Origin of the sequence: Arthrobacter sp. UNCCL28 (genome assembly GCF_900102805.1) — a bacterium.
GTDB classification, from domain to species: Bacteria; Actinomycetota; Actinomycetes; order Actinomycetales; family Micrococcaceae; genus Arthrobacter; species Arthrobacter nicotinovorans_A.
Genome location: NZ_FMWE01000006.1, coordinates 115,343 through 230,685, shown reverse-complemented (window position 1 = coordinate 230,685; position 115,343 = coordinate 115,343). Strand labels below are relative to the sequence as shown.

Annotated in this window: 97 protein-coding genes and 1 pseudogene (2 of these 98 running past the window's edge); 41 read left to right on the top strand and 57 right to left on the bottom strand. The window is 63.5% G+C overall.

Annotated elements, in window-relative coordinates:
* From BLQ01_RS16820 to BLQ01_RS16800, 5 genes are all read right to left on the bottom strand, one after another.
* On the bottom strand, positions 1-247 hold the beginning of the coding sequence (locus BLQ01_RS16820) for a stealth family protein (RefSeq protein ID WP_175493466.1). Its footprint begins 1,385 nt before the window's first position; 247 of the gene's 1,632 nt are visible here — the first part of the coding sequence; it begins with the start codon at positions 245-247; its stop codon lies beyond the left edge, outside the window.
* Between the two features lie 6 nt (positions 248-253).
* Positions 254-1,174 carry a Cof-type HAD-IIB family hydrolase gene (locus BLQ01_RS16815; RefSeq protein WP_091552996.1) on the bottom strand — a complete coding sequence of 307 codons (921 nt, stop codon included), beginning with the start codon at positions 1,172-1,174 and terminating at the stop codon, positions 254-256.
* 125 nt (positions 1,175-1,299) lie between these two features.
* Positions 1,300-1,818: a hypothetical protein gene (locus BLQ01_RS16810; protein ID WP_091552994.1), complete on the bottom strand. Its 519-nt coding sequence runs from the start codon at positions 1,816-1,818 to the stop codon at positions 1,300-1,302.
* A gap of 6 nt (positions 1,819-1,824) precedes the next feature.
* On the bottom strand, positions 1,825-2,217 hold the full coding sequence (locus tag BLQ01_RS16805; RefSeq protein ID WP_026541838.1) for a hypothetical protein: 393 nt from the start codon (positions 2,215-2,217) through the stop codon (positions 1,825-1,827).
* Positions 2,218-2,336: 119 nt separating this feature from the next.
* Positions 2,337-2,618, bottom strand: coding sequence for a hypothetical protein (locus BLQ01_RS16800; protein WP_026541839.1), 282 nt, complete (start codon positions 2,616-2,618; stop codon positions 2,337-2,339).
* 330 nt (positions 2,619-2,948) lie between these two features.
* On the opposite strand from BLQ01_RS16800, the gene BLQ01_RS16795 reads away from it, so the two are divergent.
* A complete protein-coding gene (locus BLQ01_RS16795; protein WP_011773432.1) occupies positions 2,949-3,248 on the top strand; it encodes a type II toxin-antitoxin system VapB family antitoxin in 300 nt (99 codons plus the stop codon).
* Positions 3,249-3,309: 61 nt separating this feature from the next.
* The gene (locus tag BLQ01_RS16790; protein ID WP_026541840.1) at positions 3,310-3,957 is read left to right on the top strand and encodes a LytR C-terminal domain-containing protein; all 648 of its coding nucleotides are present in this window, start codon (positions 3,310-3,312) and stop codon (positions 3,955-3,957) included.
* A 21-nt stretch (positions 3,958-3,978) separates the two neighbouring features.
* On the opposite strand, the gene BLQ01_RS16785 is transcribed toward BLQ01_RS16790, so the two are convergent.
* Together BLQ01_RS16785 and BLQ01_RS16780 are read right to left on the bottom strand one after the other, a co-directional pair.
* Positions 3,979-4,716 carry a TetR/AcrR family transcriptional regulator gene (locus tag BLQ01_RS16785; protein WP_026547596.1) on the bottom strand — a complete coding sequence of 246 codons (738 nt, stop codon included), beginning with the start codon at positions 4,714-4,716 and terminating at the stop codon, positions 3,979-3,981.
* A gap of 41 nt (positions 4,717-4,757) precedes the next feature.
* The gene (locus BLQ01_RS16780) at positions 4,758-5,765 is read right to left on the bottom strand and encodes a LacI family DNA-binding transcriptional regulator (RefSeq protein ID WP_091552992.1); all 1,008 of its coding nucleotides are present in this window, start codon (positions 5,763-5,765) and stop codon (positions 4,758-4,760) included.
* Between the two features lie 107 nt (positions 5,766-5,872).
* Here BLQ01_RS16780 and BLQ01_RS16775 point away from each other — a divergent pair, with 107 nt between their 5' ends.
* The 7 genes from BLQ01_RS16775 to BLQ01_RS16745 all read left to right on the top strand — a co-directional run bounded on the left by BLQ01_RS16775 (position 5,873) and on the right by BLQ01_RS16745 (position 14,227).
* Complete coding sequence (locus BLQ01_RS16775) at positions 5,873-7,012, top strand: Gfo/Idh/MocA family oxidoreductase (protein WP_091552990.1); 1,140 nt, start codon at positions 5,873-5,875, stop codon at positions 7,010-7,012.
* A complete protein-coding gene (locus BLQ01_RS16770; protein ID WP_091552989.1) occupies positions 7,009-7,830 on the top strand; it encodes a TIM barrel protein in 822 nt (273 codons plus the stop codon). The genes BLQ01_RS16775 and BLQ01_RS16770 overlap by 4 nt, the downstream gene beginning before the upstream one ends.
* A 277-nt stretch (positions 7,831-8,107) precedes the next feature.
* Positions 8,108-9,109, top strand: a complete 1,002-nt coding sequence (locus BLQ01_RS16765) for a LacI family DNA-binding transcriptional regulator (RefSeq protein ID WP_026541844.1) — start codon at positions 8,108-8,110, stop codon at positions 9,107-9,109.
* A gap of 318 nt (positions 9,110-9,427) precedes the next feature.
* Positions 9,428-10,762 (top strand): extracellular solute-binding protein, encoded by a 1,335-nt coding sequence (locus tag BLQ01_RS16760; protein WP_091552987.1) that lies wholly within the window; start codon positions 9,428-9,430, stop codon positions 10,760-10,762.
* A 36-nt stretch (positions 10,763-10,798) separates the two neighbouring features.
* Positions 10,799-11,719, top strand: coding sequence for a carbohydrate ABC transporter permease (locus BLQ01_RS16755; protein WP_091552985.1), 921 nt, complete (start codon positions 10,799-10,801; stop codon positions 11,717-11,719).
* Between the two features lie 2 nt (positions 11,720-11,721).
* Positions 11,722-12,624 (top strand): carbohydrate ABC transporter permease, encoded by a 903-nt coding sequence (locus tag BLQ01_RS16750; protein ID WP_091552984.1) that lies wholly within the window; start codon positions 11,722-11,724, stop codon positions 12,622-12,624.
* Positions 12,625-12,688: 64 nt separating this feature from the next.
* Positions 12,689-14,227, top strand: coding sequence for an arabinosylfuranosidase ArfA (locus BLQ01_RS16745; protein ID WP_091552982.1), 1,539 nt, complete (start codon positions 12,689-12,691; stop codon positions 14,225-14,227).
* A gap of 98 nt (positions 14,228-14,325) precedes the next feature.
* Here the strand turns inward: BLQ01_RS16745 and BLQ01_RS16740 are convergent, their stop codons facing one another.
* The gene (locus BLQ01_RS16740; RefSeq protein ID WP_026541849.1) at positions 14,326-15,024 is read right to left on the bottom strand and encodes a DsbA family oxidoreductase; all 699 of its coding nucleotides are present in this window, start codon (positions 15,022-15,024) and stop codon (positions 14,326-14,328) included.
* A gap of 148 nt (positions 15,025-15,172) precedes the next feature.
* Between BLQ01_RS16740 and BLQ01_RS16735 the strand changes: the two genes are divergently transcribed.
* On the top strand, positions 15,173-16,237 hold the full coding sequence (locus tag BLQ01_RS16735; protein ID WP_091552980.1) for a glycosyltransferase family 4 protein: 1,065 nt from the start codon (positions 15,173-15,175) through the stop codon (positions 16,235-16,237).
* On the top strand, positions 16,234-18,369 hold the full coding sequence (locus tag BLQ01_RS16730; protein ID WP_091552979.1) for an amylo-alpha-1,6-glucosidase: 2,136 nt from the start codon (positions 16,234-16,236) through the stop codon (positions 18,367-18,369). Before BLQ01_RS16735 ends, BLQ01_RS16730 begins: the two co-directional genes overlap by 4 nt.
* Before the next feature lie 7 nt (positions 18,370-18,376).
* Here the strand turns inward: BLQ01_RS16730 and BLQ01_RS16725 are convergent, their stop codons facing one another.
* The 5 genes from BLQ01_RS16725 to BLQ01_RS16705 all read right to left on the bottom strand — a co-directional run bounded on the left by BLQ01_RS16725 (position 18,377) and on the right by BLQ01_RS16705 (position 22,467).
* Complete coding sequence (locus BLQ01_RS16725; RefSeq protein ID WP_091552977.1) at positions 18,377-18,907, bottom strand: GNAT family N-acetyltransferase; 531 nt, start codon at positions 18,905-18,907, stop codon at positions 18,377-18,379.
* A gap of 77 nt (positions 18,908-18,984) precedes the next feature.
* Positions 18,985-19,377: a universal stress protein gene (locus tag BLQ01_RS16720; protein ID WP_026541853.1), complete on the bottom strand. Its 393-nt coding sequence runs from the start codon at positions 19,375-19,377 to the stop codon at positions 18,985-18,987.
* A gap of 41 nt (positions 19,378-19,418) precedes the next feature.
* Positions 19,419-20,957: a tripartite tricarboxylate transporter permease gene (locus BLQ01_RS16715; protein ID WP_091552976.1), complete on the bottom strand. Its 1,539-nt coding sequence runs from the start codon at positions 20,955-20,957 to the stop codon at positions 19,419-19,421.
* A complete protein-coding gene (locus BLQ01_RS16710; RefSeq protein ID WP_026541855.1) occupies positions 20,957-21,460 on the bottom strand; it encodes a tripartite tricarboxylate transporter TctB family protein in 504 nt (167 codons plus the stop codon). The genes BLQ01_RS16715 and BLQ01_RS16710 overlap by 1 nt, the downstream gene beginning before the upstream one ends.
* Positions 21,457-22,467: a Bug family tripartite tricarboxylate transporter substrate binding protein gene (locus BLQ01_RS16705; RefSeq protein ID WP_026541856.1), complete on the bottom strand. Its 1,011-nt coding sequence runs from the start codon at positions 22,465-22,467 to the stop codon at positions 21,457-21,459. Before BLQ01_RS16705 ends, BLQ01_RS16710 begins: the two co-directional genes overlap by 4 nt.
* 270 nt (positions 22,468-22,737) lie before the next feature.
* On the opposite strand from BLQ01_RS16705, the gene BLQ01_RS16700 reads away from it, so the two are divergent.
* Both BLQ01_RS16700 and BLQ01_RS16695 read left to right on the top strand, forming a co-directional pair.
* Entirely contained in the window at positions 22,738-24,435 is a 1,698-nt protein-coding gene (locus tag BLQ01_RS16700) for a sensor histidine kinase (RefSeq protein ID WP_254779510.1), read from the top strand.
* On the top strand, positions 24,432-25,100 hold the full coding sequence (locus BLQ01_RS16695) for a response regulator (RefSeq protein ID WP_026541857.1): 669 nt from the start codon (positions 24,432-24,434) through the stop codon (positions 25,098-25,100). Before BLQ01_RS16700 ends, BLQ01_RS16695 begins: the two co-directional genes overlap by 4 nt.
* 95 nt (positions 25,101-25,195) lie before the next feature.
* On the opposite strand, the gene BLQ01_RS16690 is transcribed toward BLQ01_RS16695, so the two are convergent.
* The 7 genes from BLQ01_RS16690 to BLQ01_RS16660 form a co-directional block, all read right to left on the bottom strand.
* Entirely contained in the window at positions 25,196-25,879 is a 684-nt protein-coding gene (locus BLQ01_RS16690; protein WP_245232914.1) for an NADPH-dependent F420 reductase, read from the bottom strand.
* Positions 25,880-25,967: 88 nt separating this feature from the next.
* Positions 25,968-26,444 (bottom strand): heme-degrading domain-containing protein, encoded by a 477-nt coding sequence (locus BLQ01_RS16685; RefSeq protein WP_091552974.1) that lies wholly within the window; start codon positions 26,442-26,444, stop codon positions 25,968-25,970.
* Positions 26,441-27,493, bottom strand: a complete 1,053-nt coding sequence (locus tag BLQ01_RS16680; protein WP_091552972.1) for a Gfo/Idh/MocA family protein — start codon at positions 27,491-27,493, stop codon at positions 26,441-26,443. Before BLQ01_RS16680 ends, BLQ01_RS16685 begins: the two co-directional genes overlap by 4 nt.
* Before the next feature lie 4 nt (positions 27,494-27,497).
* Entirely contained in the window at positions 27,498-28,499 is a 1,002-nt protein-coding gene (locus tag BLQ01_RS16675; RefSeq protein ID WP_026547606.1) for a sugar phosphate isomerase/epimerase family protein, read from the bottom strand.
* A 1-nt stretch (position 28,500) separates the two neighbouring features.
* Positions 28,501-29,664: a Gfo/Idh/MocA family protein gene (locus tag BLQ01_RS16670; RefSeq protein WP_091552970.1), complete on the bottom strand. Its 1,164-nt coding sequence runs from the start codon at positions 29,662-29,664 to the stop codon at positions 28,501-28,503.
* A 14-nt stretch (positions 29,665-29,678) separates the two neighbouring features.
* Positions 29,679-30,800 carry a Gfo/Idh/MocA family protein gene (locus BLQ01_RS16665; protein ID WP_091552968.1) on the bottom strand — a complete coding sequence of 374 codons (1,122 nt, stop codon included), beginning with the start codon at positions 30,798-30,800 and terminating at the stop codon, positions 29,679-29,681.
* On the bottom strand, positions 30,797-31,573 hold the full coding sequence (locus tag BLQ01_RS16660) for a sugar phosphate isomerase/epimerase family protein (protein WP_091552966.1): 777 nt from the start codon (positions 31,571-31,573) through the stop codon (positions 30,797-30,799). The genes BLQ01_RS16665 and BLQ01_RS16660 overlap by 4 nt, the downstream gene beginning before the upstream one ends.
* A gap of 221 nt (positions 31,574-31,794) precedes the next feature.
* Here BLQ01_RS16660 and BLQ01_RS16655 point away from each other — a divergent pair, with 221 nt between their 5' ends.
* The gene (locus BLQ01_RS16655; protein ID WP_091552965.1) at positions 31,795-33,012 is read left to right on the top strand and encodes an ROK family transcriptional regulator; all 1,218 of its coding nucleotides are present in this window, start codon (positions 31,795-31,797) and stop codon (positions 33,010-33,012) included.
* An 85-nt stretch (positions 33,013-33,097) separates the two neighbouring features.
* Positions 33,098-34,291, top strand: coding sequence for an MFS transporter (locus tag BLQ01_RS16650; RefSeq protein WP_091552963.1), 1,194 nt, complete (start codon positions 33,098-33,100; stop codon positions 34,289-34,291).
* Positions 34,292-35,354: 1,063 nt separating this feature from the next.
* Here BLQ01_RS16650 and aceB read toward each other — a convergent pair.
* Together aceB and aceA are read right to left on the bottom strand one after the other, a co-directional pair.
* Positions 35,355-37,007, bottom strand: coding sequence for a malate synthase A (gene aceB, locus BLQ01_RS16645; RefSeq protein ID WP_026541867.1), 1,653 nt, complete (start codon positions 37,005-37,007; stop codon positions 35,355-35,357).
* Between the two features lie 391 nt (positions 37,008-37,398).
* The gene (aceA, locus tag BLQ01_RS16640) at positions 37,399-38,730 is read right to left on the bottom strand and encodes an isocitrate lyase (protein ID WP_026547611.1); all 1,332 of its coding nucleotides are present in this window, start codon (positions 38,728-38,730) and stop codon (positions 37,399-37,401) included.
* 144 nt (positions 38,731-38,874) lie between these two features.
* Here aceA and BLQ01_RS16635 point away from each other — a divergent pair, with 144 nt between their 5' ends.
* Positions 38,875-40,389 carry an XRE family transcriptional regulator gene (locus BLQ01_RS16635; RefSeq protein ID WP_091552961.1) on the top strand — a complete coding sequence of 505 codons (1,515 nt, stop codon included), beginning with the start codon at positions 38,875-38,877 and terminating at the stop codon, positions 40,387-40,389.
* Positions 40,390-40,717: 328 nt separating this feature from the next.
* On the top strand, positions 40,718-41,509 hold the full coding sequence (locus BLQ01_RS16630; protein WP_091553056.1) for an NAD-dependent epimerase/dehydratase family protein: 792 nt from the start codon (positions 40,718-40,720) through the stop codon (positions 41,507-41,509).
* Positions 41,510-41,556: 47 nt separating this feature from the next.
* Here BLQ01_RS16630 and BLQ01_RS16625 read toward each other — a convergent pair whose 3' ends face one another.
* Complete coding sequence (locus BLQ01_RS16625) at positions 41,557-43,338, bottom strand: 2-isopropylmalate synthase (RefSeq protein WP_091552959.1); 1,782 nt, start codon at positions 43,336-43,338, stop codon at positions 41,557-41,559.
* Between the two features lie 186 nt (positions 43,339-43,524).
* Between BLQ01_RS16625 and BLQ01_RS16620 the strand changes: the two genes are divergently transcribed.
* Positions 43,525-44,193 (top strand): FadR/GntR family transcriptional regulator, encoded by a 669-nt coding sequence (locus tag BLQ01_RS16620; RefSeq protein ID WP_026541871.1) that lies wholly within the window; start codon positions 43,525-43,527, stop codon positions 44,191-44,193.
* 49 nt (positions 44,194-44,242) lie between these two features.
* Positions 44,243-44,554 (top strand): DUF1272 domain-containing protein, encoded by a 312-nt coding sequence (locus BLQ01_RS16615; protein WP_026541872.1) that lies wholly within the window; start codon positions 44,243-44,245, stop codon positions 44,552-44,554.
* Positions 44,555-44,578: 24 nt separating this feature from the next.
* Here the strand turns inward: BLQ01_RS16615 and BLQ01_RS16610 are convergent, their stop codons facing one another.
* Complete coding sequence (locus tag BLQ01_RS16610; protein WP_026541873.1) at positions 44,579-45,193, bottom strand: TetR/AcrR family transcriptional regulator; 615 nt, start codon at positions 45,191-45,193, stop codon at positions 44,579-44,581.
* A 300-nt stretch (positions 45,194-45,493) separates the two neighbouring features.
* Here BLQ01_RS16610 and BLQ01_RS16605 point away from each other — a divergent pair, with 300 nt between their 5' ends.
* Entirely contained in the window at positions 45,494-46,423 is a 930-nt protein-coding gene (locus BLQ01_RS16605; RefSeq protein ID WP_026541874.1) for a cytochrome b/b6 domain-containing protein, read from the top strand.
* Positions 46,424-46,488: 65 nt separating this feature from the next.
* On the opposite strand, the gene BLQ01_RS16600 is transcribed toward BLQ01_RS16605, so the two are convergent.
* From BLQ01_RS16600 to BLQ01_RS16570, 8 genes are all read right to left on the bottom strand, one after another.
* Positions 46,489-47,334: a hydroxymethylpyrimidine/phosphomethylpyrimidine kinase gene (locus tag BLQ01_RS16600; protein ID WP_035761044.1), complete on the bottom strand. Its 846-nt coding sequence runs from the start codon at positions 47,332-47,334 to the stop codon at positions 46,489-46,491.
* An 87-nt stretch (positions 47,335-47,421) separates the two neighbouring features.
* Positions 47,422-48,417 (bottom strand): TAXI family TRAP transporter solute-binding subunit, encoded by a 996-nt coding sequence (locus BLQ01_RS16595; RefSeq protein ID WP_091552958.1) that lies wholly within the window; start codon positions 48,415-48,417, stop codon positions 47,422-47,424.
* On the bottom strand, positions 48,410-49,825 hold the full coding sequence (locus BLQ01_RS16590; protein ID WP_091552956.1) for a sensor histidine kinase: 1,416 nt from the start codon (positions 49,823-49,825) through the stop codon (positions 48,410-48,412). The genes BLQ01_RS16595 and BLQ01_RS16590 overlap by 8 nt, the downstream gene beginning before the upstream one ends.
* Positions 49,822-50,484 (bottom strand): response regulator transcription factor, encoded by a 663-nt coding sequence (locus BLQ01_RS16585; RefSeq protein ID WP_091552955.1) that lies wholly within the window; start codon positions 50,482-50,484, stop codon positions 49,822-49,824. Before BLQ01_RS16585 ends, BLQ01_RS16590 begins: the two co-directional genes overlap by 4 nt.
* Before the next feature lie 154 nt (positions 50,485-50,638).
* Entirely contained in the window at positions 50,639-52,033 is a 1,395-nt protein-coding gene (locus BLQ01_RS16580; RefSeq protein ID WP_091553055.1) for an MFS transporter, read from the bottom strand.
* 627 nt (positions 52,034-52,660) lie between these two features.
* Positions 52,661-53,116: a hypothetical protein gene (locus BLQ01_RS22445; protein ID WP_175493465.1), complete on the bottom strand. Its 456-nt coding sequence runs from the start codon at positions 53,114-53,116 to the stop codon at positions 52,661-52,663.
* Between the two features lie 239 nt (positions 53,117-53,355).
* Positions 53,356-54,270 carry a TIGR01777 family oxidoreductase gene (locus BLQ01_RS16575; RefSeq protein WP_091552953.1) on the bottom strand — a complete coding sequence of 305 codons (915 nt, stop codon included), beginning with the start codon at positions 54,268-54,270 and terminating at the stop codon, positions 53,356-53,358.
* Entirely contained in the window at positions 54,267-54,929 is a 663-nt protein-coding gene (locus tag BLQ01_RS16570; RefSeq protein WP_091552951.1) for a TetR/AcrR family transcriptional regulator, read from the bottom strand. The genes BLQ01_RS16575 and BLQ01_RS16570 overlap by 4 nt, the downstream gene beginning before the upstream one ends.
* Before the next feature lie 375 nt (positions 54,930-55,304).
* Here BLQ01_RS16570 and BLQ01_RS16565 point away from each other — a divergent pair, with 375 nt between their 5' ends.
* On the top strand, positions 55,305-56,015 hold the full coding sequence (locus tag BLQ01_RS16565) for a queuosine precursor transporter (RefSeq protein WP_026541883.1): 711 nt from the start codon (positions 55,305-55,307) through the stop codon (positions 56,013-56,015).
* A gap of 168 nt (positions 56,016-56,183) precedes the next feature.
* On the opposite strand, the gene BLQ01_RS16560 is transcribed toward BLQ01_RS16565, so the two are convergent.
* The 6 genes from BLQ01_RS16560 to BLQ01_RS16535 form a co-directional block, all read right to left on the bottom strand.
* Entirely contained in the window at positions 56,184-57,113 is a 930-nt protein-coding gene (locus BLQ01_RS16560; RefSeq protein WP_091552950.1) for a type IV toxin-antitoxin system AbiEi family antitoxin domain-containing protein, read from the bottom strand.
* Between the two features lie 167 nt (positions 57,114-57,280).
* Positions 57,281-58,552, bottom strand: a complete 1,272-nt coding sequence (gene tgt, locus BLQ01_RS16555) for a tRNA guanosine(34) transglycosylase Tgt (protein WP_175493472.1) — start codon at positions 58,550-58,552, stop codon at positions 57,281-57,283.
* Between the two features lie 161 nt (positions 58,553-58,713).
* Entirely contained in the window at positions 58,714-59,424 is a 711-nt protein-coding gene (locus BLQ01_RS16550; protein WP_091552948.1) for an SRPBCC family protein, read from the bottom strand.
* Positions 59,425-59,496: 72 nt separating this feature from the next.
* Positions 59,497-60,591 carry a DUF6707 family protein gene (locus BLQ01_RS16545; RefSeq protein ID WP_091552947.1) on the bottom strand — a complete coding sequence of 365 codons (1,095 nt, stop codon included), beginning with the start codon at positions 60,589-60,591 and terminating at the stop codon, positions 59,497-59,499.
* 73 nt (positions 60,592-60,664) lie between these two features.
* The gene (locus tag BLQ01_RS16540) at positions 60,665-61,204 is read right to left on the bottom strand and encodes an NUDIX hydrolase family protein (protein WP_026541888.1); all 540 of its coding nucleotides are present in this window, start codon (positions 61,202-61,204) and stop codon (positions 60,665-60,667) included.
* A gap of 132 nt (positions 61,205-61,336) precedes the next feature.
* Entirely contained in the window at positions 61,337-62,053 is a 717-nt protein-coding gene (locus BLQ01_RS16535) for a hypothetical protein (protein WP_091552945.1), read from the bottom strand.
* A gap of 85 nt (positions 62,054-62,138) precedes the next feature.
* Between BLQ01_RS16535 and BLQ01_RS16530 the strand changes: the two genes are divergently transcribed.
* On the top strand, positions 62,139-62,732 hold the full coding sequence (locus BLQ01_RS16530) for a YdeI/OmpD-associated family protein (protein WP_026541890.1): 594 nt from the start codon (positions 62,139-62,141) through the stop codon (positions 62,730-62,732).
* Here the strand turns inward: BLQ01_RS16530 and BLQ01_RS16525 are convergent.
* Positions 62,729-63,916 carry a glycoside hydrolase family 76 protein gene (locus BLQ01_RS16525; protein ID WP_091552943.1) on the bottom strand — a complete coding sequence of 396 codons (1,188 nt, stop codon included), beginning with the start codon at positions 63,914-63,916 and terminating at the stop codon, positions 62,729-62,731. The genes BLQ01_RS16530 and BLQ01_RS16525 overlap by 4 nt on opposite strands.
* 95 nt (positions 63,917-64,011) lie before the next feature.
* On the opposite strand from BLQ01_RS16525, the gene BLQ01_RS16520 reads away from it, so the two are divergent.
* Both BLQ01_RS16520 and BLQ01_RS16515 read left to right on the top strand, forming a co-directional pair.
* Positions 64,012-64,803 (top strand): SDR family NAD(P)-dependent oxidoreductase, encoded by a 792-nt coding sequence (locus tag BLQ01_RS16520; RefSeq protein ID WP_091552942.1) that lies wholly within the window; start codon positions 64,012-64,014, stop codon positions 64,801-64,803.
* Positions 64,803-66,128, top strand: a complete 1,326-nt coding sequence (locus BLQ01_RS16515) for an acyl-CoA dehydrogenase family protein (RefSeq protein ID WP_254779509.1) — start codon at positions 64,803-64,805, stop codon at positions 66,126-66,128. Before BLQ01_RS16520 ends, BLQ01_RS16515 begins: the two co-directional genes overlap by 1 nt.
* Before the next feature lie 26 nt (positions 66,129-66,154).
* Here BLQ01_RS16515 and BLQ01_RS16510 read toward each other — a convergent pair whose 3' ends face one another.
* From BLQ01_RS16510 to BLQ01_RS16500, 3 genes are all read right to left on the bottom strand, one after another.
* Complete coding sequence (locus BLQ01_RS16510; protein WP_091552940.1) at positions 66,155-66,982, bottom strand: DUF1684 domain-containing protein; 828 nt, start codon at positions 66,980-66,982, stop codon at positions 66,155-66,157.
* Positions 66,983-67,347: 365 nt separating this feature from the next.
* Positions 67,348-68,721, bottom strand: a complete 1,374-nt coding sequence (locus BLQ01_RS22200; RefSeq protein ID WP_139183509.1) for an Ig-like domain-containing protein — start codon at positions 68,719-68,721, stop codon at positions 67,348-67,350.
* Positions 68,722-68,824: 103 nt separating this feature from the next.
* A complete protein-coding gene (locus BLQ01_RS16500) occupies positions 68,825-69,538 on the bottom strand; it encodes a hypothetical protein (protein ID WP_254779502.1) in 714 nt (237 codons plus the stop codon).
* Positions 69,539-69,741: 203 nt separating this feature from the next.
* On the opposite strand from BLQ01_RS16500, the gene BLQ01_RS16495 reads away from it, so the two are divergent.
* The 8 genes from BLQ01_RS16495 to BLQ01_RS16460 all read left to right on the top strand — a co-directional run bounded on the left by BLQ01_RS16495 (position 69,742) and on the right by BLQ01_RS16460 (position 79,358).
* Entirely contained in the window at positions 69,742-71,319 is a 1,578-nt protein-coding gene (locus BLQ01_RS16495) for a sigma-70 family RNA polymerase sigma factor (protein WP_026547631.1), read from the top strand.
* Positions 71,320-71,425: 106 nt separating this feature from the next.
* On the top strand, positions 71,426-72,340 hold the full coding sequence (locus BLQ01_RS16490; protein ID WP_223944647.1) for a PIG-L deacetylase family protein: 915 nt from the start codon (positions 71,426-71,428) through the stop codon (positions 72,338-72,340).
* Complete coding sequence (locus tag BLQ01_RS16485) at positions 72,340-73,263, top strand: ATP-grasp domain-containing protein (protein ID WP_091552938.1); 924 nt, start codon at positions 72,340-72,342, stop codon at positions 73,261-73,263. Before BLQ01_RS16490 ends, BLQ01_RS16485 begins: the two co-directional genes overlap by 1 nt.
* Positions 73,260-74,537 (top strand): glycosyltransferase family 2 protein, encoded by a 1,278-nt coding sequence (locus BLQ01_RS16480; RefSeq protein WP_091552936.1) that lies wholly within the window; start codon positions 73,260-73,262, stop codon positions 74,535-74,537. Before BLQ01_RS16485 ends, BLQ01_RS16480 begins: the two co-directional genes overlap by 4 nt.
* A gap of 98 nt (positions 74,538-74,635) precedes the next feature.
* Complete coding sequence (locus BLQ01_RS16475) at positions 74,636-75,676, top strand: hypothetical protein (protein WP_254779501.1); 1,041 nt, start codon at positions 74,636-74,638, stop codon at positions 75,674-75,676.
* Between the two features lie 4 nt (positions 75,677-75,680).
* Positions 75,681-75,983, top strand: a complete 303-nt coding sequence (locus BLQ01_RS16470) for a hypothetical protein (RefSeq protein WP_091552933.1) — start codon at positions 75,681-75,683, stop codon at positions 75,981-75,983.
* 131 nt (positions 75,984-76,114) lie between these two features.
* Positions 76,115-78,913 (top strand): phosphoenolpyruvate carboxylase, encoded by a 2,799-nt coding sequence (gene ppc, locus BLQ01_RS16465; RefSeq protein WP_026541901.1) that lies wholly within the window; start codon positions 76,115-76,117, stop codon positions 78,911-78,913.
* Between the two features lie 139 nt (positions 78,914-79,052).
* A complete protein-coding gene (locus tag BLQ01_RS16460; RefSeq protein WP_091552932.1) occupies positions 79,053-79,358 on the top strand; it encodes a hypothetical protein in 306 nt (101 codons plus the stop codon).
* A 13-nt stretch (positions 79,359-79,371) separates the two neighbouring features.
* On the opposite strand, the gene BLQ01_RS16455 is transcribed toward BLQ01_RS16460, so the two are convergent.
* Positions 79,372-80,016, bottom strand: a complete 645-nt coding sequence (locus BLQ01_RS16455) for a DedA family protein (RefSeq protein ID WP_091553052.1) — start codon at positions 80,014-80,016, stop codon at positions 79,372-79,374.
* Positions 80,017-80,070: 54 nt separating this feature from the next.
* Here BLQ01_RS16455 and BLQ01_RS16450 point away from each other — a divergent pair, with 54 nt between their 5' ends.
* Complete coding sequence (locus BLQ01_RS16450; RefSeq protein WP_217638391.1) at positions 80,071-80,616, top strand: O-acetyl-ADP-ribose deacetylase; 546 nt, start codon at positions 80,071-80,073, stop codon at positions 80,614-80,616.
* A gap of 122 nt (positions 80,617-80,738) precedes the next feature.
* Here the strand turns inward: BLQ01_RS16450 and BLQ01_RS16445 are convergent.
* Positions 80,739-81,932 (bottom strand): annotated as a pseudogene (locus BLQ01_RS16445) (amino acid permease); the annotation flags it as partial.
* A 173-nt stretch (positions 81,933-82,105) separates the two neighbouring features.
* Here BLQ01_RS16445 and BLQ01_RS16440 point away from each other — a divergent pair.
* Positions 82,106-82,600, top strand: coding sequence for an Lrp/AsnC family transcriptional regulator (locus tag BLQ01_RS16440; RefSeq protein ID WP_254779500.1), 495 nt, complete (start codon positions 82,106-82,108; stop codon positions 82,598-82,600).
* Between the two features lie 45 nt (positions 82,601-82,645).
* Here the strand turns inward: BLQ01_RS16440 and BLQ01_RS16435 are convergent, their stop codons facing one another.
* Entirely contained in the window at positions 82,646-83,575 is a 930-nt protein-coding gene (locus BLQ01_RS16435) for an RluA family pseudouridine synthase (protein ID WP_091552927.1), read from the bottom strand.
* Positions 83,576-83,725: 150 nt separating this feature from the next.
* Here BLQ01_RS16435 and BLQ01_RS16430 point away from each other — a divergent pair, with 150 nt between their 5' ends.
* Together BLQ01_RS16430 and BLQ01_RS16425 are read left to right on the top strand one after the other, a co-directional pair.
* Positions 83,726-84,376 carry an ArsR/SmtB family transcription factor gene (locus BLQ01_RS16430; protein ID WP_026547638.1) on the top strand — a complete coding sequence of 217 codons (651 nt, stop codon included), beginning with the start codon at positions 83,726-83,728 and terminating at the stop codon, positions 84,374-84,376.
* Entirely contained in the window at positions 84,369-85,061 is a 693-nt protein-coding gene (locus BLQ01_RS16425; protein WP_091552925.1) for an SRPBCC family protein, read from the top strand. The genes BLQ01_RS16430 and BLQ01_RS16425 overlap by 8 nt, the downstream gene beginning before the upstream one ends.
* Positions 85,062-85,083: 22 nt before the next feature.
* Here the strand turns inward: BLQ01_RS16425 and BLQ01_RS16420 are convergent, their stop codons facing one another.
* Positions 85,084-85,659 (bottom strand): TetR-like C-terminal domain-containing protein, encoded by a 576-nt coding sequence (locus BLQ01_RS16420; RefSeq protein WP_091552924.1) that lies wholly within the window; start codon positions 85,657-85,659, stop codon positions 85,084-85,086.
* Positions 85,660-85,726: 67 nt separating this feature from the next.
* Between BLQ01_RS16420 and BLQ01_RS16415 the strand changes: the two genes are divergently transcribed.
* Complete coding sequence (locus BLQ01_RS16415) at positions 85,727-86,230, top strand: DUF4188 domain-containing protein (protein WP_026541909.1); 504 nt, start codon at positions 85,727-85,729, stop codon at positions 86,228-86,230.
* A gap of 81 nt (positions 86,231-86,311) precedes the next feature.
* Here the strand turns inward: BLQ01_RS16415 and BLQ01_RS16410 are convergent, their stop codons facing one another.
* The gene (locus BLQ01_RS16410; protein ID WP_091552922.1) at positions 86,312-87,775 is read right to left on the bottom strand and encodes a MocR-like transcription factor YczR; all 1,464 of its coding nucleotides are present in this window, start codon (positions 87,773-87,775) and stop codon (positions 86,312-86,314) included.
* Between the two features lie 61 nt (positions 87,776-87,836).
* Here BLQ01_RS16410 and BLQ01_RS16405 point away from each other — a divergent pair, with 61 nt between their 5' ends.
* Positions 87,837-88,496 carry a membrane protein YczE gene (locus BLQ01_RS16405; protein ID WP_091553050.1) on the top strand — a complete coding sequence of 220 codons (660 nt, stop codon included), beginning with the start codon at positions 87,837-87,839 and terminating at the stop codon, positions 88,494-88,496.
* 236 nt (positions 88,497-88,732) lie between these two features.
* Here the strand turns inward: BLQ01_RS16405 and BLQ01_RS16400 are convergent, their stop codons facing one another.
* From BLQ01_RS16400 to BLQ01_RS16355, 10 genes are all read right to left on the bottom strand, one after another.
* Entirely contained in the window at positions 88,733-89,563 is an 831-nt protein-coding gene (locus tag BLQ01_RS16400; protein ID WP_026541912.1) for a DNA-formamidopyrimidine glycosylase family protein, read from the bottom strand.
* Positions 89,556-94,655 carry an Lhr family helicase gene (locus BLQ01_RS16395; RefSeq protein ID WP_091552920.1) on the bottom strand — a complete coding sequence of 1,700 codons (5,100 nt, stop codon included), beginning with the start codon at positions 94,653-94,655 and terminating at the stop codon, positions 89,556-89,558. The genes BLQ01_RS16400 and BLQ01_RS16395 overlap by 8 nt, the downstream gene beginning before the upstream one ends.
* 55 nt (positions 94,656-94,710) lie before the next feature.
* Positions 94,711-95,346: a DUF4232 domain-containing protein gene (locus BLQ01_RS22440; protein ID WP_175493471.1), complete on the bottom strand. Its 636-nt coding sequence runs from the start codon at positions 95,344-95,346 to the stop codon at positions 94,711-94,713.
* A 104-nt stretch (positions 95,347-95,450) separates the two neighbouring features.
* Positions 95,451-96,194, bottom strand: a complete 744-nt coding sequence (locus tag BLQ01_RS16385; protein WP_026541915.1) for a YcnI family copper-binding membrane protein — start codon at positions 96,192-96,194, stop codon at positions 95,451-95,453.
* A 116-nt stretch (positions 96,195-96,310) separates the two neighbouring features.
* Positions 96,311-96,931, bottom strand: coding sequence for a hypothetical protein (locus BLQ01_RS16380; protein WP_026541916.1), 621 nt, complete (start codon positions 96,929-96,931; stop codon positions 96,311-96,313).
* A gap of 171 nt (positions 96,932-97,102) precedes the next feature.
* Positions 97,103-97,657 (bottom strand): SRPBCC family protein, encoded by a 555-nt coding sequence (locus tag BLQ01_RS16375; protein ID WP_091552918.1) that lies wholly within the window; start codon positions 97,655-97,657, stop codon positions 97,103-97,105.
* Between the two features lie 387 nt (positions 97,658-98,044).
* Entirely contained in the window at positions 98,045-100,027 is a 1,983-nt protein-coding gene (locus BLQ01_RS16370) for a serine/threonine-protein kinase (RefSeq protein ID WP_091552917.1), read from the bottom strand.
* 61 nt (positions 100,028-100,088) lie between these two features.
* Entirely contained in the window at positions 100,089-104,378 is a 4,290-nt protein-coding gene (locus BLQ01_RS16365; RefSeq protein ID WP_091552915.1) for an FtsK/SpoIIIE domain-containing protein, read from the bottom strand.
* A 57-nt stretch (positions 104,379-104,435) separates the two neighbouring features.
* A complete protein-coding gene (locus BLQ01_RS16360; RefSeq protein WP_091552913.1) occupies positions 104,436-105,779 on the bottom strand; it encodes a type 1 periplasmic-binding domain-containing protein in 1,344 nt (447 codons plus the stop codon).
* A complete protein-coding gene (locus BLQ01_RS16355) occupies positions 105,776-108,637 on the bottom strand; it encodes a hypothetical protein (RefSeq protein ID WP_091552911.1) in 2,862 nt (953 codons plus the stop codon). Before BLQ01_RS16355 ends, BLQ01_RS16360 begins: the two co-directional genes overlap by 4 nt.
* Positions 108,638-108,871: 234 nt before the next feature.
* Between BLQ01_RS16355 and BLQ01_RS16350 the strand changes: the two genes are divergently transcribed.
* The 3 genes from BLQ01_RS16350 to BLQ01_RS22195 all read left to right on the top strand — a co-directional run.
* A complete protein-coding gene (locus BLQ01_RS16350) occupies positions 108,872-109,153 on the top strand; it encodes a hypothetical protein (protein WP_026547649.1) in 282 nt (93 codons plus the stop codon).
* Between the two features lie 237 nt (positions 109,154-109,390).
* Positions 109,391-115,087, top strand: coding sequence for a DUF6531 domain-containing protein (locus BLQ01_RS16345; protein ID WP_139183508.1), 5,697 nt, complete (start codon positions 109,391-109,393; stop codon positions 115,085-115,087).
* 9 nt (positions 115,088-115,096) lie between these two features.
* Positions 115,097-115,343, top strand: partial view of a hypothetical protein gene (locus BLQ01_RS22195; RefSeq protein WP_139183507.1) — the 5' portion only. 128 nt of this gene lie beyond the right edge of the window; the window shows 247 of its 375 coding nt (coding positions 1-247); it begins with the start codon at positions 115,097-115,099; its stop codon lies beyond the right edge, outside the window.

Below are 115,343 nucleotides of genomic sequence, written 5' to 3'. Positions count from 1 at the left end.
CCGCCCTCACAGCCAGAAGATCGGACACCATGGCTTGTTGCGGGGTGAGGTCGGCGTTGACCAGGGCGTACCGCCCACGGTGACGGACGACGTCGGGCCTGTGTTTAAGATGCGCTACGACGGCAGGCGAAATCGCCTCAGCAATCGTGTCCTCTTCGATGGACGGGCTGCCGTGGTAAATCGGATCGACCTGTGCTTGTGTGATGGCTGTTTCTCCGGGATCGTCGGTGCGTGGAACTGGTCTCACTGGTTGCTAGATGGAAAGCGCCTCGCGCCAGCTGCGAAGGAAAGCGCCGCCGGCGTCGTCGTGGATGACATCGTCCGCCAGTTGAAGGTCAGCGGCCGTCAGGATGGTGTAGGGCTTCACCGGTACGCCGTCTGCGGGCCGGACGTCCACGTGCTTTACGTCGTGATCGTTGTGGTGAAGCCAGTCTGCCATGGCGTAGTCCGTGCGGGAATCACCCACGGTCCGCCAGGCAAGCGGCGTAATGCCTTGGGCTGCGAGAAGTTCGACGGCGCGGCTGGCACCGAGGTCCTTGCCGAGGCGGACGGATTCGATGTCCGTGGAGATGATGGTGGGGTCCAGCCGGTAATCTGCCGTGTCATCGGATTCCGGTGCATGGTGGTCCAGGATCGCCGCGTTGAGGCCGTGGCGTCCCATGATGTCCAGGGCATCGGCGTCGAAGAGTTTCTGTTCCGCCAAATAGTCAGCGCTGGCTACGTTCAGGTGCTGCTCCACCGAAACCATGGCGCGCTTGGTCTCATCAAAGAACATGTGGGCGGAATAGTCTTCGGCAACCAGCCTCCGGATGTCGTCCCCGTAGGCCTTGGGCACGGCGAGTTCGTGGTCCACATGGATGGGACCGGGGCCTTCGGCGGTGTAGCTGAACCACACCGCACCCTTCTCGCAGATCGCGTGGATGACAGTGTTGGCCGGCATTCCGGCGGCAATCATGGGTTCCATGACTTGCTCGCTGATGAACGCATCCGAGCGGCCCGTGTTGAAGATGACGGGAATGCCCGCAGAAGCCAGGGCCACCAGGTCCGCGATGATATCCGGCTTGACGTCCCGCGTCACAGGGCTGGCGATGGGGCCGTCGACATCCAACAGCAGCGCCAGGGCAGGCGAGGTGTGGGCAGCGGTCCGGTCAGTACCTTGGAGCGGTTGAGTCATGCCCCTATTCTGTCAGTCCGCGCGGGTGCGCTCACAGCTGTGACGTCTGTGACGCCCCACGAGGGAAACACGGCACCCGTGGAAAGGGCGCTCCAGTACCGACGGACTTTGCAGGCCACTGCTACCTACCGGAATTTTCCTTCGGGATCCGGCGAGCATCGGGTGTTGCCGCCGAGCGTGGTGCCCAAGCTGCTCGTTCCAAGCTGCATGGAGAACTTGCCATCGCCAAAGCCAGTGGTCGTCTGGTCTCGGTTCGCCCCCGAAGGCTGGGTTTGAACAACTCTTAGCCCATTGCTTTCAAAGACTTCCTTTACCGACTTATGTATCGCTTCAGCCTGATCTTCTGAGACCGCGCCCTGTGTGCTGTCGAAGCTGAATTGAGTCCCCTCCATGCCCAGAGGCAGATGGCAGACGTCCCCCTGTGCCTCTGGAGTGACTTTTGTCCAGTCGCCGGGGGCGAGGGCTTGGACTTCCGTGAAGAGGTCAAGGTATTCCTTGCGGGCTTGTTCCGGGTCCATGGCCTGCTCCGCGGTGCTGGTAGGTGGGTTGGTGCTCGGCGTTGCCCCGCACCCCGCAAGGGTGAGAAGAAGGATCGCAGCGGCGGGAAGGATGCGCCAGTACCGGCGGCGGTATGTGGTGGTCATTGCTTCCTACCGGAATTTGCTTTCCGGGTCGGGAACGCAGCGGGTATTTCCGCCGAGGGCGATGCCGTATTTGCCGGTGGTGATTCCCATGACGAACTTTTCGGGGCCGAACACGTCGGTTCTTCTGACAAAGTTTTCGCCTCCGTCGGTGTGTTGCGTGACGGTGAACCCTGTGGTTTCGAACTCAGCCTTGACCTTGTCGTGGAGAGCGTCCATTTCTTCCCGGCTCAGCGGGCTTCGGGTGGCATCGAAAGAGACTTGGGTGCCTTCAGTGCCGAGAGGGCCATCACAGACCCCTCCGGGTTTGTCTGGCGTGACCTTTGACCAGTCGCCCGGGGCGTGGGCTTGAATCTTGGTGAAGAGGTCGAGATATTCCTTGCGGGCTTGTTCTGATCCCATGGTCTGCTCCGCAGTGCTGGTAGGAGGATTGGTGCTCGGCGCTGTCCCGCACCCTGCAAGGGTGAGAAGAAGGATTGCCGCGGGAAGGACTCGCCTGTGCCGGCTGCGGTGTGTGGTTGTCATGTTTTCGCGTTCGTGAGTTGTTCGACCCAGCCCAAGGCGATCCTGGCCTGGTTTTTACATGACTCGGTTCTCCTGTCGAAGTACCCGTAGATGCCGTCCGTGCCGCCGGTGATGCCGCAGGCGTCCTTGAACAGACGCCCGTAGCCGCCGTTGAAGTCCTGTACTGCCTGCTCTATGGCCCCGCAGAGGAAGCCTCCCTCGGCCCGCAGAACCTCGTCGGCAGAGTTCGCGGCACTGACCAGCGCGTCGGCTGCGCCTTCATCAAAAGCAATTCCCATGCCTGCCCCCAAACCGGAACAATAAATCCAACGACTAGCATAACTGCTGTTTGAGCAATTGGAACGTCGTAGTGGTCGTAGTGTTGGACGGCTTTAGGAGGTTATGTATGCCGGAGGATGCCAGGAAGCACCTGCGCCCGACGGCGGAGCGGGTGGCCCAGGAACTGAATATGTCAGTGAATCGGAGCAAGGTGTTGCTTGAGCCAGTGATCTGCGGTCGTCCAGGTCCGGGGCCTTGGAGCAGGAACCGGAAGTCACCTTTTGGCTACAACCTGCCTGTGCCGCGGGTCACAAGTTCCGTTAGGGCGCCAACTTCCATAGGCTTGCAGGGTGATCTTCAAAGCTGTGGGCGAGGGACGCCCGTACCCTGACCATGGATACTCGGCGCCGCGAGACTGGGCTGCCTTGCCTCCGCGCCCTATCCGCCTCGATGAACTGGTAACCACCAAACGGACCCTGGATTTGGAGGCATTGTTGGCTGAGGACTCAACCTTCTTTGGCGACCTTTTCCCACACGTCGTCCAGTACCAGGGCGTCATGTATCTCGAGGACGGGCTCCACCGGGCCGTCCGGACGGCGCTGCACCAAAGGACCGCGATTCACGCACGTGTATTGGTAATCGATGGCTAGGCGGACGGGTCCCACCAGTCCGGAGGAGCCCCCAGCAAAAAAACGTAAGCGTCCCAAGGATGTGACGCTGCTCCATGGCCACCACGTGGTCACCGGCCCGGAGCTCCGGGCCACCTTTGCCGAGGATGCCGCGGCCCAGAAGAGCCGTTTCCGGCGCCGGCTGCTCCACGGAATTGTCCTGGTGCTGCTGGTGGGTGTGATCGCTGCCGGGGCGGTGGGAGCCTGGGCCATCATGAACGGGGTAATCAAAGTCCCCACCGCGATCGCCAGTAAAGCCCCGGTGAGCCTGTGCCCCACCACCACGTTCGACTACGTTCCGAACGAAACGGTGAACCTCAACGTCTTCAACGCCACCTCCCGCGGCGGCCTGGCAGGTACCGTGGCTGAGCAATTTACTGCCCGGGGCTTCAAAGTGGCCTCGGTTGACAACAGCGAGACCGCCTACGCCGGAGTGGCCGTGGTGGTTTCGGGCGTCAAGGGCCAGGCGGCTGCGTTCAATGTCCAGCGCAACCTTGCCGGCACGGACTACTTCCAGGACAACCGTGAGGACGAGTCCGTGGATGTCATTCTCACCTCAGGCTACGAAGGCCTGGTGGAACCGGAACTGGTGGATCAAACTCCGGGGAAGCTGCTGTGCCCGCGCGAGGACCTGCGGATTGCCGATAACTCCAAGTGGCCGATCATCCCGACGCTTCCAGCGGGGCAGTAACGGCAGGCAGCCGCCCCTGTACTAGCCCGCCAAGGCGTCGTGGATGGGTGCTTCCTGGACGGCTGCTTCAAGCCGGATCGGCCGCCCGGCTTCGTCGAAGCGTGCGCCGGCCCCGAGCTGGATGAAATGTACGGTCTGCGCAGTATGGGCTTCAACAGATGCGCGTGCTTCAACAGCTGACTTGACCTCGACGTCGGAGGCCTGGGCAGGCGCGGTAGTCCCGCCGTCGGGCGTTCGGTTGCGTCGTGCGGCGCTGGCAGACAGCGTTCCGTGAATGAGTCGAGCCAGCTGGGCGACGTCGACGTCGGGAAGGTAGCCCTGGCGGACGCCGTCTTGAAGTATGTCCTGCAGAAGGATATTGAGATCGCCCACGTGGTCCGCGAGCTTAGCAAAGGAGCCGGGGGAGAGGACTGCGGCCATGGCAGGTCCCGGGGGCAGGTGGCGGCGGCTCAGGTCCTCCACTTGCGCGCGGACGTAAAGGGCCAGCCTGTCCACAGGGTTTTCCAACGCGGCCAGTGACTCCCGGAGATCAACAATGAAGCGCTCGGTCTCGTCCAGGGCGTACGCGATCAGCAGTTGTTCCATGTCCGCGTAGTAGTTGTAGACGGCGGTGCGGCCAACGCCCGCGTGGCGGGCGACGTCTGTCATGGTGAGGCCGGGGAGGCCGTGGGTGAAGAGGAGTTCACCGAAGGCAGTGAGAATCCTCCGTTGGGTCTCGGCGCGTTGGGCAGCGTTCGTGGCGGCCGTGATCCTGGGCACATAGACACTTTACAGTGATCTGTCACTAAGAGGGGGCTTTGTCAGGTGTTGCTGATTCCTTCAGGAACCCGGGCAGTCGTTTTACGAAGCACCAAGTGCGGCGTCCGGACCACGCTGCCCGGCGTCGAGACTCCTTCGATCCGGTCCACGGCGCGGCCGACGGCGGCGGCGGCAAGGAGCGGAGCGTCCTGGCTGACGGAGGTCAGTTGGACGTAGCTCAACTTGGCGAAGTGGCTGTCGTCGTAGCCAATGACTGACACATCCGCAGGAATGCTGATCCCTGAGGCCTTGAAACTCTCCATAATTCCGAGCGCGGACCTGTCGTTGAAGGCGATGAGGGCCGTGGGCAGGTCAGCCTGGAGGATCCTGCCCGCGTCCATGCCGTCTTCCTCTCCAGGGCCACCCGGAACAACCCAGGGGGTCAGTCCGCGCCGGATCATCTCCGCGCGGTAGGCTTCCCGGCGATTTTCCGACGAAACCGCAGTGCCGCCGTCGACGTGAACGATCCTCCGGTGGCCCAAACTCACCAAGTGGTTAACGGCCATGGCGATGCCGGCTTGGTCGTCGCTGCTGACCGAATCCACAGCCTGCCCCACGTCGTCACGCAGAAGGCTTACCACCGGCACCGAGCGGGCGTGCAGCGAGAGATCTTCCATGCCAAGGGTGGGGGCTATGACGATCAATGCCTCGGCACCTACATCCAGCAGGGTTTCGATGGCGCGGGCCTCAGGCCTGCCGTTGGCGACGGCGCTAAGAGTTATTTCGTAACCTTTGGCCGACGCCTCGGCGTAGGCGGCATCGACAATTTCGGCATGAAAGGGCTGCGCGGTGGAGAAAGAGAGGCCCAGGAGCTTGGTCCGGCTGCTCCGCAGCAGCCTTGCACGGGAGTCTGCCCGGTATCCAAGGTCATTGGCTGCCTGAAGCACCTTTTGCCGGGTGGATTCGGCCGCTCCGGGAGCTCCCCGCATGACGATGGAAACCAGGGCACGCGAGACGCCGGCCGCTTCGGCTACGTCCATCAGGGTGGGGCGGCGCTGCAGTTCTGACATATATCCTCCAGTTGCAACCAGTGTATAGAACGATCTAGACGGGACGTAAAGCGCATGTCAATATAGTCGAACTAGAACGATCTAGATGAACATCTTCAGGAGCTACCATGGGATACCTTCAGCATCCGGTCAGTGAAGACCGGCCCGTTCGCATTGGCCTGATTGGGGCGGGGTGGATTGGGAGATTCCACGCCGAGTCCGTCGCGCGACGCATCCATAATGCCCGACTGGAGGCAATAGCGGATCCGTCCCTTCCCGCCGTCGAGGCCTTGGCCGACCGCCTGGACGTCGGGAAAATCAGCACTGACCCCACCGATGTCCTGAACGACCCCGAGGTGGACGCTGTTCTCATTGCTGCTCCGGCCCGCTTTCATTCCGGGCTGATAGCCGCGGCAGCGCGTGCTGGAAAGCATGTCTTCTGCGAAAAGCCGGGTGGCCGGACCCTGGAAGAACTCGACGAGGCTATGGAAGCGGCAGAGGCTGCAGGCGTGGTGGTCCAGTTCGGTTTCAACCGCCGCTACGCTGAGGACTTCGCTGCCGCCCGCAGGTTGATTGACCAGGGGGCTGTGGGAACCCCGCAGTTGCTGCGCTCCTTGACCCGTGATCCGGGCAGCTTGGAGGGGATTGCCAATCCGGAGCGGATTCCCCCGGGCACCATCTTCCTTGAGACCCTCATCCATGACTTTGACACCCTGAACTGGCTGAACCCGGGGGCTGTCCCCGTTCGCGTCCATGCCGTGGCTGATGCGCTGGTAGCCCCTGAAGCAAAAGAGGGTGGGCTGTTGGACACCGCCGTGGTCACCGTGACCTACAGCAATGGAGCCATAGCCGTGGCCGAAGCCAACTTCAACGCCCTCTACGGCTATGACATACGGGGAGAAGTGTTCGGCTCCGCCGGAATGGTGACGGCCGGAGGCCCCCAAGCCAGCACGGCCACGAGCTACACTGCCGCCGGTATCCATTCGGATACGGTCCGCCTGAACGTAGACCTCTTTCATGACGCCTACACGGCCCAACTGGCGCACTTTGTGGATGCCGTCAAGGCGGACCGCGACGGTAGTGAAGCCACGGCGGGGGCTGCCGCTGGAACCGTCCGCGCGGCCGGTGCGGTCGACGCACGGAACGCGCTGGCTGTTGCCCTGGCCGCCTCCCGTTCGGCTCAGACAGGGCTGCCTGTTGAGGTGGCAGCAATTGCCTTACTGCAGCCGGCGGAGCCTGCACTTCTGAACGTAGGAGGAAACGCGTGAGTTTCCGCCTGGCTGCCTGCGCCGAAATGCTCTACGGGGAGCTGCCCTTGACGGAGCGGGTGGAAAGGATTCGCGGGCAAGGCTTCGAGGTGGAGTTGTGGGACACCCGCGGCCGGGATATCGCGGCTTTGGCATCCACGGGAGCCCGGTTCTCCTCAATGAGCGGCTATTTTGGCGGTAGCCTCACCGATCCTGAAAGCGCCGATGAAGTGCTGGCCTCGGCAGAGAAGTTAATTCCGACTGCACTGGAACTCGGCATCGAGCGCATGGTGGTCCACCCTGCGGAACTGGGCGAGGGTGGCCGGGCTGTCCGGCCCGTTCATCGTTCTACCGGCGAAATGTGGCTCACCGGCAGGAGCACCCTCGAGCGTTTGGGGGTGTTGGGTGAAAAGTACGGGGTGGTTTTCGCGTTGGAGAACCTGAACACCGTCCTGGACCACCCGGGAATCCCGTTGGCGCGGGCCAAAGACACCCTGGCGCTGGTCTCGGCGGTCGACCACCCCAACGTCAGGATGATGCTGGACCTGTATCACGCTCAAATCGGCGAGGGGAACCTGATCGAACTGGTCCGGGCGGCTTTGCCCTGGGTGGGTGAAATACAAGTGGCCGACGTTCCAGGCCGGTGCGAACCGGGGACAGGGGAGATCAACTACCCGGGTGTCGCTGCTGCTCTCCAGGACGTCGGGTATACGGGCGTCGTCGGCCTGGAAGCGAATGCCGCCGGAGGAGCCGGCGTGGACGCAGGCGATGCGGCACTCGCTGCCTTCCGCGCCGCCTTCGAGAGCGCGGTCTCCGAGAACGCGGTCTCCGGGAACTAGGCGGCAGCAGCGGCCCGGGTCGGCTGGCGGAACGTCTTCTCCGCCATGGCCGGCCAATGCGGAACTGCACCCATGGCCGGCCACTGCGGAAGGGCGTCACTGCGTCCATGGGCGTGCGGGCAAAGAAACGCGTTCCCGGTCGGCGGGGTGCAGCCTTATTGGGCGGGGGAGCGGGGTCTCCGCGGGTGGGGAACACGGACTTCACCGGCTAAATTCGCGTAGCATCAAGGAACCCGGTCAATCGCATCGCCGGTCAACACTGCTGCAAGGGGGCGTATTGCGCGCAACGGTCAAGGACGTAGCGCGCCGTGCGGGGGTTTCGCCTAAAACGGTCTCAAACGTCATGAACGGGATCGTTCCGGTCAGTGGTCCCACCCGGCTCAGGGTGGAGCAGGCCATGCAGGAGCTCGACTACGTACCCAACCTTTCGGCACGCGGACTGCGAAATGGCCGGTCGGGTGTTATTGGCCTGGCGCTGCCGGACCTTGCCACCCCGTTCTCGGCTGAACTTGCGCAGAGCATCGTGGAGGTTGCCCACGCCCAAGGGTTCAGCGTTCAGATCGAGGAGACCGGCTCCGACCCCCACCGTGAGCATGAGCTGATGACCCGCGCCCGGGCCAACCTCATTGATGGGCTGATTCTTAATCCCGTGGTGCTCAAGGAGAGCGCCGTTCAGATGGGTGTGGCTTTGCCTCCGGTGGTACTGCTGGGTGAGGTTACCCAGCAACTGGCCGACCGCGTCTTTGTGGACAGCTTCGCCGCAGCACGCGATATGACCCTGGCCTTGGCCAGGCCCGGCCGCCGGCGTATCGCTGTTCTGGGCGTCAACCGGGGAAGGCAATCAGCCACGGCGATCCAGCGGACAGGCGGCTATGAAGCCGCGCTCCAAACACTGGGAATCGCCAAGGATGAATCGCTGATGATCTCTTGCGACAGCTGGACGCCCGCTTCAGCCGCGAAATCACTGGCGGAGTATTTGGATGCCAATCCTTTGCCCGAGGCACTGTTCTGTTTCACCGACTCCATGGCTTTGGGTGCCTTGAACACGTTGTGGAAAAGGGGAGTCCGCGTTCCGGATGACATTGCCGTGGCGGGTTTCGACGACGTGATCGACGGGCGCTTTGCGGTGCCTTCCTTGACCACCGTCTCCTTTGACAAGCGAGCCATTGCCACCCAGGCCCTGCGCCTGCTGACTGAGCGCATGTCCGACAGGTCCCACGGGCAGCGTTTGGTTGAAATCGACTACACCATTGAGGAACGGGACAGCAGCAAGGGCTGATCCGAGAGTCTTCCACTAAATTGTGTGCGCTAACAATTTTCTCTTGCCCTGCCTATTACAACGATGTAATGTGAGATCTGCGTCACCCCCCGGGCCACCAATTACCCGAAACGGGGACGCACCGGAGCCGGACTTTATGCAGCGCAGCAGTGCGGCGGCGAAGCAGTTGCAGCAACTACACAGGCGCTCAACGCGCTGCAGCAACAACGCAGGCACGCAACGCACTTCTGCCTGCATTTTCAACACGCATTTCAATAACGCATTCAACAAAGCAATGCAGCAGTGACCTTTCAGCGGACCCATCCAAAGGAGTGACGGGTGAAGCAGTTTGAATCTTTGACCGGGAAGCGGTTGTCCCGGAGACAGTTATTGACAGGTTCGGCCCTTCTTGGCGGAGGCCTCCTGGCCACCGGCCTCACGGGCTGCGGAGGAGCGGCCCAGGCGGCAGCGGTGCAGGACATCGCTTTCTGGCACCTCCTCTCCGGCGGTGATGGCATCAAGATGCAGGCCATGATCAACGCCGCCAACCAGGCCAATCCGGGCTTCAAGGTGCACCCCACAGTGCTCGCCTGGGGACCGCCCTACTACACCAAACTGGCTATGGCCTCCGCAGGTGGCCGTCCTCCCGAGGTAGCCATCATGCACGCCAGCCGGGTTCCCGGATATGCACCGGGCGGACTTATTGAGCCATGGGATCTGGACCTGCTGGCGGAGAACGGCGTTACGGCGTCCGATTTCGCCCCCAGGATCTGGGAGAAGAGCCAGCATGACGGCAAGGTCTTCTCCATTGCCTTGGACTCGCACCCGTTCGTCATGTTCTACAACACGGACATTGCAGGAAAAGCCGGTGTCCTGGGCAGCAACGGGCAACTGCAGGAAGTGAATTCTCCGGACGAGTTCAAAGCCATGGCCTTGGAAATGCAGAAGGTCACCAAGGCCCACGGGTTGTCCTTCGGCTACCTCGGCAGTGGATCGCAAATGTGGCGTTTGTTCTACACCCTCTACAAGCAGCACGGCGGGGACATGGTGCTCGCACCAGGCCGGCCCATGGAAGTGGACCGGGACGCGGCCATTGAATCGCTGGAATTCATGGCATCCCTGTTTGACGACACCATCGCCGCCCAGGCCGGAGACATCAGCACGGGCATCGCGGAGTTTGCCCGCGGCGGATCGGGGATGCTGTTCAGCGGCGTGTGGGAACTGCCCACCATGAAGAAGGCCGGAATACCTGTGGACGCTGCCACCATTCCCACCCTCTACGGGACGCCGGCCTCCTACGCTGACTCGCACTCCTTTGTACTCCCGCGCCAGCTGAACCTGGACGAGGACAAGCGCCGGGACGTCTACAAGTTCGTCACCGATGTTCTCAAGGGATCACTGTCCTGGGCGGAGGCCGGGCACATCCCGGGTTACCAGCCCGTGGTCCGGTCCCAGGCGTACCGCGAGCTGACGCCGCAGATCCACTACGCCAACGCGGCGGACATCATCGCCTACGATCCCGAATCCTGGTTCAGCGGATCCGGCTCGGACTGGCAAACCTACTTCGCGGAGACGGTACAGAACGTCCTCCTGGGAAGGGACAAGGCAGCCGCAGGGTGGGATGCCTTCGAGCATCGCACCAACACCCTCCTCTCCCGTCCCAACCCGGTTTAGCCGGACCCCGTACCGAGCGAACAAAGGAGTTCTTCAATGAGTACCTCTACGCTGTCCCGGCCGAGGCCGGAGAATCTGCGCAAATCCGGGAGCCGCACCCGAAGCAATCTCAGCGGCTGGGGATTCGCTGCACCATTCCTCGTCTTCTTCCTTGTTTTCCTTGTTTGGCCCATAATCTACGGCTTCTACATGAGCCTGACGGGCAAATCCCTCACTGGCGCCAATGACAACCTGATCGGTTTTGCGAACTACGCCGAAGCCCTGGCCGACGCCGATATGTGGCGGTCCCTGGGCAACACCCTGTACTTCACGGTGATCAGCACTGTTCCACTTGTCCTCGTGGCCCTGGTCATGGCCGCGCTGCTCAACATCGGACTTCCGGCCCAGTGGCTGTGGCGGCTCTCCTACTTTGCGCCCTACCTGCTGGCCTCCACAGTGGTCTCGCTGTTCTTCACCTGGATGTACAACCCGCAGCTTGGCCTGATCAACGAGTTCCTGACAGGAATCGGGCTCCCCAGGGTTGCCTGGCTCAATGACCCCAACGTGGCCATGTGGGCGATCGTGATCGCTACGCTCTGGTGGACTGTGGGCTTCAACTTCCTGCTGTACTTGGCGGCCATGCAGAACATTCCCGCCCAGCACTACGAGGCCGCTTCCTTGGACGGCGCCGGAGCGTGGCGGCAGTTCTTTTCCATTACGCTGCCGCAACTGACGCCCACCACCGTGATGATCGTGCTGCTCCAGATCCTGGCCTCGCTGAAGATCTTCGATCAGGTGTACCAGATGACCGCCGGCGGTCCGGGAGGATCCACCCGCCCCGTGGTGCAGTATATCTTCGAAACCGGGTTCACCGGATACCGGCTGGGCTACTCGGCAGCCATCTCCTACATCTTCTTCGGACTGATCGTGATTGTTTCTGTCATGCAGTTCGTCATCACCCGCCGCAGGAGCGCATAGCCATGGCAACCCCTACCCTGACCCGTCCCGCGCCCGGCTCCACCACCGCCAGGAACCCCAAGCTCCGCCAGCCACGCAAGAAGCTGACAGTTGGCAGGATCGCTGCCATCGTCGTTGCAGCCTTCATTGCAGTGCTGTGGCTGATTCCATTCGCCTGGGCAACCGCCACCGCTTTCAAAACCGAAACGGACGCCGCAGCCCCGGACGTGACCTGGCTGCCGCCGTCGGGCTTCACCCCCGACGCGTTCGTCAAGGTGTTCCAGGACGGCAACATCCCGCTGTGGACCTGGAACTCGCTCTACACCTCGGCGGCCATCACGGCCATCACGCTGGTGATCTCCGCGCTGGTTGCCTATGCGCTCTCGAGGATCGACTTCAGGGGCAAGAAGGTGCTGATGACAGTGATCATCGCGTCCATCATCATCCCGCCGCCCGTATTGATCATTCCGCTTTTCTACCAAATGCTGGCCCTGCACCTGATCGATACCTCGTGGGCGATCATCCTGCCCCAGGTCATCCACCCGGCCATGGTGTTCGTGCTGAAGAAGTTCTTCGACCAGATCCCGCGTGAGCTCGAAGAAGCGGCCGTGATGGACGGCGCCAGCCGCTTGCGGATCTTCACCCAAATCATCCTGCCGTTGTCCCGGCCCATCCTGGCCGCCGTCGCGATCTTCGTTTTCATCGGCGCGTGGAACAACTTCCTGTGGCCGTTCATCGCCACCAACGACGGCAACCTGCTCACCCTGCCGGTGGGCCTGCAGACCATCAAGAGCGCCTACGGCATCCAGTACGCGCAGAATATGGCGTCCGCACTGCTTGCCGCGCTGCCGCTGATCGTGGTCTTCCTGTTCTTCCAACGCCAAATCATCAAGGGCGTCGCGACGACGGGACTCGCCGGAACCTGACCGGCACCTTTAGCCAAGCAAAAGATTCAGAACAACAGTTTTCAGAACACAACCAAGGAGATCCATGTCCCGCGCACGCATCACCCTCGACCGCGACTTCACCATTGGCGAGGTACCCCGACGACTCTTCGGCTCCTTCGTGGAGCACATGGGCCGCTGCGTCTACACCGGCATCTACGAACCCGGGCACCCCGAAGCCGACGAGAACGGCTTCCGCCAGGACGTCCTGAAACTCGTCAAGGAACTGGGCGCCACCGTCATCCGGTACCCCGGCGGCAACTTCGTCTCGGGCTACAACTGGGAAGACGGGATCGGTCCCCGCGAAACCAGGCCGCGCCGGCTCGACGGTGCCTGGCACACCGTTGAAACCAACTTTTTTGGCCTGCACGAGTTTGTGGACTGGTCCAAGCAGGCCGGCACCGAAATCATGGAAGCCATCAACCTGGGCACCAGGGGAGTGGAGGCTGCCCGGGAGATCGTGGAGTACGCCAACCACCCCGGCGGCAGCTACTGGTCCGATCTCCGCGCCAAAAACGGCCACAAGGACCCGTTCGACATCAAGCTGTGGTGCCTGGGCAACGAGATGGACGGGCCGTGGCAGATCGGCCACAAAACCGCAGACGAGTACGGCCGTCTGGCGCAGGAAGCCGCCAAGGCCATGCGTTTTGTGGACCCCTCCCTTGAGCTGGTGGCCTGTGGCAGCTCCAACTCCGGAATGCCGACGTTCGGCGCCTGGGAACAGACGGTCCTCACCCACACCTACGAGGAGGTGGACTACGTTTCCCTCCACGCCTACTACCAGGAACACGACGGCGACGTCGGCAGCTTCCTGGCTTCCGCCGTCGACACCGACTACTTCATCGAGTCAGTGATCGCCACTGCGGACGCAGTGCGGGCCAAGGGCAAGCACAAGAAGCACATCAACCTGTCCTTTGATGAGTGGAACGTTTGGTACCAGCGCGGCCTGGACACCGAGGACCAGCCGCATAACGTGATCAAGGCCGGTTGGCGTGAGCACCCGCGCGTGATCGAGGACAAGTACAACGTCACCGATGCCGTGGTGGTGGGGACGCTGCTGAACTCGCTGCTCCGGCATGGGGACCGCGTGAAGATCGCGAACCAGGCGCAGTTGGTCAACGTGATCGCGCCGATCCTCTCGGAGGAAAACGGCCCGGCGTGGAAGCAGACCATTTTCCACCCGTTCGCACGCATGGCCGAACTCGCCAAGGGCCAAATCCTGCGGCTGTCCGTGGACTCGGACAAATACTCGAATGCACGGTTCGGCGACACGGACCTGGTGGATGTCAGCGCTACGTGGAATGAGGAAACGGGCCGCGTGGCACTCTTCTTCGCGAACCGCGGGCTGGAAGAAGCGGCCGACGTCGAGGTGGCCCTGCGCGGTTTCGACGCCCGGCAGGTGCTCCGCGCCGAAGTCCTCGAAATTCCTGAGGGCGGCGACCGCCTGACCATCAATTCCCAGGATCAGCAGGACCGTGTTGGCCTGACCGCACTGGAAGGTGTGAAGGCGACCGGTTCCGAACTCCGCCTGACGCTGCCCGCACTGTCCTGGGCCGTCGTCGAGCTTGACGTGGTGAAAGGCTAGCCCCGTACCCAACTGAGAGACAGCAAACGTCGCTATGAGCACTCATAGCGACGTTTGCTGTTACCTGGTTGGGCTAACGCCCGACGGCGGCTGACTGGCTAGATCGCGCAGCCGTCCGGGCCGCAGGCCTCGGCGTCCGAGGCGCCCACGGGGATCAGCGGGTTTGCTTCCTGCCATGCCTGGTTCAACGCCTGGCTGAAGAGGTCTGCGGGCTGGGCGCCGGAGATGCCGTACTTGCGGTCGATGACGAAGAACGGAACACCGGTGACACCGATGGCGCGGGCCTCGTTAATGTCCTGGGTGACCTCTTCGGCGAACCTGTCGGAGGTGAAAAGCGCGGCAACCTCATCGGCGGGCAGCTCAAGGGCGGCGCCGAGTTCCGTGATGTACTCCTGGTTGCCGATGTCCTTGCCGTGCTCAAAGTGGTCGCTGAGCAACTGCTCCTTTGCGGCATCCTGGCGGCCATGGGTAGCGGCAAGGTGGATCAGGCGGTGGGCGGTGAAGCTGTTGGCCACCACCACCTTGTCGAAGTGGTAGTCCAGGCCCTCGGCCTTGGCGGTCTCGGTGACATGGGCGAACATCTGCTTGACCTGCTCCGGGGCCATGCCCTTGCGCTTGCTCAGGTAGTCCAGCTCCGTGCCGTCATAATGCTCGGGGAGGGAAGGATCCAGCTGGTAGCTCTTCCACTCGATGTCCACGGAATCGCGGTGCGGGAACTGTGCCAGCGCAGTCTCAAAACGGCGCTTGCCGATGTAGCACCACGGACACGCGACGTCTGACCAGATCTCAATCTTCATGCTTTGGTCAACCCGTTGCGCCGGCTGAGCATTCCTTACACGGCTGTTATTTTGCTCACCCGTTGCCGTCCGGTCGCAGCCCTCATACTCTTGGAATGGGTTATGAAGCCAGCCCTTGGACTGGGGGTTTTTGCGCGGAGGCTCCAGCATGCGCATCGGACTCATCGTTGGCCCGTGGTTTACCGTGCCACCGGAAAAATATGGCGGAACAGAGCGCGTAGTTGATGCCCTCGCGCGGGCACTGGCGGATGCGGGACACGATGTCCTGCTGGCAACCGCCTCGGACAGCACCTGCCCGGTGCCCCAGGTACCCGGCTTTGGCCCCTCAGCCCCGGAGGAACTGGGACAGACCTTCAGCGAACTTGGGCACGTCATCCGGGCCTATGCAGGGATGCAGGAGGTGGACATCATCCATGACCACACTTTGGCTGGCCCGCTCTATGCCCACCGGCCACCTGGTATTCCCGTGGTTACGACCATTCACGGGCCGTTATCGCCCGTGTATACACCGCTCTACCGGGCCATGGCACAGGACACGGCCATCATTGCGATCTCCCACGATCAATGCAGCAGGACCCGGGACGTTCCGGTCACTGCCGTCATCCACCACGGGATCGACCTGTCCGCAGTGGGCGTCGGCCGCGGCGCCGGGGGATATGCCTGCTTTGTGGGCCGCATGTGCCCGGACAAAGGACTCCTTGAAGCCGTGGCCGTAGCCCGGGAAGCCGGAGTCCCCCTGAAGATCGCGGCAAAGATGCACGCCAAGGACGAGCAAGAGTACTTCCGTGACGTGGTGCGGCCTGTGTTGGGATCCCAGGAAGAGTTCCTGGGAGAGCTCTCGGATCCGGAGAAATTTGAGCTGATGGGAGATGCGCTCGCCCTGATCAACCCCATCCAGTGGCATGAACCCTTTGGGTTGGTGATGATCGAAGCACTCGCCACCGGAACCCCTGTCCTGGCAACGCCGATGGGTGCCGCCCCCGAAATTGTCCGGCATGGGATCACGGGCTTTGTGGGGTCCCCCCGCGAGTTGGCGGCCTGTGTTGAACGGGTTCCGTTCCTCAGCCGGGATGCCTGCCGGCGATCAGTGAAAGAGTCCTTCAGCGCACAACGAATGGCAGCCGATCATGCAGCCCTCTATGGCAAGGTGATCGAAGAATTCAAGGAAAAGGCACTTCCGGACGGGAGCCTGTTGCAAGAGAATCAGACATGACCGCTTGGAACGAAGACACCGAAGCCGGAGCGTCAGAGCTCGGTGCCGTTACCGTCGTCGAAGGTTCATCCTTCTGTATTTCCTCGCACTCGGGCGATATCCACGGGGGCGGCTCCCAGGGTTCCTATTATCAGGACACGAGGATCGTCTCGCGCTGGATCCTGCGGATCAACGGCGCGCTCAGGGAACCGCTGGTGGCCCGGAATCCTACAGCCTTCCAAGCCGAATACGTTGGCCGGGCCTGCTCTGCGGACGGCCGGTTCGACAGCCCACTGGTGGTGCAGCACCAACGGAACGTGGGCGCGGGCCTGCGGGACGACATCACCATCAGGAACTACTCCGGACAGGACGCCCCCTGCGAGGTTGAACTGCTGCTCGACGCCGACCTGGCGGACCTTTTCGACGTCAAGGGCGGCCGGACCAACAAAGCCGGGGCACCCACCAGGAACGTCCACGGCCATGAACTTCACATCGATTCCCTGCACTCCAGCGGCCAACGACGGGGAGTAGCCTTCAGGGCTTCCGGCGCCGCGGTGTCCGAGGATGGTTTGCGGTTCCACGTCAGCATCCCCGCGCGCAGCCAGTGGTCCACCAGCGTGATCGCCCTTCCACTGGTGAACGGTGAAGGGCCAACTGATCCCTTCACCGAAACCACACCGCTCCACCACACCCCAGGGGTCCGCCGCCACATTGCATGGGAAGAACACGTCCCCCGGATCTCGGTGACAGACGCCAACGTGGAAGAGGTCCTGGAACGGAGTCAACGTGATCTGGGCTCCCTGCGCATCTTCGATCCCGCCCACCCCGACCGCGTGGCTGTGGCAGCCGGGGCACCCTGGTTCATGGCACTGTTCGGGCGCGATTCGCTGTTGTCCTCCTACATGTCCCTCATGGTGGACCCACGGCTGGCCGCCGGAACCTTGCAAACACTCGCGGCCCTGCAAGGCAGCAAAGTGGATGTGGACTCCGAGGAAGAGCCCGGCCGCATGCCCCACGAAGTCAGGCTCGGAGTTACTGCCGGTTTGTCCCTGGGCGGCACCGCCTACTACGGGACCGCGGACGCCACACCCCTGTTCGTCTCCACGCTGGGCGAACTGAGCAGGTGGGGACTTGGCGCGGACATCATCGACTCACTCCTGCCGCACGCCGACCGCGCCATCGAATGGATGGAACAGTACGGAGACCGCGACGGCGACGGCTTCATCGAATACCAACGGCCCAACGAGCACGGACTCGTCAACCAGGGCTGGAAGGACTCCTGGGACGGCATCAACTTCGCCGACGGCCGCATGGCTGAGACGCCCATAGCCCTCTGCGAGGTCCAGGCCTACGCCTACGCGGCCTACGTGGGCCGCTCGCTGCTGGCCCGGGCGGCCGGGGACACCGCCGTCGAACGCCGTTGCGCGGACAGGGCCGAAACGCTGAAAGAGGCCTTCAACGAGGCCTTCTGGCTCCCGGACCGCGGCTATTTTGCGCTGGCGCTGGACAAGGACAAAAAGCCCGTTGACTCGTGCACCTCCAACATGGGGCACTGCCTGTGGGTGGGCATCGTGGACGAGGACAAGGCGCCGCTGGTGGCCGAGCGGCTGATGTCGCCCGAAATGTTTACCGGCTGGGGCATCCGCACGTTGGGCTCGGACATGGGCGCATACAACCCCGTCAGCTACCACAACGGCTCCGTATGGCCCCACGACACCGCGCTCGCCGCCACCGGACTCATGCGATACGGCTTCGTAAAGGAAGCCAGCCGGGTTGCCAGCGGATTGTTCGACGCCGCCGAACACTTCGGCGGTCAGCTCCCCGAACTCTTCTGCGGCTTCGACCGGGGAGACTTTTCCAAGCCGGTCCCGTATCCGACGGCGTGTTCCCCCCAAGCGTGGGCGGCTGCGGCGCCGGTACAACTGGCCCGGATCCTGCTGCGGTTCGATCCCGACTTCACCAGGAACGTGCTGCACCTGGCCCCGATTCTGCCCGACGCCTATGGGTCCTTCCGCGCGGACAACGTGCTGCTGGGGAACTCCCGTATTACCGTTCAGGCCGCCGGTTCTTCCGGGACGGTGACCGGACTGCCGCCAGGGCTCGAGCTGCGGTCCGATCCCAGGCCGCCGTTGACGGGGGAGATGTTCGGCTAGCTGATTTTCAGAGCCGGTGTTCCATCACGTAGTCGTGTTCCACGGTGTTGCCGAGCTTGAATGACTTGGTGCCCACCCGTTGGAAGCCGCTCTTCTCGTAAAAGCGGATGGCTTTCGCGTTCTCGCTGTTGACGCCCAGCCACACACCGGCTGCGCCCCTGTCCGCGGCGTGGGCCAGTGAGGCTTTGATGAGCTGGGTTGCTGCACCCTTGCCGTGATGGTCGGGGTGGACGTAGCACTTGCTCAGCTCCGTGGAAGGGAGCGCGGAAAGCACTGCGGCGACATCGGGGTCGCTTGCCGGCTTGGCAATCAGCATGGTGTACCCAGTGAGCTGACCGTCGTTATCGAGAACCAGGATGGTGATGTTGGCGTCGGTGAGGTAGTCCTCGAAGTTGGCTTCGCTCAGCGTCTTTTCCAGGTGGGCCTGGATATCCGCCGGGGACGAGCCGGGCGGGCACGCCAGCGGGAAGGTGACGGCCGCAAGCTCAGCCAGCTTCCCGGCGTCGTGCGTTGTTGCGGTACGGATGGTTTCAGTCACGTGGGTCCCCCTTGGATTTTTTACACAGCAAATGCCCCTAAGAACGAATCTTAGGGGCATTGGCTGTATGAAAACTCCTAGTCGGCTTTGACCGCCAAAACCGGGCAGTCCGCCTCCAACAGGATCCGCTGGGACACGCTGCCCATGATGAGCTTGCCCACCGGGCTGCGGCGGCGAAGACCGATGACAATCAGCCCGGCGTCGTGCTCTTCGGCTGCGTCCAGTACCTCGGCCGCCGCATCATGGCCGCGGATGGGCTGCTTGATGATGTGCTGGATGCCGTGCTCCGCCAGCCGGTCCTCGATGCTCTGGATCTCCGGTTCCTGGGCATACCGGTTATCCACCAGGGCATCACCCTTGGAGGAGTTGATGACCAGCAGGGTGTCGTTGCTTTTCTTGGCCTCGGCGATGGCTTGCGTCAATGCCGCTTCGCCTTCCGGCGTGGGGACGTATCCCACCACGATGGTCATGGTTTCTCCTTGTATCTCATGAAAATGCCTGGATGAGGTGGTTAGTCGCTGTAGTCGGCTGCGCCCGAATTGGCGGGAAGCAGCGGGCTCTTGGCAGGACGATTGCGTCGGATGACCTTGAGGACCAGCGGCCAGACCAGGATGATCGCGATGATGACGTAGATTCCGATGGCGATCGGCTCACTGAAGAGCCCGGCCGGGTCGCCTGCACTGAGCTGCAGTGTCTTGCGCAGCTGGCCTTCCAAACGGGGGCCAAGGATGACGCCCAGGATGAGTGGCAAGACGGGGAGGCCGAACCGCCGCATCATGAAACCAAGTGCACCGAGGACCAGCAGGATCACCAGGTCGAACGCCTGCAGGTTCACCGAGTAGGCCCCCAGGGTGGCGAAGAACAGGATGCCTGCGTACAGGTACGGGCGGGGGAGCTGCAGGAGCTTGGCCCACAGGGGTGCCAGCGGCAGGTTGATCAGCAGGAGCAGGAGATTGCCAATGAAGAGGCTGGCAATCAAAGCCCACACCAGGGGTCCCTGACTGGAAAACAGCTGCGGTCCGGGCTGAATGCCGTAGGACGTGAACGCTGCAAGCATGACGGCGGCCGTTGCGTTGGTGGGCAGGCCGAGCGCCAGCATGGGGGTGAGAGTGCCTGCCGCCGCTGCGTTGTTGGCAGCTTCCGGCCCGGCTACACCCTCAATTGCGCCGTGTCCGAATTCTTCGGGGTGCTTGCTGAGGCGCTTTTCCGTGACATAGCTCAGGAAGGTGGGGATCTCGGCGCCGCCCGCGGGCAAAGCCCCAAACGGGAACCCAAACACTGTGCCGCGAAGCCACGGCTTCCAGGAACGCTGCCAGTCCTTCTTGCCCATCCAAGGACGGCCAACCGGAATGATGTGCAACGGGGTACGACGCAAGTGGGCGGCGACCCAGAGTGCCTCGCCCACGGCGAAGATGGCCACGGCCACCACCACAATGTCCAGTCCGTCAGAGAGCAGCGGAATGCCGAACGTGAGGCGGCTTTGACCCGTCACGGAATCGAGGCCCACCAAGCCGATAGCCAGGCCAAGGCCCAAGGAGGCAAAGCCGCGCAGCCGTGACTTGCCCAGTACGGCAGTGACGGCCAGCAAGGCCAGCATCATGATGGCGAAATAGCTGGGGGAGCCCAGGCTGACGGCGAACTTCACAACGATCGGCGCACAGACCGCAAGGAGGGTGGTGCCGATGGTGCCCGCCACGAACGAGCCGATGGCCGCCGTCGCAAGTGCCTGGGCGGCGCGACCCGCCTTGGCCATCTTGTTGCCCTCGATGGCAGTGACCACCGACGACGATTCCCCGGGAGTGTTCAGCAGGATGGAGGTAGTGGAGCCGCCGTACATGCCGCCGTAGTAGATACCGGCGAACATGATGAAGGCGCTGGTGGGTTCAAGGGCATAGGTGACCGGCAGCAGCAAAGCCACGGTCATGGCCGGGCCGAGTCCCGGAAGGACACCGACGGCGGTGCCCAGGATGACGCCGATCATGGCGTACATGAGGTTCAAGGGGGTCAGGGCGGTGGAGAAACCGTCCATCAAGGAGGACCAGACGTCCATCAGAGGATTCCTTCCAGGAGCCCGGCCGGCAAAGCAATGCCCAGGCCGAGGTAGAAGCCGTAGAAGGTGAGCAGGGAAAGAGCCACGGAGATGATTCCGTCGCGGATGTACCGGCGGCTGCCCAAGGCAAGGACGCTGCCCCAGAACAGGATGGTGCCGGAGATGACCCAGCCGGCCCAGTCGATGAGCAGGATGTTCAACAGGAAGGCGCCGGCCAGCGGAAGGATGGTTTTCCAGTCCGCAGGGTGGGTCAGGTCCACATCCTCGCCTTCTTCGGCTTCACCTTTGCCGCCACGGAGAACGTTGATGGCCAGCATCACGGCGCAGATCAGTAGAATCCCGGCAACAATGAACGGGACAGTCTTTGGACCCACGGGGTCCGATTTCGAGTACGGGGTTACCAGGCCATTGGCGTCCAGGAAGACGAGGACCCCAACCACGCCGAGCAGGAGGGCTACCCCCAGCTCGGCGCGGCCTTTCAAGCCTGTTGCTGGAGAGCTCACGCCAAACCAAGCTTGGTGAGGACGTCCGCCACCCGCTTGTCCTGGTCGGTCAGGAAGGTCTTGAACTCATCGCCGGTGACAAAGGCATCGGTCCAGCTGTGGGTCTTCAGTGCTTCCTTCCAGCCGGCAGACTCGTGCATCTTCTCGAGTGCGGCAATCAGGGACTGCTTGTCGGCATCGCTGATGCCGGGAGGGGCCACAACGCCGCGCCAGTTGCTGAACACCAGGTCAATGTTGGATTCCTTGAGCGTCGGGGCATCCACGCCTTCAAGCCGCTTCTCGCCGCTGGTGGCAAGGACACGGACTTCTCCGGACTTGATCTGCTCCAGGTACTCGCCGGCACCGGAGGCTGCAAAGCCGAGCTTGTTGCCCAGGATGGCGGGAAGGAGATCGCCGCCGCCGTCGTAGGAGACAAAGTTGACCTTTGTGGCGTCAATGCCCACAGCACCTGCCAACTGCATCGGCAGAAGGTGGTCCGGGCCGCCGGGGGAGGAGCCGCCGCCAACGGAGATGGAAGCGGGATCGGCCTTCCATGCCTTCACCAGATCATCAATGGTCTTGTAAGGGGAGTCCTTGCTGACCATGATGGCGCCGGGCTCTTCAATCAGCTTGGCCAAAGGAGTGGTGTCCGTCAGCTTGGACTGGGACTTGTTGGTGTAGCTGGCACCCACAACGCCCAGGCCCATGAGCATGGTGAGGTCGCCATTGCCCTTTTCATTCACCACACGGGCCAGGCCCACTGTGCCGCCTGCACCGGCCAGGTTGAACACCTCGGTGTTGTTGGCGATCTTCTCATCGTCCAGGACCTTGGCCGCTGCCCGTGCGGTGGTGTCATAACCGCCACCGGGAGTATTCGGGACCATGATCTGCAGGCCGGTGATCGGTCCGGCAGCAGCGCCGGAGCTTTCAGTACCGGTGGAGCTCTTACCTGTGGCACCGCAGCCGGTGGCCATCAGGGCGATGCCGGCGGCGACGGCGGCGATTCGCAATGCGCGGATCTGGCGCATGGTGTTCCTCTTCTCATCATCGAAAATTCGGTGCAGGGCAATCAGCGTTGTGCCCCGTTGATTTGATGCTAGGTCCGCACGTGACGGCTATCACTCTTGTGTTCGCAGTGATCTTTAAGTTCATTGCGTTCACGGTCTTCGAAGGCCCCGTGGAGCTCTGGGGTATAGTTCCGATACGCCAAGCGGAGCAACCCCGGACCACTCCTTACTCCGGCGCCATCAAAGGATTCAGCAGTGACTCGACTGACCCGACTGTCTCGAAGAAGAGGCATGTCCCTGGCCGGGCAATACCTGGTGCTGCAGTTGCTCATTGTCCTGGCCGTTCTGGTGGCAGTGGTAGCGATCTCCCTGGCCCAGTCGGCCGCCGCCTTCGAACGGACCGAAGGCCGGCGTGCATTGTCCGCAGCAGAGGCTCTGGGGAACAACCCCACCGTGCGTGCGCTGCTGCCCACCGCCGAACCACGCGGCGGATCAGCGCTGCCCGCCGTGGCCGAATCGGTCAGGACGGTCTCCGGTTCAGCGCACGTTGCGCTCGCAAAACTTGACGGAACCGTGATCACGGCCTCCGATCCGGGACTGATCGGCCGGCCCTTGCCGCTGGGGGAGAGCAGGGTCATGGAAGGACGGGCCTGGACCGGAGTCCTCAACGGCAGCAACGGGGCAGTCCTTTCGGCCCACGTGCCGGTCATTGATGATTCCGGAAACATGATCGGCATCGCCTCCATCAGCCGCAACTACCCCTCCACGCTGGAAAGACTCGGCGATGCCGTCCCAAACCTCCTCACCTACCTTGGTGTGGCCAGCGTCCTTGGAGTAGCCGGTTCCCTGCTGTTGTCCCGGCGCGTCAAACGGCAGACCCTGGGTATGGAACCGCGCGAAATCACGGGCCTGGTTGAAAACAGGGAAGCAATGCTGCAGGGCTTGAAGGAAGGCGTGGTGGCCCTGGACCCCCACGAACGGATCACCGTGGCGAACCAGAGCGCCCGCCAACTGCTGGGGTTGCCCGCCGACTGCGTCGGAAAGAAACTCCGTTCCCTTCACGTGGACCCGGCGTTGAAAACAGTCCTCACCCGCGAACAATCAGACCCGGACCAACTGGTACTTGTCGGGGAACGGCTGGTGGTCATGAACAGGGTGGCACTGCACTCCCACGGACGGGACATTGGCTCCGTGACAACACTGAGGGACCGGACGGAGCTGTCCTCGTTGGAAAGCGAACTCGGCGCCACCCGCACTGTCACGGACACCTTGCGGGCCCAAGCACACGAGTTCGCCAACCAACTCCACGTCATTTCGGGCCTCATCCAAATTGGCGAATACGATTCCGTGGTGCAGTTCGTCAACGGCGCCACCGTGGACCGCACCCGGCTCAGCGACGACGTCACCAGCCGCATCGAAGACCCGGCGCTCGCCGCCCTCCTCATCGCCAAAGCCAGCCTCGCCGCCGAACGCGGCGTTGAGCTGCAGTTGGATCCGCAGTCCGCCCTGCCCCGGGTGGATGAGGAATTGTCCCGTGACGTCACCACCGTGGTGGGCAACCTGGTGGACAACGCGTTCGACGCCGTGACCGGCCGCGCCGGGGCCTTGGTCCGGGTGCTGGTGGTCGACTCGCACGACGGCGTTACGGTCACCGTCCGCGATAACGGTCCTGGAGTCCCTTCCGGGGCAACGGAGGAGATCTTCCGGCAGGGTTTTTCCACCAAGGACCCCGGGCCCGGTGATGCAAGGGGCTTTGGGTTGGCGTTGTCGCGCGTGATCTGCCGGCGCTCCGGAGGCGGGCTGACCTTCTCCAACGACAACGGGGCAATTTTCACTGCGCGGTTCAGGAAGGCGGATCCGGGCCCCGCCGTCTCAGGCAGGACCGACCCAGGCAACACGGGTCCAGGCAAGGCCGACGCAACCGGTCCAGGCACGACCGGTCCAGGCACGAAAGACAGGAATTCCAACAAAGGGGCAACGCAGCCGTGATCAAGGTACTGATTGTCGATGACGACTTCATGGTGGCCAAGGTCCACGCCGGATTCATTCAACGGACACCCGGCTTCGGAGTGGTAGGGGTTGCCCACACGGGCGCCCAGGCACTGATCGAAACCCGGCGGCTCCAGCCTGACTTGGTGCTGCTGGACATCCATTTGCCCGATATCAACGGGTTGGAACTCATGCACCAACTGCGCGACGTTGCTCCGGACCTGGACGTTCTGGTCATCAGCGCCGCCCGGGAAGTGGAAACCGTGCGCAAAGCGCTGCGCGGCGGAATCGTCCACTACCTGATCAAGCCGTTTTCGCAGTCCGACCTGCAGGAACGGTTGCAGCACTACCTCAGCGCCTACCAAGGCCTGGATGCGTCCAAGGTAGAGGCGGAGCAATCGGATGTGAACCGCGTCTTCGGGCTGGGCATTTCCGAGCGGACCCTGCCCAAGGGGTGCAGCGTGGAGACACTGGAACTGGTGGAATCGGCGCTGAAATCAGCGCCCGGCGACCTCTCAGCTGCTGAGCTCGCAGAGCAACTTGGCACCTCGCGCGTCAGTGCCCGGCGCTACCTTGAGTACCTCCACGACGAAGGTGCGCTGGAAGTCAGGCTCAAGTACGGCGTCGGGCGTCCTGAAAGGCGATACGTCCTGAAGGGGCGGTGAGCTGTTGGTGACAACAAAACGACTGAAGCGGACGACGCCGGGTGGGAACCCGGCGTCGTCCGCTTCAGTTGTCTTTGGGTGCTTCCAGGCGCGCGTTACTTGGTGACCAGGAGGCCGGTGTCCCAGTTGAAGTCCTCGAAGGCCGGGTTGGCCTGCATGGTCATCAGGACGAACTGGAAGCCCTCAAGTTCACGAGCCCGCTTCAGGGGTCCGACCACCAGGGGACGCATGCCGCCCGCGCTGACCAAGCCGCTGACGGCGGCGGTTGCTGCGTCATCATCGCCCGCGATGAACACGTCCAAGGGCTTGCCCCCGGACTCACCGGCAACCAAGGTGCCGGCGAACGTGGTGTTGAAAGCCTTCACGACGTGGGAGCCGGACGGGGCGAGCTGGGCGATTTCCTCGGCGGCCGACGTGCCGGGCTCTACCACGAGGGAATCGAATGTCTCGAAGTTCACCGGGTTGGTGATGTCAACAATCGTCTTGCCGGCAAGGGCTTCGCCGTAGGTGGAGACGATGGTCTTGGCGGCGTCGAAAGGAACCGCGAGAACCACGATGTCTCCTTGCGGAGCCGCCGCAGTGGTACCGGAGGTGACGCGGGCGCCCAATTCAGCGGCCAGTTCCTGGGCCTTGATGGGGTCCTGTCCGAGAATCTCCACAGTGAGGCCGCCTGCGAGAGCGCGGGTGGCGATGCCACGTGCCATGTTGCCGTTACCGATGATGGTCAGGTTGGTCATGGGAGTCTTCTTTCCGAGGATGCGGGCGAGGAAATTTTTCATGGAGTCTGCTCTGCTGGGGTTGTTTGTTGAAGCTACAACTAAATATAGATGCAGAAGCTTGAACTGTCAAGTAAAAGTCCCTGTGAGCCTAAGCTCCCACGGTCTTTAGGTAGTTCCGGACCCCGTCCACCACCATTTGGTGGTCCTCGTCAGAGCTCAGCCCGGACACGGTGATGGCCCCGACCACGCCGGCCCCACGAACACGGACGGGAAAAGAACCTCCGGCCAATGTGTAGTCCTCGTGGGCTAGCCAACCGCCGCCCAGTGGGCTGTGCCCGCGGACCGAGAACTCCTCGGACAACAAGGCCGTGCTGTGCTCGAACCTTAGTACGGACGCGGATTTCCGGCGGATCCACTCTTCCTGGTCCGCCGTGGCGCCGGGAAGGACGCACCGAAAGAGCACGAGGTTGTGCCGGCGGATATCGATCGCCACGCCGAACCCTGACGAGATCGCATGGTTCGCGATCAAGGAGCCCAAACGCCAGGCGTCGTGGTGGTCGAAGGAAGCGAAAACCAGCTCTTCCTCCTGCTGCTTCAGCTCGGCGATGCGCGGGGAGTCAGTCATTGTGGGCCTCCTTCAGAGCCTGCTTCTTTAGAGTCAGCTTCTTCAGAGTCAGCGGCGTAGCGAAGCCCAATCTGCTGACGGATTTCGTCCATGGCCGCCATGATGGCCACGGTTTCACCCGGCGGCAGGATGGTGCCCGCAGTGGAACCGGCCCGGATCAGGCGCTCCAACTCTGCAGCCTGGTACTGCATGCCCCGGCTGCTGACCGGTTGCTCGTAACGCTCCACAACGGTGCCATCGACGGCGAAAACCGTGAAGGGCACCGGGTTGTACCAAGTGTGTTCAATGTCGATCCACCCGTCGGTTCCGATCACCATGGCACGGTTGGCGCTGGCGGCGTCGAGTTCGCAATCGACAATCGCCTGGCCACCGTTGGGGTACTCAAAGACAGCTGCCGTTTGGCGGTCAACACCTGTGGCAGACAGCGAGGCGCTGGCCTTGATCGACGCCGGCGTACCCAGGATGTCGAAGGCAAAGGAGATGGGGTAGATGCCCAGGTCCAGCAGTGCGCCGCCACCCAGTGCCGGATCATTCAGCCGGTGGGCGGGGTCCTTGGGGAGGCTTTGGTTGTGGGTGGCCACCACCTTGCGCACTTCACCAATGGTTCCGGCCGCGATGATCTCACGGAGGCGGATCATGTGGGGAAGGAACCTGGTCCACATCGCTTCCAGGACCACCAGCCCCTTGGACCCGGCCAGGTCAACGATCTCCTGTGCCTCGCGGGCGTTCATGGTGAACGACTTCTCCACCAGCACGTGTTTGCCTGCGTTCAAGGCCAGCAGGGCATTCGCGTGGTGGAACGGGTGTGGCGTGGCCACGTACACAACGTCAACCATGGGGTCGGCGACCAGGTCCTCATAGCTGCCGTGAGCGGTGGCCGCGCCGTACTCCCCAGCAAACGATCCACTCGACTCCAACGAGCGCGACCCCACGGCTTGGACCGTGAAACCGTTCTCCTTCAAATCCTTGGCCTGGAGCCCGGCAATGAATCCCGTCCCGAGGATGCCCCAGCGGATGGTGCCGTCGGAGGTGCCGTTGCTGAGGGTCACGTGTCTAGTCCTTGCTGCTGAACGCGGCGTCGAAGCTGGTCTGGGAGGCGGGGAAATCGAACTTCTTCAGTGCGGCGAGGGCTTCGGGGGCGCCGTGGAGGCGGTCCATTCCTGCGTCCTCCCATTCTATGGAGATAGGGCCGTCGTAGCCGATGGCGGTGAGGGCCCGGAAGGACGATTCCCACGGAACGTCGCCGCGTCCTGCGGAGACGAAGTCCCAGCCGCGTCGGGGATCGCCCCACGGCAGGTGGGAACCCATCACGGTGTTGCGGCCCGTGGCGCGGAGCTTGGTGTCCTTGCAGTCCACATGGTAAATCCGGTCCTTGAAGTCCCAGATGAAGGACACGGGATCGATGCCCTGCCACATGAAGTGGGAAGGATCCCAGTTCAGGCCGAACGCAGGACGATGGCCGATCGCTTCGAGGGTCCGGACGGTGGTCCAGTAGTCGTAGGCGATTTCGGAGGGGTGGACTTCGTGGGCGAAGCGGACACCGCATTCGTCGAAGACGTCCAGGATGGGGTTCCAGCGGTCGGCGAAGTCCTGGTAACCGGCGTCGATGACCTTTTCCGGTACCGGCGGGAACATGGCGACGTACTGCCAGATGGAGGAACCGGTGAACCCGACGACGGTATCCACCCCGAGCGCTTTGGCGAGGCGGGCCGTGTGCTTCATTTCCTCGGCGGCGCGCTGGCGGACGCCTTCAGGATCGCCGTCGCCCCACACCTTGGAACCAACAATGGCTTCGTGGCGGAAGTCGATGGGGTCATCGCAAACTGCCTGGCCCTTGAGGTGGTTGGAAATGGCCCAAACCTTCAGGTTGTACTTCTCCAGGACGGCGAGCTTGGATTCGACGTAGCCGGGCTCATCCCAGCGCCAGGCGTCCAGGTGGTCTCCGGAGACGGCGATTTCCAGGCCGTCATAGCCCCAGCCGGAAGCCAGCCGTGCGACTTCCTCGAAGGGGAGGTCGGCCCACTGGCCGGTGAACAGGGTATACGGGCGGGGCATGTCAGGCTCCTTCAAGAACGGATGCGTTGAGCTGGATCAGTGAGCTGTTTGCGGCTGCGGACTCTTCCACGGCGGCCAGGATGTGTTGGACGTTCAGGCCCTCTTCAAATGACGGCGACGGCGATTCACCGGCCGCGATCGCGGTGAGGAAGTCCCGGATCTGATGCGTGAACGTGTGCTCCCAGCCGATGATGTGTCCCTGAGGCCACCACGCGCCCAAGTAAGGGTGCTCGGGTTCGTTGACCAGGATCCGCCGGAAACCCTGTTCGCGGACGGGCACTGTGGTGTCCATGAAGTTCAGTTCGTTCAGGTTCTCGAGGTCAAAGGTCAGCGCACCGAGCGAACCGTAGATTTCGAGCCGGAGGGAGTTCTTTTGGCCCGTCGCTACCCGGGAGGCTTCCACCGAGGCGATTGCCCCGGAGGCGAGCGAGAGGTTGACCCAGGCGGCGTCGTCGACCGTGACATCCTCTGGACCTTCTGCGCCGCGGCGCTGGTCCACGAAGGTCCGCAGGCGGCCCGAAACCTCCGTGACGTCATCACCCAGAAGGTAGAGGATTTGGTCGATGGCGTGCGAGGCGATATCGCCCAATGCTCCTGAGCCCGCGGTTTCCTTGCGGAGGCGCCAGCTCATGGGGGATGCGGGGTCGGTCAGCCAATCCTGCAGATAGGCGGCGCGGATGTGGCGGATGGTTCCGAGGCGGCCTTCGGCAATGAGTTCGCGTGCCAATGCCAAGGCCGGAACCCGCCGGTAGTTGAAGCCGATCATGGACTGAACACCGCGGGACCGGGCCTTCGCGGCGGCTGCGGTCATCAACTCGGCTTCACCCAAAGTGTTGGCCAGGGGTTTCTCCACGAGCACGTGCTTGCCGGCTTCCAACGCGGCGATGGCGATTTCGGCGTGCATCCAGCCCGGTGCGCAGATGTCGATGATGTGGATGTCGTCCCGTTCGATCACCGACCGCCAGTCGGTTGCCGATTCTGCCCAGCCGTACTTGGCGGCCGCTTCAGCAACGGCGTCGGCGTCCCGGCCAACAAGCACTTTCTGCTCGAAGGCCGGGACATCGAAGAAACTGGCGACATTCCGCCACGCGTTCGAGTGGGCCTTGCCCATGAACGCGTAGCCGATTGCCGCAACACCCAGCGGGGTGTTTCCAGAGGTAGTCATAGTGTTCCCCGCCCCTACAGGGTCGCCGTTTCGGGCGCCCAGTCCTCGGGGAGGGCGGCCGAGACGGGAGCGTTGCTGGTGACGTCCACGAAAGTGCCTGATTCCACGGACTCGGTGATGGAGACCATGCTGTCCAGCACGTGGTAGGCGAGGTCGCCTGTGGCGCGGTGGGCCGTACCTGCGCGGAGAGCGCGGGCCATGTCCAGCACGCCCAGGCCGCGGCCGTTGGCTGGTCCGGTTGCAGGGATGATTTCGGGTTCTTCCGCGCCGGGCCGCCAGAGTTTCAGGTCGCCGTCGAAGTAGTTCGGGTCCGGTAGGGACAGGGTTGCTTCGGAGCCGGTGATTTCGACGAAGCCCATGCGCTGGCGCGGCGACTCGAAGGAGAAGACGCTGTGGCTGGACTGGCCGCCTTCGAACTGCGCCATCGCGGAGACGTGCGTGGGGACCTCGACGGCGAATTCCTCGCCGGCCTTGGGCCCGGAACCGATGATGCGGGTTGCTTTGGCGGAGGACCCGACGGCGGCCACCTTGCGGATGGATCCGAAGGTCTGGATCAGGGCGGTGAGGTAGTACGGGCCCATGTCGAACAGGGGACCGGCGCCGTGCTGGAACAGGAACGCAGGGTTCGGGTGCCAGGATTCCGGGCCGGGGGTCTGGAACGTGGTCATGCCGGTCAGCGGGGTGCCGATGTCCCCGCGTTCGATGATGCGGCGTGCTGTTTGCAGCCCGGCGCCGAGGAACGTGTCCGGGGCGGTGCCCAGGCGGATGCCGGCGGCGTCGGCGGCTATGAGCAGACCGAGCCCGGATTCGCGGTCCAGGGAGAAGGGCTTCTCTGTCCACACGTGCTTGCCGGCGCTGACCGCGGCTGTGGCCACCTCGACGTGGGCTGCCGGGATGGTCAGGTTCACGATGAGTTCGACGTCGGGATGGTTCAGTGCCAGCTCGGGCTTACCGAATTCGGCGATCCCGTATTCCTTGGCGCGGGCTTCGGCGGCCTCGACAAAGAGGTCCGCGATGACCAGGACTTTCAGGTCCGGGAAGACTGTGAGGTTGTCCAGGTACTGCTTGGAGATGTTGCCTGCACCGATGACGGCGACGCCTACGGGGCCTTTGCGGGTTGACGGTGCGTAGCTCATGCCTGCGCTCCTTCTGCTGCTTCTGTGCCGGCTGCGTCGGCGCTGGCCGCGGCGGTCAGGTACGCCAGGCTCTGGGTGATGCCTTCGAAGATATCGCCGGAGTAGTCATCGAACTCCACCACTCCTACCTCCAAGGACTTCGCTGCGGCGATCACGTCCAGCACGGGGATGCTGCCCTGCCCGGCGGGCTGCTGGGCCTTGGTGTCGGTGGTGGCCGGGCCGTCCTTGATGTGGATGAGTTTCACCCGGTCGCCCAAGCGGGCCAGGAGCTCCACGGGGTCCTGGCCGCCCACGGCAACCCAGTAGGTGTCGACTTCCAGGACCAGTTCCGGATCCAGCAGACCCTCGAAGTATTCCAGGGCGGTCTTGCCCTCAATGGTGGACTCCAGCTCCCAGGCGTGGTTGTGGTAGCCGACGCGGATGCCGTACCCGGCACCCTTCTTCGCTGCAGCATTGAGCTTGGCGGCGGTGGCCTGGATGTCCTCGGCGGACTGCCAGTGCTCTGCCGGAAGGAACGGATCGATCACCGTCGTGATGCCCAGTTCCTTGGCCGCGGCGAAGATCTCGTCCTGGTCCTGGGACAACAGCGGGGCGTGTCCGGATGGAGCGGTCAGGCCGTTCTCCTTCAACGCCGCGCCGAGCTTCTTGGCCGTGGCCACGAAGTTATACGGCTCCACCTGCGTGAAGCCGATCTCGGCCACCTTCTTGATGGTTCCCGGCAGGTCCTCCCCGATGGCATCGCGGAGGGTGTACAGCTGAAGTGAGTAAGACATTCGGGTTCCTTTTCGGGAGTGGGTATTTCCGGCAGATCAGGGACTTGGCGCCAGTCTAGTGAGCGCCCCATCAGGGAGCCACCGATTCCACCCATGAATGGGCTGGTCATGCACTCATTTCAGCCTAGAGCGACTTTTGCCGAGCGTCCAGCAAAAGTTGCGGAAAGTCCGACAAACTTCCGCTGGGTGACATGCATAAGCAATCATGCTTCACTAATTGGATGACTACGACTGCCGGAACTGACGCCGGAAACAGCTCCGCGCCAGAAGCCGGTAATCTCTCGCGGGCCGGGAATCTCTTCCAGCTTCTCCGCGACGGCAAAGCCCGTACCCGCGCCGAGCTCGCCGAAACCACCGGACTGGCCCGCTCCACGGTGGCTTCCCGCATCGATGCCCTCATTGCTTCTGGCCTCGTGGGCCCGGCAGGTGAGGCCTCCTCCAGTGGCGGCAGGCCGCCGTCGCGCTTTGCCTTCAAACCCGCCGCGCGCGTCGTCCTGGCCGTCGACGTCGGAGCTACCCACGTGATCGTCGCCGTCACTGACCTCGGGGGCAGAGTCCTCGCCGAGCGGCGTTTGGCGCAGGAAGTCGCCGAAGGGCCGGATGCAGTCCTCAGCCGGGTGGTAGCTGCCGGCCGTGAACTCCTGGCCGAAGCCGGACGCGAACCCGGCGACCTCGCCGGCATCGGAATCGGACTCCCGGGGCCCGTGGAGCACGATACCGGGAGGCCCGTGAAGCCGCCCATCATGCCGGGCTGGGACGGATTCGACGTCGTGTCGTACGTTCAGCAGTCCCTCGACGTCCCTGTCCTGGTGGACAACGACGTCAACATCATGGCCCTCGGCGAGCGCACCGCCTACTGGCCGGACAACCGGAATTTCGTGTTCGTCAAAGTCGCCACGGGGATCGGTGCCGGCATCATCAGCAGCGGTCAACTGCAGCGTGGAGCCAACGGCACGGCCGGTGACCTCGGGCACGTCCGCGTCCCCCGCGGCGACGACGTCCTCTGCCGATGCGGCAACCATGGGTGCCTTGAGGCGCTGGCCTCAGGGCCCGCCGTCGCGCGTCACCTCCAGTCCCAAGGGCTGGAAGCGTCCACCGGCGCCGATGTCCTGCGACTTGTCGGCGACGGCAACCTGCAGGCGATCCAGGCGCTCAGGCAAGCCGGCCGCGATGTCGGCGACGTACTGGCCACGGTAGTCAACCTGCTGAACCCGTCCGTGATCATCATCGGCGGCAGCGTGGGGGAGGCCGGTGAACACCTGGTGGCCGGCATCCGCGAAGTGGTCTATCGGAGGTCCTTGCCGCTGGCCACCACCCACCTGCGCATCAGTATTTCCATGGCCGGTGACCGCGCCGCCATCCTCGGTGCCAGCCAGATGGTCACCCAGCATGTCCTGTCGCCGGCAGTGATTGAGGCCACGCTCCAAGCAGCGGGCTAAGGCTTGCTCGATGCCCGTTGGCGGGTAGCGCCGTGATAGCAATGAAAGTGATGAAAACGCTTCCTGCCCCGCATCGGTCCATCCGGTGAGCCAGTTCCTCGCGAAAATTCCACGCGGTTGGCTGATTCTTGCGTGCATCGGCCTCATAGCGCTGAACATGCGTGGTCCCTTTGTGGCGGTGGCCCCCGTGGTCGATTCACTGCAGCAGGACCTTGGATTCTCGCCTGTTGAACTCGGCCTGCTGACCGGCATTCCCGTGCTGTGTTTCTCCCTCGCTTCTCCGTTGGCTTCGCTGGCGGGGCGCCGGTTCGGGGCCGAATTCGCCGTGATGCTGACCTTGCTTGGCGTGCTGGCAGGGGTGGTCATCCGCTCCAGTGGGGGTGGGGCATCGGTCATGGTGGGCACGGTGGTCATTGGCGTGGCCATCACCATCGGGAACATCGCGGTGCCGCTGATCATCCGGCGCGACTTCGCCCCGCGGCGCCAGGCCACGGCCATGGGCGTCTATACGGCTGCGCTCAACATTGGATCATTCCTGACCTCCGTGGTCACCGCACCCTTGGCTGACCTGGTGGGCTGGCGGCTTGCCCTTGCGGCCAGTGCCCTGCTTGCGTTGGCCGCGATCCTTTTTTGGGTGCCAACCGTGGGTGCGCGGCGGGCGTTTGTTCCCCGTGCGGTTCCTGCTCCACCGGCCTCGTTGTCAGGACCGGTTGCGGGGGTGCGCTGGCTGACAGTCGGCCTGACCCTCGGTTTCGCCGGGCAGGCCTTCTCCTACTACGGCGTCACCGCCTGGCTGCCCAGTTTCCTGTCCGATGAACTCGCCATGGGCACCGCCGACGCCGGTGCCGGCTCCTCGCTGTTCCAGATCTTCGCCATTGTGGGCGGCCTGGGCGTGCCGCTCCTGGCCCGTTTCGCCAGTACGACGGCGGTGGCGTTTACCTTGAGCGCGCTGTGGCTGACGGTTCCCGTTGGTTTGTTGCTGGCTCCTTCATGGTGGTGGCTGTGGTCTTCGCTGGGCGGAGTTGCCCAGGGCGGCGGCATCACGGTGATTTTCATTGCCATCATCAAGTTCGCCCAGTCCCAGGCCGCAGCCGGGAAGATGTCCGCCGTGGTGCAGGGGGTGGGCTACTGCTTCGCTGCGCTGGCACCCACGGTTGTTGGGTTCGTGCACAGTGTGACCGACGGCTGGACCGTTCCCCTGTTCGTGATCCTCGGTTCGGTGCTCATGTTCTGCGTGTGCACCACGTTGTCCGTGCGCTGGGTGGCCCGGCAGCGCTAAGGGTGCGGGGCGGTGGGCTGGCTGCGCGAGGTGGGTGAGCCGGCTGCGCGGGTGCGGGCCGTCTGCGCGCGCTTCCTGCTCCCTTGACGCCCGATTCGGGGGTTCCCTGCTGGGTGTGCCGTGCGCGCGGCATGGTGTGCAGCGGGGCATCGAAGCGGCGGCTGGTTCGTGGTCCCTTGGGTCTGCCCCCGCGTTCGCATCTTCGTGGGTAGCTGTGGGCTGCGGGCCGTCTGAGCCGAGGCTGGTCCGTGGTGTCTGGTCCCTGGTTTCTTCGCCGATTCGGGGGTTTCCTGCAGAATGTGCCGTGCGCGCGGCATGGTGTGGAGCGGGGCATCGAGGTGGCGGCTGGTTCGTGGTCTCGTGGTGTGGTCTGCCCTCGCGTTCGCATCTTCGCGGGTAGCTGTGGGCTGCGGGCCGTCTGAGCCGAGGCTGGTCCCTGGTGTCTGGTCCCTGGTTTCTTCGCCGGTTCGGGGTTCCCTGCAGAACGTACCGTGCGCGCGGCATGGTGTGCAGCGGGGCATCGAAGCGGCGGCTGGTTCGTGGTCTCGTGGTGTGGTCTGCCCCCGCGTTCGCGTCTTCGTGGGTAGCTGTGGGCTGCGGGGCGTCTGAGCCGAGGCTGGTCCCTGGCGTCTGGTCCCTGGTTTCTTCGCCGATTCGGGGGTTTCCTGCAGAACGTGCCGTGCGCAGGGCATGGTGTGCAGCGGGGCATCGAGGTGGCGGGTGGTTCGTGGTCCCTTAGGAGGTCTGCCCTCGCGTTCCCGTCTTCGCGGGTAGCTGTGGGCTGCGGGGCGTCTGAGCCGAGGCTGGTCCCTGGGTGGGGGCCGTCGTGCGCTTCCTGCTTCCTTGACGCCCGATTCGGGGGTTCCCTGCAGAACGTGCCGTGCGCACGGCATGGTGTGCAGCGAGGCATCGAAGTGGTGCGGGCGGGAGCAGGGTCAGTGCGGGCTGGGCATGGGTAAGCCCCGCTGCTGGGCTGCCTCCCCGGCGGTCGGGGTCACTTGTTGCGAAGAGTGCAGGCAGCCCAGCGTCGGGGCTTGTTTGTGTCGCTTTCTGGTCACTGGACCTAGGCGGCGACGAGTTCCTCCTCCGTGGCCTCTTCACGGGCCTCGGTGAGGAAACGGGCGTAGGCGGGGATGGTCAGGAAGGTGGGGAATTCTTCGGCCAGGGTGACTTCTTCAAAGATGGCGCGGGCATCCGCGAACCGGTCTCCGTCAAAGCGTTCCAGCCGGGCGTATTCCTCGTCCAACATGTCCTCCACCCATTCGCGGGTGATGATGTCGCCGTGGTCAGTGATGGCGTGGGCGTGGATCCACTGCCACAGCTGGGAGCGGGAGATCTCCGCGGTGGCGGCGTCTTCCATGAGGTTGTGGATGGCCACGGCCCCGTTGCCCCGCAGCCAGGACTCGATGTAGCGGATGCCTACCTCGATGTTCAGTCGAACCCCGCCCTCGGTGATGGTTCCCTCGGTGCTGGCGATGTCGATCAGCGCGCGGTCATCGGGAGTGACGTCCTCGCGGGAACGGTCCAGCTGGTTGGGGCGGTTTCCGAGAACTGAGTCAAAAACTTCCCGGCATACCGGCACCAGATCCGGGTGGGCCACCCACGAACCGTCAAAGCCGTCGTTGGCCTCACGGGTCTTGTCCGCACGAACCTTCTCGAACGAAGCAGTGTTGGCGGCCTCGTCCTTCCGGTTGGGAACAGCTGCTGCCATGCCCCCAATAGCCATGGCACCACGTCGGTGGCAGGCCCTGACCAGCTGCTCGGTGTATGCGCGCATGAACGGCTGGGTCATGGTCACCTGGCCGCGGTCCGGGAGAACAAAACGGGGTCCGCGGGTACGGAAATTCTTGATCAGAGAGAAGATGTAGTCCCAGCGGCCGGCGTTCAAACCCGCGGCGTGGTCACGGAGTTCATACAGGATCTCTTCCATCTCGAACGCCGCCGTGATGGTTTCGATCAGCACGGTGGCGCGGATGGTGCCCTGCGGGATGCCCAAAAGATCCTGCGCCAGGACGAAGATGTCATTCCACAGCCGGGCTTCGAGGTGGTTCTCGATCTTCGGCAGGTAGAAGTACGGGCCCTTGCCCTGGGCCAGCAGGCGGCGGGCGTTGTGGAAGAAGAACAAACCGAAGTCCACGATTCCTCCGGCGATCGGCTTGCCATCCACGAGCATGTGCTTCTCCGGCAAGTGCCAGCCACGCGGACGAACCACAATGGTGGGCAGGTCCTCGGCAGCTTTGAGCTTGTACTCCTTGCCCTCAGGAGAGGTGAAATCGATGCGGCGCTCCAAAGCGTCGGTGAGGTTCAGCTGACCCTGGATCACGTTCCGCCACGTCGGCGTGGAGGAGTCTTCCATGTCAGCGAGCCAGACCTTCGCCCCCGAGTTCAGGGCGTTGATGGTCATCTTCTTATCCACTGGACCGGTGATCTCCACGCGGCGGTCCTCCAAACCCGGAGCCGGGGGAGCCACACGCCACGACGGGTCATTCCGGATGCCCTCGGTTTCGGGGCGGAACCGGGGATCCTGGCCACCGGAAATCTGGTTGCGGCGGGCGTGCCGTGCCTGCATCAGCTCCTGACGACGATCAGCCGTAGCCCGGTGCAACTTGCCAATGAACTCAAGGGCGTCCGGCGTCAAGACCTCGTTCTGCCGGCAAATGGGCTGCGCGGTGATGGTGATGCCGTTGATAGTGAAGTTGTCAGTGAAGCTGTTCATTTCAATCTCTCCTATGAGAAGCAAAAGTTCGACGGCGGCGCCGCGTCGGGCTGGGGGTCACCTGGGGTGCCGGAGTGGGTAATCCTCCGCGTGCTATTCCCCATCCCGCCCGCTTGGCCTCGCAGAGCTCGGCCGGCGTCCGGGACAGGGCCCCTTTTACGCACGCTTCCGGATCACCCAACCCGGCAGTCGGTATGGTCCGGAAGGCGCGATCCGCACGAGGCCGGAGGGCCGGTAATGCGGCAGCCTGCGTAAAGGGGCCCTATATCCGCCCTCGACCGAGTTCTACGAGGTCAAAGGGCGGATCTGGGGATAGCAGGCAGAGCGTTGCCGGTCCGTAGGCCGGAGGTGATAACCGCGGCCAGCGAGGGCAAGGCGCCGTCGGTGTTGGTTAGTGGAACTGGCCTTCTTCGGTGGATCCCACCAGGGCCAGGGTGGATGCGTTCGGGTTGAGCGCGGTGGCGATGTCGTCGAAGTAGCCGGTACCGACTTCGCGTTGGTGCTTGGTGGCGGTGTAGCCGCGGGACTCGGAGGCGAATTCCTTTTCCTGGAGTTCGACGTAGGCGCTCATGCCTTCACGGGCGTATCCGTGGGCGAGGTCGAACATCGAGTAGTTCAGGGCGTGGAAGCCGGCCAGGGTGATGAACTGGAACGTGAAGCCCATGGCACCGAGTTCGCGCTGGAACTTGGCGATGGTGGTGTCGTCCAGGTGCTTGCGCCAGTTGAAGGACGGGGAGCAGTTGTAGGAGAGCATCTGGTCCGGGAAGTCGGCTTTGACCGATTCGGCGAACTTGCGTGCCAGTTCCAGATCCGGGGTTCCGGTCTCCATCCAGATGAGGTCGGAGTACGGTGCGTAGGCCTTGGCACGGGCGATGCAGGGTTCGATGCCGTTGCGGACCTTGTAGAAGCCTTCAGCAGTGCGAACCGGTTGTCCACCTTCGCGGAGGATGAATTCCTGGTCGCGCTCGTCAACGTCCGAGGTGATCAGGGTTGCTGCTTCGGCGTCGGTACGGGCGATGACCACGGTGGGGGTGTCGGCGACATCGGCTGCCAGACGGGCTGCGTTCAGGGTCCGGATGTGCTGCTGGGTGGGAATCAGGACCTTGCCGCCGAGGTGGCCGCACTTCTTCTCAGATGCGAGCTGGTCTTCCCAGTGAACACCCGAGGCGCCGGCTGTGATCATGGATTTCATGAGTTCGTAGGCGTTCAGCGGGCCACCGAAGCCGGCTTCGGCGTCGGCGACGATCGGGACCAACCAGTCCTCAACAGTCTTGACGCCCTCTGCATATTCGATCTGGTCTGCGCGGAGCAGGGCGTTGTTGATGCGACGGACAACCTGGGGGACCGAGTTGGCCGGGTACAGGGACTGGTCCGGGTAGGTCTGGCCCGAGAGGTTGGCGTCTGCGGCCACCTGCCAGCCTGAGAGGTAGATGGCGCGGAGACCCGCTTTGACCTGCTGCACTGCCTGGTTACCGGTCAGGGCGCCCAATGCGTTGGTGTAGCCACCGTTGGGTGCTTCTTCGGTGAGCTGCTTCCAGAGCTTCTCCGAACCGCGCCGGGCCAGGGTGTGCTCTTCGGAGACGCGACCGCGGAGGCGGACGACGTCGGTGGCCGAGTAATCGCGGGTGACGCCTTCCCAACGCGGGTTGGCGGACCATTCAAGTTCCAGCGCTGCGGCCTGCTGCTCTGCGGACTGCTCTGCGGGTTCAAATGATGCGGTCATCTTTATCTCCTATGTGGTGCCCGGGCCGGCCTCCGCTGCACCGTTGCTGCGTCGGCCGGCTTGTCCGGGATCTGTATTTCTTTTTCGTAAGTCCTACTTTTCTGCACTTCCAAGAGGGTTACTAGAGGAAAACTATGGAAAGAAATGCACTTCTTCGCGTATTCTCAAGAAATGTCGCCTGTGAGCTGGAATCGCGAAGTAGCATCGCCGTCGTTGTCCGCCGCGTCCCCTGAACTGGACGTCATCAGCCTTGGCCGCCGCGTGCGCCATCTGCGCAAGCAGGCCGGGCTGACGCTGGACGACTTGAGTGCCGCCGTCGGGACCGCGCCAAGCCAGCTGAGCCTGATCGAAAACGGTAAGCGCGAACCAAAATTGGGGCTGCTTCAGCAGCTCGCTGCGTCACTGAACGTGACCATCGATCAGCTGCTCGGAGCGGAGCCGCCGAGCCGCAGGGCCGCGCTGGAAATCGAGCTGGAACGGTACCAGCGCGGGCCGCTGTACGAATCCCTCAACCTCCCCAAAATCCGCATCAGCTCGCGGCTTCCGCTCGATGTGCTCGAGTCGCAGGTGGGGCTGCTCCAGGAGCTCGAACGCAAACTTAATGAGCAAGTCGCGACGCCGGAAGAAGCCCGCCGCGCGAACGGCGAGTTGCGTGCCATGATGCGCGAGCGCGGTAACTATTTCCCTGAGTATGAGGCGGAGGCGCAGAAGGTCCTCAAAGGGGTGGGTTACACCACGGGTCCACTGAGCCAGCACGTCATTGCGGACATCGCGGAGAACCTCGGCTTTTCCCTTCATCATGTGGGCGATCTACCTCATTCCACGCGGTCCGTGACGGATTTGAAGAACCGCAGAATTTATCTGACGCAGAACCAGCGCCAGGATCATGATCCCCGCTCAGTGCTCCTCCAGGCTCTGGGCCACTACGTCCTGGGGCACGAAACCCCGCGCAACTACGGGGATTTCCTGGCGCAGCGGGTGGCCACCAATTACTTCGCCGCGGCCCTGCTGCTGCCTGAGCAGGCCACGGTGGAGTTCCTGCAGAAAGCCAAGGCCGCCAAGGAAATTGCCGTGGAAGATATCAGGGATGCCTTTGCGGTGTCCTACGAAACTGCCGCGCACCGTTTCACGAACCTCGCCACCAAACACCTGGGCATCACCACGCATTTCCAGAAGACCCACCAGTCCGGCATCATCTACAAGGCCTACGAGAACGACGGCGTCACCTTCCCCCAGGACCACACCGGCGCGATTGAGGGGCAGCCGTCCTGCAAAGCGTGGACCTCGCGCGCGGTGTTCGACGTGCCGGACAAGTTCAGCGCCTACAGCCAGTACACGGACACGCCATCGGGCACTTACTGGTGCACGGCGCGGACGGAGCGCTCCGCTGCCGGGGAATTCTCGTTGAGCATCGGAGTGCCGTACCAGCACGTGAAATGGTTCCGCGGCCGGGAAACCACGGCCCGGGCAACCTCCAACTGCCCGGATCCGAACTGCTGCAAGCGTCCGCCGGAGTCCTTGGCCAATGAATGGGCCGGCAACGCCTGGCCCTCGGCGCGCGCACATTCGCACCTGCTTGCCGCGATGCCTCCGGGCGCGTTCCCCGGCGTGGACGAGACCGAGGTGTACTCCTTCCTGGCCGCCCACTCCGAGCGCTGACCCCGTCGCTCGCTCACATCCCCCGCGCAGAGTGCGACGCTCGCTCACATCCCCCCGGGTTCGGCTGTAACCCTCAATCACGTCCCCCGGGTTTGAGTGCAACGCTCTCTCACATCCCCCCGGGTTCGGCTGCGTCGCTCTCTCACATCCCCCGGGTTTGAGTGCAACGCTCGCTCACATCCCCCGCGCAGAGTGCGACGCTCGCTCACATCCCCCGGGTTCGGCTGCGTCGCTCAATCACGTCCCCCGGGTTCGGCCGCAGAGTGCGACGCTCCTTCACACGGAATGTCCAACCGCACTGCGCATGAAGCCGCAGTACGGTTGGAGCATGCTTGATGTTGCGGGGAGTCGCTGGGTAGTCACGGGTGCTGCTGGAACGATCGGCGCTGCCCTTCGCACTGCCCTTTCCGAACTGCGGGTTGACTTGGTATCCACTGATATTCGCCCGGTGTTGCCGGCTGGCCCACATGATGAAATCGTGACGGCGGATCTCAGCGAGCTGGGTTTATTGGAGGAACTGTTCGCGGGCGCAGATGGTGTGATTCACCTCGGCGGGATCCCGGATGAGGCGGACTTCCACGACCTGGCAGAGGTGAACATCGTCGGTACCTACCATGTTCTTGAGGCTGCCCGGCGAGCTGGTGTGTCCCGTGTGGTCTACGCCAGCAGCAACCGCCTGACCGGTATGTATCCAGCCGGCGTCGCCGTCTCACCTGGGATGCCGCCCCGGCCGGACGGCTTCTATGGAGTGTCGAAGGTGGCCGGCGAAGCTCTCTGCCGACTGTACGCGGACAAATTCGGGATGAGCACCATCGCGGTGCGCATTGGCAGCTACGAGGTCCGGCCAGGATCCGCGCGTGAGCAGCGGACCTGGCTTAGCCCATCAGACGCGGTCCGGGCGTTCCTCGCCGCAATGACGACAACCGAACACACAGCCGTCTTTTATGCAGTGTCCGCGAACACCGACCGGTGGTGGGACCTAAAGGCCGGATACGACGTCGGGTTCCTCCCCGAAGACGATGCTGCCCAATGGGCAGGGCGGGAGGACTTCGATCCCGGCGTGCCTCAGGGCGGGGACTACGCGACCAAGGATTATTCGATCCGGAAGATGCGCCGGTAGCCGGCGCGAAACCGGGTAGGGGACCGGGCAGTGCCCTTGGCTCTGTTTCATGAGGCGGCGACGGCGGCCGAGCTGGCAGCTGCCGATATCACGGCCTTCACGCTCGCCGTCAGGATGGAGCGATCTTTGCCTGCCGCCCAGCGTGTGCCTTGAGCATCGCGGTACTCCATGAGTGTCAGGGCCTCGCTGTCGGCGCCGGCCGTGAGGGAAGTTTGGTGCAGCGAAAGGACATCGATCGGGATTCCATGTTCGCCGAGCAGCTGAGTGACCGCCTCCACTGGGCCGATGGTGTCGTAGCTGCCGCTCCGCTGGATGCCGTCGATGAGGACGCTGACGCGTGTAGTGGTCTTGTTGTTTTCACTCAGGGATCCGAGGTCGAGTAATTCGATGACGTCGGTGCCCGGGTTCAGATAGTTGTCTTCGAAGAGTTCCAGCAGCGTTGCTGCATTGATTTCGAGTCCGGTGCTGTCGGCGTGCTCCTGTACGCGTCGGGCGAAATCAATCTGCAAGCGGCGCGGCAGTTCGATGCCATAGTCCGTTTCGAGCAGATAGGCGATGCCGCCTTTGCCGGATTGGGAGTTGACGCGGATGACGGCGTCGTAGCTGCGGCCGATGTCGGCCGGGTCGATCGGCAGGTAGGGCACCCGCCATTCCAGCCCGCCTTCGGGACGCCCCTCATCAGCCGCCCGTGCACGGTGCTCGGCGAAGCCCTTCTTGATCGCGTCCTGGTGGGTTCCGCTGAACGCGGTGTGCACCAAGTCGCCCACGTAGGGGTGGCGTGGGTGGATTTCGAGGCGGTTGCTGTACTCGACCGTGCGGCGGATCTCGTCGATGTCGGAGAAATCGATCATCGGATCGATGCCTTGGGCATGCAGGTTCAGGGCAAGCGTGGCGATATCAACGTTGCCGGTGCGCTCTCCGTTGCCGAAAATGCAGCCCTCCACTCGTTGGGCGCCGGCAAGTATGGCCAGTTCGGCGCAGGCGATGCCGGTGCCTCGGTCGTTGTGCGGATGTACGGAGAGGATCACAGCGTCCCGGCGGGCGAGGCGCTTGTGCATGTACTCGATCTGATCGGCATAGACGTTCGGTGTCGCGATCTCCACGGTGGCGGGCAGGTTCAGGATCACCGGACGATCGGGGGTCGCCTCCCACAGCTCAGTCATGGCGTCGCAGAGCTCAATGACGTAGTCGGGTTCGGTGAGGTTGAACACCTCGGGTGAGAACTCAAACCGTACGTTCGGCAGGTGCCCGGCGAATTCGAGCACGTCGCGCCCACCGCTCAGGATCAGCTCCCGCAGCTCGTCCCGGTCCTTATCGAGGACCACATCGCGCCAGACGGGTGCGGTGGCCGTGTACATATGGATCACTACCTGGTTGCGGATGCCGCGGATCGATGCGACAGTGCGCTCAATCAGATCGCGCCGGGCTGGGGTGAACACGACGATCGTCACATCCTCAGGCGCGATGTCAGTCTCAGCGATCAGGCGCACGAAGTCGTAGTCGGTCTGTGACGCGGATGGGTAACCAACCTCGATCTCCTTGTAGCCCATCTTCACCATGAGCTCGAAGAAGCGGCGCTTGCGCTCCGGGTCCATCGGTTCGGCCAGGGCCTGGTTGCCGTCACGCAAATCCACGGGTACCCACAACGGCGCCTGAACCAGGCGACGGGTAGGCCAGTCGCGTTCCGTGAGCGGAACCTCCACGCGGGAATACACATCGCGATAGCGGTGGGATGGCATTTGCGAGGTTCGCTGGCGGTTCCAAAAGGGCGCGACGGCGGGTACTGGCCCGGCGGGGGTGCAAACGCGGGGGAAATCATTGGTGGTCATGACGTGGGTCCTTCTTCATTCGTTGTAGTCCGAAGACCGGCGCGCGTTTCGACTCCACGTCGGGGAGCCGGTCTGGCTATGCCCCGCCGTGGCGGCGAAGAAGAAGAGGTCCGTAAAGCATGGGTTTACGCTAGCACAACTCCTCAGACAAGTAGATAAGTTTGGGGGATAAGGGATGATGGTCCCATGACACAACTGCGCCGCGAACCGCTCGCCGAACAGGCCGCTGAAGCACTTCTGGAACGTATCCGCGGCGGCGAATGGGCACTCGGTCAAAAGCTTCCAGGAGAGACGACGCTCGCTCCGCAGCTCGGCGTAGGCCGGTCCACAATCCGCGAAGCCATACGGCACCTGGCCGGCCGCGGCGTGCTCGCCTCCCGCCAAGGTGCCGGTGTCTTCGTCACGGCGCTCGACGAGCCCGACGATTGGGACCAGGTCCTTCGACGCGCGGACATCGCCGCGGTGATCGAGGCGCGAATCGCGATCGAGGTTGAAGCGTCGGCGCTGGCCGCGGAAAGGCGCACCCCTGCCGACCTCCGGGCCATGAGGCGGGCGGCGGGGGAGCGGGATCTGAACCGCTCGGGCGTGGAGGAACACGTCGACGCGGACACGGTCCTTCACCGCAGCATCATCCTGGCTGCACATAATCCGATCCTCACCGAATTGTTCGACACCTTCACCCCGCGCAGCAGGCAAGCGATGATCGAACTGCTCCGGCGCCGCGGCGAACACGGCAGCGACGCCGATCAACTCACCCACATGCGCATCCTCGATGCGATTACCGGCAGGGATGCGGCAGCGGCAGCCACGCTCACGCGAGAGCATTTGCTCGCGCTCAAGGCAAAACTGCCCTAGTTCTTGCCCGTAGTTTGCCCATCCTGTGCGCGTGCAGCAGTCTTGGCACATGGCCCTTGAACTTCGACCCAATTGCGAATCATGCGATCGGGATTTGCCGCCGGCGTCGCTGGATGCACGGATCTGCACCTACGAGTGCACGTTTTGCGCTGACTGCGTGGATGACCTGCTGCTGAATGTTTGCCCGAACTGCGGTGGCGGGTTCACGCCCCGGCCGATTAGGCCGGCACGGATGTGGCGTGAAGGCTTGTCGCTGGAGAGGCAACCGGCATCTGACGTGCGCCGTGGCCTTTCTTTCAGCATCAGTGAAATCAAGGACTTTGCGGAACGATTGAAAGACATCCCGCCCGCGAACCGCTGACGCGGCAACAAACGGGAGTGGGCCTCAGCGGACCAGCCGGGCCACCAGCACCGCCGCAGCATCCACAACCTCATCGGCCGCACGCTTGGTGGCACTCAACGCAACCTCCTGCCCGGAAACGGTCACGATGTCGGTGATCACAGCGACCGTCAAACGCCCCAGTGTGTCGTCCCGGGTCCCGAGGAGCACCGAATTCTGCCGCACCCATTCACGCCCGCGTTCGCGTCGGAGGAGTTCAAAGCCGGGGGGAGTGTCGCCCTCGATGAATACACGTTCCAGGTCTCTGTGCTTCCAGGTGTACTCGAAGTAGCTGCGGCTGCCCACGTTGAACAGCGCCAGGGGATCGTCCTCGCCGCCTTTGCGTGCCTTGGCTACGGCTGCCGCAACAAGCCTTTCGTGCTCGTTCTGGTAGTCATCCCACAGGGCAAGGAAGAGTTCGGTCTTCCCACCAAAATGGTGATAGAGGCTGCCAACGCTGGAACCTGCGCGGGCCACGATGTCCGAGATGCTCGCATCCGTAAAGCCGTGCTCAACGAACACGGCGGCGGCCGCATCCAGCAGATTGCGTTGGGTAGCGGCGGTCCGGGTCCACTGCCAGGAGCCTGTAGTGGTGGCGGCTTCGGATGTTTTGCGAACCACGCGGGCTCCTCTCGGCGGTAGAACAGACACCGGAGTGTCGACCGGCTATTTTTTGGAATCCTACTCCTGAAAGAATCCACTTAGCCAACATATGGTCTTGACTGACTCATGCACTACGGGAAATAATTCTGGAAGTCTGTTCTAGAAATACGTATTGCGGCATGTATCCGAATGCTGCGATTTTTGACGTCTGACGCCCCGAAACCCGGGTGCCGTTTTCGCCGTCGGGCTTCAACTGGTTGAATCGCTGTATAGCGCCAACTGGTCGCAGCCAAACAAGCCAGAGAGGAACGCGGCCTGATGTCCGTTTCAAGCAAGTCGTCCGGGATCACGTCGAACAGGTGGTTCAAACCCGTCGCCGTCACCGCAGGAGCTTTGGTGGTGGCACTGATCCTGGTGCTCGTTGCGCAATGGCTCAGGACCCTCCAGCCCGTGCAACAGTTCCTCACTGACTACCCCGGGCACTCTGCCGTTCCGGAAGGCACTCCCACCGGATTCCCGGCATGGCTTGGCTGGCAGCACTTCCTTAACATGTTCTTCATCGTCCTGATCATCCGGTCCGGCTGGCAGGTGCGCACCACCACCCGTCCGGCGGCCAACTGGACCCGGAACAACAAGGGACTCATCAAGACCAAAAACCCGCCAACAAAGATCAGCCTGGACCTCTGGTTCCACCTGACCCTGGATGCACTGTGGGTGCTCAACGGCATCATCTTCATAGTGCTGCTCTTCGCCACGGGCCAATGGCTGAGGATCGTTCCCACCAGCTGGGACGTCTTCCCCAACGCTGTCTCTGCGGGCCTGCAATATGCCTCGCTGAACTGGCCGGTCGAAAACGGCTGGAACAACTACAACAGCCTCCAGCTCCTGACATACTTCATCACGGTCTTTATCGCCGCCCCGCTGGCCATCATCACGGGCATCCGGATGTCCGGCGCCTGGCCCAAGAAGGCGGCGATCAACAAGTTCTACCCGATCGAACTTGCCCGCAAGGTCCACTTCCCGGTGATGATCTACTTCGTGGCGTTCGTGATTGTCCACGTAACGCTGGTGCTGGCTACCGGCGCGCTGAACAACCTGAACCACATGTACGCCTCCAACAACGACTACAGCTGGTGGGGCTTCGGCATCTTCGCGGCATCCATCGTCTTCACGGCGGCTGCGTGGTTCCTGGCCCGGCCCCTGTTCCTGCGCCCGATCGCCTCGCTCATGGGCAAGGTTTCGCGCTGACAAGGACACAAAACAGCCGCCCCGGAATCACTCCGGGGCGGCTGTTTTCGTTTGAGTTCGAACAGCTAGGACATTGCGCCGCCCTGCCACAGGGCATCGAACGGAGCGCCCGAGGACACGCGGTTTTTGATGCCGGCCGTCACGAAAGCCTTCGCAGTGCGCGCAGCTTCCAGAGGAGTGGCACCCTTGGCCAGCTCCGCCGTCACAGCAGCGGCCAACGAGCAACCAGCGCCGGACACGGCAACTTCGCCCACCTTCGGAGCGCGCAGGACTTCCAGCGTTTCGCCGTCGTAGTAAACGTCGACGGCGTCGGGGCCTTCCAGCCGAACCCCGCCTTTGGCCAGGACTGCTGCGCCGCTGATCTCGTGGATGCGGATGGCGGCGGCTTTCAGGGATTCTTCGTCAGTAATGGTCAGGCCCGAAAGCGACTCGGCCTCGAAGTGGTTCGGGGTAACGAACGTAGCCAGCGGCAATATCTGCGCCTTCAACGCCTGGTCCGTGTCCAGTGCGTGGCCGGGTTCCTGGCCCTTGCAGATCAGGACGGGGTCCAGGACCACGTTGGCAAACGAGCCGGCGGCGAGGGCCTTCTCCACGGTGCTGATGGTTGCCGGGCTTCCGAGCATGCCGATCTTCACTGTATCCAGCACTGACGGTGCGCCCGAAGCGGCACCATAGGCCGCCGTCGTGGCTTCCAATTGGTCTGCGATAACTTGCTGGTCTACCGGCACAAAGCGGTGGTTCCAGTTGTCCTTCGGGTTGAAGGAAACAATGCAGGTGAGGTTCGCGATGCCGAACACTCCGAGTTCCTGGAAGGTTTTGAGGTCGGCCTGCGCGCCGGCGCCACCGGTCGCTTCGGAGCCGGCGATGGTCAAGGCAATGGCAGGGGCAACGGCTGAAGTCATGTCCTCCATTTTGCCATTCGCGCGGCCCCATGCCGATTTCGGGCTGGTCCGCTAACCGTGCAGCGCCAGTGTGCTAACCGTGCAGCGCCCGGTCCGCTAACCGTGCAGCGCCCGGTACGCGGCCTGGGCCGCCGGATGCAAGGGCACGCCGGCGGTGTTAATCAAGGTTTCCGGGCTGAGGAACTGGACGCCCGTGCTGGATTTCGGCACCAGGTCCTGTGCTTGCTCCACCAGGAGTTCAACGGTCTGCCGGACAACGTGATCGGCCAGGTCCTTGCGGCACAGGAGCAGGTTGGCCACCCCGACGGTCCACACAGCGGGAGCGGTTCCGTAGCTGCCGGCGGGGATGAGGACACGGTCGTAGAAGAACCCCGAATTGGCCCGGGTCGCGGGGATGAGCTCGGAAAGGTCCAGGAGCCGCACGCCAAAATCCTGCGCCGCGGCGGCTATGGGAGCAGTGGGAACACCCCCGGACTGGATCATCACATCGATGGAACGGTCCTTCAGCGACGCCAGGGCATGGTTCAAACCGAGGTTGACCTGCTGCATGGCGCGGCCCGGGTCGGACAGTCCGGCCGCGGCGATGATTCGCCCGGCCGTCAGCGTGGTTCCCGAGCCCACTTCGCCGACGGCGGCAGTCTTCCCTGCGAGGTCGGCGAAAGTACGGATCCCGCTGTCCTCCCGGACGATGCAGTGGACATAGTTCTGATACACCTTTCCCAGCGCCACGAGCTGCCCGGCGACAGTGCCGGCGGGGAAGGATTGAGCGCGGGCTGTGTCCTGCGCGGCGGCGTCCGCGAGCGCGATCGCCAACGTGGCCTCCCCCGAGAGGACCCTTTGGATGTTCTCCAAACTTCCGCCGGTGGTTTGCGCCACGGCCCTGTCAGCCACCCCTTCCCGCTGCAGCAGGTGGGCCAGGAGGGTGGCAAATTCCAGATAAAAGCCGCCCGATTCGCCACCGGCGACCGTGATTTCCTGTGGCCGGTCCCCCGTGGTGCAGCCGGCTGTTGCTGCGAGCAGGGCGCCACCGAGCCCCAGAGTGACGGCGGTTTTGAGGGCGTTCCGCCTCGATACTTCAGCTGGATCAGGCATGCGAACCGTCCCCCGGCCGCGCGAATTCCAGACGGGCCATCAAGCCGTGGGGACTTCGGGTTTCCAGGACCAGCCGGGCCCCGTTGGCTTCCGCCAACCGTTCCACGATGGTCATGCCCAGGCCGTTGCCTGGAATTTTGCTGTGCTGCGGAGCCCGCCAGAATCTGGTGGTGGAGGCAACCAGTTGATCGGCTGGGAGGCCGGGACCGTCGTCGGAAATCTCGACGGCGGTGCCTCCTTGCGCCGGCCGGGTCGCCACAGTGATGCGGGCCCCGGGGGCGTACTTGATGGCGTTGGCGAGGAGTTCCCCGACCATGTGTGCGAGCTCGTCGGGATCGCAGGCGATCTGGTTTTCGGGCGCAGGGCCTTCCAAGGTGAGCTCCGAACCGGCACGGCGGGCGGCCGGCGCAGCCCTCTCCACTTCACCCTGCAGGACCGGGTAGGGATCGATGACGGACAGGCGTTTATGCTCGGACTCAGGCGACTCCCGGGCAGATCCTTCAGAGGCGCGGTGTTCGGCGGTAGCCAGCTTCAGCACGCCGTCGAGCATTTCCTCCACCCGCTCAAGTTCGGCCACGACGCCGGCCGCCGCTTCCTTCTCCGGCGCAGACCGCAGGGCGAGCTGCAGCAGGTCGACCCGGAGCCGGAGTGCACCCACCGGGTTCCGGAGCTGATGTGAAGTGTCGGCAATGAGCCGGCGCTGGGACTCCATGCTCCGGGTGACGGTCGCGGCCATGGCCGTGAAGGACCGGCTCAGCTCGCGAAGCTCGGGCGGGCCAGCCTCGGGCAGCTGACTGGTTTTGCCGGTGGCTTCGAGCTCATGGACTGCCTTGCCCAGCCGGTGGACCGGGCGCAAAACCCAGGCCGTGATACGCGCGGCGGCCAGCAGGAGCAGCGCCCCCAACGCCACGGCAGCAAGCACGACGACGAGCCAACGCTCCCGTAGTTTCTGCCGGGCGGCATCGAGGTTGACTTCAAGAACCACCTCGCCGAGTACCTGGCTGGCTGTTCCGAACGACCTGGAAATGAAATCGTTGCCGGTGCCGAAGGCGCGGACCGGATTCAGGGTGGTGTCACTGAGGTTCAGGCTGGCCCGGTTGAGCGCGTCCCTGACCTCGGGTTGGTCCTCGCTGAGGTCCCCTGACCGGAGGGTTTTCTCCTGGAGGCGGATCAGGAGCCCTTCACCATAAAGCTCGGAGTACCGGTCCATTTCCCGCTGGAGTTGGGTGGTGTTGTTGTCCTCGGCGGCGTCGCTGGCGAGCTGGGCGAAGCGGTTCAGGGCGGCCACCCGGTTGATTTGCAGCTCCTGGGTGAGCTCGCGGCCGGCAGATGTGAGGATCACGCTGGACACCGTTGCCACAATGATCACCACCAGCAGGCTCAGGATGCCAAGGACCCGGACTTTCACGGCTGTTCAACCCGGTAGCCGACGCCCCGGACGTTGATGATGAAGCCGGGAAGTTGGAGCTTGGACCTCAATCCTGTGAGGTGTACGTCCAAGGATCTGGAATGCGCCAGGAATGCGTCACCCCACAGTGCATCCAGGATTTGCTCACGGGTCACCACTGACCCTGCGTTCCTGACCAAGAGGCTGAGGAGGTCGAATTCTGTTGCGGTGAGGGCGAGCCCTTTGTTGCTGACTGATGCGACGCGGCGGTCGAGGTCCACTTCCAGTTCCCCGAGAACTATGGTGTGTGGAGCTTCGGGTCCCGAGCGGTTGCTGCGACGCGTCACTGCCTCGATTCGGGCGAGCAATTCCACCAGCTTCACGGGTTTGACCAGATAGTCATCAGCCCCGGACCGCAGGCCCAGCACCACGCTGCGTTCGTCGTCGCGCGCGGTCAGGATCAGGATGGGGATCTGGGTGACCTGGCGGAGTTTGCGCAGGACCTCCAAACCATCAAGGTCCGGGAGGCCAAGGTCCAGCAGGATCACCTCGTGCTGCCGGTGGGCCAGGAGTGCGTCCTCTCCCCGGGACACCCGAGTGTGCTTGTGCCCGGCCGAGGCTACGGCTGCGCTCAAGGCCGACGCCATGGCGTCGTCATCCTCGACGATGAGCACGTGCACTGTCCTGGGTTCCTTTTGGCTTGATGGTGTTGGTGCGGGGGTCGCTATGGGCGGTTCATGCGGGGTTCGCTACTAGAGCTTAACGTTGTGAGGCCCGCCCTGCGCCCTTCGGAGTAGCCAACGTGTGCAGAACGGGCCTCGCAACGCACCCAGGTCAGGCGTCGACGCGATCCTTCGCGCCGCCGTCGTCCGCTGCGCCCTTCGCAACCCAGGCATGGCCCTGCTCAGTATCCAAGTGCGTGGCCTTCTTGTTCTTCAGCGCGAAGATGTACACCAGCAGCGAGATGAAAATGGCCGCCGTGACATACGTGAAGAACATGTCCACCTGGCCCGACTTCTGCAGAGCTGCGCCGATCAGCGGGACCGTGCCGCCGAACAGCGAGTTGGCAATCGCGTAGCCGAGCCCCACGCCAAGCGCACGGATGGATGCCGGGAACAGTTCAGCCTTCACCAACGCATTGATGGACGTGTAACCACCAACCATCAGGAGCCCACCCATCATCAGCAGGAAAGCGATGAAGGGATCCTTGGTGCCGGCCAGCGTGGAGAGCAGCGGCCAAGTGAACAGCACCCCGGTCACACCAAACCAGACCAGGAGCGGCTTCCGGCCGATCTTGTCAGAGAGCATGCCGTACACAGGCTGCAGCAGCATGAAGATGAACAGCGCCCAGAAGTTGATGACGGAAGTGTCGGTCTTGGCGATGCCCGAAGTATCGTTCATGAACTTCAGGATGAAGTTGGTGTACGTGTAGAACGCCACCGTGCCGCCCAAAGTGATGCCGATGCAGATGAGCAGCGGCTTCCAGTGCTTGGTGAACAGCAGCTTCAAGGTGCCTGGCTGTGCCTCGCCCTCAACCTTGACGTGTGCAGCACGGAGCTGATCTGCGGAGAGCGTCTCTTCCATGGAGCGGCGCAGCCAAAGAACAACCAGCGCAGCGACGCCGCCAATGGCGAACGGAATCCGCCAACCCCATGCAGTGAGGTCTTCCTTGCTCATGGTGTTCTGCAGGATCACCAGCACCAAGAGGGCAAGCATTTGCCCGCCGATCAACGTGACGTACTGGAAACTGGAGAAGAAACCACGCCGCTTGGCCGTCGCGGCCTCGGACATGTAGGTGGCACTCGTGCCGTATTCACCGCCCACGGAGAAGCCCTGCACGCAGCGGATGAACACCAGCAGGATCAAGGCCCACAAGCCGATCACGTCCTGCGTCGGCAGGACGGCGATGGCGAACGAGCCCGCCGACATCATGGTCACACTCAGCGTCAGTGCAGCTTTGCGGCCCTTCCGATCGGCGTAACGGCCGAAGAACCAGCTTCCGATCGGACGCATGAGGAACGACGTCGAAAAGACAGCCATCGCCTCAAGCCCGGCCTGGAGATCGTCCGAGGAGTTGAAGAAGTGTGACTGGAAATACGCCGCGAAAACGGTATAGACGTAAAGGTCGAACCACTCCACGAGGTTGCCCGCGGAGCCCTTGAGGATGTTGCTCACGGCCTTGCGTGTCTGGGCGGCTTCGCTCAGGGGCGCAGCTTGTTGGGTGCTCATCAATGAACCTTCCTGGACGGCAGCGTTTTGCCGCGGCCGTGTCTTGCATGAGTTCGTTCTGTCCATGAAGCGGGTGCTCATGGCGTCCTTGCGCATGGCTCTTCGTCGACTAAGAAAGGTCCTCCAAGGTGAAAGAGGACATGTTCCAAACTATGGGTGATGCACGGCACAGCCCTAGCCTGGAAGGGATTTCCTAACACTTCCTTAGGTTTTCGGCTGGGGTGGGGGCGGTTTCGGAGTCGGCGTTAGAGCTGGCGTCTGACCGGCCTTGCGTCCGGACCGGGCTTGCGTCTGGACCGGGCTTGCGTCTGGACGGGTCTTGCGTCTGGAAGGGGCTTGCGTCTGGAAGGCTCGACGGCGGTGGTCGGCCAGCGGCCTGTCGTCACCGCCGCCCCGTGGTCGCTTTGCCGACGCTCGCTCACATCCCCGGTGTTGGGATCGATCGCTCTCTCACATCCCCCCGGTTTGGGTGCGTCGCTCTTTCACATCCCCGGGGTTGGGCTGGATCGCTCTCTCACATCCCCCCGGTTTGGGTGCGTCGCTCTTTCGCATCCCCTTGGTTTGGGTGCGTCGCTCTCTCAGGTCCCCGTGCTGGGGATCCACAGGTTTCGATGAGTCAAAGGCGAACTACACGATAAGCGTGGACGCTTCGTTGATGCGCACGAGCTTCCACGCGGCGAGGCGGCCAACACCGGCTGCCAGAGCAATTGACGACGAGAAGAGAATCGCACCATTCGATGAAAGTCCCCCAAAAGGGACGCATATGAGCAAGGCTCCGCCGAAAAACACGGAAACGTGAACCCACTGATTCCCGACAGGACGCAGGACCAGGCCGAGAAGGGCCCCTACCGCCGCGCCGATTGCCCAGGCCGGGAGCAGGCTGTAAACGAAGAAAATAATGGCCCATCCCGGTGCTTGGATTCCCCAAAATACGCAAAAGGTGACGTGCGCTATGGCGATTCCCGTGGCCAGCCCCTTGCCGCCGAGTACTACCCGGTCTCTGGACGCGTACCGCCACCCGCCCACGGTGTGTGGCCTCGCAAGCCCGTACTCGTTCTCGTCGGTCCATGGTTCCTGGTTCATAACTACCTCCAAGTGAGGGGAGAGAGGGATCGGCTGAAGGGTGACTTATGTGAGAGACGGTTTGGCTAAAGGCTCGATTAGCTGACCGATGGTTGTCCGTTGATGTGGACGAGCTTCCAGATGCCAGGCGGTCGGTACCGGCTGCGAGCGCGATGGAGATCGGCAGTCCCCGAGGATGTGCGAGAGGGTTGGGGCTGGAGGGGTGGTCATGTGCGAGAGGGTTGGGGCTGGAGGGGTAATCATGTGCGAGAGGGTCTCGGCTGCCGATGCCCGATCTGGTTGAGGGCACCGGCCAGGGTTGGGTATTCAAACGCGAAGCCGGCGTCGATCAGTTTCCGAGGCTCCACCCAGCGGCTCTTCAGCACCAGTTCGGTCTGGGTCCGGATGAGGACGGCTCCGGCCTCGAGCAGCCAGGCGGGCGTCGGAATTCCAAAAGGTACGCCCAAACTCCTCCGGACCAGCGACATCAATTCGCGGTTGTCCACGGGGTAAGGCGTCGCCGCGTTCACAGGACCGGACAGCTCGGCGTGATCGTGAACGAACAGCACCACGCGGTACAAGTCCTCCACATGGATCCAGCTGAACTTCTGTGTGCCGGGCCCCATATGCCCACCCAGACCCAACCGCGCAAGGTTGTGGAGGGGCTCCATGACGCCCCCGGCTCCCAACACAATGGCAATTCGAAGCGGCACTTTCCTTGTACGGGGAACAACGGCCGCCGCCAACTCGTCCTCCCATGCGCGGGCCACGTCAACGGAGAACCCAGTACCCAACTCGCCCGAAGCCTCAGACTGCGGCTGGTCTTCAGCATGCCTGTAGATTGTGCCCGTACTCGAGTTGATCCATGTCCGGGGAGGTTCGGCACACGCAGCAACCGCCCGGCCCAACGCACGTGTCGTCAAAACCCGGGAGTCCAGAATCTCCCTCCGGTGCCGCTCGTCGTAACGGCAATTCACGGATCGTCCGGCGAGGTTCACCAGCAGTTCGGCGCCGTTCAGCACCTTGGCGATAGCGCCGTCGTCGTCCCATTGTGCGTCAGCCGAGGCGTCCCGCCCAACCGTCCTGACATGCCAACCGTCAGCAATAAACCGCCGCGTGAAGTAGCTGCCAATGAACCCGCTAGCACCGGCGATCACCACAGTCCGCGGCATCACGAGTCTTCCTTGACGCTGCGCACGAGCCCCAGAACGTCGTCGAAGACTTTGCTGACTCCGGGGATTTTCGCCAGGGACAAGCCCCGAGCCAGAAGGGGAGCCGCGCCATCGATCAGCTTTCGCGTGCGGCGCTGCCCTTGGGAGCGGTCGTAGACCCAGAACAGTGCGACGCCCATGTACGCCAGCCACAACAATTCGGGCAGATCGCCTCGCAGCTTCTTCGCGACGGCGGGCGAGGAACCTTCGACGGCGGACCGGAAGATCGCGAGCGAGGCCTCGCGGGCGGCGGTGGAAGCCTCGCCGAACGGGTTGACGGGCGACGTCGGCCGGATCGCCGTCGCGATGAAGTCGGCACCGAACTGGTGGTAGGGCGCCATGACGTCGATGCCGGTGTGCAGCACTGCTTTCAGGCGGCCCGCGAGGTCGTGAACGCCTTCCAGTGCCTGTGCTGCAACGACTGCGTGCTCATCCTGTACCTGGACGTAGAGCTCCTGGACGAGCTCATCTTTCGAGCCGAAGTAGTAATAGGCGTTCCCCACGGACACCCCGGCCTCCTGCGCGATGGCACGCATGGTGGTCTTTTCGAAGCCGATCTCACGGAACATCTTCAGCGCAACGTCGGCTACCAGCTGGCGGGTGTGCTCACTCTTTGCTGCCATGGAGTCGCTCCTCAAAAGGCTTTTGAACGTGTTCAAGTTTGAGTATGCCACATTTCTGAACGTGTTCAAAAGGTGATGTGAGTGAGCGCTGGGGGGAAGCCCGGGGGAGGTGAGTGAGCGCTGGGGGGATGCCCGGGGGAGGTGAGTGAGGGTTGGTGGGGATGCCCGGGGGATGTGAGTGAGGGTTGGTGGGGATGCCCGGGGGAGGTGAGTGAGGGTTGGTGGTGATGCCCGGGGGAGGTGAGTGAGCGCTGGCTGAAGGAGTGGGAGAATGGAACCGGTGCCGGGCCGGATGCCCCACCAACCACAGTGCTAATACAGCGGGGCGCCCTTTCGAAAAGGAGCCTGCGCGAACCACTAAGAAATGGATGACCCATGCCCTCGCCCTCAGGCTCCAGTACTTTGAGCAAGCCCGCGCCGCGCTTCGCTTCGATCGGCTCCCCGTATTTCGGCATCATGCTGGCCATCATGGCCGTGGTGCTGATCCTGTCCAACATCGGCGCTTCCAAAGGGGTGGTTCTCGGACCGATCATCACCGATGGCGGGTTCTTCCTGTTCCCGATCGCGTACATCCTGGGCGATGTGATGAGCGAGGTCTATGGCTTCAAAGTTGCGCGCAAGGCCATCATTACCTCGTTCGCGCTCTCGGTGTTTGCCTCCCTCTGCTACTGGATCATCATTGTGCTCCCCGGCTTCAGCGACGAGTACGGCACAAGCAAGCAGGCCGCCATCGAAGGTGCGCTTGGACCCGTACCGCAGATCGTTCTCGCCTCGCTGCTGGCCTTCCTTGCCGGACAGACCATCAACTCCTGGATCCTGGTGAGGATGAAGGCCCGCACCGGTGAAAAGAGCCTGTGGGCACGACTCATGGGCTCCTCTGTGGTGGGCGAATTGGTGGACACCCTGATCTTCTGCAGCATCGCGGCGTCGGTCATCGGCATCACGGACTTCGGCTCATTCCTGAATTACGCCCTGGCCGGCTTCGTTTATAAGACAGCCGTGGAGTTCCTGTTCGTACCCGTCACCGTGCTGGTTGTGGGCTGGATCAAGAAGCGCGAGCCAAGCTACGGGGCAGCGGCAGCCTAGGCTTGGGCTGGCCCGGCGCTGAATTTACCGGAGGACGCCCAGGACGCGGGAGCTGTACGAGATCGCCGGAAAAGCCCGGCGACCTCGCGCGGCTCCCGGGTATTCGCGCAGCCCGGCGTTCTCGAAAACCAGTGAGACGCAGGACTCTCGAAGGACGCCCGGCTCCTGTCACCGACGGAGGGCCTTCAGAACGCGCGCTTTGAACTCCTGCTCCTGAAAAAGGTCGCGCCATTCGACGCGGATGAAGGACCAGCCGTCCTCAACAAGTGCCTTTTCCCGGCGTCGTTCCTCAAAGATCACGCGGTCCGTGCGTTCGTACCTGAAATACTTGACCTCACCGTCGAACTCAAGGGCAACCTTTTCCTTTTTCCATGCGAAGTCCATCCGGTGGCGGCCAATCCTGCTTTGCACCTCCACCTGAGCCGCGGGCATGGGCAATTTGAGGCGGGCAAGCAGTTCGCGGGTCAAAGTCTCCCCAGGGGATTCGGACAGGGGGTCAGCATTAGCCAAGCACCTCTGCAGGGTTCGGACTCCTCGGCGTCCGGACAAGGAATTCGCGTGGGCGTGCATGAGATGCTTGTCCGCTCCGAGCCGCAGTGCGTGGTCCATGATGATCAACGCTTGCCTATAGTTCAGGGTCCTGGCACAGTCCACGGTGGTTCGTTCCAGATCGGTGACCTTCAGGTACTCCACTGTGGTGATCTGCGAGGGAGTCAATCGAAGCTTGTGTCCGCGAACATCCTTGCCGAGTCGCTCGCTGGATGGGTTGGACGGAAGCGCGACGTGGATGGTTTGATCCACGTTCCAAAGAAACAGCCCGTGGAGCCTGGCCGCGGACGTGTGGCTGTAGACGTAGCCACCGTTGGACGTGGTTAACGTTCCGTGTGCATGCGCGTGGATCAGTTGCTTTCCCCGGATGTCGTCCGGCTGCTTGTCCCACGCCGCGCGACGTATATAGCACCCTTGCCGCACACGGAGGAGGTCACCTTGCCGCACCAGTGCGCCGATTGCGCGTGAACTGAGTCCCAGTTCATTGAGCTGCTGGGTGCGCCAGAGCGTTCCCAGCTGTGGGAGGGCCGTAGCTTGTTTCTGACTCATCTACCCAGCCTCGGTCACGCGCACAGCCGAAAGTAGCCCCCGCCGTCGTTATGTGGACAACGCGCGAGATCGCCGGACCTTTGCCGGGGACGCCGGGCCTGTGCGGGATAGCCGGACAGGCCCGGCGATCCCGTTCACCTCCGGCGATCTCGGCGCGCTTGGACGCGCTAGGAGTAGTACCGCCCCAAGGTCTCGGCCTTGAACTCGAAGAAATCCCCGGATTCGATGGCCAAGCGGGCGTCGTCCACCATCTTCACCACGAAGCGCTCGTTGTGGATGGAGATCAGGGTTGCCGAGAGCATTTCCTTGGCCTTGAACAGGTGGTGGATGTAGGCACGCGAATAGTTCAGGCAGGTGTAGCAGTCGCAGCCGTCCTGCAAGGGGCCGAAATCGGTCTTGTACTTGGCCCCGGACAAGTTGAACCGGCCAAACGGCGTGTAGAACGCAGAGTTCCGCGCCACCCGGGTGGGGGAGACACAGTCAAAGGTGTCGGCGCCGTTCTCGATGGCCGTGAAGATGTCATCCGGTTCGGAGATACCCAGCAGGTGGCGCGGCTTGTTTTCGGGCAGCTCCTCGTTGCACCAGCGCACAATCGTGCCAAGGTTTTCCTTCTCCAACGCCCCGCCGATCCCGTACCCATCAAACGGCATGGCCCCCAGATCCTGGCAGGCCTTGCGCCGCAGGTCCTCGTACTGGGCACCCTGGATCACGCCGAACAAAGCCTGGTATGGCTTGCCCGCACGGGATGACGTCAACGCAGCGTGCTCTTCCAGGCAGCGCAAGGCCCAGAGCCGCGTGCGCTCGAGGGATTCCTCCTGGTACGCCCGCGAGTTCTGCAGCGTGGTGAGCTCATCGAAGGCGAACATGATGTCCGCTCCGATCTGGTGCTGGACCTGCATGGAAATCTCGGGGGAGAAACGGTGCCTGTCCCCGTTCAGGTGGGATTTGAACCAGACGCCGTCGTCGTCGATGTAGGCGAGCCGTTCCTTGCCGGGCGCCACTGCGTCGTCGGGCCCGGAAGAATCCACGTTCTTCATGTCAATCACTTTTTTGAACCCCGAGCCAAGGCTCATGACCTGGAATCCACCGGAGTCTGTGAAGGTGGGGCCCGACCAGTTCATGAACGCACCGAGTCCGCCGGCGGCGTCGAGGATTTCAGGTCCCGGCTGCAAGTAGAGGTGGTAGGCGTTGGCAAGGACAGCCTGTGCACCGAGTTCGGCAATGGACTCCGGGAGCACGGCTTTGACGGTCGCTTTGGTCCCGACGGCAATGAAGGCGGGCGTCCTGATGGTCCCGTGCGGGGTGGTGATGGTGCCGGTGCGGCCAAGGAAAGCGCCGCCGTTGGCGTCCACTTGGGCGCCCGACGGCGAACACGTTTCCGTCAGGCGCTTGCCCACCGAGAACGAGAACTCCGATTGCCGGGCAGCCAAGCCAGGCAAGCCAGACGGTCCCGCCAAGCCAGCCAAGCCAGGCGAGCCAGGCGAGCCAACCAAGTCAGGCAAGGCCGGGGTCGTGGAAGATGCAGAAGCGGAGGCAGGAACGGAAGCTGGCACGCTACCAAGTGTGCCAGCTTTACCGGGAGCAGCCTGCCGAAAAAGCCCTACGCCCCGGAGTTCCCGGCCTTCCAGTTGTCCCACGATGACCGGATGTCCGCCAAGGTGTGCGCCCCCAAACCGTACGTGGAGGCAATCACCATGGACCCGCCGTCGGGCCTCTTTTCCGGAATCGGCAACTGCTCCGCGACTATCAAGAGTCCGTCGCCGTGCTCCGCGTAGCTGTGGACGGTGAGGCCCACCTGGTGCCGGCTCTTGAACCAAACCTTGCCGGATATCTTCTCTCCGGTGGCAAGCGTGAGCGAGTACTCCTCCCCAACGGGCGGCAAATCGCCCAGGCCGAGTTTTTCAATGGCGGGCCCGCCCTTGCCTGGAACGGAGATGAAGTGGGTCCGGCGCTGCCCGTGGGGATGCCGTTCCAAGGCAAAGCGGAGCTGATGCAGGAACGTGAGCCAACCCTGGGTGATGTCTTCGTCCCACTCAGCCCATTCGGAATCGTGGTCCAGGGCGGCCCTGGTGATCTTCACTTCAGTGCCGCCGGAAACGGGGTGGAGTTCGAAGACATCCCCGCCGTTGACGGTCAGGCTGGTGTGATCCGGCCCTTCCACGACATCGGTGTTGAAGTAGATCTGTTTGATTTCGTCGGTGAGGTCATCAGCTTCCCAGCCGTGCCATTGAGCCACCAGCGACGGTTCGCGCAGCATTGTCCAAACCTGCTGCGCGTCGGCATTAATAACAACGCTCAGATTGTTCGTCATGGCCCCGAATCTACCGCCGTTCGTGTCCACAAAACAGGCCTTGATCTTCCCGGATAAACCGGGCAGGGGAAGTCAGGCGCGGACCGATTCGAGTTCGTTGCCGATCCGACGGGCCAACTCTTCCTCACCGATGGTTTTGGATCCACCGTGCGCGCGGAGGAACATGAGTGCTTCGAGCCTGAGGAACCGCCATTCACGCTCGGCTTCGTGGTTGCCGTTATCGATCGCGCGGAAGATTTCTTTGTCATACAGATTGGGTTCGTTCAGTGAGCGCTGCCTGACCCGGGCGTTGATCCTGGCCTTGAAGGGATCTTCCTCCTGGGATTCGGGGGCCCGCAGCAGTTTCTCGTAAACGGCTGCCCGATCGCTTTGGCCCGCTTCGCGGCAGATGAAACTGGACAGCGCCAGAGCACGTTCAATTGATGCCCACCGGTCCAGGTTGCCGTCGAAAGGCAGGACGTTCAGCAGGTCGGCAACGGCCAGCGCATGGTCCGGGTCCCGCAGCACAATGCAGAGGTCGAACGCCAGGTTGCTGAGGTCCCGGAGGCAGCTTCCGGACTTGGTGTTGATGCCCTTCGTCAGGCGGTCAGCGAGGACCTGCACACCGTTTTTGCCCTTGTGGTTGGAGGCCGCGGCACTCACCACGGCCTCCGGAGTGCCCTCCGGTTCAGGGATCAGGGCAAGTTCTTCGGGGCTGGGTCCGGTGTACGACGGTGGCGTATCCGGGCGTGGAGGCACGACGACGCCGGGTCCGGCCTGGGTGTCTTCGTCGCGCCCTGCTGAGGTGCTGGAGTCCGGGGTGCTTGAGCCAGCGGTGCTTGAGCCCGGGGTGCTTGAGCCCGGGGTGCTTGAGCCCGGGGTGCTTGATTCGGCGGTGCTTGCGTCGGCGGTGCTTGAGCCTGCGGCGTCGGAGCCGTCCGGGTCCAGTGCAGGGCCAACCCCTGCTCCGTCACCCACGGGCACACTGGACCCAACAGCGATCCGCACCGTGCCGCCGTCGACCATTGTCACCAACAGCATTGCGGCAACGCCGTAGTCGTCGTCCTGCACCTCGATGCCGGCGATTTCAGCGGCTGGCCCGTCCCCTGGCGGGTAGAGAAAATCTCCGGGCCGCAGGTCCCCAGCCTGCTTCTCTCTGTACTGCTGTGTGGCTGGGCTGTGAGTCATCGGAAGTCCTTTGGTTCTCTTGGGGTCCGCCGTCCAGTCTACAAAGACCAGCCGGCGCGGGGGCCGGGACCCGCTAGAGAACGATGCCCGAGAAAGCCAACGCCTGGCGCACGAGGTTCCCGCGGCCGCCGTCGAATTCCTGCTGGACGTTCTCGCCCAACACTTCCTGCGGCGTCATCCAGGTCAGTTCCAGGGCGTCCTGGCGCGGCTCGCATTCGCCGGTTACGGGGATGATGTAGGCAAGCGAAACAGCGTGCTGGCGGTCATCGGTGAAGCCTGTCTGCGACGGGGCCGGGAAGTACTCGGCCACCGTGAAGGGAACGGGGCTGATGGGCAACTGCGGAAATGCGAGGGGGCCGAGGTCCTTTTCCATGTGGCGCAGGAGGGCGGCACGGATGGTCTCGCGGTAGAGGACGCGGCCGGAGACGAGGTAGCGGACCATGTTTCCGTCGGCGTCGCCCTGGAGAAGCGTGCCAACCTCGTTCACATAACCGAGCGGATCCAACCTGACCGGAACAGCCTCCACGTAGACCATGGGGAGTCGGCCGCGGGCTTCGAAGAGGTCTTCATCTGAAAGCCAGCCTGGATACGGGTCGGGTGTACGTACGCTCATGGTTAAGTTCTACCCCATCCCCCGCCGAACTTCCTTGGAGGCGTCGCCGTAGCTGCGGGGTTACGCTCTCGGCGGTATTGGAGGGCCGGAATGGACGCGGGCGGTTCCCCGGATGCTATGCGCGCAAGGATTCTACGCCGCCGGTGCCTGCCGGAGTGGTTCGATCACAATCGACGCCGGCGCAGCGCCACCTGAGGCATCCGGGTTGGCGACGTACAGGACGTCGTCGCTGATCCTGGCCTCGATGTTCGCTTCGCTGAGCCGGCGCAGCAGCGGTTCCAGGCCGCCGTCGTACTCAAAAGCGAGGTCGCCATGGGTGCTGGCTGCACCGTGGATGATCCTCAGGATCCCGCCGTTCTTGGTAGTGAAGGTGGCTGATTCATCGTCCTCCGAACGGGGCCGGGCTCCGATGTTACGCAGGTCGTTCGCTGCCAGGCCAACCAGGGGGCTGACCCAGGTGGCTACCACCGTCAGGGCGGAGTTGGCGTCGGCGGAGGTTGCCCACGTGCCATCTACTGCACGGCTGGCGGGGAAGGCGAAGAACCCGAATCCGTCCTCGGCAGAGATCTGCACCGTGGGCCCGTCCGGGGTTTCCTGGACCTCTGCCTGGGTGCCGGCTTCCTCGGTGCGGCGCGCGAACTCCTCCAGGTTCCCCACCTCCACCCCGAAGATCGTGGAGCCATCCAACGGGTGTCCGTGCTCCACGGCCCTCACCGCGAGGCGACCCGAACCGGCGTCGAACTCCCACCAGCCGGCGTCATCCACAGTCTTGACCAAACCCAGTGCTTGGAGGAGCGCGACCCAGAGATCGGGGCGGGACGTGTAGTGGGTGGGGCGGGATCGCAGCATGGGTCCTCCTGGAGTGGGCGGTCAGTTCCCAGCCTATGCCGCGTGGCCTTCTCAGGGGCGGGCTCTTTCGCAGCAGAATGGACCCATGCCCCTTGAGCTCCCGGAACTCCTTGTCAAAGACGGCGCCGCGTGGCGCGAATGGCTTTCAGCACACGCCGCCGAGAGCCCCGGGGTGTGGCTGATCCTGCACAAGAAGGGCGGCAGCATCACCGAATTGGATTACGACGCCGCCCTGGATGAGGCCCTGTGCTTCGGCTGGATCGATGGCCAGTCGAAAAGCCGCGACGACCAAAGCTACATGCAGCGGATGACCCCGCGGGGCCGCAAAAGCATCTGGTCGGCCCGGAACGTGGGGCACATTGCCCGGCTGGAATCCGAGGGCAAGATGACCGACGCCGGACGCGCCGCCGTCGCCGCTGCCAAGGCCGATGGCCGCTGGGAAGCTGCCTACGCCGGACCTGCCGACGCCGTTGTTCCGGAGGACCTCGCCGCAGCCATCGCCGCCGTGCCCGAAGCCCAGGCGATGTTCGACGTCCTGACCTCCCAGAACCGCTTCGCCCTGATCCACCGCACCAACGGCGTGAAGCGGGCAGAAACCCGGGCCCGCAAGATCGCAGGGTTCGTGGAGATGCTGGCCAGGCACGAAACGCCGTACCCCCAGAAGAAACGTCCGGCCTAGCCCGGGCTCGCCGGCGTGAGGGTAGCTGCTGCTTCGAACGTCATCCACGCCTGAAGCTGGGTGGAAAGTTCGACGGCGGCACCCGGCGGATACGTTTCGGCCGCCGGTCGCAGGGGGTCGGGAGAGAAAAGAACCGCCGGTTCTCCGTCGCGGTCTTTGGTGCCGCGCAATTCAGGAGCTTCGCGGCGGCCCGACCAGAAACCGGCGGCCGTTGCGTGCACCAGCTCCCGGGCAGTGTCCCGGGCCGTTGCGGGCAATCGCTGATCCCGCGCTGCAACTGCCAGATAGCGGACCAGGATGCCGGTGAACAGTCCACCGTCGCCGGTCCCGTCTCCACGGATGACGCGCGTGCCGGGAACTGTCAGCTCGCGGGACACTGCCTGCACCAGCAGGGCGGCGCGCTCCAGGTTCTCGCGGCCACCGAGTTCGAGCAAGGCACCAAGAACCGGGCCCTGGTTGTAGGTGTACACGGCTTCCTCGAGGACGGTTTCACCCCGGCGGATCCGGAGGCCATCCATGTAGACCCCACGTTGGGGGTTCAAGAGCCTGCTGTTGAGCCAGTTCACCAGCGACTGGGCCCGTTCGCTGCGGCCGGTCCGCGCAAAGTAGAGCGCCACGGGAGCTGTAGCCGGGGTGTTCTTGAAGTCCCGTGCGGTGCTCCAGAATGTTCCTCCGCCGAGGTCGTCCGTAGAGGCGGAATCGAACTGCAACGTCAGCCTCTTGCGGACGTAGGCATTGCGTCGACGGCCCGGGTTCCTGGTTTCCTCGGCCAGCTTCTCCAACCGCAACGTCGAGAGCGCCAGCCAGGCCATGTCGTCGTAAAAGTGGTTTTCGAACCTCAACAGGTTCCGCAGCCGGATGGTGGTGACCAGTCGCGAAGCCAGCCGGCCCGCGCTGGGGCGGGAGGCGCCGTCGAACTTTGTTGCCGCAGCCAGCTCGCGGCGGCCGGCGTCCACCAGGCAATCAACATAGTGTGCCTGCCACCAGTAATGCCAAGGACCGGCGATTTGGCGGAGGGGTTTCGTGGGTAGGGTGACCGCCCCGATGTGCGTTCCGGGGAGGAAACACAGGCGCCGGCCGAAGGTCCGCGTGACTGAACGGGCGGCTTGGTTGGCGCGCGATGCCCACTCGCCCGGGTCTGTGGAGGGCAACGGCTGGTCGGCAGGATAAGCGTCGGCTGGCATGGCCCCAGCCTATCGAGGGTGCGCTGGCTCACAATTCCAGTTAACATGCATTAACGGATTTTGGCTCTGCATCAAGTCTGCATCAAGGAGGATGGATGGACATCAAGGGTACGGTTGCGCTGGTTACGGGTGGGGCCTCAGGGCTGGGGGCCGCCACCGCAAAGCGGTTGTTCGACGCCGGTGCGTCGGTAGTGCTGGTCGATCTGCCGCAATCGGCGGGTGAGACCTACGCGGCAGAACTGAATGCCTCCGGCGCCGATGCCCGGGCCGTTTTTGTCCCCGCCGACGTCACCAATGAACAACAAGTCCAGGCCGCCGTCGACGCTGCCGCAGCCCTTGGACCGCTGAGGATCGTGGTCAACTGCGCCGGAATCGCCACCCCCGGCAAGGTCTTGGGACGCGACGGCGTGCTGCCCCTGGAAACGTTCAACAAAGTCATCCAGATCAACCTGGTGGGGACTTTCAACGTGATCCGGCTCGCCGCCGCAGCCATGGTCGAAATCGAGCCGGTATCCACTGAACTGGGCGGGCCCGAGCGGGGCGTCATCATCAATACCGCCTCGGTTGCCGCCTTCGAAGGCCAGATCGGACAGCCTGCCTATGCTGCCTCCAAAGGTGCGGTGGCTGCGATGACCCTGCCGCTGGCACGCGAATTCGCGCGTTCGCTCATCAGGGTGGCCACTATAGCGCCAGGAATTTTTGAAACACCCATGATGGCCGGACTTCCGCAGGCCGCGCAGGACTCCCTGGGCCAACAGGTCCCACACCCCGCGAGGCTGGGCCGTGCAGGCGAATACGCCCAATTGGCCGCCCACATCGTGGAGAACGCCATGCTCAACGGTGAAACAATCCGGCTGGACGGCGCCATCCGCATGGGTCTCAAATGATGGGCGACTACAGCGGCGACACGTCTGCCGGGAGCGCCGGGGGCACTGCCGGGGGCAATATCAGGGGCGCCGGTGGCACTGCCGGGAGCGCCGGTGGCGTGTCTCCTTCCTCGGTGGCAGACCTGCCCACCGCCGACTTCTTCGACTTCGAGTCCTTGCTCAGCGTCCAGGAACAGCGGAAACTCAACGAACTTCGGGCTTTCCTGGCTTCTGAGATCGCACCCTACGCCGGGCAATGGTGGGAGAAGGCCGAATTCCCGGAACACATCCTGCCCAAGCTCGCAGCGCTTCGGCTCAGCGCGCCGGCACAGCGAGGGTACACCCACCTGTTCGCCGGCCTGGTCATCGCCGAAATGACCCGGGTAGATACCTCGATTGCCACGTTCTTCATGGTCCATCACGATCTCTTCGTGGAGTCGCTCTACGACTTTGGCAGCGACTCACAACAGGACCGCTACCTCGACGACGCCTCCAACCTGCGCACCACCGGCGCCTTCGCGCTCACCGAACCCAACCACGGGTCCGACGTCGCAGGTGGCATGGAGACCACGGCCCGGAGGATCCGCCAGGCAACTTCCGACGGCGGCGACTACTGGGTGCTCAACGGTGCCAAGCGCTGGATAGGCAACGGGACGTTTTGCGACTACATGCTGGTGTGGGCCAAAGACGAAGCCGACGGAGCCGTACGCGCATTCATTGTGGACGCTACCTTGCCGGGAATCACCCGGAGCCGCATCGAGAACAAAATCGCATTGCGGACCGTGCAGAACGCTGACATTCGCTTTGTTGACGTGCAGGTCGCCGAGGCTGACCGCTTTGCCGGGATCAGCAGCTTCTCCGACACCAACCACCTGCTGCGCGGCTCCCGGATCATGGTTGCCTGGCAAGCAGTAGGCCAACAACTGGCCGCGTTCGACGTCGCCCGGCAGTACGCCGTCGAACGCATGCAGTTCGGAAAGCCGCTCGCCAAGTTCCAACTCATCCAACAACACTTGGTGGACATGCTGGGCAACGCGGTAGCCAGCATGGGAATGATGGTCAGGATCGCCCAGCTTCAGGAAGACATCTCCACGGACGCGCAAGGCGTTCGCCACGGCGGGGCAGACATGGCCCAAGTGGCTCTCGCCAAGGCCTACTGCAGCGCCCGGATGCGGGAGAGCGTGGCTTTGGGCCGGTCCATTCTGGGTGGGAACGGAATCGTCACCGACTACCGGATCGCCAAGATCTTTGCCGACGCCGAAGCCATCTACACCTACGAGGGCTCCTACGAGATCAACTCGCTGATTGTGGGCAGGGCAGTAACCGGGGTTTCAGCGATCACCTAGGGTCCGGGCGGCCATGGTCGGGTTCTTCACTCTTGGGGAAGTTTCTCGCCGGCTTCCACCCGTACATCAATTGAATTGCCCCGCACCGGCATAGGGCACGTCCCGTACGGAGTGAAGGCGCTGGGGTAGTTGATGCTGCGGTTGAAATCGATCACCACCGAGCCATCGGGGCGGGGCTTCGGGATGAAGACCTTTCGCCACTCGTCCGTGGTTTGGCCATTGGTCTCATCGTGGAAGGTCACGTTGAGGGCACCCAGTTTCTCTTCCTCCGCATGGAGCCGGACTTCATGGGGGACACCCGGGACCCGGAAAACCACTTCACCCACGGAGCGGTGGACCCCGTCCACCAAAGGGTTGGCAGTGCCGATGGGAACATCCCGGGGCTCGTCATACGCTTCGAAACGTCCCTGAATGACCCAATCCGGGTTGTAGTCGTAGCTGGGAACACCTTGAAACTCCGTCAGCACGGGAGAGCTGTTGTCACGGGTTCGGATGGCGTACTTGTCCGCACGCATGGCGAGTTCAACCACCACTTGCTTGCCGTCGGCGCCACCATACTGAACCCACATCAATGACTCTTCGTCCTCAAGAGCTGCGCGGATGGTCCCTTCGACAGGCTCGCCCGTGGCCACGAACGTTAACCCGTCCGCTGCGCTCGCCGAAAGAAAAGCGGTAGTTCCGTCGGTAGACCAAAGACCGGGCGCGAGTTCTACTTCGCTCGGGTCCGGCTCCAGCCACTGGAACGAGGTCAAGGTCAGCCAGCCATGCCCGGAAGCCAGCGCCGAGTGCCGGCCCGCACGGAACCGCTCCCAACGGGCAAGCTGGGCATCGGTTGCTGTGGTGGGCGAGCTCATGGGTCTCCTCGGACTGGTCTTGATGTCACATCGCGTGCTGCACTTCCCTCAACTATGGGCCGGGCGTGGACATTCCCTGAATTTGAGCCGGGGCCATGGCGTGGCGGGGCCGCTGAAGTGGAACCGCGCTGAAGCGAAACCGCGCTGAAGTGGAACGGCTGCGGAGTGGAACCGCGCAGGAGTGGAACCGCGCTGAAGTGGAACGGTCCTGAAGTGGAACGGCGGTGGAGTGGAACGGCCCGCGCTGGCCCCCAACTCATGCCAGCGCGGGCCGAGACTAAGAAATCGACTGATGGGCGGACAACTTGTGCCCAGCCCATCAGTCGATACAGCCCTTAGTGGGCCTTGTCAGTGCACCTTCGGCGTTAGTGCGACCTACGGCCGGACCAACGTGATCCCGCGAAGGCGAGCAAAGATCCAAGGGCCAAGAGGGCGGCCGCGATAAAGACGAATGCCGTTCCCTCCGCTCCCGTGTTTGCCAGCGGCTCCCCAGGCTCAGCCGTGGCAGGTGCCGATGGGGCTTCCGTCGGCACCACAGCGATGGGTTCGGTGGTGCTCGAGCTAGGTAAGGGCGTTGCAGTACCCGTGGGGGTTGCCGTGGTGGTGGCACTCGGGCTTGGGCTCGGGCTGACTGTTGCTGTGGGCGTCGGGGTAGGCGTGGCCGTCGCGGTTGCCGTGGGGGTCGTGGTGCTTGGGCTCGGGGTAGGCGTGGGCGTCGCGGTTGCCGTGGGGGTGGTGGTGCTTGGGCTCGGGGTTGGTGTGGGGGTGGGCGTCGGGCTGCCGTCGCCTGTACCGCTTCCGCTGCTCCGCCGGGTTTGGGCGCCCACAGGTGTTTCCTGGCCCGAGATCGTGACAATTCCGCTGTTCTCGTAGACATCCAATGCCGGATCGGTCACGCGCGTCACTACGTACAGCTCCACGTGAAGACCTTCGGGAAGGCCGGTCCAGCTCGCAGTAAGCTTTTGCGGAGTGCAGTCGAGGGTAGCCGGGTACTGTTCGTTGGCGTAAGGCTCGGTGATGTTCCCGTCGTCGTTCAACACGCGCCCAACGCGCGGTGTTACCTGGCTGCAGTCGATCTCCATACCTGCGGACGGGGTATCGATGACCACCACGTCATTGGTCTTCGCGGACATGGGCGGCATGTAGAAGACCGACTCAAGAACCGTCTGGGCGGGATCAACCCACCACATCGCCTTGCCTGCCTCTGTCGGGACGGAGGGGCCGCAATCCGACGTGCAGGGCTGGACAACCACTGGAACGCGCAGCACTGAGGAACCTACGGTAAAGCTCAGTTCTTCAACCCCGCCGTCGCCTGGATCAACCGAATACTGGGTACTGAAGGAACACGTTCCCCCAACATTGAGTGGCTGTTCTGCCACGAAGTCGGTCAGGGTGAACACCACCAGGCCGGAGTCGTTTGCGGTGGCGGTGGCCACCGTTTCGCCGTCGGGATTCTGCAGATCAAATGACGTGACCCCAAACCAGCGCAGTTGCGTCGGCAGCTGGAGGCTGAAGGTATCACCTGGCTGGGAATTGTCCGGCACGGACCATTCACATGTCAGATCCACTTGGTCCCATTGACTGGAAACCACTGATTCCGTCGTCAAGGTGATTTCCGCATCCGTCAGCTCTGCAGCATTGGCGGGCAAAGCGGACATGCCCAGCCCCAGGACGGCCATGACAACCGCCAGAACGGCGGCTATCAATGACGCGGTTTTTAGATGGATCTGATTTTTCATGTGCTGGATGGTCCTTAAAATCCGTGGTGAGATGCTCCGTCAATAGATGAGTGGGGGGCCTCGCCGGTTCGTGACGGCGTCACGTAAAACCGGCTTCTTTTGTTCAGCAAGCCGAGTCCTGTGCCGATGTTGCCGTGGCGGAAGCCGCCGCTGCAGCTGCCGAAGACAGTGGGTAGAACCGAAGCCTTGCAGGGCCCATGGCGCCATCCCCTAAAGCTTCCAGGGCGGCCTTGCACTCCACCAACCTGCAAAGGTTGCTTTCGCTGAAGGGAAAGAGCACATGCACGGCCGAGTTTTGGTACATGGCCATCGCTCCAGTGCCGTGCAGTTGGCCTTTGACGGCTTCTCCCAAGCGGGCCAGCAGAGTCCAGCAGTGGGTCCGGCTGTCACGTGGCCCGGCAAGGGAGATGATGGCCAAGGCATGGGCGCCCCTGCAGTCCGGTCCTGTCCCCATGGACGACACTTCGTGGATGCGTCGCTGAAAATGCGCCTGGGTGGCCAGCCCTGTGTACACATCCGTGCACGAGATCGACGGCGCCATTTCTGCAACTTCTGCCCAGCCTTCCGCCAGTGATTGCAGGGCATCGATGTCCAATGCTCTTTCCGCAGCGGAGAACAATGCCCGGAAATCGGTCATCGTTTCGCTGATGCTCACGCCATTCCTGGCGCGGGCTGCGCCGAGCGACTTGGCAGCAGGGGCCGGAACAGTTGCGCTGGATGCGAGCGAAGTGACGACGCTCCGGACCTCGGGCAGGAACCAGTCGGCGCGGAACCGCCAACCTGTTTGGTAACTGGTGGTCTGCCATCTACGCAGCAAAAGGTGCCGCGAGAACGTACACTCTGCGAATGATTTTGTCCGGAACGATGTCATATCCGAAGAGTGTGCAGAAAAGCCGTTTCGTGACGAAGCAGAGAGCACAATTCGTTGCTAAAGACAGTGTATAAATCGCGTCACGTCTTGCCGTCTACCCCCACTCAATACATATGGGCAGGATTATTAACGGGTTGGGGGCGCCTTAGATGGCACGAAGGTCACAAACGGGCAGCCAGATGGATGTCGACGTCGACAGCGACGGACACCTCATCGGGTTGGTCCGTGCCGGCGAGTTGTCCGCATTCGACGGGCTTTATGAGCGCCATATTTCCATTGCCTCCACGGTAGCCAAGCGCAACGTTGACAATCCCAGCGATGCCGAGGACGTTGTTGCGGAGGCATTCCAAGCCGTGCTTCAAAGCCTGGTGGCCGGCAAGGGGCCGGATACCTTTTTCCGGGCCTACTTGCTCTCCACCGTGACCAGGCTGTCGCACCAAAGGAATCGAAAGGCCGGCAGGGTCCTCCCAAGCAGCGACGAATCCGTCCTGGACCAAATGTTGCCAAACTCCGATTCCGCAGTCAGCGCCTTTGAATCACACACAGTGGCAAAAGCCTTCCGGGCCCTGCCGGAACGGTGGCAGGCCGTGCTGTGGTACCTGGACGTTGAGCGCATGAAGCCAGCGGCGGTCGCACCGATTCTTGGGCTCTCCGCCAACGCAGTTTCCGCACTGGCACTTCGCGCGCGTGAGGGGTTGAGGCGGCACTACCTCCAGTTCCACATTGCCGACCAGCCTGATGACGGCTGCGCCGCATTCGTCACCAAGCTGGGAAACTTCCTCCGGGGCGGGCTCTCCACAGCGACGGAGCGCAAAGTCCGCGAACACTTGAATGGTTGCTCCAAGTGCACAGCAGCCCTTGCGGAGCTCAAGGACGTTGAGAACAGCATGAGGGTGGTCCTTCTTCCCCTGGTGACGGGCATACCGGCTGCTGCCTGGGCCGTCCATGGGGGCGGACTCGGCGTCCTCGGGGGAATGGCGCCAACAAAAGCGGTGTTTGCCGTTCCTGCCTTGGCCAAACCCGCCGTCATGGCCATCATTGCTGCGGCGGGCGTGGGGCTGGCGCTGGGAGCCGTGGGCATAGTGGATCAACTGACCCCTGATGCCTATATGGAAGAGCGTGCCGTTGAAACAGGCGCCCCGGCACTGGAGAAGGACCCGGTGCCGGCTACCCCATCGCCGTCCACAACAAGCACATCGGAGCCAGCCCCTTCGGCCTTGGTTCCGCCCCCGCCGCTCGAAACCATGGCACCAGTGCCGCAACCGGAGCCGCCAACAGAGCCAGTCGCGCCGCTTGTTCCGGATCCGCTGCCGACGCCCACGTCCACTCCAACCACGCCGGCGCCCACACCCTCGGAGGTGCCGTCGGCGCCTGGACCGGCGAAGGTTTCCGGTACTGCCAGGCGCACTGATGAAGGCTACTTCCGCGGTGTGGCCATGGAAATAGACTTCAAGGCCTCAGGCTCCGGGCCCCTTGGGGCGGGCACGGCGGTCTTTTCCGTCGGCAGGGACTCGCGGATCGTGGAGGATTCCATCAAAGCACCGGGCGGATGGTCCTGTTCCATGGCGGGCGGCACTGAAGTCACATGCACAACGGATTCAGTCCAGCGCAGCGATCTGCACTTCCATGTCACTGTGCAATCCAGGCGCCATCAGACCGACGGTGTACTGACGTACTCCCTGAGCGGGAGCGGGCTGGCCAAGGGGGAGTTTGACTACCGCTACTAATCGGGTTGGGCGTGCGGCGTCACGAATTTTCTTCCCTACCCACTACTTCTACGGCGGTCTTCGGAGATTGAAACCGTGCTGATTCGATATGCGTTATGGGGGCACTATGGAGGCAACGTTGTTCGCCGTTGCTGGATTGTTGGGGATTCTGGTGGCTGGCTGGGCTTTGATTCCGCCCGGCCGGAGCTGGTTTGTGCGGAAGTTCAGTTCACCGCATCGGCTTCGTTGGACGCTGGCCGGGCTGGGCATTCTGCTGCTGGCGGCGCTGGCGGGGTGTGCCGTCGGACGGCCGCATCCTTCCTGGCTGAACACGGTAGTTGTGGTTGCAGGCACAGCTTTGATCTTTGCGTGCCTGGTTGCACCGGCGTTCCGGATTCCTTCCAGAATGGCATTCCAACCCCGAAGGGTCCTCGCCATCGGCGCGCATCCTGATGATCTGGAATTGGCCTGTGGAGCCACGATCGCCAAGCTATCCGATGCCGGCCATGACGTAAGAACCATGGTGATGAGCACTGGGAGCAAGGGCGGAGACAGCAGTATCCGGGTGATTGAGGCTGCTGCAGGCTCGGACTTCATGGGGGCAACGGCAGTTCACGTCCATCAATTCCAGGACACCAACTTGTCAGAGCACGGGCAGGAGATGGTGAAAGCGATCGAGAAAGCAATCGAGGACTTCCATCCCGACGTCGTCATCACGCATTCCCGCCATGATTACCACCAGGATCATCAGGCGGTCCACAGCGCCACCATGCGCGCGGCACGGCGGCACTCCTCGATCCTGTGTTTTGAGAGCCCCTCATCTACCAGGCAGTTTGATCCCAGCGTTTTTGTAGACATCGCCGGATATGTGGATGTGAAAATCCATGCTGTCGGCATGCACCGGAATCAAAAGGGCAAGCCGTACATGAGCGCCGAAAGGGTCCGCAGTCTGGCGGCCTTCCGGGGTTCACAGGTGAAGACGGCGTATGCAGAAGGCTTTGAACCTGTTCGATTGCTCGGCTCTGCCGTAGGGGAGTTCTAATGGTGCGCGTGTTGGTGACGGGTGTAGGCGGGCCGGCAGGCTTCTCGCTGGCACGTCAATTGATGGACCAAGGACACTGGGTTTTGGGTGTCGACATGAAGCGGTTTCCCGCGTCGACGGCGGACGCCTTGTCCGTGGTGTCTCCCTCAAGCGCGCCCGGCTACTTGTGGGAACTCCGCGGGCTCGTCGCTGCCCACGGAATAGACCTGGTAGTGCCGACAGTCAGCGACGAACTGGTGATGGTGGCGGACGCCAGGGATGGTTTCGCCCCGGGATTAGAGGTCCTGATTGCAGACCCGGAACCCGTGCGGATCGCGAACGACAAGTACCTCACTATGAAGTGCCTGGCCAACGCCAATGTGGCTGTTCCGGATTTCGCCTTGCCCGGGGATTTCAGTTCCATTAACGAGGCAATGGCCCGCCTTGGGGGGTCCTTGGTGGTGAAGCCCAGGGTGTCGAGGGGTGGCCGCGGAGTCCAGCTCCTGGAAAGGACTGCCGACGGCGCAAGGAAAGCCGCTGAGGCGTGGTCCTTTCTGGATGATTCCTGGATAGTGCAGCGGTTTGCGCCGGGTACAGAGTACGCGCCCGTGGTTTTTCGGCCCTGGCAAGACTCCGGGCAGGAAGAGCTCGTGGGTGTGCTGGAGAAGGTGGAGCTCAAACAGGGGCGGATTGGAAATGCGCTATCGGTCAAAAGAGTGGATGGGCAAGAGACCGCCGACGTCGCAGGCTTGGCGCAGGAGGCATCCGCCGCGCTGGGCTTGGTGGGTCCGGTCGATGTTGACATTCGCCGCATGTGGGACGGAACGCCTGTAGTCCTGGAGGTCAACGCCCGGTTTGGCGCCAACAGTGCCTACGTTCCGGAACTCCTGGAGCGGGTCCTGCGGAGTTTCGCCCGGGGCACACTGCCTGGGCGGGCTGTTTGACATTGCTTGACGTGGCCTTGATGTTCGTCCAATGCGGCGGTTTGCTGATCCTAAGCTTCGGAGTGGTCAAGATCGCCTACGTTCCGCTGGCCCTGTATTTCAACTGGTTCCACCGGGCCAAGCCTCCAAAGCATCGCTACTCCGTCCTCAGCCAGCGGCCCTTGGTGTCTGTGATCGTCCCCGGTTATAACGAGGCCGTGGTTATCACCAAATGTGTGGAGTCGATCCTGGCGAGCCGATACCTGCGGCTTGAGGTCATTCTGGTGGATGACGGTTCCACCGATTCCACCGCAGAGATCATGATGGGCCTTTCGCAGCAGTACGACAGAGTGCGCTTTTTGTCGCAGGCGAACGCGGGGAAGGGCGCCGCGCTCAACCATGGAATCGCCGCAGCGCACGGCGACATCCTGATGTTCGTTGACGCCGACGGGATCTTTGCTCCGGACACCCTGATGAACATGTTGGAAGGTTTTGACCATCCAAAGGTTGGTGCGGTGTGCGGTGATGACCGGCCCGTCAATCTTGATCGTGTCCAAACCATGATGCTGGCCGTCCTGAGCCATGTTGGAACGGGCCTGGTCCGCAGGGCACTTTCCTTGCTGCACTGCCTCCCCATTGTCTCCGGGAACATCGGCGCCTTCCGGAGTGATCTGGTCCGGCAGTTGGGCGGGTTCCATGAGGACACCTTGGGCGAAGACCTTGAACTGACGTGGAGGGTCTACAAGGCCGGTTTCCGTGTTCGATTCCAACCCAATGCGTTGGTCTACGCTGAGTCACCCTCCACCATGGGCGGACTCTGGCGTCAGCGCGTTCGCTGGTCGCGCGGGCTGTTGCAAACACTCCGAATGCATGCGGGGATGCTCGGTCGGCGTCGTTACGGGCTGTTTGGCATTTTCCTTGTTTTCAACGCCATCACGATGGTGGTAATCCCTGTTCTGCAATTGGCCATCCTGGCTGTCCTGCCCTTCCTGTATATCGCCGGGGTGGGTCCGGTGCCAGGGCAAGTGTTCGCGATTCTTGGTTGGCTGGGACTCTTCGTGTCCTTGTCACTGGTCTGTTTTTCCATCGGCCTCAACCGTTCCTGGCGGGATCTGCGTTTCCTGTGGACCCTCCCTTTGTGGCCCTTCTATTCAGTCTTTGTGGGGATGGCCCTGACCAGCGCCATCGTCAAGGAAATAAGGGGCAGCCCGGCCAAGTGGAACAAATTGCAGCGGACCGGCGTCGTCAGCGTGATAGCGGCAGAGGCCAAAATCCGGGAAGGGGTGAGCGCTTGAAACGCGGACCGGCTACCGGGTTAACGGGAGCACTATTGGCCTCGAGCCTGGTGCTGACCGGGTGTGCCGGCCAACCAGTTGCGATACCGGGGGATCGCATGGTCAACCTGGGCTTTGAGGACGTGGTGAACAGTGAGCCCGGCTATCTTGGCAAACTCTCAGAACGTTTGGACTCAGTCAGTGCCACGGCGGTATCCATCTCCGTTGGACGCACCGACTGGACGGCCTTCCCGTGGCCCGGGCACGCAGGTTCGGAGTCCAATGAAGTCTCCCAATCAGGACGGGACTTTGTGGCGGAGTCCATCACGGCGCTTGAGACCGCGAACGACGGAAGCAAGCGCGATGTCGTCCTGACCATCGACGCCCTTTTGGGCCGCGCGCTGAAGGACGACCCCGCCATCGCGGGGCGCAGTGTTGACGGGACGGCTTCCGATTCCTTTGCGAGCGTTAACTCGTTGAGGCACGGAGAAGCCGGAACACGACTGGCTTCCCTGGCTGCTGCTGTCGCCATGAAGTACACGCCCACGGCGGTGAACATCACTGAGCTCATGTTCGACGACTTCACGTTTGGCCGCGACGACCTCGAGGACTTCAAAGCCACCACCGGCTCCACGGATTGGCCCCGGAACGGTGACGGATCCATCGATGCGTCAGACCCGCGTATCAACACCTGGCGCAGCGAAGCCACGGGGGACATCGTGCGCAAGGTGAGTGCCGCCGTCGAACCTCACGGCGTCAAGGTGGAGATGGACGTGCGCTCGCCGCGCGATTCACCGTCCGGGGACCGGGCGGACAGCGGACATGACTACGATCTCCTGCTCACGGAGGTAGACCGGCTTCACGTGTGGGAGTACGTGGGGCTCAACAGCGAACAGTCACCGAAGACCAGGGAATTGGCTGAATCAATGAACCGCCGCGCGGGCTCCCGCATGTCGTTGTCGGTGGGACTTTGGTCCAATGAGGGCCGCATATCGGCGGGAGAGTTCGGTACAGCTTTGCGGGAGGCGGCGCTCGGCGGGGCCACTTCGGTGTCTGTGACTCCGGCCAGCCTCATGGAGGACCAGCACTGGGAGGAACTGAGGAAGGCCTGGACCAGGGAGGTGCGGGCTGTTGAGCCGATTCCCCGGGGAGTACGCTGACCGCATGGGGATGGATGCAGTGGTCGCAATCGTGGTCAGCAGTGCCCTGATACTTGGCTCGATTTGGGCCGGCACACGGCTTGTCCAACGAGGAGTTCCAACGAAGGGTGCAACAGGAACGTTGGGAAGTGTCCTGTCCATGATTGAACCTGCAACCGGTGCGCCCACAAGGGTGGAGGCTGCTGCTGCGATTGAAGAGATGCGCCAGCGCCGGCACGAACAACTCTCCGCCGGGCCTGCTGCCGCGCACGAAGAGCTCATGAGCGGCAAGGTGGTTCTACCGGGCAGGACGGACCCCACAGCGTGACGCCAAAATCTGAGACGCATTCCATGGGTGGAGTTCGGTGCGGGTAAGATCCCGTAGGAAACCCTAGTAATCCGGCTCACAGTATCCAGCGCAGTGTACGGGCCAAAACCAGATCCCGAAGGTATGCATCCATGGTTCACACTGCCCCGCAAGACACTGATCTCGCTGCCGAACTGCGAGCGGACGTGCGCCGCGTTTCCACCCTCCTGGGCGAATCGCTGGTCCGTCAGCACGGTCCCGAACTGCTCGACCTCGTAGAGCAGGTCCGCTTGCTGACCAAGGAATCCAAGGAGGCGGCGCGCGGCGGTGCCGATGCCACCGGGCCTTGGAGCGCTCACGACGTCGTCGCCCAGGTCCGTGAATTGCTCGCCTCCCTGCCGCTGGACCAGGCGACCGACCTTGTACGGGCCTTCGCCTTTTACTTCCACCTCACCAACGCAGCCGAACAGGTTCATCGCGTTCGCGGACTCCGCACCCGGCAGGAGAAGGATGGCTGGCTGGCGAAGGCTGTTTCCGAGATTGCCGGACAGGCTGGTCCACAGGTCCTGCAGGACGTGATCAATGAACTCGACGTCCGCCCCATATTCACGGCGCACCCCACCGAAGCTTCCCGCCGTTCCGTGCTGGACAAGGTCCGTAAGCTTTCGGATGTCCTGGCGGAGCCGACGACTGAAGGCACCTCCGCACGTCGTCGACAGGACCGGCAGCTTGCCGAAATCATCGACCAGATGTGGCAGACAGATGAGCTGCGCCAGGTACGCCCGACGCCCGTGGACGAGGCGCGAAACGCCATCTATTACTTGAACAGCATTCTCACCGACGCCATGCCGGAGATGCTGACGGACTTGTCTGAGCTTCTGGCTGAGCACGGGGTCACACTTCCGGCAGCGGCTGCGCCATTGCGTTTCGGTTCATGGATTGGCGGAGACCGCGATGGCAACCCGAACGTCACGGCCGCTGTAACCCGCGAAATCCTGCAACTGCAGAACCAGAACGCCGTGCGCATCAGCATTGCCTTGATCGACGAACTCATTTCTGTGCTCTCCAACTCCACGGCACTCTTTGGCGCCGACCAGGTGCTGTTGGACTCCATCACGGAGGACCTCAAGAACCTGCCCGGGCTGGACAAGCGCATTCTTGAACTGAACGCGCAGGAACCGTACAGGCTCAAACTGACGTGCATCAAGGCCAAGCTCATCAACACCGGGCGCCGCGTTTCTGCCTCGACCTATCATGAGCCCGGCCGCGACTATGCCACCACGTCCGAGTTGCTGGCAGAGTTCGGGCTGCTCGAGGATTCGCTGCGCAACCATTCGGCCGCGCTGGTGGCCGACGGCGCGCTGGCCCGCGTTCGCCGGGCGCTCGCCGCCTTCGGCCTTCACTTGGCCACGCTGGACATCCGCGAACACGCCGATTACCACCATGATGCCGTGGGTCAGCTCGTGGACCGGCTCGGCACGGAAAAGCCCTATGGCGGCCTGAGCCGTGAGGAGCGCTTCGCGTTCCTGGGAGCTGAATTGGCTTCCCACCGCCCACTTTCGGGGCACCCCATTAAGCTTGAGGGCACCGCTGACGGCACCTACGACGTCTTCCGGAGCATCCGGCAAGCGCTCCACACGTATGGACCGGATGTTGTGGAGACTTACATCATCTCAATGACCCGTGGAGCCGATGACGTCCTGGCTGCAGCGGTTCTGGCCCGTGAGGCCGGCTTGATCGACCTCTTCGGCGCGAAACCGCACGCCAAGATCGGATTCGCCCCGCTACTGGAAACCGTGGAGGAATTGCGCGCATCTGCGGAAATTGTGGACCAGCTGCTGTCCGATCCGTCGTACAGGGAACTCGTTCGCCTTCGCGGCGATGTCCAGGAAGTGATGCTGGGCTACTCCGATTCCAACAAGGAATCCGGCGTCATGACGAGTCAGTGGGAAATCCATAAGACCCAGCGCAAGCTGCGTGATGTGGCGGCCAAACACGGTGTGCGTGTCCGTCTGTTCCATGGCCGGGGCGGTTCCGTGGGCCGCGGTGGCGGACCGACCTACGACGCCATCATGGCCCAGCCGAATGGTGTCCTTGAAGGTGAGATCAAGTTCACTGAGCAGGGTGAGGTCATTTCGGATAAGTACTCCCTGCCGGAACTTGCCCGCGAAAATCTTGAACTTTCCCTGGCAGCTGTCATGCAGGGCTCGGCCCTGCACCGGACGCCCCGTACGTCCGAGGACGAGCGCGAGCGCTACGCGAATGTCATGGAAACCATCTCGGACTCAGCGTTCCACCGGTACCGGACCCTGATCGACGATCCCGATCTGCCCGCCTATTTCCTTGCTTCAACTCCGGTGGAGCAGTTGGGTTCGTTGAACATTGGGTCGCGACCGTCCAAGCGGCCGGACTCCGGCGCGGGTCTGGGTGGTCTGCGTGCCATTCCTTGGGTCTTCGGCTGGACCCAGTCCCGGCAGATCGTTCCGGGCTGGTTCGGCGTGGGCTCCGGGCTGAAGGCCGCCCGGGAGGCAGGCAACACCGATCAGCTCATCGAAATGATGGACCGCTGGCACTTCTTCCGCTCGGTGATCTCGAATGTGGAGATGACGCTGGCCAAAACCGACATGGAGATCGCCGGACATTACGTGTCCTCCCTGGTGCCGGAAGAACTGCACCGCCTGTTCCACATGATCCGCGACGAGTATGAGCTCACCGTGGCCGAGATTGAGCGGCTGACCGGCGAGATCGAACTCCTCGATGCTCAACCGACACTCAAGCGCTCGTTGGAAATCCGTGACCAGTATCTGGACCCGATCAGCTACCTTCAGGTGGAACTGCTCCGCCGCGTACGTGAAGAGTCCGTGTCCGGGGCCGAAATCGATGAACGGCTCCAACGCGCCATGCTCATTACCGTCAACGGCGTGGCCGCAGGCCTTCGCAACACCGGCTAGGCAACGCTCTCCCACATCCCCCGGGGTTCGGACGGATCCCTCTATCACCTGCTGACAGAGGGTTCGGCCCTGGGGTGGGGGATGTGACAGAGGGTTCCGCCCAAGGGTGGGGGATGTGACAGAGGGTTAGGGTGGTGGGATGCCGTCGTTCCAAACCAAATTGAAGATCACTGGCCTCAAACCGGGAAATGCGCCCGAATCAGTGATGGCCGCAGCTGTCGAAGCCCTGGAAACCCGCCACCACGTGGAGTCGAACCAGTTGGACATCGTGGGCGGCGTCCCCCAGATCAGCCTCCGTTTCACCGTGGGCGATCGTGATTACAGCGGTGAGAACGACGAAGCCCGGACGTCGGCAGCCATGATGCGTGACGCCGTCGAGCGTGCGGCTATTACAGGAAGTTTGTACGTCCTGCGCCGCAGCCGTGGACGTTGGTCTCCGGTCTAGGAACGCCGCGGCGTTAATCAGGCTGGGGCACGTCGCCGGGGTTGTCGGCGTCGAACGGTTCTTCCACGGGGGAGCGGCTCCCGCGACGCCGTGTGACGATCAGGCCAACCACTACGCCGATCACCAGCCCTACACCCACTCCGATCAGCGAACTCGCCCAAAAGGGAAGCCTGGTGGTGGACCCGGTGAAGTAGCCAAGGCCGACTTGCCATACGGCCCAGAGGACTGCGCCCAAGCCGGCGCAGAGGCTGAAACCACGGACCGAAACGTTGGCGATGCCCGCCGCGGACGAGGTGGCGAGCCTGCCGCCGGGAATGAACCGCGCGCCGATGATGGCGCCGTAGGTGGACGATCGGCCGGCTTTGGCAATGGCCTCGTGAATTCCGCGGTGGACACGCCGACCCCATGACCATCGGTCCAGGACGTGGCTGATGCGCCGCTTGAACAACGCATAGACCGCCATGTCCCCGAGCCAGGATGCGAAGGCGGCGAGCACCAGGATCAGCCAGAAGTTGGCGTGGCCGTCGGCGGCGAGTGCGCCTCCGGTGATCACCACCATCTCTGAGGGAATGGGCGGGAAGAAGGCGTCGCCCAGCACCATGGGAACGATCCACAGGTAGATAGCGGATCCCCATGTAGCCGGGGCGGTGATGTCCATGGGCACAAGGTACCGCACTTGCCGCTCCTGCCGCTTCGGCGGGAGACTGGCGCCATGGAAATCGAAGTCCTGCAAGGAGACATCACCACCCGCACGGTGGATGCGATCGTCAACGCCGCCAATTCCTCATTGCTCGGTGGAGGGGGAGTGGACGGCGCGATTCACAGGGCCGCGGGCCCGGAGCTCCTTGCCGCGTGCCGCGAGCTACGACGCACGGAGTTGCCGGACGGGCTGCCGGTGGGTGCCGCCGTCGCGACCCCCGGGTTCTTGCTTCCTGCCACGTGGGTGATCCATACCGTGGGCCCAAACCGGCACGCCGGACAGACGGACCCGGCGCTGCTCGCGTCCTGTTTCCACGAAAGCCTGAAGGTGGCGGCCGGCCTTGGTGCCCGTTCCATCGCCTTCCCAGCGATCAGCGCCGGTATCTACGGCTGGGACGCCCGTCAGGTCGCAGAGGTAGCGTTCGACGCCGTCAGGTCCCTTTCGTCGCCGTCTACCTCAGGTGCGCCAGCGGACAGCCGGCTTGAGGTGGTGGAGTTCGTGCTGTTTTCGGAAGGAACGACGGCGGTCTTCCGGGCTGTGTTCGACTCCTCACCCTGATCCGAGGACGTGCCGGCCTCGGAGTGGCGTTTGCGGCGCTTGACCACGTAGAACAGGACCGTGAAGAGGGCCAACGACGGCAGGCCAAAGACCAGCGTCATGTTGAAGGCCGAGGTGCCCAGCGTGCTGATGGCGATGGCGAGCATGAGTACGGCCCCGAGGATGGTGCCGCCGGGGTAGAAACGGGTCTTGTAGGAAAGTTCCGTGCCGCTGCGCTTCATGCTCCGGCGGAAGAACCAGTGGGTCACGAAGATCATGAACCAGGTAAACATTGCCCCGAACATGGAGATGGCCATCATCAAAGTGAAAGCCGTCTCGGGGAACATCGCGTAGACCACCGTGGCAATGGCGATTCCTGCCGTGGAGAGCACCAGGGCATTCACGGGGGCCCCGTTGGAACGCAGCTTACCGAACACGGCCGGAGCGTCGCCGCTGCGGGAAAGGCTGAAGATCATGCGGGTGGAAATGTAGAGCTGGCTGTTCATGGCCGAGAGCGCGGCGATGATGACCACGAAGGTCAGCAGGCTGTCCGCGAAGGGGATGCCAAGGTTCTGCATGACGGTGACGAAGGGGCTGCCTCCCGCCAGGATCTGGCTGACTGGCGCGATGGCGAGGATGAGAGCAAGCGTAACGATGTAGAACAAAAGCAACCGGACGATGGTGGTGCGGAAGGCCTTCTTCACAGCTGTTGCGGGGTCTTTTGCTTCCCCGGCCGCGATGGCGATCATTTCGATGCTGAGGTAGCTGAAGATGGACACGATCACGGCGAACCAGGTGCCGGACAAGCCGTTGGGGAAGAAGCCGCCTTCGGCTGTGTAGTTCTGGAAACCCGTTCCTTCGGTGCGGGTGCCGAACACGATGTAAGCGCCCAGCACGATGAAGGCGATGATCGCGAAGACCTTGATGCTGGAGAACCAGTACTCCAGAGTTCCGAACACCTTGACGTTCATGGTGTTGACAGCGATCAGAACCGCGGAGAAAAAGATGACCCAGAGTAGTGAGGGCACGTTGGGGAACCAGAGCTTCATGTATTCACCTACGGCGGTAACCTCTGTTCCCACCGCCAGCACAATGCAGGACCAATACATGTATTTCACCAGGAAGCCGGCCAGCGGGCTCACGTAGTGCTCTGCGAACGCACCGAACGAGCCCGACGTCGGGTGGGCCACAGTCATCTCCGACAAACTGCCCATCAGGAGCAGGGCAATCAGCCCACCAATGGCATAGCTGATGATCACGCTGGGGCCGGCAAGGCCGATGGCGAACTTGCTCCCCAGGAAGAGTCCCGTGCCGATGGCACCGCCCAGGGCAATCATGGTCATCTGCCGGGATGTGAGCTGCCGTTTGAGCCCACCTTCACGTTCCTGGATCTTGTTGAAACTGCCCATCGCGACCTCCTCGTCGATTCTGCAAATCGGTTCAAGATAGAATCCAGCTCAGGTAGTTACCAAGGATTTCGAAGCATCACAAAATAATTGGAGGAGTGTTCGTGCCCGATTCACCGATAGCCCGGACTCACGGGTCTCTTCCGAACCGGGTTCGGCTCGACGAGACAGACCGGCTGATCCTCAAAGAACTCATGGCGGACGCCAGGATCCCCAATAATGTCCTTGCCTCGAAGGCAGGGATCGCTCCTTCAACGTGCCTCGGGCGGGTGCGGGCTTTGCGTGACGCCGGGATCATCCGCGGATTCCATGCTTCGGTGGACCTCGAGGCCCTGGGGCTCCTGGTGTACGCGTTGATTTCGGTACGGGTGAATTCCCAAGCTCGCAACAAGATGCTGGCCATTGGTCAGCGTTTGCGGGCATTGCCCAACGTCCAGAGCGTTTTCCTGTTGGCCGGAGACCAGGATTTCCTCATGCACGTAGCCTGCGGGACTCCCAAGGAGCTCCGGGATTTCATCGCAGTGCATCTGGCCTCGGATCCGGCCATCGCAAACACTCAAACGAACCTGGTATTCGACCACCTGACGCCGGGGCACTGACGCCGGGGCAGTGACGCGGGCGCACTTACGCCGGCGGCCGGTTCCTTAGCCGTGGGCTTCGCTGAGCTCCAACCGGCTGCGGTACTCCACGGGTTGCCTGGTGATTGGATCGACGAACCGGATGCCACGGGCCAGAAGCTGGAGCGGCTTGGTGTAATCGTCCGGAGCCTTGTCCAGCAGTTCAGGGTAGAAAGCATCGTTGATGATGCCCAGGCCCAACGATGCCATGTGGACCCGGAGCTGATGCGTTTTTCCGGTGTGTGGCTCCAGCCGGTACAGCGCGCGCCGGTGAGTGCCGGCGTCGAACGTTTTTGTCTGTTCGATGCGCGTTTCTGCGTTCGGTTCGCCGTCAATGACTTCGGCAAGCAGGTAGCTGCGCGACTTGGTCATGCGGTTGCGGACCACGGCGGGGAATTCGACGGCGGGATATCCTGCGGCAGGCGTCGCGGCGGACACGCACTCGTATTCCTTCCGGACCTGGCGCTTCTCGAAGAGGACCTGGTACTTCCCCCGGGTTTCGGGGTTGGTGGAGAGCAGCAGGAGGCCGGCGGTCATACGGTCCAGGCGGTGCATGGGGATGAGGTCCGGGAGGTCCAGGAGGTTCCGGAGGCGGACCAAGGCGGATTCCTGGATGTAGGTGCCGCCGGGCGTGGTGGGGAGGAAATGCGGCTTGTCTACTACGAGGATGTGCTCGTCCTGGTGGAGGATGTTGATCTCCACGGGCAGCCGAGTCTCGGGCGGGAGGGTGCGGTAGTACCAAATGAAGGTGTGGTCCTCGAGTTTGGTGCTCCGGTCCAGCGGCACGCCGCCTTCGCCAACGATCTCGCCGGCGTCGAACCGATCTTCAATTCCTTGGGGATCTATGTGTCCCCAGCGGTGCATCATGTAGTCCATGGCGGTGATCCACGGGCCCTCGTCTGGCAGGCGGAGGCGGGTCGCGTTCACGCCGTCGCGCACGGGGAGGGGGGATTGCATCACCGGACAATTCTACTGTGGCTGCGTTGCGTGGCCCGCTTTGCGTGCTTTGGCTGCGCTAAAGCGTGGAGAGCGGACCTCACAACGCTAAGACCACCGACGAGAAAATAGTTCTTGACAAGAAAAGTTGTCGGTGAGCATACTTGAAGCATGTTGGACATTGAAGTGATCGAGGACCCGGCCGCGGCGGAAGCGTCGCTGGACCCGATCCGTACCCGCATCCTCCACGAGCTCGCCGAGCCCGCGTCCGCCACGCAACTGGCCCTCAAAGTCGGCCTGCCGCGGCAAAAGGTGAACTACCACCTGAAGTCGCTCGAGCGGCACGGCCTGGTTGAGCTGGTGGAGGAGCGCCGCAAGGGCAACGTCACCGAGCGCGTGGTGCGTGCGACGGCGGCCTCGTACCTGATTTCGCCCATCGCCCTGGCATCCGTGGCGCCGGACCCCCGACGCTTTGCCGACCGCTTTTCCGCCTTCTGGCTGCTCTCCCTGGCCTCGCGAACCGTCCAGGAAATGGGCAAGCTTATTTCCGGCGCAGCCCTGGCCAAGAAGAAGCTGGCCAGCTTCGCCATCGACGGCGAGATTACCTTCCGCTCTGCCGCGGAACGCGCCGCCTTTGCCGAAGAGCTGGGGGTGGCGGTGACCCGGCTGGTGGACAAGTACCACGACGGCGGCGCTGCCGCAGAGGCGGGCGGGGCACGCAAGCACCGGCTCGTCGTCGTGCTTCATCCCGCACTCAAAGCAACACCGCAGCAAGAGACCCCAACCGATCACACAGCAGATAAGGACCACAGCAATGACTGACAACCGGAAATTCGAAATCGTGGCGGACACCGAACTGCCCGGCACCCCTGAGCGGGTGTGGAATGCCGTCACCGCAGACACGGCATCGTGGATGTTCCCCACCGATCAGTGGCCGGCCGTGAAGACCACCGAGGAGTTCCCCACGCATTTGGTGTCCCGGATGGACGGCCCGGATGGCTGGTTCAACCAGTTGGAGCATGTTCTGGAGCCGCTCGAAGGCGGCCGCGCCAAGCTCCACTACGTCCATAGCGGCATCTTTGCTGACAACTGGGACGAGCAGTACGACGGCGCCAGCAAGCACACGGCGTTCTACCTCCACACGCTGGGCCAATACCTTCAGTACTTCGACGGCAAGCCGGTGGTCTTCACGGATATCCAGGCCCCCGCCGCCTCCCAGACTTCCGACGGTTTCCTGCAGTTGAAGCGGGCCTTGGGCGTGGATGGCACTGCAGCAGGGACGGCCGTTGACGTGGACGTCGAAGGCGTGGGGCGGCTCAGCGGCGAGGTCGACTTCTCCAACGAGAACTTCCTGGGCTTGCGGACGGGCGATGCCCTCTACCGCTTCTTTGGCCGTAATGCCTTCGGTGCTCCGGTGGGCATGACGGTGCACGACTTCAGTGGTTCCGGAGATTCCGAACTCACGGCCAAGGCCTGGGGTGCGTTTTTTGAAAAGGTGTACGTATAAGTCGGGCGGTTTTCCTGCGCGACTAGGCGGCCCAGGCCCGTGCTACGGATCCCAGGGCCGCCTCGTAGATGCCGGCCCAGTCCGTGGCGGGGTCATTCATTTGCGCCAGTTCAAGGCTGACCAGCCCGTGGACCTGCCCCCAGATGGCCATGGCCACCACGTTGGGATCCTCCTTGCCCAGGGTGCCCGTTGACTGGGCGGCCATGACCGCCTCCACCAGGGGGAGCATCGAATCCGAGGCGACCTCCGGCGTCGGGCTGCAATCCACGTAGGCGGCCAGGGCGCCGCCGAACATGAGCCGGTACAGGGCCGGATGTTCCAACGCCCACACCCGGTATGCCCGCCCGAGTCCCAGGAGTCCGTCTTTGGCGGCTTCCTTTTGGGACTCGCCGAAGGAGCGAAAACCGTCGTCGACGGCGGCCGTCAGCAGTTGCGCCTTCCCGCCGAAGAGGGAGTAGATCGCGGTAGTGGAGGTCTGCGCCGCGGCAGCGACGTCCCGAAGGGTGACGCGGGCAGGTCCTTCCCGGTCCACGAGTTCGGCGGTGACATCCAAAAGCCGTTGCTGAACCTGTTGATCATGAACGATGGGTCTTGCCATGTCTCCAAGTGTTTCATAACATGGTTTCATAACAATGTTATGAAACCAGCACCCTGGAAGGATGCACATGGCACAGGAGATTTTCCCCGGGCGCTACACCGCAGACATCGGGCGGGACGCCGTGACCGTCTTCCTCATCGGAATGCGTGCCAACAGGTGGTGGAAGATAGGCCGTCTGGCACAAGTAGCCTCCGCGATGCCCGTGATGATGCGCCACTTGGCGTCGAACCCAGAGGCTGGACTGCTGGGAAGCGAACAGTGGTTTGGGCGGACCACCATTTTGCTCAGCTATTGGGAAAGCCCGGAGCATCTCCGCGCCTTCGCCGCTGACAAGGACTCGCCGCATCTGGGCCCCTGGCGGAAATTCATGAAGGAGATCGCAGGCAGCGGGGACATCGGCGTATGGCACGAGACGTACCAGGTTCCGGCGTCGGGCATTGAAGTGGTTTACAACGGGATGCCGGAGTTTGGCCTGGCCAAGGCAACCTCGCATATTCCCGTGGGCCCCGGCAGCAACACCGCGAAGCAACGCATGGGCGCGCGGGCGCGATCCACAAACCAAACCAAGTAGCAGCACATGCTGTTTTGCACCCTCAAAACGGCATCAACTGCGACTCGGTTGGGTCACTTCGGAGGTGGTGCGGGCCACCCCTTAGGCGACCGCGACGGCGGCAGGCCGCTCGGCCCTGAGAGTCCGCCGCAGGTGCGGAGCGGCGTCGAGCTTGTCCTGGGCGGCGCGGAGCGCACCGACGGCAAACTCCAACTGCGCAGGCGGCAAGGTGAAGGGCACGCGCATGTACTGCTCGAACGCCCCGCCCACTCCGAAGCGGGGGCCCGCTGCCAGGCGGAGACCGAAGTCCGGCGCCAGGACGGTCAATGCAGTGCTGCAAGGCGAAGGAAGCCGGCACCAGAGAGTCAGGCCGCCACGTGGCCGCTCTACCTCCCATGACGGCAAGTGTTCGGCGAGCAACCCCATCAATGCGTCCCTGTTATGCCGGAGTTCTTCCAGCCGGGCATCCAAGGGCTCGGTGTAGGCCCGCACCAAGCGTGCCGCTGCCAATTGCTCCACCACGGGTCCGCCCAAGTCCATGACTGTCCTCGTCGCAACAAAACGGGTAATCATGGCTTCGTCAGCCCGGATCCACCCGGTCCTAAGACCTGCCCAATGGGACTTGCTCAGCGACCCAATGGACACCACTGACGAACTGAACGATGACATCGGAGCGGTGCGGGCGCCGTCGAGGTTCAACCCGCGCAGCGTCTCGTCCACCACCAGCACCGTCCCGGACGCGCTTGCGGCGCGGGCAAGGCGCCTCCGCTGCAAATCCGACATAATGCGTCCTGTCGGGTTGTGGAAGTCCGGCACGAGGTAAGCCATGGCGGGTCGCTGCTGGTTCATGGTGGCGACCATCGCATCGATATCCCAGGCCGGCGAGGTACTTGACTCCAATGCCGGTAGCGCGACCGGAAGAGGCTTACAGCCGGCAGCGCGGATGGCGTCCAAGGCATTGGGATAGGTGGGGTGTTCCACCATGACCCGGTCCTGCTTTCCGGCAAGCGTGCGCAGCACGATGTTCAGGGCGTGCTGGGCGCCCGAGGTGACCAGGATCTGACCCGCCGTGGTGGGTACGCCCTCGGCCGTGTACCTTTCCGCAATGGCTTCACGCAGGGCGGGTACTCCGACGGCGTCGTACCCGAAACCCGGCAAGAGCGCAGGGAGTTCGGTCAGTGCTTCCGCGAATGCCCTGTGCACAACTTCACCCGCGGCGGGCAGCGATGCATAGGCGAGGTCCAGCAGCCCGTCCGGAACCGCAAGCCCCGGCGCGCTGACCGGCGTTGAGCGATGCGGGATGCATGTCCGTCCGCGGCTGCCTTGCCCGGCGGTGAGGAACCCCTGCTCGCGCAGGCTCGCATAGGCCGCCGTGACCGTGGTGCGGCTGACGCCAAGTGTCTGGGCCAGCGCGCGTTCGCTGGGCAGCGCGACGTCCAGCGGGATGCGCCCATCCATTACCAACAAACGCACGACGTCGGCCAACTCGCGGTAGGCGGGCAGGACGCCGGAATTCCAAGCGCCCAGGAGGCGGAGGAGGGCAGTGGGGTTCAGTGAGCCGGACATAAGACCAGTATTCTAAACTGGCTATGGATTACAAGGCCAGTTCTCTTGGAAGATGGACACCATGATGACCCGAAGAATCACACAACTCCTGATCGGCCTGGCGATGTATGGCATCTCCTTGGCCATTTTCATCCGGGCTGGCCTGGGCTTGGATCCTTGGGATGTATTCCATCAAGGCCTGTCCCAGAAGACCGGTTTCAGCATGGGAGTGGTGGTCATCGCGGTCAGCTTCCTGGTCCTGCTCCTCTGGATTCCGTTGCGGCAGATGCCGGGGATCGGAACCATCGCCAACGCGGTGCTCGTAGGACTCTTCGCCGATCTGGGACTGTGGCTCATTCCTGAGGTCACCCACCTTGGCGGCCAGATCGCCATGCTTGCGGGAGCCGTGGTACTCAACGGCATCGCCTCTGCCTGCTACATCGGGGCCAGGCTTGGCCCCGGTGCCCGCGACGGCCTGATGACGGGTCTGGTCCGCCGCACCGGATGGTCCGTCAGGTTGGTGCGCACGGGCATCGAAGTGGTGGTCCTGGCCGTGGGGTTCCTGTTGGGAGGCTCCGTCGGCGTGGGAACCGTCGTTTATGCCGTAGCGATTGGCCCGATCGTGCAAGTGCTGCTGCCGAAGTTCATGGTGCCGGAACGGGCCAAGACAACTGACGGCATGGCTTCTGGTCCGGCAACAGACCCCGTGCAAACCGTTGAGGCAGCTCCTACAGCGTCGTGAAGAGGCTGCTTCGAGGCGCGCTGGCCTGCGGCGCTGGCCGGCCCGACAGTAGCCCCGGCCAACAAGCCAGCTGCGCCCGTGAATCCAGCCGTGCACAACAAGCTAGCTGCGCCCAGCAAGCTACGGGCCCAACAAGCTAGCTGCGCCCAGCAAGTTACGGACTCAAAAAGCCAGCTGCGCCCAGCAAGCTACGGGCCCAACAAGCCAGCCACGCCCGTCAATACAGCAGCAACAAGCTACGGGGCCGGCTGGCAGCGCGGGCAGAAGTAGATGTCCCGTTCCTCTGTCCCATCCGGCGCAGCAAGGAGAGCGCGACGGACAGTGGTGCCGCATCGGCGGCACGGCTGGCGTTCCCGCCCGTAAACCCAGTATCCGGGCCGCATGGCCCGCGGGCCGAGGGTGGTGCGCCGACCGGGACCGAGGTTTTCACCCAGGAGTCGTTTGGCATCGTTGACTGTTTTGGCCAGGTCCGGAACGTCACGAACCGGGAGTGTGGGGTGAATGCCGGAGAGGAAGCAGGCTTCGCAACGGTAGATGTTGCCGATGCCAGCGAGTTTCCGCTGGTCCAGCAATGCGAAACCGACGGTGACGTCCGGCTCGGCCCGGAGCCTGCGCAGGGCTTCTTCTTCGTCCCAGTCAGGGCCCAAGAGGTCCGGCCCCAAATGTCCAACAATTTTGTCTTCCTCAGCGGTGGGCACCACTTCCAGGATGCCCAGCGAGAACCCTACCGCGTCAGCCGAAGCTGTGCGGAGCACACACCGTGCCGTATGGCCGGGCTTGGTCCATCGGCCCCCCGGAGGATAGATCATCCAGTTCCCCTCCATTTTCAGGTGGGAGTGGATTGTCAGGGCGCGCGGCTTTTTGCTGGCACCGGGTTCCTCATCCACGGGGCCGGCGAGGCGCATCAGGAGGTGCTTTCCCCGGGGGACCACCTCGGTCATGGTCCAGCCCGCAAGGTTCAAGGTGGCGAAGCGGGGCACACGGAAGTCGGAGGCTGTGATGGTTTGCCCGGCCAAGGCCTCGTTCAGCCGGGACGCAGCGCGCCAAATGGAATCGCCCTCAGGCACGGATCCGGAGTCCTTTCGGAGTGGAGTAGGCACCGGCCGCAGCCAGTGCGACGGCTATAGGGGTTTCGAGGAGGTCATGGCCGTTAACCTTCTCCATGAAGAGCTTGTCCACCGCGCCCCGGCGCACCACATCCACCAGCGCCTGGGCTGCCAGTGTGAGCACGGTATCGTCCTGGCTGAAGGTGAGCAGCGTCTTGCCGCCGCGTTCGACGTAAAGGACCAACGCGCCGTCGACCATCACCACCAGCGCACCGGCTTTCCGTCCGGGGCGGTGCCCGGAGCCGGCATCTACGGACAACGCAGGCCAAGGAAGTGCCGCTCCGTACGGATTCGCGGGATCCGTTGCGGCCAACGCCAGGGCCGACGGCTCCGCTTTGGAAATGCGGGCGTCCTCCGTGAAGGATCTCAACCGGTCCACTGTTGCAGGAACGGCGAACTGGGCAGCTCCCAAATGTTCAATGAAGTAGCCGCGGCGGCAACGGCCTGCTTCCTCCAACCGGGCCAGCACCTTATACATGAGCCCGAAGCCGCCAATGATGTTCTCCGCCATGACCGAACCGCGGGTCACCACGCCATACCTGTCCAGCAGCAGTTCGGCCGTGCCACGGGCATGGATGGTGGGATCCAGTTCCGGGGCAGGCAGGGCGGACCAGCGGCCCACGGCCGACGGCGGCGCAGCAGCTATTCCGCCTGAAACCGCCCCGTATCGGCCACCTGTAAGTCCGGGGGAGCCCAGCAGACCTGTGCCATGGGAGCGGCCCAGGCGGCTCAGCCGTGGAGCCCGTGCCCTTGGTGCTTTCGCGACTTGCCGGTGGGCTGTCTTTCCACCGGCGATCATGGCGCGTACGGGGGCGAAAGTGTCACCCGTGACCCGGCCGGCCCAGACCAGGTCCCACAGCGCCGAGACCACGGCGTCGTCACTCAACACTGAATCCATGCCGCCAGCCACGTCCGTAAGTTGCCGGAAGAAATAGCCACCGCCTGCGCTGAAGTGCTCCAGGAGCCGCTGCTGGGCATCGCCGGGTTCGAACTCCGGGGAGGGGTTGAGCGTGAGTTCGGCGGAGTCGGCCACGTGGAGGCTGATCCAGCCATCATTTCCGGGCAGCGACCCCGCCCCGGACCAGAGGAGTTCGCCGGCGGCCATCAGTTCGTCCAGCATGGCCGGTTTGTAGTCCGCCACCCGGCTTGCCAGCACCAGCGGCTCCCAGGCTGAGGCGGGGATGGGAACTCCGGAGAGCTGGTCCACAGCCGTGATGATCCCGTCCAGTCCGCGCAGCGCCTGGCTGCGCGACTTGCCGGGAGCGGTGACGTTTTGCCAAGCCGGCAGGAACCGCCCGTAAGCGGCGGTGTCCACGGGCTCCACTTCGGCGCGGAGTGCAGCGAGGGAACGCCGACGCAGTTTTCGGAGGACTTCCGCATCGCACCACTCGCTGGACGGTGGTGCGTCCGGCGACATCAGTTCCGGATCTGTTCCTTGCGCCGTGGGCTGGGGTTCGGCAACAGCATGCGGACGGAACTCACCCTCCACCACCCGGCCGTCCCCGGCCAGGCGCTTCAGTGCTGTGTTGACCACCGCCACGCCAAGCCCCAACCTCGCGGCAGCTTCCGAGGCTGTGAAAGGTCCGTGCGTGCGGGCATACCGGGAGACCAGATCGCCCAAAGGATCATTGACCGGCTCAATGAACGCCAGCGGAACACCCATGGGCAGGGGCACGCCGATTGCGTCGCGGAGCCTCGCGGCATCCTCCACCGCAGCGAAGCGCTCGACGCCGCCGATGGTCACCTTGAGTGCACGGTTGGCCTTCTGGAGCGCGGCGAGATGGGATCCGGCGTCCTTGACCGTGCCCGGCGGGGCCGGGGGAGTTGCGTCCAAGTGTTCGGTTCCCTCCAGCGTGTCAGTGCTGTCCGGGTGAAGTGTGCTGTCCGGGGGAACGGTGCTGTCAGAGTGATCTGCGGTGACAGGGGGATCTGCGCTGACAAGCTGCTGTATGGTTTCAGCCGTTTCCACGCCTTGAAGCCGTTCCGCGACTTCCTCAACACTGAGCGGACCGAGCAAACGCAGCAGATCAGCTACGCCCTCCATCCCGCGCACTCGCCGATCAGGGACCAGTCGCTGCAGCTCCCGTTCCGTGGAGTCGATGACTGCCGCATCCAGGAGCTCGCGCAGTTCCACACGCCCCAGGAGTTCATTGAGGAGCGTCGAGTCCAAGGCCAGGGCAGCAGCCCGGCGTTCTGCCAAGGGGGAGTCGCCCTCGTAGAGGAACTGGGCCACGTAGCCAAACAACAGCGACTTCGCGAACGGGGAAGGCTGCTGCGTGGTGGTTTCCACGATTCTTAGTTCACGGCGCTCCACAGAAGCGGCAATGTCTTTGAGTGCGGGGAGGTCGTAAACATCCTGCAAGCATTCACGCACCGTTTCGAGCACGATGGGGAATGACGGGTACTTTCGGGCGACGTCCAGCAATTGGGCTGAACGTTGCCGCTGCTGCCACAGCGGCTGGCGTTTGGCGGGGTTCTGGCGGGGCAACAACAAAGCCCTGGCTGCACACTCGCGGAAACGTGAGGCAAACAGTGCGCTGCCGCCTACTTCCGCTGTAACAATCTGCTCCAGTTCCTCCGGGTCAAAGAGGAACAGTTCAGCACCGGGTGGTTCGTCTTCCATCATGGGCACCCGCAAGACGATGCCGTCGTCGGCCGCCATTGCGGAGCCGTCCAGTCCGTACCGTTGTTGGAGCCGTTGCCCTACGGCCAGAGCCCATGGAGCATGGACCGGCATCCCGAACGGGCTGTGGAGGACTACCCGCCAATCGCCAAGCTCGTCGTGGAAGCGCTCCACCACAAGGGTTCTGTCGCTGGGAACAATCTCAGTGGCGTCCTTCTGTTCCCGCAGGTACTGAAGCAGGTTGCTTGCTGCGAAGGCATCCAGGCCGCTGGCTTGGCAGCGTTCCATGGCTGGTGCCTCGTCCGCTGCCGAGAGCTCCCGGATGAAAGCTCCCAGGGCCCGGCCGAGGTCAACAGGCCTGCCGAGTGAATCACCTTTCCAGAAGGGGAGCTTGCCGGGTTGGCCGAAGGCAGGGGATACCAGCACGCGGTCGTGCGTGATGTCCTCAATTTTCCAGCTGGTGGCGCCCAGCGCAAAGACGTCGCCCACGCGGGATTCATAGACCATTTCCTCGTCGAGTTCACCCACACGGCGCCCACCCTTGGCCGCCCGGGCCGAGGCTGTAGGCTCACTGCCGTCAGCGCTTCCAGTGGAAGCGGAGCCCTCAACTTCCGTGCCGATGATGTAGACACCGAAGAGTCCGCGGTCCGGGATGGTTCCACCGGAGGTCACCGCCAGGCGCTGGGCTCCGGGCCTGCCCTCGATGGTTCCAGCGTGCCTGTCCCAAATGATGCGTGGCCGCAGCTCCGCAAACTCATCCGACGGGTAACGTCCCGCCAGCAGGTCCAGTGTTGCTTCAAAAGCTGACCGGGGCAGGCTCGCGAATGGTGCTGACCGCCGTACGGTGCTGAACCAGTCCTCGACGTCGATGCTCCCCAAGGCAGTTGCGGCCACGGTCTGCTGGGCAAGGATATCCAAGGGATTCGTCGGGATGCTCAGGCGTTCAATCTGCCCGCTGAGCATACGTTCCACCGTGACGCTCGTGTGCAGGAGATCCGCCCTGTGCTTGGGGAACAGCACGCCTTCGGAAATCTCGCCCACCTGGTGTCCGGCACGACCTACCCGCTGCAGGCCACTGGCCACCGACGGCGGAGACTCCACTTGTATGACCAGGTCCACAGCGCCCATGTCGATGCCAAGTTCCAGTGAGGAGGTTGCCACCACGCACCGGAGCCTGCCGGACTTAAGGTCGTCCTCGATCATGGCCCGCTGGTCTTTGGAAACCGAGCCATGGTGGGCGCGGGCCAGTACGGGATCGGCGCCGGTTGTGCTGCCGGCCTGGGCCATCATATGAGCCGGAGTGGCAGTGGAGGCTGGAGCTGTCGACGCGGTGCTTGCGGACGCGGGGCCCGTGGACGCGGGGCTTGTGGATGCCTGAGTGCCGGGGCCAGCCTCTGGTGCTGCCCACTCCCCGCCGCCCACAGCCATCAACTGCCGTTCGGCGTAGATTTCGTTCAGTCGCGCCGTTAGACGCTCTGAGAGGCGGCGGGAATTGGCGAACACAATGGTCGATTGCTTGGAAAGGACCAGATCAACAATCTGCTCCTCCACATGTGGCCAGATGGAGGCTTGGGGCTGCAGTCCGGAAGCCGGGCCGGAATCGAACGCGCCGGCAGCGCCCTGGAGGTCTGACATGTCCTCCACAGGCACCGTGACGGTGAGGTTCCAGTTCTTCTTGGACGGCGGAGCCACGATCTCCACCGGGGCCTGGCCTGCCAGGAACTGCGCCACCAACTCGCGCGGTTGGACCGTGGCCGAGAGTCCGATGCGTTGCGCAGGCTTGGGCAGCAAGGCATCAAGACGTTCCAGTGATACGGCGAGATGGGCCCCGCGCTTGGTGCCCGCGACGGCATGCACTTCGTCGATGATGATGGTGTCCACTTCGCTGAGCGTTTCCCGGGCACGGGAGGTCAGCATGAGGAACAAGGACTCCGGCGTGGTGATGAGGATATCGGGTGGGTTCGTCAACAGCGTGCGGCGATCTGCCGCCGTCGTATCTCCTGAACGGACACCGACCGTGACCAGTGGTGCAGGCAGCCCCAAGCGTTTTGCGGTCTGGGTGATACCGATCAGCGGTGCCCGGAGGTTCCGCTCAACATCCACGCCCAGAGCCTTCAGCGGTGAAATGTAGAGGACGCGGGTTTTGGTTTTGGGGCGTTTGGCCCGGCCCTTGCCGTTGGCCGGGACGCTCTCCAGCCCGGGGAGGGTGTCTGATGGGGTCGAGTGCAGGCGGTCCAAGGCCCAAAGGAACGCTGCGAGGGTTTTACCGGAACCGGTAGGAGCTACTACCAGGGCATGCGAGCCTGAGGAGATGGCGTTCCATGCCCCGTCCTGCGCTGGCGTGGGCTCGGAAAAAGCGCCGAGGAACCATTCCCTGGTTGCCTGGCTGAAACGGCTGATGGCGCCATCCGACGCCTGCGGCTCCTGCATTCCTCCATCATGCCCCACGGCCCCGACAGAATAAGACGGAGCCGTGGGGACAGCGTCAGACTGCTTGGAATGCCGTGATGGTCAGGAGCTTGATACCGGCGTTGCTGCAGGCATCGTGGGGCTCGGCGACGAACAGCGAAGCGGTGTCGTTAGGCGGGTAAATACGGAAGCCGGCAGCCGGGACCTTGGTGCAATCGCCGTAATTTCCGGCCTGTGTGTAACGGATCTCCGCCCACGCCGACTTGCCCGGGGCCAGTTCGATCTTGGTGACGGGGGTGGTGGTTTCACGGGTAGCCGGCTCGCCGATTGGTTCACCGTTGGCATCTGCGGTCAGTGAGACACCCGCGAAGCCCTCCAGGATGCAGGGCGCGGTGCCGGAGTTCGTGAGGATCAGTTTCTCATAAATGCTGCCCGCTGCTCCGCCCCCGGTTGAATCGGTAGCCACAGTCAGGGACGCTGCTTTGCATGCCGTGGCGCCTGCCGGAGCAGCCGACGTGGGGGCAGGCGATGGCGTGGTGGTGGCCGTCGCAGAAGGAGAACTGGGCGTCGACGACGCTGACGGCGTCGAGGAGGTGGGCGGGGGACTGCTGGTTCCCGCGGGGCTGGGGCTTGGCCCGCAAGCTGCAAGAAGCAGCAGTGATGCCGCTGCCGTGGTCGTCACAAGTCCGGTTTTGATGCGCTGAGTCCACATGGGCACCAGCCTTGCCCCGGCTGTGACGGGAGTCAATTGAGCCACGGCCAAGAGCCTGGATTGGCGTCCGGATCGTAATCTTCCGGACGCCAACCCGGAGCCGGCTATTTGCCGGAATCAGCCTTGGCCACTGCGGGCTTGGCAGCACGGCTGCGGAAGAATGCGGCACCGCCCAGGGCAAGGCCTGCGACGCCGGCGATCAGGCCGGCCCAGCTGCGGGCCTGCGAACCGTCGTCGGAGGTTACTGCGGCGGCCTGCTCAGTAGACACAGCTGTGGCGGCGTGGTGGTCACCTTCTGCTGCCGCGGGGGTGATGGTGACCGACGGTGCCGGTGCCTTAAGCTCATGCTCATCCTGCCCCTCCTTGGCGATCTCGGACCAGTCAGTCTGGCCCTGCTCGCAAGTCTGCAAGGTGGGGAAGTAGATGGTCTTGCCGGCTGCATCGGGCAGCTTTACCGACAAGACCAACGCGTCACGCAGGTGCGGATCCAAAGGCGCCTTGGCCGTGTAGACGATCTGGCTGGTGCGCTTGGTGATGGTGGTGCCATCGTCCAGCTTCTTGGGCTCGGCGAGGGTTTCGGTGACCTTCTCAACGGTCCAGTTCGGGTTGACGGTCGGCTGTGCGTCATTCAGCTCTTCGGGGAGTGAAATGGCAACTTTTGTGGTCCCGAACGTATCGCAACCGTGGGGGATGCCGAAGGTGACCAGAGCGTATGAGTTGGCAGCGGTCTTATTCGGATCAGCAGAAACGTGGGCCGAAGCACCGGCCAGCCCTGCCATCATCAGGGCGGCGGTTCCGCCAGCGACGGCGGTAGCAGAAAGGGTGCGGCGGAGGGCGGACTTGTTCATGGGAATGCCTTTCGGGGGCGCCGGCAGAGGCGGCGCGGGTACGGGTTTGGGAGCCCGTCACCTCGCGAAGGCTTCGCGTTTGCGGCGCTTATGCGTCGCCTTGGTGCCGGGCGGAACTAAGGAAGTACGACGACGGCGGGCGGGCCGCGCCGGCTGTCTTGCCTCAGGTTCCGCCAGGGGCGGGGGATGAAGACATCGGGTGCGCCAACTGCGACAGGCGAGGCGCCGGCGTCGGGCCTGAAGACCAACGCCGGGAGGGCGAGCAGGGGTCGCAGCCAGGCCGCCAACTGCCAAAGGGCTTCCTCACCCTTGGTGAGGATCACGGCAGAAGCGAGGGTGGCGATCACGTGGCCAACCAGCATCAGGGTGCCAAAAGCGGTCCCGAGCTCATGGGTGTGGGCTGCTGCAATCTCCATCCCGGGACTCAAGGATTCGGCGCCGAGGTGGTGGTTCGCTGCCGGACCCGTGGCTTTGATGGGCCCCAAGGCGGTGAAGGCCTCGTGCAGCGCCAATTGTCCCGCGCCCAAGAGGCCCGCCATGAAGACGAGGTTCAGCTTGAAGCGCGTAGCGAGTGTGGCAACCAATGCCGTCAATGCGACAAGGGCAAGCAAGACCGGAACAGCTGGAAGCGTTCCGCCGCCCACCACGTGCGCGCCGGCGGCGAGCAGGACCACTACAAGCGAGATGGCACCCGATCGCAGCGCATGGAAGGGAGCACGGGTCCGCGATGTGCGCACGTGGTCCTCCCTGGTCTCGATGGCCGCTCTGGCCTATTTGCTTGCTCGATTGCCGGCGTCTTGATTCTATCGGGAGTTCGGTGCCGCTCTGGCCTCGGATGGGTCGCTATGTGGATACTCGCGCCGAGGGGTTGGCTCTCGGCACTTTGGCAGCGCTGAACGAGGTGCGAGCTAACCCCTCGCACGTCGGACGAAGGTGGGTTGCGGGGGTTCGGGGACCTTCGCACCGGATGAAGAACGACGACGGCGGAGCTCCAGTTTGAGGCTCTCCTCACCCCGCGCCATGGCCCAGTGATGGTTGGCCGAGAACACTGGTTTCAGGAGCCAGCTCAGCCGCCGAAGCAGTGGTTTGGCTGCGCTGACCCGCCAGTCGTAGGTGATGACGACTTCCGGGCCGTCGGTCTCGAATGTCCAGTGACCCGTTCCGTTGAGATCCCCTTCTGCGGTGAGGGCGAAGCCGTCGAGGCTCACCGGTTCGGTAACGGTGAGCCGCCAACGCAGTGTGTACGGAAGCCAGCCCTTGGTGTGGAGGTCGAAGGTGGCGCCTACGCCATCGGGTCCGCCGGGGGTCACGGCAGTGACCTTCAGGTAGACGGAGGGCCACCATTGGGGGAGCGTCGCTGCGTTGGCAAGGACGTCCAGCACTTCCTGGCGTGTTCCCGCTACGCGCCACACGGTGACGAACTCGTAGTCCGTGCTTTTGCCCGTTCTGTTGGGCCCGGCCATTATTGCCTCCGAGGTGTGCAGGTTCCGAGGGTGTCTGATGGCATCCGGAGCTAATCTACTCCTGACCTCGCCGAAGGATTAGCTTTCGCCCTTTTGAGCGCGTGAAAGGCTTGAGATCCCGCCCCTCGGTGGGCGTGGACCGTGTGGGATCTAACCCTTCGCCGAGGGGTTAGCTTTCGTCTCTTTGGGTGGGGGGTAAGGGCTGAGACCCCGCCCCTCGGCGGTTGTGGAAGGTGTGGGATCTAACCCTTCGCCGAGGGGTTAGCTTTCGTCTCTTTGAGTGGCCCAAAGGGGTGAGATCTAACCCTTCGCCGAGGGGTTAGCTTTCGGCCTTTTGAGCTCATGAAAGGGGTGAGATCCCGCCCCTCGGCGGAGACGCATGGGGAGCTACTCGCCCGAGTTCTCCCGCGAGGTGATGCCGAACGGGGCTGACTTGAGCTCGGTGAAGTTTCCCACGCTGGCCCGGACCGTGCATTGGGGCGTGATCTGCAGGGCGGTGACGGTGAGCCCTGAGCTGTCCACTGCCAGCGCCCCGCCGCAGCCATCGGCGAACCGCACCCCCTGCTCACCACCGGTGACGGCTGCGAGCATTTGGGATGCCTTACCTGAGGCCGGGCTGACGTAGAGGGGATTGAGTTCATCGGCACCGCCGGCCCACACAGGGACCAGTGTGATTTTCAGGGGGCTGGGCGTGACAACGCGTGCAGGGGTGCGGACCTCTACGCCCTTGAGTCGTTGCACCGGGTACGCGGTGCCTTTGACTGCAGGATTTTGCGTGACAGCCGTGGTTGCGGCCGATCCGCGGCGAATCCAGGCATCCATTGCCTTCTGGTCAGCGGGTTGAACAGGTACCTTTGCGGTCAGTTGCGCAGATCCTCCGGCCGGAATCTCCACCCCGGAGACCTTCCAGCCGCACTCAACATCGAGGCCGGTGATGGAAGCCTGGTTACGGCTCACAGTGCCGCCATCCCACGTCACAGCCGGGCAGGTTTCGCCATCGGCAAGACCTGGAATGACCTCCAGGAACTCACCGGACAACGGCGCTTTCTGCGCCGAGTAGGACACCGTCAAACGGACCTGACCGGACGAAGGCTCGTACGTGGCGCTTCGTGAAATGGTGAGGCCGGTCGGCAGGGCAGGGTCCTGCAACTGGGCCGACAACTGTTGTCCAGGCGGCGTGGGGGCCGGCTGCGTGCTGGTGGGGGATAGAAGGACGAAGCCCACCACCATAGCCACTATCAGGAAGATCGCGCCGACGCCCAGAAGCAACGCTTTGCGTGTCCGCCAGAACGGGGTCGCGTCCTTTTCCTTTGCCGGCTCCTCAGCCTGGGGACGGACTTCGCGGCGCGGCATGGGACGGGCAATAGTAGCGCTGCCTGCTTGTCCCAGGTCCGGGGCAACCACATCGACGCCGGCAGGTGGGGCAGCCGCGAACGCGGTGAGTTCGTCATCTGTGAAGGCGCCGCGGACGACGGTAGCCGGGCGCTCGACGTCGTCGAACTCTTCAGGCGCTGTCCCCCGCGGAAGAGCGGGCTTGCCCGCAAGTCCAGGCGCCAAGCGCCGAAGGTTCGAAGCCGCCTCACCCGCTGTTGGGCGTTGGTCGGGATCCTTGGACAACATCCGTTCGAGGACACCCCACAAGGCATCGTCGACGGGAATACGGGGTGGGCGCGATGAGACATGGCGGTAGGCCACGCTGAAGTCCGTGCCTGGACCTGCGAAGGGCGTGCGGCCGGCCAGGAGCTCGTAGAGCAGGACGCCCGTGGAATAGACATCTCCGGCGGGGCCGGACCGCCCTTGGCTGATGAGTTCGGGCGGCATGTACTGCGGAGTGCCGATCAGGCCGGTCGTTTGACGGATCTTCTCACCTACGACGTCGGAAATGCCGAAGTCGGAGACCCGCACGTCGCCGCTTTCAGACTCAGTCCACGGGCGGGCCAGGAGCACATTGTCCGGCTTGATATCCCGATGTGTCACGCCGCGTGAGTGGGCGAAGGCGAGGGCATCGAAAATCTCGGCGGCCACTCTTGCGGCGTCCTCGGACGGCAAAGGTCCACTGTCTTTGACGACGTCTCGCAGCGAGCCACCCGCGATGTAGTCCATGACGATGGCCAGCCGTTCACCCTCCACAACCATGTCCCGTACGGTGACGATGCCGGAGTCCTGCAGACCAAGCAGGACGGATCGCTCGCGAACGAACCGTTCTACCAGGGAGGGGTCATCAGCATGTTCCGGGCGCAGCACTTTGGCTGCCAGGGTGCGGCCATCGGTGGAGGTGACGGTCCAGACTTCACCAACAGCGCCAGAGCCCACGCGCTCGCCGAAGCGGTAGGACGCGCCCAGGGCCTGACCGGTTTGTGCCAATTGCATGTCCGTACTCTCCAAAGCTATCGATCTGATTCCCGAGGCCATCCTGCGGTCCCCTGCAAAGCTAGCTCCCGGGGCTCAAGGACTGGATCAGCGACATCTGCCCGCCGACGCCAAGGTAGCCTCGACCGGCGGTCAGCGCCACGGGTGCCTTCCGTGGAAGGGTGGCGCCCAGCAGTTCGCCGTCGTAGTTGACGTCGGGCTGGAGCACCACGCCCAAGCGCGATTTGCGGATGGACTTGGTCCAGTGGCTGTACAGCCCACGCAGGTCAGCAGCCCGTCCCGAGGCAACGATGCAGAGCCCCGGAGGCCCTGATGCGATAATCCCCGCAATGGACTGATCGGCATCCTCGAAGCGTTCGGAGTCGTCGACCAGCAGGAACACCGTACCCCTCTCGATCCGCAGGGAAGCCAGCAACGCAGGCACTTCGTCCGCGCCTACGGCAACCCGGTCCAGATCAGCGGTGGCCAACGGGGATCGGCGGTCGCAAATGCCCCAGACCTGGGCCGGTCCCCGGGAAGTGGCTACGCCACGGACAGCCTCGGCCAAAGCAAGAAGCACGGTGGACTTCCCGGAACGGGCCGGGCCGGCAATGAGGGCATGCTCGCCCTCATAAATTTCCAGGAAGGCCGGTGAGAGGTCCGTTTCGCGGATGCCCACAGGGATGTGCCACGGTTCGGTCTCCAGTTGCGGTTTCACACCCAGATCCGCCATGGTGACGTTGGTGGGCAGGCTCCGGATTGCCGTGGTCTTGACGGGCGAACCTGCCCAGTTTTGCCGGACACGGTCCACAGCGGCCTCCAACCCGATGCCGGGAGTAGCAACGTGCATCTGCAGGGAGGTCCGCGGATCCACGCAGCGTCCCGGGAGGGCAGCCGGGACGTGTTTCGCCCGCACCCCTAGCGACGAGTAGTCGTAGGTATCGGCCAGACGGAAGAGCCACTTCTGCAGTGTCACTTCGTTCATCACAGAAGGAACTGCTTTGGCGCGGGTAGTGGTTACGGCGAAGGAGAGCCCCAGCGCCGGTCCGTCGGCATAGGCCCGGTACAACAGGCCCAGGAGTTGCTGTCCTTCGAAGTCCTGGAATTCATCGCGCAGGGAGGCCAGGCCGTCAAGCAGGACCACCGTGCGCCGATGCGTACCCGGTGCCGCCCTGCGACTTTCCAACTCTGTGTTCAGGTGCCGCAGGAACCGCGCCTGTTGCTCCTTCGCGCCGGCGCCGGTCCCCACATAGGCCACTGTGTGCGGCAGGCGTTTAAGCATCTCAAGATCACCGGAACCCATGTCCAGGACCATGAGGTCCAAATCGGCCGGATCTGCGTCCTTCGCAAGGGTCAATGCGATGGTCGCCAAGGTTGTGCTGGTACCTGAGCCTGCCACGCCCATGAGCATCAGGTTGCCCACGGACAAGTCCCAGCCGGCGGGCGACTGGCGCTGCAGCTCAGGTTCGTCCAGCAAGGTCACCAGAACGGTGGACCCCTGCACGCTGCCGACTGTTGGATGGCTGGCTGTCACGGCGCCCTCCGGAGACTCATCCGTCAGGAATCCCTCCAGTTCCACCCGCTCGCCCAACGCTTCCGGCCAGACCTGCCTCGGAGGGGCGTATCCGGCTTCAGCATTGGCATCAACCACTGCGTCGATGAGCAGGTCGAGGTCGTTCTCGTCCATAGCAGCGGACCGGGCTACCGCAGGCGCGGGGGCCGGGACACCGAATTGCCGGATGTCGCGGACATCGACGGCGGGACCGCCGTCGAGCTGTGCCTGTCCGGTGACCAGCGCGGTCTGGACAGGCGTGATGTCGTCCTGGCCGAGTTTCACGAAGGCACGGCCCATTTGGGCCCTGCCGATGGCCGAGGCAGCGGGAACGCCAATCACATTGTTGGAGTCATCGCGGCTCTGGACGCGCAAAGCTACCCGAAGGTTGGTATTGGCGAGGATGTCGTCGCTGACCACACCGGCCGGGCGCTGCGTAGCGAGGATCATGTGCACCCCCAAGGTGCGTCCGACGGCGCCGATGCTGACCAAGGCGGTCAGGACGTCCGGGAAATCCTTGGCCAGCATGGCGAACTCATCCACCACCAGCAGCAGGCGTGGCATCGGCTCGGCCGGGTTGGTGGCCAGGTAGGCATTGAGGTTATCGATGCCCTCGCCTGCCTCCGCGAAAACCCGTTGGCGGCGCTCCATCTCTGCTTCAAGTGCGATCAGGGCCCGGTCGGCCAGCTGTTCGTCCAGGTTGGAGATGGTTCCGATAGTGTGCGGCAGACGCTCGCAGGCCTTGAAAGCGGCCCCGCCCTTGAAATCCACCAGAATGAAGTTCAACCGGGTGGGATCGTTGCGGGCCGCGAGTCCGGCCACCAGGGACCGTAGGAACTCGGACTTTCCAGAGCCGGTGGTACCGCCCACCAAGCCGTGTGGACCGTCTTTGACCAGGTCCAGGGTGAGTGGCCCGTTTTCGCCGGTACCAATGGGGGTGGAAATTCCGGTGGGGGCCTGCCACAGCCTGCGAATGGTCGCGGCGTCGGGGCGCTCATAGCCAAGAAGGCCCGGCATCCGCACCAAAGCGGGCAGGGATGCCCCTGGAACGCTGAGTTCAGGATCGTCGAAGTGTGCCAGTCGCGTGGCGCAGCGCAGGGCTTCCTCCTGGTCGAGGCCTGCCAGAATCACATCCTCCACGCGAGTGAGGTCCTCAGGCTGCTCAACGGTCGCGGCAGCATCTGTGCCAACCCTGATGATCGTGGTGCAGGAGGCTGGCAACTGCTCCTCGGACGTCGCTATGACGATGCCCGCCACACGGGGTGGGCGTTGCTGGGGGTTGACGTGGCTGCCGGGCAGGGAACGTCCCATGCCGAGCAAGGCCCGTGCCGGGGCATCCCTGCCCTCTGTTAGTACGTCGGAATCGAGGACCACCATCAGTGCAGGAGTGGGCAATTCTTCCACTGAGTCCTTCAGCATTCGCAGCATGGCCAGGCTGGTCTCACGGTGCGCGGACATCCAGCGTTCACCCGTGCTGCTGCCGGTTTGGCGCGTGTGGGGGAGCCACGAGGCCCATTCCCATTCGTCGGCCCGGCCGGCGTCGCTGAAAACGCCGATTGTCAGATCTGCCGGACCAACATGCACGGCGGCTTGGGCCACCAGGGAACGGGCCAAGGCCAGGGCGCCTTCCCGCGAGCCAACGATGCCCACTACTCCGGCGTCGGTCAGGTCCACCAGTACGGGTGCCGCCAGGAGACGGGCTGCCGTGAGGGTTTCCTTGACCTTTTCGTCTGGGCGCGAGCCCGCAGCACGGTCCACCTCCGGCTTCCACGGCACATCGCCGGTGCCCGCATGCAGGGCCAGGAAGTCGTCCGAGTCCGCACGCCGCTGCCACAGTGACGTTGCCGGAAGCGCAGGCCGGCGAACTACTGTGGCGGGATCGGGGACCATCTTGTGCCGGCGGGCGGTTTCCACCTCGGCGGCAGTGCGGATCTGCTTCTCAAACTCCTTGAGCGCTCCGTCGAAGCGCTCGGCCTCTTCCTTCAGGCCACGGGCATGGCGGCGCTTTTGCTCGAACCACATGCCCACCGCCATCACCGGACTGAGCATGGCGAACATGGCGAACCGCATGTCACGGAGGATCATCACCATCGCAACCGCCATGACCAGCGGAGCCAGCACCGTGATGTAGCTGAACTTGTTGGCCGGGGGGACGTCCTTGCGGCTCGGCGGGACCAAAGGATCCCCGGCCGGTGCACGCCCTGGACGCGGTGGCCTGTTAAAGGGTGCAGTGGCTGCTGGCGTGAGGTTGTGCAGGCTGCCTGGCGCGGGGGCCGGGGTCTCGTCCAAGGCAGGGCGGAGGAGAAGGACCGTGCCGCCTGCCGTGATGGTGGCCGTTTGAGTGATCAGGACCCCGTCCTCGCCCACAGGTTCCCCGTTGACCAAAGTGCCGTTGGTGGAACCGCCATCCACCACGCGGAGCCCCTCCTCTTCACGGCGAAGACGGAAGTGGTCCCAGGAGGCACTTTCAGTGGGGAGACTGAGATCGGCGTGGGGTGACCTGCCGATGAGCATGTCGCGTCCTTGCGGAACGTCCACCACGCCCCCAGTACGCTGACCGCCGGCCAGTGTGAGGCTCCAATCACGCACGCGGTGCGGCATTGGCCACGGTGCACGTGAGATGCGGCTGCCCTCCAGCAGAATCAGCTCGGACAGCGGTGTGGCCCCACGAACCTCTGTTTCATTGACGAACACAGGTTCCTCAGGGCCAACACGGGGTCCTCCGGCGGCTTCCACTAAGTCGGACAACGTGATGGCGGGCGCAGCGTGGGCAACCTCGCACTCGAAACGACGATCGTCCAGGTCGATCAGCACACGCACCGGGCGCTCCTCCTGTAGTGGAACTGTTCCCCTCAGGCGTGGGGACAGAAAGGGTTGTTAGGGGCTGGCAGGCGCCGGAACCCAGACGAGCCGTGGAGCGTTTTCGTCTGCCGGACGAAGACCGAGGTCCTGTGGGGACGCGAAGACGGGGATCGCATCAGCGGTCAGTGCCTGGGATTGCGAGAAGTCCAGTGTGGGTCCAGCGAGGCCTTCTCCAGGGCCGAGCGACAAGGTGCGCAGCGACGCTGCGACCTTTGACGGTTCTTTACTCCCGGCCAATGCAGCTGCCCGAACCAAGGCCACCACGGCATCATGGCTTCGGGCGTCCGCGGCCCACGCATCCGCGGAGAAGGGGGTATCGTCCGTCAGGTTCTTGACCTCCGGATTCCCTCCAGCCAATCTGATGCCGGAGAGGAACGCGGACATTCCCCGCCCTTGGGCATCCTGCTGGAGTGCGATTGCATCTCCGGTGGCCGGGGCAACGCTGACGAGTTGTCCTGAAGCAGTGCCGTCCAGCTCCGAGAGCGAGGATGCGAACGCGGGGGTGATGGCGCCGTCGGGAAGTACCAGCGGAACTGACACATCGCGGGACTGGAGGGCTTGGACCAGGCGGGCGAGGCGCTGCGGCGTTGCCGCCGACACCACAACAGCGTCAGCCGGGTTGGCTATCCGTATGCCTTCAGCATCTGCCGGCGCGTCCTTGGCCGGAGGTCGAAGCTGGTCGCCTGTACGGATGGCTGCTTCCTGGGCAAGGTCGGCTACCTCGGTGAGACCCTCGAGCGCCAGGGTGTCAGTCACCGTCACGGACGCGGGGGCCTGACCTCCGTCGCTGACCAGCAGCACCCGGCTCTTGCCGGCAAGTGCGGTACCCAGGGCGGCCTGGATGGAAGCTGCCGTTGGGCCCGTCGTCCACGTGGTCTGAGCGGGTTCGGATGCTTCGGCGTACGGCAGGATGACCGGGAGGTTGCGCTCCTCGGCCGCCTTCGCTGCGGCAAGGGCCTGAGGCCCGGTGCTTGCAACAACGACTCCGGACACACCCTGCTCAGCAAGGGCGCCGACAGCTGCACGTGCGCCGTCTTCGGTGCCTTGGTCGTTCTGGGTGGGCAGGGTGACCTTTGCGCCGCTTTGGGCGAAGCGCTGCGCGGCCACCACGGCGCCCTGCGCTGCTCGGTTGTATTCGGTACCTGGCTCGCCGGACTGGCCGAACGTCATGACGACGCCGATCGAAAGGTCCGCTGGCAGGCCATCAGCCTTCAGTGCAACAGGAACGGTTGCGGCCACAGGATCGGGCCGGGGAGCTTCCGTAGGACGGTTCAGCGTCATCACCAGGACTGCCGCTGCAGCAATGACGACGGCGGCTCCCGCAGCAATCAGGGCGATGAGACGTGCGCGGGGGCTCATGCTGCACCGCCGATCTTCAGTGTGTAAAGCGTCTGAGACGTAGCGCCGGCCGGCACTTCGAGTTGGAACGGCGGCATTTCATCCACCGCGGTGAGCGAGGCCTTGAACTGGGCCTGACGCAGCAGGAGTCCTGCTACGTCCCGGGAACGGATGTTTGCGTAGCCTTCGGCGTTCTGCGAGGCAAGGGCCAACTGGAAGTCCGCGGTGTCCGCTTTTGCCGCGCTGGTGGCCATCGAGCCGAGCAGGCCTGAACCGTTCACCGCCCTGTCCCCGAGGTCCAGCATCACCTTGTTGAGGCTGGACGCGAGAAGCGCGCTGGCACCTTCGACGTCGCGGGTGGAGCCCGACGTGCTGGCTGCGATGTTGTCCAAGGAAGCTTGGGTGCTCTTGGATAGGGCAGCAGTCAGGTCACCGCTCTGCCCCAGGAGCTCGTCACGCTGCTTGTTGACCGTTCCCTCGGCGTCTTTCACAACGTCGTCCGAGGTGGATTTCAGCCCGGAAATGGACCGGTTGAACGCTGACGTCACGGCTTCGGAACTGGCATCGCCGATGTCGGCAACCTGCCGCACTTGTTCGTCCACGGTTTTGTAGACCTCGGCGGCAGTTTCGGCCGAAACGTCGCGGAGTGATTCCTTGATCTTGTCGCCGAGCATGTCCTGCTGCTCTTTCAATTTCGCAAGTGCTGTGGTCACCGTGCCGGAAGATTCAATCGCGTCAGCGAGGGCAGCGTCGAGCGCCTCGAGTCCCTTTTTGGTTCCGTTCACGTTTCCTGTTGCGGCGCCGTCGAGCGTCTTGACGGCGGTCTTGATCGCCTCCAGTTTGGTGTCGGTGGCGTCGAACGTAGCCTCCAAGGCCGTGAAGGCCTGGCCAATTGCCTGGTCGGCGGCGGTGGTGTCAGTCGCTGCGAGCACTTCGTCCCAGGCAGCTGACTGAGCTTCGAGTCGGACGTCCAGGGGCTCCTTGAAGCCCGGCGGCGGATTCAGCGCAGGTGAGGGGTTGCCGTCTTCATCAGTCGGTTCGCACGGCACTGACGTCAGGTAGGAGCGCAACCTGTCAACGTCCTTGGCGGACAGTTTGCCCTTGCCAGGGATGAGTCCGTCGTCGGACAGCTTGCAGAGTTCGTCGGCCAGTTTCTGGTTTTGCTGCAGCATGGAGCCGTTCAGCCAGGTTCCCTGACCGAGTTCGCCTTTTGCTGCCTTGGCATTGGCAGCGATAGCGATGAGTTTCTGCCGGAGGGTGTCAACACTGTTCTGCGCCGCGGTGGCTGCTTTTCGGGTTGCGGTTGCAGAGTCCTCGGCTGACTTGATGGCTGCATCCAGCGCTGCGAGTGCCTTGCTGTAGTCCTCCGAAGTTCCGGAGCCGTCAAGCATCGCACCGAGGTTCGTGCGCACCTTTTCAAGTGCGACGGCGGACGTCGCCTGGTCTTTAATGGCACCTTCCACGACCTGCGGCTGAAGGCCGGAGACGAGTTTGTCGCCTTCTTGGACCAGGCCCAGAAGTGCTCCGGTGACAGTGACGGCGGAACCGTAGAGGGAGCAGGTCATTGAACCCTGTTCAGCACACTCTGCAGGGGTAGGGTTCTCGGGTCCCATCGTCGCTTTGAGGGCGCCGGCCACGGTGTCACGGCAACCAGCGCTGACCTGTGCATAGGCATCCAGCTGCGAGGACATGGTGAGAACGCTGGAATAGACGGTGGATGCGGGCGCGGCCTTTGCCACCTCAGCGGTGCAGCCGTCGCCTGTAATGGGGGTGACCGGCGGTGTGGCGGAAGTGTCGCCCAGCATTGCATCCACCGCGGAGACCGTCAGTTTCAGCTGCGACATGGTGGTGGACTGGGTGGCCGTGGTTGAAGACTCCAGGTCGGAGCCCAGAACCTGCAGTTGCTGCTTCAGGTCCGACATCGTCGCGGCAAGGGCCTTGGAGTTGTCCCGCAGTTCACCGGCTGTCTTTGCGCCAAGGGTCTGCGAGGTTGCCTGGAGGTTCCGGCGGACATCGGTGATGGTGGATCCGGCTTTCGCCAGGACGGTGTTGACATCAGAGACCAGCGAAATGGTGCGGCGCTGCAATTCCATCTCCGAGCCTGTTCCGGACGAGAAGGCGCTGGCAAGAACACCGTTGGCACTGAGGTCTGTATTGAGGCCCGGCTGGACGGCGACATCGAATTCGGGGACCTGGAAGTCTTTCACGTCGGCGGCGAGACGCAGCGTGGTGCTGGCGCCGGAACGCGGGGGAGCCAGGACGGTGGCCCACTGGACTACGGTGGCACCGTCTTCAGTACTGCTCAGGACTCCGTTGGTACCCGTGGTGCCGTCGCCCGAGCCGGGTGTTACGTCGTCCGCCCGGATGCCGGGGAGCTTGGTAGACGCGGCGATTGTCAGCGGGGCACCGACCAAAGCCGTGTCAGAACGGGCCTGGCCGGCGGCATCGTACTGGATGGTCTGTGGTTTGACCGTGAGGTTCTCAAGCGTCAGGTTGATCTCCACCGGGCCGGTATGGCCTTTCAAGTCGGCGAGGTCGGAACCCGATTTCTCGCCGGCGCGGTACTGCAGGCTCACGCGCACCGGGAGTTCGCCCACTACCTGGGCGGTGTCATATGTGGTGTTTTCCGCCGAGGAGTCACCCGCAGCGGACACCGAGATGGTGGTGCCCTCGATCTTCTGCACACCGGCGGCCGGGGACAGGCCCACGCGGACGCTCTGCAAGAGTTTGACCGGGTTGGACACCGGCTCCGGCTCAGGTGGCTGGGTGCACGACGTGGTCGCGATCAGTCCCAGTGCTATCAGGGCGATGCCCAGAGCACGGACCGGGGGGATACGACGCCCCGGTTTGTACTGGTTAAAACTAGCCTGCCTGGGCATGGATCGTCCCCCTCTTTCCGTTCACGGTGCCTTGAGTATCATAAGGTTGCGCTCCCGAATGGACTAATCCATCCGCTAAGTATCACCGCAGGTGGCAGGCAGTTTCATGTTTTTCCACAATCGTTTCTCTGTTTGTTGGATTTATTGGTTGGTGTTGGTAGTTTGGGGGCGTCTGGTTGCCTGGGTTTGTTTTGGCTTGGGTGTTGCGATTGTTCTTATTGGGAGGAAAGTTCTATGTCGCGTGTGTTGTCTACTGAGCAGGCCAAGGCTGCTATTGGTCAGGTGCAGTCGATTATTACTGGTGGGTTTACGGATCAGATTTCGGCGTTGGATGCGCAGGGTCGTGTGTTGTCGGATCCGAATGTGTGGGATGGTCCGTTGGCTGCTGAGTTCCGTGGTTCGACGTGGCCGGAGACGAAGGCTGCGTTGGATAAGGCCAAGGAAGAGCTGGAGCAGTTGCGGGGTCAGTTGCAGAAGATTTCGCAGGATATTTTCTCTGCTGGTGGCGGGGCCTGATTCTTTTTTGGTGTGAGTGTGGGGGCCGGGTGATCGTGCTGCGTTGATGCGTGGTGTGGTTGCCCGGCCGTTGCACTGTGTTGTTGTAGCGCCGGTGGTTGTAGCGCCGGTGGTTGTAGCGCGGGTTGTTGTGGTGCCGGTGGGTGTGGTGTGGGGTCGTGCCGTGTGGGTTGTGGTGCGGGTTTTTGTGGGTTGTTGGGTTTTGTTCGCGTTCTTGTTCTGTGGGGGGCTGTGGTTGTGACCGAGTTCGTTGAGATGCCGTTGTTGCCGGATTCCGATGGTGCCCATGGTGGCCGGTTTGTGTATGGGGTTGCTGAGTCGGTGAAGGGTGCTTTTGAGTCCGCAGCGTCGCGGGTTGATGAGCATTCGGGATCGCGGACGCCGTTGGTGACCGGGGCGGGGGAGGATTTCCGGGGGCATTTTTCGGAGGTGTTCGCGGCGAACGCGGTGACGGCGTCCCGGGACGCGGAGTCCTTGGCCGCGGCGTTGCGGAAAGTCGCGGAGTATGTGGGCACCATGATCGAGCGTGCGCGGGAAGAGGATGACCGGCGTCGGGAGAACAACGAGTGGGTGCGGCGGCATAACAACCGCAACTGGCTTGAGCAGTTTGGTGACAGCCTTTGGGGTGAGGAAGCGCGTCCGAATATGGAGCCCGGGAACGCGCCGTCGTTCCCGTCCGAAGCCCCGGCGTCGGGGTCGCGGGAGACCCCTGGCCCGGGTGGCGGGTTTGGGGGCGGGGTGTCCTCGGCGCGTCCGGAGTCGTTGCGGACTTTCGCTGCGGGTTCGCGTGGTCTGGATGAGGGTGTTGCGTCGGTGCCGGGGTCTTTGGAGTCGGAGTTGTCTTCGTTCGCGGACCGGTGCGGGTGGGGCCGGATCGACGCCGCGGGTGTGGTGAGCGCGTTCCGGCAGTATTTGGCGGCGAATGAGGCGGACGCGGGGTGGGCGTTGGTGGTCGCGGACGCGTTTGCTGCTGCCGGGGGTGAGGGTGCGGTTTCGACCTTGTCGGATGCTGCGGTGAACGAGGCGTTGGCCGCGGCGGGAGTTTCGGGGACCCGGACGGGGTTGGTCATTGACCCGCCCACGGCGGCCGGGGCGATGCCCTCGTCCGGGTATGCCAATGATCCGGTGAACACGGCCACGGGGAATTTTATTGAACCCGAAACGGATCTGGGGTTCGCCGGGGCGGCCGCTGACCTGGCGGTCACAAGGATGTATAACTCTCTCGGCTCGGGCCTGGACACTGTTGGGGTGTTTGGTCCGGGGTGGGCGTCGGTGCTGGACCAGCACCTGGCCTTGACTGATGAGGGGTGCCGGTGGGTGATGGCCGACGGCCGGGCGGTGGACTTCCCGCGTGAGGGTGCGGGTTGGGCCCGCGCCGTCGGGGAGAACTACTGGCTCACCCAAGAAGATGCCGGCACACCGTGGTTGGCGGAGCTGACCTCGGTCCCCGAAGGTGTTACCGAGGTGCTGGTCGTTACCGACAATCAGGGCGGTTGGTGGGCTTACACCACTGCCGGGGTGTGGCTCGGGACCGGGGCAGGGCCCGGCCGGACCATCTCCGCCCACCGTGAAGCCGCGGCTGCATCTGTTGCGGAGACTGCGGTCGATGGTGATGGGTTGGGTGTGGTGTGCCGGTTGGTGCATGTGCGGGGCCGGTTCGTGGATTTTGATTACGTCGACGGGCTGGTGGGCGTGGTCCGTTCCTCGGATGGGCGCCGGGTTGAGTACGGGTACGACGCCGAGGGCCGTTTGGTCACCGTGGGCACGGAGACCGGCACCCGTAGGTATGGGTGGAACGAGCAAGGCTTGATCGGGTCGGTGGTCTCGGCCGCGGGCGTGGTGGAGGCCGAAAACACGTATGACGAGGCCGGCCGTGTCATCATGCAGGTCACTCAGCATGGGCGGCGGACGAGGTTCGCGTATTTACCGGGCCGGGTCACGGTGGTCTCTGATGAGGACGGGTCCCGGTCGAATTCCTGGGTCGCTGATTCGAAGGGCCGCCTGGTGGGGGTGCTGGACGCGGAGGACCGGCGCCAGTCCATGTCTTATGACGGGCACTCGAACCTGGTGTCCTTGACCGAGCGTGACGGCGCGGTCACGGTCCATGGTTACGACACCCGGGGCCGGAAGATCCGGACCGTGACCCCGGAAGGCGCGGACCTGAGCTACGGCTGGGACGAGCAGGACCGTATCACCACCCTGGTGACCGCGTCCGGTGCCGTCGTGACCTATGAGTACGCCGATGAGCTGTCCCGGGACCCGTCCGTGGTTCTGGATCCGTTGGGTGGCCGGACCGAGCTGGTGTGGCGGGACGGGCTCCTGACCCAGGTCACGGACCCGGTCGGGGTCAGTATTGGTTTTGAGTACGACGGGTTCGGGGACCTGACCGCAACCCGCAACGCCGCAGGTGACACCGCGAGGATTGTGCGGGACCGGGCGGGCCGTCCGGTGGCGGCGGTGAGCCCGTCGGGGGCTGAGACACGGTTCGGTTATGACGAAGCCGGGGTGTTGGTGCGTCGGGTGGACCCGGACGGGGCGGTGTGGGCGTTCGAGCACGACACCGCGGGCCGGACCACCGCGGTGGTCGCCCCGGATGGGGGCCGGACGGCGTTCGAGTACGCCCCCAACGGGGAACTGTCCCGCACCACCGACCCGCTCGGCCGGGTCGTGGAGCGGGTGGTTGATGAGCTGGGTAACCTCACGGCTGCGGTGTTGCCGGACGGGGGCAGGTGGGGCTTCACCCACGACAACCTCTCCCGGCTGGTGGGTATCACGGACCCTGCCGGGCATGACTGGGTGCGGGAGTACGACACGGTCGGTGCCCTGACCGCCGTGATCGATCCGACCGGGGTCCGGACCGGGGCGGTCACCGACCGGACGGCCGGGACGGCGTCCCTGACGGACGCGTTCGCTGCGAATACCTACAGTTTTGATGAGTACGGCCGGCCCACGAAAATCGAATCTGTCGACGGGTCCGCGGAACTCATCACGTATGACGGTGCGGGCAACCCTGTCGAGTTGGTCGATGGTGAGGGCGGGTTGACGGTCCTGGGCCGTGACGCTGCGGGGAAGATCACCTCGATTACCTCCCCGACGGGGGCGGTGACCCGGTTCGAGTACGACCACTGCGGCCGCCCGTGGAAGAGCATTGACCCGGTCGGGGCGGTCACGGAACTGTCCTACGACGTCGACCAGCGCCTCACCGCGAGGAGACTGCCCACCGGTGAGGTCGAAACGTTCGCTTACGACGCGTGTGGCCGGTTGACCGCGAAGCATACGCCGGGGGACGGGACGGCCCGGTACGGGTACGACAAGGTTGGGCGGCTGAGTTTTGCCCAGGATTCCTGGTACGGGACCCGCCGCTTCGAATACAACCTCGCCGGGGAACTGACCGGGACCATCAACGGGGTGGGTGGCAGGACCGGGTTCGAGTACGACACCCGCGGCCGGCTCACCCGCATCACCGACCCCAATGGTGGGGTCACCACCCGCACCTATACGGCCACGGACCAAGTCGATTCGGTGACGGACCCGCTCGGGAGGGTCACCACGGCGACCTACGACCCGGCAGGCCGGCAACTCTCCCAGACGGACCCGGACGGGCACACCACCACCTGGGCCTACGACGCCGCGGGCCGGGAAGCGTCCACCTCGGTGGACGGTGCCCTGATCGCCGCCATTGAACGTGACGTGGCCGGCCGGCGGGTGGTCATCACCGACCATACCGGCGGGGCGGGGTATGCGGTGGAGCACGAACTGTGCTTTGACCGCCGCGGCCTCCTCACCCGCCGCTCCAACGGGACCGGGACCGGGAGTCAGGTGTTGGGGTGGGAGTATGACGGTGACGGGAACCGCACCGCCTTCACGGACCCCACAGGCACCACCACCCGTTACATCCGCGACGCCGCGGGCCGGGTCGTGAAGGTGTCGAACCCGTTGCTCGGGGACGCGGCCTTCACCCACGACGCTTCCGGGCGGATCACCACCGCCACCGCAGGGGACCTGGTGCAGGAGTGGGTGTATCGGGGAGGGAACCTCAGCGAGCACACCCGCACCACCACCGCCGACAACGGCACCAACCCTCCGGGCACTGCTGATGTGACGTTGATCGGTCGTGAGGACGGCGGCCGGATTACCGGTCTGTCCAGGGGCGGGGTCGTGACCCGGTACGGGTACGACACTGCCGGGCAAATGGTCTCCGCCACCACCACTGTGACTGGCTCGGAGGCGTCGGGTTCGGTGGTGGGGTGGGAGTACGACGCCGGTGGGCGGCTTCTCCGCGAAACCACCCCCACCGGGGCGCGCACTTTTGAGTACGACGCCGCAGGTCAGCTGTCGTCTGTGACGGAACCTGACGGTTCGGTCACCGAGTTTGTGTATGACGGGCTGGGCCGCCGGGTCAGGGTGATCGGGGCCGACGGGTCCTGGACCGAATACGCCTGGGGCCCCACCGGCTACCTCACCGGCACCATCGAGAAGGATCGGGACGGGGCCGAACGAAACCGGCACCGGCTCCACGTCGACGCGCTCGGTGAACTCGCCACCGTGGACGGCACACCATTGTGGTGGGACACCGCAGCGCCCGTGCCGACCCTCGCCGGTGCCAACACAACCCAGGTGTCGTCCCTGCCCGGCGGAGTCACCGGCATCGGCGACGCGTGGACCACGCCCGGGTGGCGTGCCGCCCGCCCCACGGACCAGCACGATCCCTGGGCCGTCCTCGGCACCCCCACCACCCCCAACCCGGGCAGCCCCGCAACAACCAGTACAGGGGTTGGTTCCGCTGCTGGGTTCGGTGGTGCGTTGCCTGCCGGTATCGGCCTGACCGCCGGTGGCGGGATCGACATCGCAGGGCTCGAATGGCTCGGCGCCAGGGCGTACGACCCGGCCACCCGGGGCTTCCTCTCCACCGATCCCCTCGCCCCCGTCCTGGGCGCCGGCTGGGACGGGAACCCCTACTCCTACGCCGGAAACAACCCCCTCAACACCACCGACCCCACCGGCCTGAAACCCCTCACCGACACCGACCTGAAAGCCTACGACGGCTCCTCCCGCGGCGCCATCGCCGCCACCGGAGACTGGCTCGGAGACAACTGGGAATACGTCGTCGGAGGGGCCGCTGTGGTCGGCGGGGCCGTGTTGATGTTCGTCCCCGGCGGACAACTCGCGGGCATGGGATTGATGAGCTTCGGCGCCGACGTCGTCATCCAAAAAGCAACCACCGGCCAAGTCAACTGGGGTAATGCCATCGGGAGCGGTGTTATGGGTGTGGCCGGCGGTGGCGTGGGAATGATGGTTACTAAGTCTGCTTCACTGGTTGTTGGAAGAGTGGTGGCGGGCCAAGCTGCGCGAAGTATGGCTTCAAATGTTGCGACTTCGACGTTGACTCGTGCCACAGGCAATGCCGCAGTCATTGCACGGAGGTTCGGCGCTAATTTGTTGAAAGACATGGTCGGCAGTGGTGCAGCAGGAGGTGTAGCCGGAACCGTAGATTATGTCCGGGAACGCGTTCAGAAGGGCGGTCCCTGGACAGCCCAAGGACTGTTGGGTAGCGCGGCTGGAGGTGCCTCCACGGGTGTCATCAGCGGGGCACTGAGTCCTGCGGCTGGGCACGCAGCTACAAAAGGACTTCAGGTTGTTTCATCTATGGGCATCAACACAGGCGCTGGATTTGCGGGTGAGATGGTGAAGAGCGGGGTGAATGGAGAAGCCTTTAACCCGGCAAAGGCTCTGCTTTCATCTAGCATGGCGGGTACCAGCGCCTCTACGGCGTCCGCCCTGCGAGGCCTTGCTCCGCAAGGGTATAGGGAACTTGTTGGAACAAGTACCTCTGCTCCCATCGACTACTTCACTAAGACTAATGTGAGTACTGAAGTATTGAATGGAGCAATTGGTTTGACCGCAAATGCTGTTGTTGACGAGTCGTGGAAGTGAACTAAATTAGTGTCCAAGAAAAAGGCGTATGTTCCAACTAAACGGGTAGCCCCCGAATGGTACTACTGGTTGGGGGTTCTATTTCCAGGTGCCCTGGTTCTAATTACGTGTATTAGAAGAGCGTCGGAGTTTGGGTTTTCCGTCTGGGTTGCAAACATTGTGGTTTTTGCGGTCGCCGTATTATGTGTGGGCGGGCTGACTTACTTGAAATCAAACTTTGTTTCTGCGGTTGCTTTTGGGGTTGTAATCATAGGAG

Coding starts and splice junctions, on each gene's coding strand:
- BLQ01_RS16520 (WP_091552942.1), top strand. CDS start 64,012: ATGGACATCAAGGGTACGGTTGCGCTGGTTACGGGTGGGGCCTCAGGG.
- BLQ01_RS16360 (WP_091552913.1), bottom strand. CDS start 105,779: ATGAGCCCCCGCGCACGTCTCATCGCCCTGATTGCTGCGGGAGCCGCC.
- BLQ01_RS16405 (WP_091553050.1), top strand. CDS start 87,837: ATGATGACCCGAAGAATCACACAACTCCTGATCGGCCTGGCGATGTAT.
- BLQ01_RS16615 (WP_026541872.1), top strand. CDS start 44,243: ATGGCCCTTGAACTTCGACCCAATTGCGAATCATGCGATCGGGATTTG.
- BLQ01_RS16660 (WP_091552966.1), bottom strand. CDS start 31,573: ATGTCTTACTCACTTCAGCTGTACACCCTCCGCGATGCCATCGGGGAG.
- BLQ01_RS16715 (WP_091552976.1), bottom strand. CDS start 20,957: ATGGACGTCTGGTCCTCCTTGATGGACGGTTTCTCCACCGCCCTGACC.
- BLQ01_RS16535 (WP_091552945.1), bottom strand. CDS start 62,053: ATGCTGCGATCCCGCCCCACCCACTACACGTCCCGCCCCGATCTCTGG.
- BLQ01_RS16750 (WP_091552984.1), top strand. CDS start 11,722: ATGGCAACCCCTACCCTGACCCGTCCCGCGCCCGGCTCCACCACCGCC.
- BLQ01_RS16470 (WP_091552933.1), top strand. CDS start 75,681: ATGGGGATGGATGCAGTGGTCGCAATCGTGGTCAGCAGTGCCCTGATA.
- BLQ01_RS16570 (WP_091552951.1), bottom strand. CDS start 54,929: ATGGCAGCAAAGAGTGAGCACACCCGCCAGCTGGTAGCCGACGTTGCG.
- BLQ01_RS16665 (WP_091552968.1), bottom strand. CDS start 30,800: ATGAGCTACGCACCGTCAACCCGCAAAGGCCCCGTAGGCGTCGCCGTC.
- BLQ01_RS22200 (WP_139183509.1), bottom strand. CDS start 68,721: ATGAAAAATCAGATCCATCTAAAAACCGCGTCATTGATAGCCGCCGTT.
- BLQ01_RS16620 (WP_026541871.1), top strand. CDS start 43,525: ATGACACAACTGCGCCGCGAACCGCTCGCCGAACAGGCCGCTGAAGCA.
- BLQ01_RS16370 (WP_091552917.1), bottom strand. CDS start 100,027: ATGCAATTGGCACAAACCGGTCAGGCCCTGGGCGCGTCCTACCGCTTC.
- BLQ01_RS16810 (WP_091552994.1), bottom strand. CDS start 1,818: ATGACCACCACATACCGCCGCCGGTACTGGCGCATCCTTCCCGCCGCT.
- BLQ01_RS16510 (WP_091552940.1), bottom strand. CDS start 66,982: ATGAGCTCGCCCACCACAGCAACCGATGCCCAGCTTGCCCGTTGGGAG.
- ppc (WP_026541901.1), top strand. CDS start 76,115: ATGGTTCACACTGCCCCGCAAGACACTGATCTCGCTGCCGAACTGCGA.
- BLQ01_RS16670 (WP_091552970.1), bottom strand. CDS start 29,664: ATGACTACCTCTGGAAACACCCCGCTGGGTGTTGCGGCAATCGGCTAC.
- BLQ01_RS16435 (WP_091552927.1), bottom strand. CDS start 83,575: ATGCAATCCCCCCTCCCCGTGCGCGACGGCGTGAACGCGACCCGCCTC.
- BLQ01_RS16775 (WP_091552990.1), top strand. CDS start 5,873: ATGGGATACCTTCAGCATCCGGTCAGTGAAGACCGGCCCGTTCGCATT.
- aceA (WP_026547611.1), bottom strand. CDS start 38,730: ATGACCGCATCATTTGAACCCGCAGAGCAGTCCGCAGAGCAGCAGGCC.
- BLQ01_RS16455 (WP_091553052.1), bottom strand. CDS start 80,016: ATGGACATCACCGCCCCGGCTACATGGGGATCCGCTATCTACCTGTGG.
- BLQ01_RS16675 (WP_026547606.1), bottom strand. CDS start 28,499: ATGCCCCGCCCGTATACCCTGTTCACCGGCCAGTGGGCCGACCTCCCC.
- BLQ01_RS16355 (WP_091552911.1), bottom strand. CDS start 108,637: ATGCCCAGGCAGGCTAGTTTTAACCAGTACAAACCGGGGCGTCGTATC.
- BLQ01_RS16385 (WP_026541915.1), bottom strand. CDS start 96,194: ATGAACAAGTCCGCCCTCCGCCGCACCCTTTCTGCTACCGCCGTCGCT.
- BLQ01_RS22445 (WP_175493465.1), bottom strand. CDS start 53,116: ATGAACCAGGAACCATGGACCGACGAGAACGAGTACGGGCTTGCGAGG.
- BLQ01_RS16690 (WP_245232914.1), bottom strand. CDS start 25,879: ATGAAAAATTTCCTCGCCCGCATCCTCGGAAAGAAGACTCCCATGACC.
- BLQ01_RS16415 (WP_026541909.1), top strand. CDS start 85,727: ATGGCACAGGAGATTTTCCCCGGGCGCTACACCGCAGACATCGGGCGG.
- BLQ01_RS16735 (WP_091552980.1), top strand. CDS start 15,173: ATGCGCATCGGACTCATCGTTGGCCCGTGGTTTACCGTGCCACCGGAA.
- BLQ01_RS16800 (WP_026541839.1), bottom strand. CDS start 2,618: ATGGGAATTGCTTTTGATGAAGGCGCAGCCGACGCGCTGGTCAGTGCC.
- BLQ01_RS16495 (WP_026547631.1), top strand. CDS start 69,742: ATGGCACGAAGGTCACAAACGGGCAGCCAGATGGATGTCGACGTCGAC.
- BLQ01_RS16395 (WP_091552920.1), bottom strand. CDS start 94,655: ATGCAGGAGCCGCAGGCGTCGGATGGCGCCATCAGCCGTTTCAGCCAG.
- BLQ01_RS16460 (WP_091552932.1), top strand. CDS start 79,053: ATGCCGTCGTTCCAAACCAAATTGAAGATCACTGGCCTCAAACCGGGA.
- BLQ01_RS16485 (WP_091552938.1), top strand. CDS start 72,340: ATGGTGCGCGTGTTGGTGACGGGTGTAGGCGGGCCGGCAGGCTTCTCG.
- BLQ01_RS16630 (WP_091553056.1), top strand. CDS start 40,718: ATGCTTGATGTTGCGGGGAGTCGCTGGGTAGTCACGGGTGCTGCTGGA.
- BLQ01_RS16780 (WP_091552992.1), bottom strand. CDS start 5,765: ATGTCAGAACTGCAGCGCCGCCCCACCCTGATGGACGTAGCCGAAGCG.
- BLQ01_RS16545 (WP_091552947.1), bottom strand. CDS start 60,591: ATGACTCACAGCCCAGCCACACAGCAGTACAGAGAGAAGCAGGCTGGG.
- BLQ01_RS16550 (WP_091552948.1), bottom strand. CDS start 59,424: ATGACGAACAATCTGAGCGTTGTTATTAATGCCGACGCGCAGCAGGTT.
- BLQ01_RS16655 (WP_091552965.1), top strand. CDS start 31,795: ATGACTACGACTGCCGGAACTGACGCCGGAAACAGCTCCGCGCCAGAA.
- BLQ01_RS16755 (WP_091552985.1), top strand. CDS start 10,799: ATGAGTACCTCTACGCTGTCCCGGCCGAGGCCGGAGAATCTGCGCAAA.
- BLQ01_RS16720 (WP_026541853.1), bottom strand. CDS start 19,377: ATGACCATCGTGGTGGGATACGTCCCCACGCCGGAAGGCGAAGCGGCA.
- BLQ01_RS16565 (WP_026541883.1), top strand. CDS start 55,305: ATGCCCTCGCCCTCAGGCTCCAGTACTTTGAGCAAGCCCGCGCCGCGC.
- BLQ01_RS16635 (WP_091552961.1), top strand. CDS start 38,875: ATGCACTTCTTCGCGTATTCTCAAGAAATGTCGCCTGTGAGCTGGAAT.
- BLQ01_RS16525 (WP_091552943.1), bottom strand. CDS start 63,916: ATGCCAGCCGACGCTTATCCTGCCGACCAGCCGTTGCCCTCCACAGAC.
- BLQ01_RS16530 (WP_026541890.1), top strand. CDS start 62,139: ATGCCCCTTGAGCTCCCGGAACTCCTTGTCAAAGACGGCGCCGCGTGG.
- BLQ01_RS16805 (WP_026541838.1), bottom strand. CDS start 2,217: ATGGGATCAGAACAAGCCCGCAAGGAATATCTCGACCTCTTCACCAAG.
- BLQ01_RS16815 (WP_091552996.1), bottom strand. CDS start 1,174: ATGACTCAACCGCTCCAAGGTACTGACCGGACCGCTGCCCACACCTCG.
- BLQ01_RS16410 (WP_091552922.1), bottom strand. CDS start 87,775: ATGTCCGGCTCACTGAACCCCACTGCCCTCCTCCGCCTCCTGGGCGCT.
- BLQ01_RS16560 (WP_091552950.1), bottom strand. CDS start 57,113: ATGAGTCAGAAACAAGCTACGGCCCTCCCACAGCTGGGAACGCTCTGG.
- BLQ01_RS16490 (WP_223944647.1), top strand. CDS start 71,426: ATGGAGGCAACGTTGTTCGCCGTTGCTGGATTGTTGGGGATTCTGGTG.
- BLQ01_RS16605 (WP_026541874.1), top strand. CDS start 45,494: ATGTCCGTTTCAAGCAAGTCGTCCGGGATCACGTCGAACAGGTGGTTC.
- BLQ01_RS16595 (WP_091552958.1), bottom strand. CDS start 48,417: ATGCCTGATCCAGCTGAAGTATCGAGGCGGAACGCCCTCAAAACCGCC.
- BLQ01_RS16430 (WP_026547638.1), top strand. CDS start 83,726: ATGTTGGACATTGAAGTGATCGAGGACCCGGCCGCGGCGGAAGCGTCG.
- BLQ01_RS16580 (WP_091553055.1), bottom strand. CDS start 52,033: ATGAGCACCCAACAAGCTGCGCCCCTGAGCGAAGCCGCCCAGACACGC.
- BLQ01_RS16515 (WP_254779509.1), top strand. CDS start 64,803: ATGGGCGACTACAGCGGCGACACGTCTGCCGGGAGCGCCGGGGGCACT.
- BLQ01_RS16685 (WP_091552974.1), bottom strand. CDS start 26,444: ATGACTGACTCCCCGCGCATCGCCGAGCTGAAGCAGCAGGAGGAAGAG.
- BLQ01_RS16745 (WP_091552982.1), top strand. CDS start 12,689: ATGTCCCGCGCACGCATCACCCTCGACCGCGACTTCACCATTGGCGAG.
- BLQ01_RS22440 (WP_175493471.1), bottom strand. CDS start 95,346: ATGTGGACTCAGCGCATCAAAACCGGACTTGTGACGACCACGGCAGCG.
- BLQ01_RS16420 (WP_091552924.1), bottom strand. CDS start 85,659: ATGGCAAGACCCATCGTTCATGATCAACAGGTTCAGCAACGGCTTTTG.
- BLQ01_RS16730 (WP_091552979.1), top strand. CDS start 16,234: ATGACCGCTTGGAACGAAGACACCGAAGCCGGAGCGTCAGAGCTCGGT.
- BLQ01_RS16540 (WP_026541888.1), bottom strand. CDS start 61,204: ATGAGCGTACGTACACCCGACCCGTATCCAGGCTGGCTTTCAGATGAA.
- BLQ01_RS16425 (WP_091552925.1), top strand. CDS start 84,369: ATGACTGACAACCGGAAATTCGAAATCGTGGCGGACACCGAACTGCCC.
- BLQ01_RS16475 (WP_254779501.1), top strand. CDS start 74,636: ATGGTCAACCTGGGCTTTGAGGACGTGGTGAACAGTGAGCCCGGCTAT.
- BLQ01_RS16375 (WP_091552918.1), bottom strand. CDS start 97,657: ATGGCCGGGCCCAACAGAACGGGCAAAAGCACGGACTACGAGTTCGTC.
- BLQ01_RS16350 (WP_026547649.1), top strand. CDS start 108,872: ATGTCGCGTGTGTTGTCTACTGAGCAGGCCAAGGCTGCTATTGGTCAG.
- BLQ01_RS16625 (WP_091552959.1), bottom strand. CDS start 43,338: ATGACCACCAATGATTTCCCCCGCGTTTGCACCCCCGCCGGGCCAGTA.
- BLQ01_RS16705 (WP_026541856.1), bottom strand. CDS start 22,467: ATGCGCCAGATCCGCGCATTGCGAATCGCCGCCGTCGCCGCCGGCATC.
- BLQ01_RS16450 (WP_217638391.1), top strand. CDS start 80,071: ATGGAAATCGAAGTCCTGCAAGGAGACATCACCACCCGCACGGTGGAT.
- BLQ01_RS16740 (WP_026541849.1), bottom strand. CDS start 15,024: ATGAAGATTGAGATCTGGTCAGACGTCGCGTGTCCGTGGTGCTACATC.
- BLQ01_RS16600 (WP_035761044.1), bottom strand. CDS start 47,334: ATGGAGGACATGACTTCAGCCGTTGCCCCTGCCATTGCCTTGACCATC.
- aceB (WP_026541867.1), bottom strand. CDS start 37,007: ATGAACAGCTTCACTGACAACTTCACTATCAACGGCATCACCATCACC.
- BLQ01_RS16700 (WP_254779510.1), top strand. CDS start 22,738: ATGTCCCTGGCCGGGCAATACCTGGTGCTGCAGTTGCTCATTGTCCTG.